The following is a 112,980-nucleotide window of genomic DNA, read 5'->3' as shown; positions in this document are numbered from 1 at the left end:
CATGTGTCCGAAAACATCGCCAACGCCGACACCCCCGGATACCGCCGAAAGACCGTTTCCTTCGAGACGGCCTTTGCAGGATCGGAGGGTACTGGTGCCGTAGAGGTGAGCCGCGTCAACCTCGACAGGCGCGAGCTTCAGAAAATCTATGATCCCAGTCATCCGCTCGCGGATGAAACCGGCCATTATCAAGGGTCGACCGTCGATTTGATGATCGAAATTGCCGACGCGCGCGAGGCGCAGCGCAGCTACGAGGCCAATCTCAAGATGTTCGATCAAGTCCGGCAAATGTCTGCCGGGCTGATGGACCTATTACGCCGTTAAAGGAGAGCCAGAATGGATATCACAGCACTGACTGCCGCCCAAAAGTACACCGCCACACGCACCGCGACAGAACCGGCACTTGGACAGGGAACCGGAGGAGCGGCATTTCAGAACATCGCCAAGGACTTTGCCGCAACGCTCAAAGAGGGCGAGGAAGTCGCCAAGTCAGCCATGATCGGCAAAGCCGATCCCCATAGTCTCGTGCAGGCACTGGCACAAACAGAACTGGCGGTCGAGGCTGTGATCACGGTGCGTGATCGAGTGGTGGAAGCATATCAGGAAATCCTACGGATGCCGGTGTGATCCCATGCTCAACGAGGTTCTGTTCTTTGACACATTGCGCGAGGCGCTTTGGATTTCAGTGATCATATCCTTTCCGATCCTGACCGTTGCACTTCTGGCGGGCCTCGTTGTCGGGCTCTTTCAGGCCCTCACCTCGATTCAGGAACTGACGCTGACCTTTGTCCCCAAACTCGGGGCCATCATCGTCGTGTTCTGGGTCACCATGGGGTTCATGACACAAACGCTGGTGAGGTTCTTTCAGGACCGGCTGATCCCGATCATTACAGGAGGCTGAGTTGGAAACTGCAGGCTATACGACCCTCACCCGGCAATCGGGCCTGTTGCGCGAATTGCAGGTGGTCGCCAACAACATCGCCAATGCTGCGACCACCGGCTACCGTCAGGAGGGGCTGATTTTTTCCGAGTTCGTCAAGCGTTCCGAGGGTGGCCCGTCTCTCTCGATGGCGCAGGGCAATGTGCGGATGACCTCGACAGTGCAAGGGCCGTTGAGGCCGACCGGCGGCACGCTTGATCTGGCCATTGAGGGCGAGGGATTCTTTCTGATTGAAACGCCTTCGGGCGAACGCCTCACACGCGCGGGAGCTTTCACGCTTTCTGCGCAGGGTGATCTTGTGACGCCGGACGGGTTCCGCGTTCTGGATGCGGGCGGCGCGCCAGTCTTTGTACCACCAGACGCCAAGAGCATTGGTCTCTCGCCGGATGGCACGCTCAGCGATAATGGCCGCCCCCTGGCCCAGATTGGCCTCGTGCGCCCGATCGACAGCTTGGACGTGATCCGCGAGGACGGTGTCTTGTTCCGCACCAACGGCGGCTTTGAGCCGGTCGAAGACGGTCGCGTGCTCCAAGGCTTTCTCGAAGGTGCCAATGTCGATCCAATCGGCCAGATCGCCCGCATGATCGAGGTCCAGCGCGCCTATGAGATGGGCCAGAGCTTTCTTGATTCTGAAAACGAGCGGGTGATGACCGCGCTCGACTCCCTTGTCCGTTAACCAAGGAACGCATCATGCATATCCTCAAGATCGCCGCAACCGGCATGGCCGCCCAGCAGATGCGGGTCGAGACCATCTCGAACAACCTCGCCAATATGTCCACCACCGGCTACAATGCACGACGGGCCGAATTCGCTGATCTGCATTATCAGCAACTGGCCCGCGCGGGCACCATAAATGCCACCGATGGCACGGTCCTGCCCACCGGTGTGCAGCTTGGGCTTGGCGTACGTCCTGCGGCGATTTCCGTACAACTTGCTCAGGGATCACTCTCGCAGACCAACGGCGATCTGGACGTGGCGATCGAAGGCAATGGCTATCTAGAGGTCACTTTGCCCTCTGGCCAGGCCGCATATACCCGTGACGGCGCGCTCAAACGCTCAGCTGACGGGATTATCGTCAACTCCGAGGGCTTTCCTGTCGCCCCTGAAATCACCATCCCAGAGGATGCCCGCAGTATCACCATCAACGCCGAAGGCGAAGTATTCGCGTTCTTTCAAGACAATGCCGAGGCGCAACAACTTGGCCAATTGGATCTAGCGGGTTTCAGCAATCCCAAGGGGCTTGAGGCGATCGGCAGCAACCTCTTTGTCGAAACTGAGGCCTCTGGTCCTGCAAATGTCACCACCGCGGGACAAGACGGGCTTGGCACCCTGCGCCAAGGCTACCTCGAGGATAGCTCGGTCGATCCGGTGCGCGAGATTACCGAACTGATCGAGGCGCAGCGTGGTTACGAGTTGAACGCCAAGGTGATCACCGCTGCAGACCAGATGCTCAGCGCGACAACGCAGGTACGATGATGCGGTTTCTCACGTCTTTTCTGATGCTTATAATCGCAAACCCAGCTCTCGCCGATATGGTCGTGGCCACCCGCACGATCCGCGCTCAGGAGGTTCTTGGCCCCGCCGATCTTTTACTGAAACCAGGCGAAGGCATCTCCGATGTCACGCTGCACGATCTGATTGGTCAGGAAGTCCGTGTCGCTCTGTATCCCGGGCGTCAAATCCGGGCGGTGGACGTGGGACCGCCCACCGTCATCGAACGCAACCAGATCGTGCCACTGGTTTACGCACACAGTGGCCTGAGAATCGAGACGGAAGGCCGCTCTCTCTCGCGCGCAGGGGTCGGTGATTATGTCCGCGTGATGAACCTTGCGTCGCGCGCCACTGTCTCGGGCCGTGTCACTCAGACCGGTCACATCCTGGTCTCACGATAGGAGCGGCGATGCTTGACCTTAGATATCCAATTCTAATCGGATTGCTTTCGTTCCTTGCCGCCTGCGACCGTATGGATCACATAGGCAAGCCTCCCAGTTTCACTCCAACAATGAATTCCACCGAGCAGCTTGCAATGCTTAATCCCGGCTTGCCTCTCACGGCACCGCACGACACGCCGTTCCAACGCGCGTCACTCTGGAGTGGGGGCAAGCAATCCCTTTTGGGCGACAGGCGCGCGGCACAGCGCGGCGACATCATGACAGTCGTGATAGAGATCGACGAAGCGGCGGAAATCTCGAACTCTACATCGCGCTCCCGCGGAAGCACTGAGGACCTTGCAATCCCCGGTCTTTTTGGCCTCCCACAACGGATCAATCGGAGCTTGCCTGAAGGGGCCAGCCTTGAGTCTGCGGTCGACATAAGCTCTTCCAGCCAATCAGGCGGGGATGGGTCGGTCAGCCGGAGCGAAGAGTTGACCCTTAGGGTAGCAGCCACGGTGATGCAGGTCCTGCCAAAACGGCGTATTGGAAATCCAAGGATCACAAGAGGTGCGGGTAAACTTCGAACTGCGCGAGTTGCTGGTCTCTGGCTTTGTCCGCCCCGAGGACATTTCACGGCAGAATGAGATCACCTATGACAAGATTGCCGCCGCGCGGATTTCTTACGGAGGGCGCGGTCAGATCACTGATGTGCAGCAACCCCGGATTGGCCAACAAGTTCTCGACGCCATTTTACCATTCTGACTCTTTCTCAAAGGAAACGAACGATGAGTGCAAAATTGCTACCGATCCTCCTGCTTGCCATCGGAGTCGCGGCGGGCGCCGGGGCGGGAATTTTTCTCAAGCCAGATCCGGAGTCTCCGGGTACAGACACGTCGCATGCCCCAGACGCCGCACACCCGGACCACTCGGAGCAAGCGTCGCCTCAAGAAGACCCAACTGAAATTGTAAAACTGAACAACCAGTTCGTCATTCCTGTTGTCGACAAGAATATGATCAGCGCATTGATGGTCATGTCCCTGAGCGTTGAAACTGGAGTGGGGCGAAGCGCGGAAGTCTATGATCGTGAACCGAAGCTGAGGGACGTATTCCTGCAGGCCCTGTTTGATCATGCAAACATGGGTGGATTTGACGGTGCGTTCACTCAGGCGAGGAATATGGACGTCCTGCGCTCTGCGCTTCTCGACGTCGCAACCGATGTTCTCGGCGATGCGGTCCTCGGCGTTTTGATTACGGAAATCGCACGGCAGGATGTCTAACCCTGCGTGATCCCTGGCACACGGTTTTGGTTAATCGCCAGCAGTCTCTTGCGCCCTTTTCAATCTGCCGAGTTCCTCAAGCAGATCGTGCTGTTGTTTCATAGATCGCTGGCCGTATGCTCGATCCTGATCTTGCAAGAGCTCAGTCGCCGCCAAATACTTGCCATAGGCTCGGCGTAACAAATTACTCACCTGTCCTTTGCGTCCGAGCACTCGGGCCAGATCTGCGTGGAGGTTCGCCTTGCTGCGTCCAATCCAACCTTGCCATGTCAGGTCAGCGCCAATCTCACGATAGCCCTGCAGCCGACTGTCGGGCACGTCTCGGGCCGCAAACCGAACCTCTTCGATCTGTCTCAACTCTGCACGCAACCGCCGCTCGTCGACCAAGAGAGCTTGCATTCTGGCAGCCTCGGAACGGTACATTGCTTCTGTCACGCAGACCAACTCAGAATAGCTATTAGACTTCATCCAAAGCTCCTTGCCTTGCGCCGCATGTCCTCGGCATATCGGATGGCGACAGCGACAGCGGCGTAATAGGTGGGATCAATTTCTTGGCCAATTTCAGTCGTGGCATGCAAAGCACGGGCTGTTGCGGGATCTTGCTGCACGGGGACGCCGCTCTCGTAGGCGAGATCGCGGATCGCGAGGGCTATGTGATCCACACCCTTGGCCACACAGATCGGCGCCGCGCCCGGCGCACGGCTCCATTTCAGGGCTATTGCGTAATGGGTTGGATTGACAATCACCACATCGGACCCCGGCACCTCCGCCATCATCTGCCGAGAGGCGATGTCCATCCCGCGACGACGGTGCTGCTGCTTCACGGCGGGATCGCCGTAATTCTGCTTGAATTCATCGCGCAATTCCATGTGCGACATTCGTTGGCGGCGCAGGTGCTCGAAAAACTGCCACGTAAAATCTGCAGCGCCGACCGCCAGTGTGATCAGGAGAACGACCAGTAGAAACTCGATGATCAGTTGGCCAATCATAACCCCGATCATGGCAGGCTCGGCATGCAGCGCACCCACCATTTCTGACATGCGATAAGACAGAAACAGTCCCAACAGAATGCAATATAGCGACAGCTTTGCAATGCTCTTGCCAAACTCAAAAAGGCCTGAAGCGCCAAATTTGTTCTTGGCATTCTCGATCGGATTGATACGCGAAAGTTTGGGCTCCAACTTGGATGGGGCAATGACGAATGCGCGCTGCGCGATCACAGTCAATAGGGTCACAGCTGCGGGAAGAAGAAACAGCGCGGAAACGGCCAAGGCAACTTTTGTCAGAACCGTCCCCAAAGCAGCAGACGCGTGGCCCCCTTGAAACAGGAGATCAGCAAAGGCGTGTGGTTGACCAAGCAACACGGCGAGATTGGCGCCGGTCGTCTGAGATACCGGTCCTCCCAGCGCCAAAAGCGCAAGCAAGAGACCTCCGTATGAGCCAGCGGTGTTCAAATCAGCAGAGCGTGCGATCTCCCCCTTCTTGCGGGCCTCGTCCATCTTATTCTGGGACGCCTCATGCGGCTTCTCGCTCTCGTCCTCTTCGCCAGCCACGGCTACCCTCCGAACGGATTGGCGATAAAGCCGGCAAACGCCTGCGCCCAAGCCATCAGCAGAGCCGGGGCGACCAACATCAGAACAAAGAGCGCAAGTGCTGTAATGGCAGGGGCCCCAACGAAAGCGACCATCATCTGCGGCATCGCCCGGTTAATCACGCCAAGCGTCAAGTTGTAGAGCACCGATACCAAGACAAATGGCGCAGCCAACATAAAACCTAGGGAAAAAGCATGCGCAATTTGCGAAACACCCCATTGCGTTATCGCTGAAACCTTGAAAACACCCTGAACTGGAAAAACTCGATAGCTTAGGATCATGAGCTCGGCCACCCGCACGTGCAGGTCCATGATCATCATCAAGGCAACCCCGCCTGTCGCAAGCAAATGTCCGATGGAAGGCATCGGCGTGAGACTCGCGTTACCCAGAATCTGCGACAAGGACGTCGACTGCGCAGCAATGGAGCCCGCCATCTGAAGCGCCATCAGAAAAAGGCGTAGGCCGATACCTATAATCAAACCCACCAGAGTCTCGGATAGAATTGTGAGCGCAGATGGTGCGTGAACATGATCTGGCAAATCAGGTGCAATGGCGGGCGCCGCAATCAGCGTAAAGGCGAAGACAAGGACCACTTTTATCCGCATTGGAACGGACTGCTCGCCAAAGCCCGGCAGAAGCCCGATGATTGGGGCCACGCGCAGAAACACAAGAGCATGAAGCCATAGCACCTCCTGAGCAATTCCAACGAATTGGGTCAGGTCAGTCATCTTCGTATCACCCCGATCAATGCGGGTTTAGCTCCAGTTCCGATCTCTTCAAAGGACAGCACTGGGACGTCAACATTCTTGGCCATCAGGATCGTGCGCAAGAATCTACGCCGCACTGTCGAGGTCACAATCGCGGGCGACACACCCTTGTCGCTGGCTTGCTGTAGCTGCTCAGCCGCTGCTGAGGTCAATGTGTTGAACATCTCAGGAGGCAAGGCCACATCCATTCGCCCCCGTTCGCCGTCGATCTGATATGTGGTAAACGTCTCTTCCCAATCTGGAGCAAGCTGGATTAGAGGCAAGCTTCCATCAGCGCGTTGCAGGCCCGCAACGATCTGAAACCCGAGCCGTTGTCGTACATGCTCGCATATCAATTCGGGTTGGGTAACAATCTGACGACCCTCAGCAATCGCCTCGAGAATGAGTGGCAGATTTCTGATCGATACCTGTTCTTTCAAGAGAAGCCGGAGCACCGTGTGCAACAGATCTGGTGCGACCCGGTCTGGGATCATGTCTTCGAGAAGCTTTCGATTTGCCTCTGCGCGACCTCTGTCGGTGAGGGATACCATCTCATCAAGAAGGCGTCTCATGGCCTTCATAGTCAGCAGGCGGCTCAAGTTGCGTCGGATCACCTCGAGAAGATGAGTCGCAAGCACTTCTGGAGGCGCAATAAGAGTGACCCCGGAAAGCGCCGCACGATCTTGATCCGAGGCAGGAATCCATCTTGCAGGCGCTCCGTAGACCGGTTCCATGATAGCCTCGCCGAGTGGAAGACCCGGATGCTGCTCGGGATCTAGCGCCAAAAGTTGATTGTCCCGCAGAAAGGCACGGGCCTGTTCGACACCTTGAATTCGGATGACATAGCTTCCGGATGGCATCCCTGGGTCATCGGTTAGACGGATATCGGACAGGATCACACCATAGGTTGTCGCAATGAACCGTCGCATATTGGCAATTCTTGCTTCGAGCCCCACGCCGGGATCAAGAACCATGTTAACCAGATTTGGAGCAAACTCGACGTGTATATCATCAAGCTCGAGAATATCGCCCATCGATTTTTCCGGTACGATGATTGGATCGCGTTCCTGGTGATGAGGGGCACTCAGGCGAGCGCCGCTCCGATAGCTAACCGTCGCCACCGTCCCCAAGCCGATACTTCCAAGAATGAAGGGAACAAAGGGAAGGCCGGGAACAAGCGCAAAGAGCGCCATGAGCACTGCAACGGTTGCAAGAGCGGCAGGATGCCGTGCAAGTTGTTCTGCAATTGCAATATCTGTGGCCCCCTTGTTGCCACCACGCGCCAAGAGCAATGCCGTGGCGATCGAGATGATGACCGCCGGGATTTGTGTGACGAGGCCATCGCCGATGGTCAGGATCGTGTAGGTCTCAAACGCCTGACCAATCGGCATGTCATGCATCACAATACCGATGATGAGACCGACAAAAAGATTCAAAAGCGTAATCATAAGACCAGCAACCGCGTCACCCTTGACAAATTTCGAGGCCCCATCAAGCGATCCGAAAAAGGTGGTTTCCTGCTGCTCCCGTTCACGCCGCTCCTTCGCCTCTTGGTGATTGATAGCACCAGCCGACATATCGCTGTCGATGGCGAGCTGCTTTCCGGGCATGGCATCAAGAGCAAAGCGCGCACCCACCTCTGCCATGCGTGCTGCGCCCTTTGTGATCACAAGAAAGTTAACAATCAGAAGAACAGCAAAGACGACAAGTCCAAGGAATACATTTCCGCCAATGATGAAATTGGCAAAGCCTTCGATCACTTCGCCTGCGGCAGAAGTCCCAGTATGGCCTTCGCCGATTATCAGTTTGGTTGACGAAACATTGAGCGCCAAGCGTAGCATCAACGAGGCCAACAGTATGGTTGGGAAAGCCGAAAAATCCAATGGACGATCAATAAAGAGCGTTACGGTAAAGATCAAAATCGCGAGAGCAAATGAGGCAGCAAGGCCAACATCCAGCATCCAAGCCGGTACAGGTAGGATCATCATCACAATGACCGCCATAAGGGCGATAGCCAAGAGAACCGTTGGCTGAAAGACCGCTTTAATGGAAAATGTTCCCATACCCTAGAAACTGATGAAAGCGATGCGGTCCAAGAACGTTCTCAGATCCTCGGTTTCAGGGATCGGAACCAGTGAGCCGTTCCGCGATCTTGACCCGGTCGTGTGTAGAAGGGGAAAGCTGTTCTCGGAAACCGCAGACTTTGGCTCTGGCGTCCAAGATATGACGTCTATGTCCGGCACAGGGTTTGACATGTCGTGAAGATTGGCAAGAATGCGGTCAAACCGTTTTCGGTACTCCCCAGCGACTTCAGAATGTCGTGAATGATAGGCTCCTGCCGCCAGAGACCAATCGCCCATTTCCAGATGCAGATCCCAAAGGAATTGTGCGGCGTAGCGCGCATTTTCGACTGGGTCTAACATATGTTGGATGGACCGAAAGGCCGCCCCGTGCCATTTGTAGTTGATCTGAAAGCAGCCCACATCGAAGCTACGTGCCCCACGAAGAATTTCTCCCTGAACATAGGCTTCGGCGGCATCATTGCTGTCGAACCAAATGCCTTTGCCGTTCATGTTTACCGTCCAAGGCCACGGCGTCAGGCTACCATCGTCATTGCGACCGGTCTCTGCACGCGTGATTGCGCGCATCACGGCCAGAGGCACACCAGTTTCCGAAGCTGCAAGCTGCGCAGCCTTGTCACAATCATGCAAGACCGATGCCCTTGCAGATGGCAGTCCGAGCATGCCGAAGCCGCAGAGAACAGCTATTACTCGTGCAGGTATCAAGGTCAGACCGCGTGTGGACATACTATAGTGCCGCATCCACTGAATTTGGCCACCGAATGCAATCCAACCTCTTCGGAGCGTCTTGCTCATTCAAAAGAAACCCCTGATTGGCTGGGCGTGATGCCGTTGTTGCATACTTATTAGCCAATCAGTCTTGAGATTCGGTAACCAAGCGCCTGCATTTCAAGGAACGTCAATAAGATCCGTTTGCTTTAAGAGATCATTCAATGCCCCACGGATATCGGCACTTTGCTCAATTAATTGTTGATCGCGAGCAAGAATGCTCAGGTCAATATTGGGTGCCATGTCTGTCATTGCATGTGCTAATTTTTCTGTGACAGTGTTGATTGTCACTGAGAACTGACCCGGCATTTTCATCGAGATCTGACCCACCCAGTCGTTATGATCTGCTGATTATGATGGCGTCAATGCTGTTGCCTCCTTTCGCTTTTTCTTTGCCGTTTCGGAGCTGGCCTTGAAGCGGTAGCTGTCATTGCCGGTCTCGAGGATGTGGCAGCGATGAGTGAGACGATCGAGTAGCGCTGTGGTCATTTTGGCATCGCCAAAGACGCTGGCCCATTCACTGAAGCTCAGGTTGGTGGTGATGATGACGCTGGTGCGTTCATAGAGTTTGCTCAGAAGATGGAAGAGCAGCGCGCCACCAGAGGCGCTGAACGGCAGATATCCCAGCTCGTCCAGGATCACCAAGTCGGTCTTGACCAGCGCCTCGGCGATCTTCCCGGCCTTGCCGTGAGCCTTTTCCTGCTCCAGCGCGTTGACCAGTTCGACGGTTGAGAAGAAGCGCACGCGTTTACGATGATGCTCGATGGCCTGAATGCCGAGAGCCGTTGCAACGTGTGATTTCCCTGTCCCCGGACCTCCGATCAGCACCACATTCTCAGCCGCGTCCATAAACTCACAACGATGAAGTTGACGGACCAAGGCTTCACGGATCTCGCTGGCGGCAAAGTCGAAGCCAGAGAGGTCTTTATAGGCCGGAAAGCGCGCCGCCTTCATGTGATAGGCGATAGAGCGCACCTCGCGTTCGGCCATTTCCGCTTTGAGCAGTTGCGACAGGATCGGCATGGCGGCTTCAAATGCGGGCGATCCTTGCTCATGCAAATCCTGCACAGCCTGCGCCATGCCTGGCATCTTCAGCTGCGCACATGATGACGATGGCAGCACCTGCGGGATCATGACGCATCGCGCACTCCTTTCTGGGCGCGCAACCCATCATAGCGCGCGACGTTGGCCTCGGGCTCCTGGCTCAGCGACAAGGCGGCTGGAGGGTTCACGTCTGGCTGGTCAGTCAGCTTGCCATCCAGCAGCCTGTGGAGCAGATTCAGCACATGGGTTTTGGTCGGCACGCCGGCCTCTAACGCCAATTCCACTGCGCAGAGCACCGCCTGTTCATCGTGATGCAAGACCAGTGACAAGATATCGACCATCTCTCGATCTCCGCCGGGCTGTCGTAGCATCTTCGCCTGCAGCAAGCGGAAGGGTTCGGGCATTTCGACGAAGGGCGCGCCATTGCGCAGCGCCCCGGGTTTGCGCTGAACGACCGCCAGATAATGGCGCCAGTCATAGATGACGCGCCTTGGCTGACGATGGGATCGTTCAATGATCCGCTCATGCGTGCAGATCACATGCCCCTCGGCGACAACGACCAGACGTTCGGGGTAGATGCGCAGGCTCACCGGCCGGTTCGCAAAGCTGGCGGGCACGGAATAGCGGTTGCGATCGAAAGTGATCAGGCAGGTGGGCGATACGCGCTTTCTCTCTTCGACAAAGCCATCAAACATCGTGGGCAGGGGCATCAGGGCAGACTTCTCGACCCCCCAAACATCAGCAATGCTGCCAGGCAGTGCGCCATGTGCCGTCTCCGCCCACAGCAGCTTGCAACGGTCTTCCAGCCATTCATTCAGTGCAGCAAGGTCTGGGAAGACAGGAGCGACTGCCAGAGGCGATGTCGGGCATCACGCACGCTCTTCTCAACGTGACCCTTCTCCCAACCAGCCGCCGGATTGCAGAACTCGGGATCGAAGACGTAGTGGCTGGTCATGGCCAGGAACCGCGCATTCACATCGCGCTGTTTGCCGACGCCAACCCGGTCGACGGCTGTCTTCATGTTATCATAGATGCCGCGCCCAGGGACGCCTTCGAAGACGCGGAATGCATGCCAGTGGGCATCAAACAGCATCTCATGTGTTTGCAGCAGATAGGCCCGCACCAGAAACGCGCGGCTATGTGACAGCTTGATGTGGGCAACCTGCAGCTTGATGCGCTCACCGCCGATATAGGCCCAGTCCTCGCTCCAATCGAACTGGAAAGCCTCACCCGGCGCGAACACCAGTGGCACGAAAGTCCCGCGATCCGTCGTGTGATGCGCACGCTGCCGTTCACCCTTCCAGTCCCGCACGAAGGCCGCAACACGCTCGTAAGAACCGTCATATCCAAGCTTCACAAGATCGGCGTGCATCAGCTTCGCCGTTCGGCGTTCCTTGCGTGATTTGCGCTGATCAGTCGTCAGCCATGCTGTCAGATGCTTGGCAAAAGGGTCCAACTTGCTGGGGCGATCTGGCACCTGAAACGCAGGTTCAACAATCCCCTCCCGCAAATACTTCTTGATCGTGTTGCGAGACACGCCAGTCCGCCGCGCGATCTCGCGAATGGGCATCTTCTCTCGCAGCGCCCATCGCCGAATAACTTTCAAAAATCCCATGTCTATCACTCCATGCGCCCCCAGCTGATTCAAGCCGGGGCAAGGTTGCACATGGGTCAATTCTCAATGACAATTTCTGCTGTTGCCGGGTCAGTTCTCAGTGACAATCAACACCGACACCGAAGAGCGCGCAAACACGTCTAACGATCAAAGCAGCGATGTGACGGTTGCCTCCAATTTGCCGGATGGGGATGTGGCGGCCAATGGTGCATCAGCCAGCGAAAATACCGAGACCCGTGAACGGATCAATTACGAGGTCTCAAGCACGGAACGCGAGATCACCCAGCAACCCGGCGCGATCAAACGCATGAGTGTCGCAATCTTGATAAACGGCCTCACAACTTTAGACGCATCCGGCACGCCCAGCTTTGCCCTACGTCCCGAAGAAGAGTTGACCGCACTTCGTGATCTGGTGGTGGCGGCCGTGGGTATTGATGAGGCGCGCGGTGATGTTGTAACGATCCGCACCCTGCAATTCGAGCCGATAGAACCAAGTGGCACTCTGGTTGAAGCTAGCCTCTTAGACCGCCTCGCGATTGACGTAATGACTTTGGTCCAATCTCTTGTCTTGGCAATCGTCGCTCTCATCCTCGGTCTCTTCGTTCTGCGTCCTATTCTCTCTCGACCGCCTCTCATGGCCTCATCCCAGATTGGGAGGTTGGCAGTTGCGTCCCAGCCAGAAATCATGCCGCTTTCAGGAGTGATCGATGACGGAGAGATCGACGAAAGCGGCCTTTCGGACGTATCCGAAAAAGCCCTTATTGATCGCAGCAGACAGCCACTCTCGCGTATCGATGGCCCGCCTGAGGATCCGGTCGTTCGCTTGCGGTCACTTATTGGTCAGCGTCAGGAAGAAACTGTCGAGATCCTGCGTAACTGGCTTGAAGGCGAAGAGGAGAAAGTGTGATGTCGATCGCGCATCTCTTGGATGATTTCGGATCAATCGCGAGAGGGAAACCTATCACCCTGACGGATGTCTTGCTTGAAGAAGAGCGCCTCGAAGCCTTTGAAAAGGGATATCGGGCGGGGTGGGACGATTGTGTTAAATCCCAGATCGAAGACGGCCGCAGGATAACGGCCGACCTTGTGCAAAACCTTCAGGATTTCAGCTTTACCTACGAAGAGGCACATGCCGAAATCTTGGCGATGCTGCATCCCCTTCTGCAACAGATAACAACCTCTGTGTTACCTGCACTGAGCCACGCCATGTTGGCGCCGCGGATCACAGAAATCCTGACCGACCTAATCGCGACTCATGGGCGGCAACAGGTCAAAATCGTGGCCGGTCCAGATGACCGGATGATCCTCCAAACTCTGAGCGCAGATCTGCCCGAACTCTCAATTGAGGTCACCGAGGACCCAACACTGGCCAGTGGCCAAGTTTATTTGCGTCTTGGTGATCGTGAGCATGCTTTGGACATGCAGAGCGTTCTGCAGGGGATTGAACAGGCCATATCCGGGTTCTTTATGGAAAATAGAAAGGCAGTAGCATGATGGACGTCGGGCCAGACGACAGCGGGGGCTTCACCTCTGATCTGCAAAATCCATTCTCTTCGGTTCCAATCGAGATCACGGTCTCTGTCGGCAAGGCCAGACCGTCAATTCGAGATCTCCTGAAACTTGGCAAGAATGCGGTTCTCGTGCTGGATCGTCGTGTCGACGATATGGTGGAGCTATACGTCGGAGAACGCCTTGTCGCACGCGGTCGACTCGAAGAATTGGACGGTGATCAGCAAGGTCAAATTGCCGTGCGGGTCACCGAAGTCGCCAATCTTCAGGACGGCCTCGGATGAGGTCACCGCTTCTGCTTCTCGGATTGGCTGCAATCCTTGCCATGTTGCATGCCCCCGCCGCACTGGCACAAGAGATTTCACTATCCATCGGCGATGACGCGTCACTTTCAGCGCGCACAATTCAAATCATCGCGCTCATCACCGTGCTCAGCCTCGCTCCGGGGATTGCCATTATGGTGACTTGTTTTCCATTCATCGTCACTGTTCTGTCGATCTTGCGGCAAGGGATCGGCCTTCAGCAATCACCCCCCAACATGTTGATTGTTAGTCTTGCTCTCTTTCTTACGTACTTTGTAATGGAGCCGGTATTTACAGAGGCTTGGACCAACGGAATTGAACCGCTCCTAGAAGAACGCTTGTCACCTGAACGCGCCACCGAGATGGTGATTGCTCCTTTCAGACAATTCATGTTGGGCCGTGTGGACCCTGAGACCTTTGCAAGCATGGCCGCGCTGAGACCGGAAGCAAGCGTTACTGTGGCTGGTTCTGATGCCCCACTTTCGGTGCTGATCCCCAGTTTCATGCTGTCGGAGATAGCCCGCGCATTTCAGATCGGCTTTCTTGTCTTTCTTCCATTTCTCGTGATTGACCTCGTCGTTGCGGCGATCCTGATGTCCATGGGCATGATGATGGTGCCTCCGGCCATTGTCTCATTGCCCTTCAAGCTGGCGTTTTTTGTCATCGCCGACGGCTGGACCCTCATCGCCGAGAGCCTGGTAAAGGGATACATGTAAACGACGCAAATAGCGTCAGAAAACCAGATAAAGTGTCGTGACATAAGGCGACACGGACCAGTAATCGTGCGGCGGCCAATGAGGCCCGAAGGGTTCACGCTTCACCTCTGATCGCCAATCAGAAGGAACGCTTTGCGAGCTGTTGGTTCAGCGCCATCTACGCGCGATGGATGATAATTGACGATGCTGCGCACGCACGAGCCATCAAAAGTTGTTGTGACCCTGGGCTCGTCCATTGCCTAAAGCGTCCTGAGGGAAAGTCATCAGCCCCAGTCTCTTACCTTCTCGCATTCAAAGAATTCGTGATTGAAATGCAGGGCATTGGATGACTTTGTTCAACGATCTTGCCTATAATCAAGGATAAAACACGGCAAGACAAAAAGTAGAGGGCTCCATTGAGTTTCTTGGGTATCACATGTCTACGCGATGACGGTCCCTATATTGTGGAATGGCTTGCGCATCATCTGGCAGTTGGGTTCGACCGTATGATGGTCCTAAGCCATGATTGCACGGATGGAAGTGACGAATTGCTGGCCGCGTTGGCACAAGATCGTCGGATTGAGCATGTACGCTTTGTACCAAAAGGTGGAAAATCTGTACAATGGCAAGCTCTACGTTATCTGCGCGACCTCGACATATACAAGATGGCGGATTGGGCGCTATTTTTTGATTGCGACGAGTTCTTGTGTAGTCCGGCCGACAGCCTGCCAAAAATACTGGACACGTTCGACAGAGACGCGGGATCGTTCGACGCATTGGCGCTGCCATGGCGTCTCTACGGATCAAGCGGTCATCGAAGACGCCTGTCAGGCATCACGCCGGAGCGCTTTATGCGAGCTGCACCGTTGGATTTGCATTTCCCGCTCGCCCATCTCTTCAAAACCCTTCATAGACCCGGTGCATTTCGCCAGCCTGGCGTTCACCGCCCTCGCGGACGTCCCCGGCATCCCGCCGTCTGGATCGGACCAGACGGCGCTCGCCTTGCTGACGGCTTTGCACGCAATGACACGGCGATCACCCTGTATGGAGCAGGAAGCGGTACTCCTAAAATATGGCTGAACCATTATTCATTGCGTTCCGTGGAAGAATTCATGCTCAAACGCGCCCGTGGTCTGCCCAATCATATGGACCGCGACGTCGGAGTGACCTATTGGGCAGAACGCAACTGGAACACTGTTGAGGCGTCAGAGATCCTGCCTATGTTGACATCTACTCACAGGGAAATCGACACGCTTATGGCCCTGCCGGGTGTCGCGCATGCGCACAAGGCCTGTTTGGCCGCACATGATGCGAGATATCACACGCTCACTCAAGACATAGAAGCGTTGAGACTGGAATTCCGGCTGAGCTTTCTCACCGGCAGCACGCCGCCCTCCGCTGCAGAAGGTCGGGATTTTCTCAACGCGCAGTTGCGTTTGGCTCGGACAGAGACCTGACCATGAGCGGGCGGGTGATCGAACGCCGCATGGCGAGCCAAGACCTGAGCGGACTTGTGCTTCTCGATGCGGTAGAGACCCGAATAGATAACGCAAGGCTGGTCACTCTCTTCTTGAGCCCAGAGGTGGAACCAAGTGCGATCATTGCCCCGCAAGGAGGCGAGTTGATCTCGCAAAAGAGCGTAGGCGGCGCGGCGGTTCTGGAGTTTTTGGTTCCCGAAGGCCGCTTGCAGTTCGGCACGCCGCAGGGCCTGATGGACGTCACGCCGGCTGAAGCAGAGGTCTCGCTTCTGGAAGGCGAAAATGTGATCGTCGCAGTGCGTAATGGCGAGGATGCAGCGACAGTGCTGACATGGCTTGCCTATCATGCCGATCAGCAAGGTATGACCGGCGCAGTGATCCTTGACCGTGCTCGTCCCACCAGCGACCCGGATTTTGCGCGGGCTCTTAGCAAAGGCATCGCCGCGCAAGGGCTCGCAAGTCTGGTCATATTGCTGAGCAGCGACCAGCCTTTGGGGCGCCTTGACAGCCCAGCCGAGGCCCATCCCTACTGTGTGCCGGAATCTCCGGGCAAAGACAGGATGGAGATCCCGCCCCCTTCTCCTTGGAATTCGCCTCTGGCTGCGCTCAGCTTCTACGAGATTGCGCGTGCCCGCTTTCTTGCCCAATCCCGCGCCGTGGCAAACATTGACGTTCATGATCTGCTGGTGACAAGCAGCGAAACGGTGTTTAACAGCGCCGTTGCCGCAAAGGATGGTCTCATCGCGCTGATCGGGCGGCATTGCTATCCGTGGCGGGTCCGGAACGGGCAGCCAACAGGCTTTGCGGATCATATTTGCGTTCAGTTTGATTCCGGGACCGGACGACAAAGGTGGTGCCTGGCCCCAGCAAAATTACCGCAGGACGCCGTCTGGCGCCTCTTGCGGGTCGGAAATGCGCGACCTGATCCCACGCGCACCCAAGGGTTCTATCGTCATATGGCCCTACGTCACCCGACCGAGTCGATTTCCAAGATCGTGCCAAAATCGTCACTTATCGAACATCCTCCGTTGCTTGAACAGGCACAGACGTATTTCGGTCACATGCCCGTTCGCATGCCTGAGATTGCTCCGGATGCAACACAGGGCGGACAGGGACGCGCGGCCATTGTCACCACGATGAAGAATGAAGGCCCCTTCATCCTCGAATGGCTGGCCTATCACCGCTCAATCGGATTTGACGATATTCTGGTATATACAAATGACTGCACGGATGGCACGGACAGCATGCTGCAGTTGCTGGAACGCAAGGGGTATGTTCAACATCGCGAGAACCCATTTCGCACAATGGATATGCCCCCTCAGCACGCTGCCCTGCAATCCGCCGAGCAGGAGCCGGTGATCAAAGCCGCCAAATGGATCACCTGTATTGATGTGGATGAATACATCAACATCAAAACCGGGGATGGAACGCTGACCGCGTTGTTTGATGCAGTCCCCGACGCCAATATGATCGCGATGACTTGGCGGCTCTTTGGCAATGGTGACGTGAAGGACTATGCTGATCGCCCCATTACCGAGCAATTCCTGCGTTGTGCGCCCGAGTTCGCACGCAAACCTCATCAGGCATGGGGTTTCAAGACCCTTTTCCAGAACATCGGCCTTTTCAAGAAGTTGGGGGTGCATCGGCCCAAGGGACTTAATCCGCAGCTTTGGGAGGATATCAATTGGGTAAACGGATCTGGACAAACGTTGCCACGCGAAATGTATCGCAACGGCTGGCGCTCCACGATTGAGACCTATGGCTATGATTTGGTGCAGCTCAATCACTATGCGGTGCGCTCTGCCGAGAGTTTCCTTGTCAAACGTGACAGAGGCCGGGTGAACCACGTAGATCGAGATCAGGGTCTGGCTTATTGGTTTCGCATGAACAACAATTTTGAAGAAGAGCGCTCGATCCAGTCACGCCTCGCCATGATGCGGGCGGACCTAAATAGGTTGATGCAAGATCCCGAAATTGCGGCGGCCCATCACCATTCCGTCGCCTGTCACCGCGCCAAGATCGACGAACTACGTGCCACCGAGAATTACAGCAGTTTCTTTGCGGAGCTGACGAGCCCGCGCATGGAAAAGCTCGCGCGGTTGCATGGTCACTTTGGGTCGAATGTCTTTTTGTCGGGGCCGGGCGTGATACCCGACGAAATTGTGGCTCAGGACCCCGAAGCGGAGTGGTTCTTTACCGTAGAATTGCAGGGCGACACGGCGCATTGATCGAAGAGCGCGCAGCCTGTCCGATATTGTGTCAGGTCCGCCTGATCGCGGTAACGAGCGTGTCCATTTCCGGATCCATCCGGATCGAAGCCGCCTTGCGTTGGTGCCATTCGACACCGCGCTGATGCAGGTCTGCCAACTGAGAATCACTTTTCAGTTCAGCCAACAACTCCGAAGTCCGGGCGCTGTAGCGAGAGATTGACGTATCCGTTTCGTCATTCAAGTTGAACTTGTCCCAATACTCTTGGCCCAAGATATGGTGCGAATGGTTTGCACGCCCGCGCGCGCGCTTGATTAAAAAGCTCTCCATCGAACGCAGAGCGTAGTGGTTGACCTGCGCATGGGTGAAGAGCGGCGGGTTTTCCGTGCGTACACCGTTCACAATGTAGTCAATTCCCCCCGGCAGGACGCGCCGCGTGGTGGCGACATACTCATCGTGGCACACGGGCCCATGCAAACCCATGCGCTGGAATTTGTGCTGGTTCGTGTAGAGCGATTTTACGAATTTGCCGGTGCTGGGGCGCTGTTCGGCATCCCACTCATACTCACCTTTGGTGAACTGCTCCGTTACGGGCCTGTCTTCGAACCGCTCGACTCCGTCCGGGCCAAACACGCGCCACGGCACAGAAATCACGTCGGTGTCCACGCCTAATCCCTCGACAAGAGCCCGGACAGACCCATCGCCAAGATGGACATTTAGGAATTCATCCACATCACAGACAAAAATCCATTTTGCCTTTAGCACAATCTCATAGCGGCGACTGGCCTGCCGCAAGGCGCTGCGATGGATGCCGGCCTTGCGCACCACGGTGTCATGTTGTGTGACCAATCCCATTTCCTGAAGGCGGCGCAGGATGTCTACCGTGGTATCGGTGCAGTCGTTGGTGCAGACCAAAATATGATCGAAGCCAAGAACTTTGTAATGCGCAACCCATTCCAGAATATAGGGGGCTTCGTTCTTCATCGTCGACACGACGGTATAGGTCTCAGCGCTCATATCCGCCTCATCTCATCAGCCGTTCCGGCATGTTGTTTTGCCCTGAACTTTAGCGTCAGCGCACCGCACAAGACAAGCAGCATGGCGTCGGCGTCACGATTGCTGCAATTTCGTATCGGCCCGACAATCTGCCGATACCCAAATGCTGCGCAAGTGTTTAGTCTGCCACGAAACCGCGCCATTTGGCCCGCAGCGCATAATGAGAGGAGAGCTATAGGTGGCACGGCAACGTGAGGTCGGCACGCTATGGATCGGTGGGCCGCTCAGCTGGATGGAACAGCTCTGCCTCAAGTCCTTTGTGGACAAAGGCCAGAGAATTACCCTGTTCGGATATGAAGGTATTCCAAACCTGCCAGATGGCGTGATTTTTCGCGATGGGCGCGAGATCATCGACACAGATGACTTTATCAAGTACGAGCAAAAGAACAGCTATGCGCTATTTGCCGACTTGTTTCGCCTGCACATGATCCACAAATGTCCCGGCATGATCTGGGTGGATACTGATGTGTATTGCCACGGCCCAATGACCTACGACAGCGACTATGTTTTTGGCTATGAATTGCCCGGTGAGCATCGCGTCAACAATGCGGTTCTGGGTCTGCCCGCCGACAGCGAGATGCTGGCGCGGATGTTGGAATTTACATCGGACCGGTATGCGATTGCCCCATTTTTGCCCCGCAAGCGGCAAGAGATGATGCGCAAACAGGCGGACAAGGGCAAGCCTGTGCATGTGTCACAACAGCCGTGGGGCGTTTGGGGGCCGATGATGGTCACTCACTACGTTCATGCTCTTGGGCTTGAGGCGCATGTGCAGCCACTCAACGCATTTTATCCGATCACCTTTCCTGAACGGTTCAAGTTCATGCGGCGCGCCGATCTGGCCGCTGGTCTGATCACAAAGGAGACCACCGCTCTCCATCTCTGGGCCTCGAACAAGCGGCAGTTGGGCACTTTGCACAACGGCCTTCCACCAAAAGGCTCCTACCTCGAAATGCTGGTGCAAGAGCATGGCATCAATCCGGCCCTTGCCCCGATCAAAGGGCGTGGCAACACTACCTTTGACGGAGCGTTGATCGACGAACTCGATCTGAAAACGGTATCGAGCGCCGCCGATCTGACGGGACATGCGCGCAGTTTCATGCTGGCGCTGCATCACAAATTCGATTGCGACTTACAGGTGATCAATTGTAACCGGCGGGGCAAATTCAAGGCTGACGACGACGGATGGCTTGAGGGGTATATCACGTTCCTTGTCGAAAACGATGTCAGCCGAGATCGCATTCAGATCATCCGGGATGACAAAGATCTGCGCCCGGTGGATGTGCTGTGTAATCTTTCGGGGTTTGGCGATCGCTTAAGCGTTCCTTTTCTGCAAAAGTTTCTAGAACGCTGCATGCATTCCGACAGCCGCGTTTTCATGGATGTGCGCAAAGGATCAGGTGCCTTTCCTTTTCTCAAGGCGTTTGGCACCAACATCACGATTTCAAAGCGCGAAGAAGAGGGCCATGAGATCACCCGCATTCGCGTGCAGGCCAAAGCCCCGGAGGTCAATTCCGGTGGGGATACATGGGATCACATCGCTCTCCAACTCGCAGGGACGGAAGGTTGGTATCGGGCCGGACCCAACGGGCATAGCTTTCTCTACATGCCCCGCGATCCTGACATCCTGGTCGTGACTTTTGACAATCTCGATATCGCCATGACCAAGCGTGAGGACCGACGTCCATGGGGATACAATTTCATCAAGGATCAGGGTTGGTCGATGTTGGGTGTTCTGGCCGGTGGTTGGACCTGGTATCGGGAGCCTTGGGTCTGCGAGCAATTCGACGCTCTCCAGCAAGAGGGATTCTTCAAAAAATTCAAACGTGTGGTGTTTTACGGAGCCTCGATGGGAGGCTATGCGGCCTGCGCCTTTGCACCTGCCGCGCCCGGCTGCGATGTGGTCGCCATCTCACCGCAGAGCACGGTGGATAAATCCATCGTACCATGGGAAACTCGTTACAAAACGGTCTGGGATCGCGATTTTACCGGCAAGTATGGCGATGCGGCCCAGGTCAGCGCAGCCGCGCATCGTGTGTCGATCCTATATGACCCCTATGAACCACTGGATGCTCAACATGCTGCGCGGTTCAGCAACGCGAATGTTGCGCATCTGCGCGCGCCCCTGCTGGGGCACCGCTTGGGTAGTTCTCTCAATCAGATGGGCATCCTGAGCCCGATCATTCTGGGTGCCCTGAATGGCACTCTGACGCCGCAAGAGTATTACCGGCTGCTCCGCGCCAGACGCAATCTGCCAAGGTATCAACGGGAACTTTTCAAACGCGCTGTCGAGAAGGGGCATACCAAACTCGCCAGATCACTCGCGTCCCATATTCTCGAACAGAATCCCAATCGAGCAGTACGGATTGGGCTTGAGGCTCTGACAACAGGCTGAGCGACGCGGCCAAGGTGGCGCGCACGGCATTCATCGCACCACGAACTCGGCGTGCAGGGCACCCGCGGCCTTGATGCTCTTGAGGATGTCAATCATGTCCCGGGGGGCCACTCCGAGCGCGTTCAATCCAGCTATCACGTCTGAGAGAGAGGTGCCTGGCTCCAATTCGGCCATCCCAATGCCCGGCTCCTTCTCGAACTCGGCCTGCGTGCGCGGGACCACAACAGTCTCGCCTTGGGCGAATGGGTTGGGCTGCACCACCAGGGGTGTTTCCTGAACTCGCAAAGTCAGGTTGCCTTGGGAAACGGCCACCCGCGAAATGCGCACGTCCTGCCCCATCACGATCGTGCCGGAGCGTTGATCGACAACCACCCGCGCCTTGCGCTCTGGCTCGACCAAGATATTCTCGATTTGGCCAAGCGCATGAGCAGGCGACGCCGCGCGCATCCTGGACAGGGTCAGGCGCACTGTTCCAGAGTCAAGCATGATGGCTGCATCGCGTCCAATCGTTCCGTTGATCGCGCTCTCAATCCGCGCGGCAGTGGTGAAGTCCGGCTCTCGCAACGCAAGGCGGATCGTTTCAATCGTTGTAAAGTCAAAGTCGATCTCACGCTCGACCCGCGCGCCGGACGGGATGACCCCTGCTGTCGGAACGCCTTGTACGACCCCCCCGGCCTCTCCTTCGGCAGAGAAACCGCCAGCAATGATTGTGCCTTGGGCTACCGCATAAATCTGACCATCGGCCGCATTGAGGGGCGTCATCACCAAGGTTCCACCCAAAAGGCTCTTGGCGTCACCGATTGCCGAAACTGTCACATCAATTTGGCCTCCTGCACGCGCAAACGGGGGCAGTTCCGCCGTGACAAATACCGCTGCGACATTTTTTGGCCGGAACTGTTCCCCTGACACGTTGATCCCGAGACGCTCAAGGATGTTGGACATGATTTCTTCGGTGAAGGGGGCGTTGCGCAATCCGTCCCCTGTTCCGTTGAGCCCGACGACCAAACCGTAGCCCACAAGGTCATTGCCGCGCACACCATCGAATTCGACCAAGTCCTTGATCCGGATTGGGCTGGCGTCGACGGAGCCGGCGAACGCGGCAACGCCAAGAACGATACACAAGATCAAGGATTGAACGTTCATGACAGGAAATTCAGAAGGTTGAGTCGAGCCGTTCGCGCCGTGAGGGTGTAGAGCGTTTCCAACTGGAACTGCACTTGTTCGAGCTCAACCGCCGCCTCGAACGGATCAGAAGAGACCAGTCCAGAACGTGCAATCTCGAATCCGCTTATTTCTGCAGAGATGCGCGAGGCGGATTGATCAATCCGAGCCTCCGCCAGACCAAGATTGGCTCGCAGGGTCGTCAATGCATCCTGATGCTCGATCAAGGCGACACCGGCACCCGCCGCTAGATCAAGACGGTCTGCCTCCGTGAGAGGCAAGCCGGCATCATTGCTGACAGCTATCAATGCCAGATGTTTCAACGCATCTCGCAACGCGGGATCATCGGCGCGAATATCCAGAGCGACGGATTCGCCAGACCCGAGTTGATATGGGGAGATCCCAGTCGTGCCGCCCTGATAGATCGCGGTCTGAAATCCGCCCGACATTCCGTCAAAGAAGGCATCGAGCCGCACTTGGACCTCTGATCGGGTGGCGGCACCAATAAGCGTGCTGCGCAGAGTTGAGAGCAGTGTTTCGCTAGAGCCCAAGGGTGCCCGCTCAGTCCGAGCCCCAGCAAACAGCGCCCGACCAGAGACATCGCTGTTCAGCGCTCCGATCACGGACCCGAGGGTCAGATTGGCACTGACAACGACATTGGACAATTGGAGCGTCGTCCCGGCCGTGCCGAGCGTGATAGCCTGCGTGGCCAGATCGGTTGTTGCGGTCTGCACCCTGTCAAGCGCGCTCTGCATGATGCTCGTATCTGTCGCCGCCTCGCGCGCGGCTGTGCGATGTGCGGATAAGAGCACCAACTCATGTTCAATATCGGCCAAGGGTAACAAATTGCCCGCGAGGTGGTGACCGAGATCTGCCACCCGACCGCTGCTGAGCTCCAGTGTCAAGCGGTCCACCTGTTGCCGCAAGTCCACGCCCTGACGGCGGAGCGCAAAGGATTGGGCAAGGTCACCGATGGTTTGAAAGGTCATGGTCAGATCCTCAAAAGGGTGTCGAGCATATCATCAATGGTCTGGATCATGCGGGCGTTGGCACCAAACGCCTGTTCCACCAAGAGCAAGCGTTGCAGCTCCGCGTCGCTATCGACACCATTGGCCAATTCCAACGTCCGAAACTCGGTGGCCTGTCCTGTGGCAAAGCTCTGGACCTGCTCCGCCGCCACCCGTGCTTGAGAGAGACCCGAAATCAATGTCGCCGCATGCCCAGCCGCAGAGCGCGCGCCGCTGCCCAATGCGCCCGAAGACAAGGGGCTTGTGTCAGTCAGCGCACGGGTCAATGTGACAAGCAAACTTCCGTCGCCCGGTGGCCCGGCACTTTGGGCCGCCACCCCGTCGCGGATCCTGAAGAGATCCCCCCCACGCAGAGGATCAACTGCCTGATTTACGCCAATGCGCCTCGCAATGCCTGATTCATTCTGAGCCTCAAACAGGTCGCCCGCATCGGTGAAGAGACCAGCGTCCCCAGCCCCGCGTGTGGGGTCCAAGCCGGATTGCTGAAACCGCTCAACCAGATCGCGCGCAATGGCATCGAGATCCGCAGTCGTGTCAACCGAGGTCCGATCGCGGATATCGAATAGCGCCCCAAGGCGCCCACCCTGCAAAGGCCCCCGGTCACTGCCGGTGGGAACCGCCGTACCGTCAATTGCGATTCCTGAGAGAAGACCGTTTTCAAGGGTCATATGCGCGGCAACCATGGGCGCGCGATCAAAGGAGAGTGTTACCGCCCGCCCGTCGAGCAACAGCCCTCCAGCGGTTGTTACCAGCGCCACAGCCCCATTGTCACGGGGCACCTGCCGAAGCGGAAGAATCTCAGCCAAGGAATCGATCACACTTTGCCGCTGATCCTCGAGTGTGGCCGTGTCAGTTCCGCGCGTCAGGTTGGTCGCAATTTGAATGTTGAGTGCAACCACCTGTTGGAGACCGGAGTTCAACGCAACTACAGTTTCAGCGATGTCGCGATCCGCGGCACTGCGCAAGCGCGCAATTTCGGTTGCGGCGTCATTGAGGTGAGCACCGAGCGCCTGAGCCTCGCGCAGAACCGCCTGCAAACGGTTCGAATCCTCGGGGCGTGTGCTGGCCGTCACGAGCGCGGCTTCGAGCGCGGCAAATCGACCTGTTAGGGATTGCGCCGACTCTGGCGTACCAATGACCTGCTCCACAGCTGATGCAAAGGCCACACCGACCTCGGAGGCGGCCTGCGCTGCATCCGCGATACGCCGATCAGATAGCAGACCGAGATCGATTTGTCGCGACACAGCCTCGACACGCACACCACGGCTGTCGCGGGTCGAGGTGAGTGCTATTTCTCTTGGCGCAAACCCTTCGGTGAGCGCGTTGGCGAGATTGCCAGACACAACATCTAGAGTGCGCGTATTGGCAGCCAGCCCACTGAGCGCGCTTGACAGAGCGGAACTAAGCGACATGATGCCTCCTTTGCTTGGCGGTCAAGGACGTGATCAACGGATGATGTTGGTGGTTTCTTGCAACATTTCATCAACGGTCTGAATGACCTTGGCATTCGATGAATAGGCGCGCTGCGTCTGGATCATATCCGTCAATTCACGCGCAACATCTGTGGCGGATTCTTGACGGGCAAAGGCCACGATATCACCAGTCGGCCCGTCGCCCGCGTCCCAAAGAAAGAACGATCCGCTGTCGGGCGAGGGCTGATAGGTCTGTTGATCCATCGACACCATACCGTTGGGGTTCGGCAGATCCACCAGCGGCACCTGATAGATGATCCGACTGACCCCTGTATCAAACGAGGCGCGGACAAAGCCATTCGCGTCCACTTCTGCCGAGGTCATGTTACCCACGGGGGAGCCGTCTTTGGCAATCGACAGCGGAGCAAAGCTGTCGGACAATTGGCTCAGGCCATCGGACGTGCCGGGACGCCCGATATTGATTTCGATTGGACCGCCTGCCACATCGACGATGATTGTCCCGGTCGTTGGGTCAAATGCACCCCCTGTGACGGTCTGGACGTCGAGCAGGGTGCCACCCGTCTCTCGTGCATCATCAAAGGTCAGAACATACTCTCCGATCAGCGCATTGCCCTGAGCCGAGTCCGTCAAGATTACGGTCCATTCATTCGACAGACCGACGGTTGCGACCGTCGGCACGAACTGGAGCGAGATATTCTCTGAGGTTCCGAGATTGTCGAAATACTCTATCGAAAGCTGCTGCGGATCGCCGATACTGTCAAATCTGGTGTCGGTTGCTGGCAGGTTGATGCCAAGTTTGATGGAGGTGGTCGGTTCACCAGTCAGTTGATTGACATTGATTTGAACCGGCTCCAACCCACCGCTCGTGTCGCGCGAGAACTCTGGGATCGTTCCATCCGGATTGGCGGGCCACCCCAGCAGCACAAGACCAGACTCGGTCACCAGCCGCCCCTGTGGGTCCGTCCTGAACGAGCCGGTCGTAGTCAAGAGCATCTGAGGATCGCCATTTGACACCGTGAGATCAGTCACCCGCGCAACCGGAAGGAAGCCACGGTCGCGCACTGCGAGATCGGTTGGATTCGACGAGCTGACAATTGAGCCGCCCTGATCAATCAGGCGCTGTGTGCTGGCACGGACGCCACCGGCGGAATAGCTCCCGCCGCGTCCGGATATGACCAAGGATTCGAAATCCGCCTCAACCCGGCGATATCCAAAAGTCGATGAGTTGGCGATATTGTCCGAAATCGTGGCGAGCCGCGTGGCATTCGCGTTCAAGCCGGCGACACTGGCATTCAAAGAGGAAGAAATTGTCATGGATACGCCCTTATGCTGCATCAACCAACCTTGGGACACAGGCATACGCGCGTAACTTTAACAGTCCGCTAATGGATAAAATTCTCGCTAGTTCAGGGTTGGATCGGATCGCAGCAAGATCATCTCCAGCCGATTATTTCGCAAATCCATGGGATCAAGGACAGCGGATGTACGGTCTGCATGCCCTGTTATACGACGCATCCGCTTAGCCGAAAGCCCCTCGGCTTCCAGCATCTGGCGAAACTGATTGGCACGGCTACTGGACAAATCCCAAACCGGATTTCTCGCAAGCGTAATGGGTTGCGCACGGGTATGGCCCGCCAAGGCAACATCATTCACCACCAGATTTGCGGCAGAGGCCAGAAGCGCCGTGAGGTCCTTTAGCAAGGGTGTCGCGACAACCCCATCCACTTCGAAAAGCTGTGCTTGGGGCAGATCAAAGATTTCAATCACCAATTCTTCATCCGTGAGACGTGTCACGATATGGCGCAGGGTTTCGTCTGCGACCAAACTCTCGCCACTACCCCCCCTCAGCATGTCCTCAATGGCGGCGAATGCTTCTGCCTCGACCTGTGCCCCGGCAGAAAGACTGCCTTTCTCAATTGCCACATTCTCACCATTGGCCTGGCGGTTGGACGTTGCCAAGCGCTGCGAAGCGCCCGTGCCATTCTGCACCAGCGTATCTTCGGAGAACACGCTGTCCCCACCAAAAGCGCCATCCCCGCCACCGGAGATTCGGTTGATCGGCACGCTCGGGCTGAAGTAGTCCGAAATACCCTTGCGTTGTTGTTCCGTTGTCGCGTTCAACAGCCACATCAGCAGGAAAAAAGCCATCATTGCCGTGACGAAGTCAGCATACGCCACCTTCCAGGCACCACCATGATGCCCGCCACCGCCCACGATCTTCTTCCGTTTGATGATAACTGGCGCGGCATTGCTATGCGCGCTCATTCTCACCACCTTTGTACTCACCCGTCCCAAGGGCTAGCACACCGATGCTTAGCAGGCTGTTAACATGTCAACTTGTCGGCATTTACCGGCGTCAGACCTGCCCCGGCAACCACAGGACAATCGCCGGAAAGGCAACCAAAAGGCCAATTGTAACAGCGTCAGCGACAAAGAATGGCGTCACGCCCTTAAAGACATCTTGCACACTGATATCGTCTCGGACGCCCGCCACGACAAAGCAATTGAGACCGATCGGAGGTGTGATCAGGCAGAACTCTGCCATCTTGACCACCAGAATGCCAAACCAGATTGCGCACATCTGTCCGTTCATCCCGAAGGCACTGTCGGCAGCACTCACCCCGACCCCGCCATTCAATGCCATGACTGCGGGATAGACCACCGGCAAGGTCAAGAGCAGCATGCCGATGGCATCCATGAACATACCCAAAACCGCATAGGCCAAAAGAATGCAAATCAGGATCAACATCGGTGACATGGTCAATGACGTGATCCAATCGGCAAATGCGCTCGGCAGGTCGGCAAAACCCAGAAACCGCACATAGATCAGAACGCCCCAGATGATCGAGAAAATCATCACGCTCAGCTTGGCCGTTTCAAGCAGGGCATCCTTCAACTCAGGCCAGCGCATACCGCGGTAAAGCGCAACCAGAAAGACCAGAAAGGCCCCGATTGCCCCGCCTTCGGTGGGTGTGCCCCACGCATCACCTCCGAAGGGATTGTAGACAAAGAACACAATGGTCACGACCACGAAGACAATGGGCAGCGCAGGGGGCAGAGAAACGAACCGTTCGCGCCACGTAAACCCGCTTACGGGCGGTCCAAATCCTTTGATCGTCATCGCCAATCCGATGATCAAAACCACATAAACAATGGCCGAGAACATGCCGGGCACAAACCCGGCCAAAAGGAGTTTGCCCACGTCCTGCTCGACGATGATGGCATAAATCACAAGCAGAGCAGATGGCGGAATGAGACTGGCCAAGGTGCCAGATGCCGCGACAACGCCCGCTGCAAAGCGCTTGTCATACCCGATCTTGAGCATCTCGGGGATCGCGATGCGAGCAAAGACCGCCGCGGTCGCCACGCTCGCGCCAGAGACGGCGGCAAAACCTGCAGTCGCGAAGACGGTCGAGACAGCAAGCCCGCCAGGCACCCACGCCACCCAACGCTTTGCGGCCTCGAACAGCGCCTGTGTCAGGCCAGCGTAGTAGGCTAGGTAGCCAATCAGGATAAAGGTTGGAATGAGGCTGAGCGCCTGAGAGCTGACCTTGGAGTGGGGCACCTGCCCTGCGGTTTTGACCGCGACGGTCACCGCCCATAGGAATTGATCGCCATCGTAGCCTTTTTTGGACCAAAAGATCCAAACCAGCCCGACAACACCGGCCAGCGCCGCAGCAAAAGCCACCCGCATGCCCAGCACCACGACGACCAGCATGATGCCGGTGACGGCGATTCCAATTTCGATGGGCTCCATCAGATGCGTCCCTTATGTGTCATGGCCGGTAAGTTGCGCGGCCTCTCTTGCGGCTTGGGTGGCCACATCTTCAATTAATGGCACCGCCACAGGCTGTTCGGTGCCGGAGACAAAGGCCCGACCATAACCCCAGAGTTGAAGCCCCAGCCGAATGGACAGCACCGCAAAGGCAATCGGCGCAAGGATTTTGGCAGGCCAGATCGGCAGACCGATATCAATCGTACTGTCGCGGCTCCACAGGGGAGCACCCCAGTCGAAACTGCGCTGGAAATGCGCCCAGGCGCCCCAAACCAGCAAAAGCATCACGATCAAAACGATCAGCGTCGTGACGAACTCAACCAGCCACAACGCCCGCCCTTTGAGAAGGCTGACCACAATGTCCATTCGGATGTGCCCGCCGTCGCGTTGCGTGTAGGCCACGCCCATGAAGGCGATGAGCGGCATGATCTGTTCAATCCAGTCCACATATCCCGGGACGGGCTGATTAAAGAAATTACGCCCGCTAACAGAAATGACCGCAAGCACCATGATGGAAAAAACCGCAAGTCCGCTCAGCAATGCGAGCAGGCGCTCTAGCTTGTAAAGACGCCGGTCAAGATAGCTAAGAAGGCTGTTGTCGGACAGCACCGATGCCGCACCCGCCATGGGTTTTCTCCCTGTTGTTTCAGGATGGAAACGGCCCGCCACGCATCCAGCGCAGCGAGCCGGCGTTATTGGCTCAGGAGCCGCCCTTGATTTCAGTCAGTTTGGCCGTGACGAAATCGTAAAGTTCCTGTGCGGGAAGGTCGCGCGCAGCATTCTCCTCGATCCAGCTTGTCGCCGCTGGACCGGCCGCTGTTTCCTTGAACGCATCGAGCGAAGCCTGATCAAAGCTGACCGAGGTAATGCCGCGCTCTTCCAGAGCCGGACCCCAGGCTTTCATGGTTTCGTTTTGATAATAATCAATATAATGGGTCAAGGCTTCGTCGATAGATCCAAGCAAAGCCTCACGCTCAGCGTCCGTCAGTGCGTCGAGCGCATCGGTATTGGCCACCACGGGGCAATTCACCGTGCCGGGGTTCAGGTTGGCCGTCCACCACTTGGCGCTTTCGATGGTGCCAAAGGACATGTGCGCATGCGGTGCGAAGCTCACGGCTTTGACCACACCGCTGTCCATGGCTTGACGCACTTCGGTGGCTGACATTGAGGTTGGAACCGCGCCGACAGCCTGCATGGCCTCGCCAATCCCGCCAAGGGCGCGGACGCTCATGCCCTTGAAATCCTCTGGGCTTGCAGGCACGTCGCCTGATCCCACAAAGTTGTATTGCGGCATTGGCGTGGGCATCAGAAGCGTTGCATTCCAACGCGCCAGATCGGCCTTGACCGCGGGATGGTCATAGAGAGCCTGCGACAGTGCGGTTTCCTGTTCGAGCGACTCGACGCCCAGGAATGGCAGTTCCAACACCGTCAGGGATGGGTTCTTATCGGCGTGATATCCTGCGCAGAACTGCGCCATCTCGAAGGCTCCGATCGAGATTCCATCGAGGTTCTCTTTCTCGTTCGACAGACCTCCATAGCTGATATTCATGGTAAATTCGCCGTTTGTCTTGGCGCTTACCAGTTCTGCCAGCTTTTCCACATGTTCAGTGAAGGCGCGGCGTTTGCCCCAGACGGACACGTTCCATTCGGTTGCCATTGCCTCTCCGGCGAAGGCAAGGCTGAGGGCGGCTACAGCGGTGTAGCTCAGGTATGTCTTCATGGATATTCCTCCCAATGTTTTCTTGTTTGATTGGAGTTCCCAAGGAAATACCGGCCAACTTTGCGTTGAAAAACCGCCATTCCTCTATGGAAACCCAGTCGTGTTCTGCGAGAACACACCAGTAGCGTCCTTTTGTCCAGCCCAAGCGTGTCGAAACGCAACCCTCGACAAGCCGGGAAAAGGGTCTGCTTTCGATTTATGCGCTGACCGGAAATCGCGACCAGAACAAGCGGGCGCGGCGTGGCGACCGTACGGATGTGCGGCGTCAGCGTACGTTCGCGCAGGGTTTGGGTCGCGACGTGGTCGAGCCGTTGAAACCACCATCCGACGCGGGGCTGAGCGCCAGCCTCCAAGGTCGTCCGCGACAGAATCGGCCGAAACCTCGATCAATTCCTATTTAAACACTCAACTATTTATCGAGCCGTGATCTGGTCACCCCCGCGACGGCGTGCTAAGCGCGAATTATCCGCGCGACGAAGGATGCCGCATGCCTGACCCTGTGCCCGCCCAAAGCCCCCTCTCTCGGACCGAGTTCATCGCGATGATGGCGATGATGGCTGCGGCGGTTGCGTTCTCCATTGATGCGATGCTGCCGGGTCTGCCGCATATCGCCGAGGCGTTGACGCCCGATGCCCCGAACCGGGCGCAGTTGATCATCACCGCCTTTCTGCTGGGTCTAGGACTGGGAACATTTGTTTCGGGTCCGCTGTCGGATTCCTTTGGGCGCAAGCGGGTGATCCTGATCGGCGCGGCGATCTATGCAACAGGGGCCGCACTCGCGATGTTCGCGCCGAGTCTCGAGACCTTGCTGGCCGCGCGCGCGATTCAAGGCATAGGAGCGGCGGCGTTTCGCATCGTGTCCATCGCCATTATACGCGATCTCTATGCCGGGCGCGAAATGGCCCGGCTGATGTCATTCGTGATGATGGTGTTTGCGCTGACGCCTGCGATGGCCCCGCTCATGGGGTCAGGCATCATCGTGCTGGCTGGGTGGCGCGGGGTATTTGCGGCCTTTGTAGTCTTTGCGCTGGTTCTGTCGCTCTGGATGGCGCTGCGCCTGCCTGAACCGCTGCCACCACATGCGCGCCGGGCGTTTCGGGCGGCCCCCCTCTGGGCGGCGCTGCGCGAGGTTCTGGCGCATCCGGTAACGCGAATGGCGATTGTTGTGCAAATGCTCTGCATGACCACGCTTTTCACCTCGCTCAGCATGGTGCAGCCGGTGTTCGACGAAACATTCCATCGCGCCGCAAGTTTCCCCTACTGGTTTTTCCTGATGGCACTGATCGCAGGCTGTGGCAGCTTTCTGAATTCCCGCCTTGTAATGCGCCTTGGGGTGGAGCGGATGGTGAGCGCGGCGTTGGCCTCGCAAATCGCGCTTTCCATCGTGGCAATTGCGCTCTGGCAAATCGGCCTGCCGCCCGGTGCGCAATTCGCAACCTTTCTGATCTGGCAAACCAGCGTTTTCTTTCAGGCCGGGTTGACGCTTGGCAATCTCAATGCCTTGGCGATGGCCCCGATGGGTGCGATTGCAGGCATGGCCGCGAGCGTGACCGGCGCTGTGGCGACGGTGGGCAGTGTCGCCATCGCTGTTCCCATCGGGCAGCAGTTCGCAGGCACCCCGATGCCGGCGCATCTGGGGGTGCTGGGCGCGGTGCTCATGGGCTTTGTCCTGATGCAGCGGCTACGGATGCGCACTGCGGAAATGGTGTGAGTCACTTTATTTTGTATACCGTCGCATACTATCTTTATCGCGCGCGAATTTTCCGCTAAGACAGCCTCAATCCAACGAGTCGCGCGCCTGCGCCGCAGGGCGACAGCGCGCATCCCCTGATCGGAAAGGATCCCAAATGGCCACGTCCAATACACCCGATATCATCTATACCAAGGTCGATGAGGCCCCCGAGCTTGCCAGTGCCTCGCTCTTGCCGATCGTCCAGCGCTTTGCGGCGGCTGCCGATGTCACGGTGGGCACCAAGGATATCTCGCTTGCGGGTCGTATCCTTGCCTCCTTTCCCGAGCACCTGACAGACGAGCAGCGTATCGCTGACGATCTGGCGGAATTGGGCGCGTTGGTAAAGACACCGACCGCCAATGTCATCAAGCTACCGAATATCTCGGCCTCGGTGCCGCAGCTTCTGGCGGCGATCCGCGAATTGCAGGGGCAAGGCTATGCGATCCCCGATTACGTCGAAGACCCTCAGACCGATGCCGAAAAATCCGCGCGCGCCCGGTATGATGCGCTCAAGGGCTCTGCCGTGAACCCGGTGCTGCGCGAGGGCAATTCCGACCGCCGCGCCGCCACTGCCGTCAAGAAATACGCCCAAGCCAATCCGCATCGCATGGGCGATTGGTCCGCCGACAGCAAGACGCGCGTGGCCGCGATGGCCGATGGCGATTTCTTCTCGAACGAGAAATCCGCGACCCTGCCGCAGGCGGCCAAGGCCAAGATCGTTCTGGAAACCGCCAATGGCGAGACCGTGCTCAAGGATGGGCTGAGCTATCCGGCCGGAACCGTGGTGGATGCCACCTATATGAGCGCTGCCGCATTGGACGCCTTTCTTGCCGAGGAAATCGAACGGACCAAGGCCGAAGGCGTGCTCTTTTCGATCCACCTCAAGGCCACGATGATGAAGGTTTCGGACCCGATCATCTTTGGTCATGCGGTCAAGGTCTTTCTTGCCCCGGTGTTCGAAGAGTTCGGCGATGAGATGACCGCATTGGGCGTAAACCCGAATTCCGGGCTGGGTGATCTCTTGGCCCGATTCAAGGACAACACCAAGATCATGGCGGCGATTGACGCCTGCATGGCCGCGCGCCCGCCGCTCTATATGGTGGACAGCGGCAAGGGGATCACCAACCTGCATGTGCCGTCAGACGTGATCATCGACGCCTCGATGCCTGCGCTCATTCGTGCCGGTGGCAAGGGCTGGGGCCCGGACAATCAGGAACATGACGCGGTTTGCGTCATTCCCGACAATGCCTATGCGCCGGTCTATGACGAGGCGGTCAAATTCTTCAAGGAGAACGGCAAGCTGAACCCCGCCACCGCTGGCACGGTGCAGAACATCGGCCTGATGGCGCAGAAAGCGGAGGAATACGGCAGCCACCCGACCACATTCGAGATCCCGCAGGCAGGCACCGTCAAGATGATCCTTGAGGATGGCACCGTGCTGCATCAGCAAAGCGTTGAAGCGGGCGATATCTGGCGCTCTGCCTCGGCGCGCAAGGCCCCGATCGAGGATTGGGTCAATCTGGCCATCGAGCGTCAGAAAGCGACGGGTTATCGGTCGATTTTCTGGCTGGATGCGGCGCGCGCGCATGATGCGGAGTTGATCGCGATGGTGAAACCGATCCTTGAGGCACGCGGTGTCTCTGACAAGTTCGAGATCATGGCTCCGCGCGAGGCAACCCGCGCCTCTTTGGAAACCATCACCAAGGGCGAGAACAGCATCGCCATCACCGGCAACGTGCTGCGCGACTACCTGACGGACCTGTTTCCGATCCTCGAACTGGCCACCAGCGCCAAGATGCTGTCGATCGTCAAGCTGATGCAGGACGGTGGCATGTTCGAAACCGGGGCCGGTGGTTCTGCACCCAAGCATGTGCAGCAATTGCAGTCGGAAAATCACCTGCGGTGGGACAGCCTGGGCGAGTTCTGCGCGCTTGGGGAGAGCCTCAAGTTTCTGGCCGAAACCAATGGCAATGATCGCGCCCGCGTCTTGGGCGAGGCGGTCGAGGCCGCGACCCAAGGCATTCTGGATCACGACCGCTCGCCCAGCCGCAAGGTCGGAGAGCCGGACAACCGCGACAGCCACTACTGGTTTGCCCGCTATTGGGCCGAGGCGCTGGTGGCGCAGGGTGAGGATGCCGCGCTGGCGGCAGAATTTGCCCCGGTGGCAGAGGCACTGGCCGAGAATGAGGCCAAGATCGTTGGAGAACTGGCCGCAGCCCAAGGCAAGCCTGCCGATATCGGCGGCTATTACCACGCCGATCCGGCCAAGCTGGCGGCGGTGATGCGCCCGAGTGCGACGCTGAACGCGATCATCGGCTGAAAGACACGGACTGCGCGGCCCCTCTGGTCGCGCGGCCTATTCTCCGACCGGGGCCACGCTGTTGCCTGCCAGCTCTTGGGAAAAGGGGCGCGGCAGTGGGTCCTTGCCCAGACGGGCGCGATAGGCGGGCAGGCTCTCGGCCACGCGCATCACATAGTTCTGCGTCTCGCGGAAGGGGATGTGCTCGATCCAGTCGACGATGGCGTGGGTCCCGCGTCCACGCGGATCGCCATACTCTGTGACCCATTGCGCGGCGCGGCCCGGACCAGCATTATAGCCAACCGACACCAACACGATATTGCCGCCAAAGCGCCCCCCCAGCCCCGCCAGATAGGCCGAGCCGAGCCGCGCGTTATAGACCCAGTCATTCAGCACATCAGAGGGCACATAAAGCAGGCCCAGATCGCGGGCCATGTCCCGCGCTGTGCCGGGCATGAGCTGCATCAGCCCCTGCGCGCCCGCGCCGCTGACAACAACATGGTTGAACTCACTCTCGCGCCGGGCGATGGCGAGGGCCAGTTCCATCGGCGTTGGCAGCTCCATCTGGGACATCGGATGCAAGGCGTAATAGGGGCGTTCCACGACCACCCCACGCTCTGCCGCTGTTTTGCCCAGCATCACCTGAAGATGCGGTTGGTCAAGGTCTTCGAGCATATGGCCCATCTGCATGAGGCCGGTGCGGTCCTGGGTTTCAGCCAGATGCAGGAAAAACCGCCGCGCGAGGCCCAGATCACGCATCCGTAGGGCAAGTGTGCCAATTTCGTGCAGGTCGGTTTGGGCAAACGGAGCACTGCGCCAGTCGGGCGTGGCCTCCTTCCCCGCGAGGCGCAGATCGAACGGCAATCCGCCCGCCTCAGCGGCCAATAGCCCATAAAAGCTGGTCTGATAGTCGGCCCCTTCGGCATAGGCCAGTTGCGCCGCCTCGGGATCGCCCAGCGCCTCTTGGGTGCGGCCAATCCAGTAGCCTGCGCGCCCCAGCGAAATCGGCGTGGCGACGGCGGCGCGGAAGCGTTGGAAATGGTCGAGCGCAAGGTCAGGTGCCTTGAGATACGTCAGCGCCAGATAGCCCGACAGCCATTCGAGATCGGCGTAATTCGACCCCTCGACCAGTTGATGCACAGACGCGAGGTCATAGGCCAGTTGGACATCGCCCGCGCGCATGCTCTGGCGGGCCAAGGCGCGCCGCCAACTGGCCCAGCGCTCGGGGTCGCCCAGCCCGGCCTTGATGCGGCTCTGGCGTAAGAGAACGGCGATGGCATCCTCGGGCGCGTTGCTCAGGTGACGGGTAAAGAGCTCATAGGCGATGCCGGGATTGCGGGCCTCGGCCTCGGTCAAACCCTTGCCACCGTCGCGTTTCACGGTCTCGCGCAGTTTGGCCAAATGGCGCGCCTGTTCAGAGGCCAGAGGCAGCATATCGGTCACGTCGCCCAAGCCGCGCCAGAGCGCCATCTCCAATCTGGCCTCATGATGCGGGGCCAGAAGCGGGCCGAACTCGCGCAGGAAATCCTCATGTTCGGCGCGGCTCAGGTCCAGCGTGCGCCAGGCCAGCACAAGGCTGATCTCGGCCTCTCCCTGTCGCCCGCGCGCCTGAAGCGCATGCGCGAGGTTAAGCGCGCCGGTGCCGGTCTGGGGCAGATACCCGTCATAGAAGGCCAGAACGTCATCAAAATCGGCACGGGTCATCGGTTCTTCGCTCTGCTGACGCAGATGATCGAGACCGGGCCAATGGGCGTTGCGGTCGAGAAAATCGAGGATCGCGCGCGGGTCGCCCAACCCGGCCCGCAGGCGGTGCCATTCGATCAGATCGGCAGCGGCGGCCCCGTCACGACGGGCCAATCGCGCGGCCACCTCCCATCGCCCTGCCTGCATGGCGTCGAGTGCATTGGCAAGCGGACGCGGGGCCAGCCGTGGCACATCGGTCGCATGTGCCGCCGAAACCGGCAGACTCAGCCCCAAAACCATGATCAGCGCGCGCAACATCTCTTGCATTTCCTGCTTTTGCGAAGGATAGACAACGCCAGCCTAAGCGGCCCGCGCGCCCGCGTCCATTCACGATGCAGGTTGCAATGTGCGGTCTCCCGCCGATGGCCCGAAATCCAAGCGGGTCCAACCCACCCAAGTCAGACAAGAGGAGCGTGTCATGTTCAGAGGATCTTTTCCTGCCCTGGTCACGCCGTTCAAGAACGGCGCAGTGGATGTGGAAACGCTCAAGAAACTGGTGGAGTGGCATATCGGTGAGGGCAGTCATGGCCTTGTGCCGGTGGGCACGACCGGCGAAAGCCCGACGCTCACCCATCAGGAACATGAGATGGTGGTCGAAGAGGTGGTGCGTGCCGCTGCGGGCCGGATTCCGGTGATTGCGGGCGCAGGCAGCAACAACACCCTCGAGGGAATCAGGTTGATGCAGCACGCCCACAAGGTCGGGGCGGATGCCGCATTGGTCGTCACACCCTATTACAACAAGCCAACGCAAGCCGGGTTGATCGCGCATTTCACCGCGCTGCACGATTGCTGCGACCTGCCGATCATCATCTACAATATTCCGGGTCGCTCGGTCGTGGATATGGCGCCTGATACGATGGGCAAGCTGGCGCAATTGCCGCGCATTGTGGGGGTCAAGGACGCGACAGGCGATCTGGCACGAGTTTCTGCACAGCGGATCACCTGCGGCAAGGATTTCATCCAGATTTCCGGCGAGGATGCGACCGCCCACGGGTTCAACGCCCAAGGCGGGGTTGGGGTGATTTCCGTCACCGCCAATGTCGCGCCCAAGCTGGTGGCGCAGGTGCAAGAGGCGACGCTGGCCGGTGATTATGCCAAGGCGCTGGAATTGCAGGACCGTCTGATGCCGCTGCATCGCGCGATCTTTGTCGAGCCGGGGCTGGTGGGCGTCAAATACGCGATGTCGCGGCTGGGGCTGTGCAGTGAAGAGGTCCGTTCGCCCCTGGTGGGGCTGAGTGATCCGGTCAAGGCGCTGGTCGAGGATGGCATGCGCCATGCGGGGCTGATCAACTAACGCCCATTCGGGCAAAGCGGGAGGCCAGATTGGCCCCCCGCCTTCTTGGCTTATTGCACTTCACCCGTTGGGCGCGGGGTCGTCAGCGTCTCGGTGGGCAGAACCGGGTAGGTCACCTCTGGCATCTTGCCGGTCAATGCGCCTAGGAAGGCCACGATCTGATCGGCCTCGGCGTCGTTGATTTCCTCGCCCAATTGCGACGTGCCCATGATCTGCACCGCAACCTTGAGATCCCAGACCTTGCCCGAGTGGAAATAGGGCGCGGTCTGGTCGATATTGCGCAGGGGTGCGGCACGGAATACATAGGAATCGTCTGCGGTTTCGGTCACCGCAAACCGGCCACGGTCATCAGGCGGCAGCACGTCAGCGCCGGGCTTCTCGATCAGACCAAAGGGAAAATAGCCGTTTCCGCCAAGGTTGATGCCGTTGTGGCAAGACGAACAGCCCTTGTCCATGAAGAGTGCAAGACCAGCCGTTTGGTCGTCATTCAGGGCCGCATCATCGCCATTCAGAAAGGCGTCAAAGGGTGACGGCGTGATCAACGTCGCCTCATAGGCCTCGATTGCCTTGGCGAAATTGTCAAAGCTGACAGGGCTTTGCTCACCGGGAAAAGAGGCGGTGAACCAGTCAATGTACTGCGGCATCGACGTAAGCGTTGCAACCACGTTGTCTGGCGTATTGGCCATTTCGACACCCGCCTGAACCGGGCCTTTGGCCTGTTCGGCAAGGTCAGCGGCGCGGCCATCCCAGAATTGCGCCTCATTGAACACGGCGTTCAGCACGGTCGGTGAATTGCGCGGACCTTTTTGCCAGGCATGCCCGATCGATGTCTCCATATTATCATCGCCGCCCGTGGCGAGGTTGTGACAAGAATTGCAGGAAAACACGCCCGAGGCCGACATACGCGGATCAAAGAACAACGCTTTGCCGAGGTCTATCTTCTCATCGGTAATCACGTTGTCATTCAGGGCCGGGATGGTTGACGGCAAAGGCGAGAAAAGCTCCTGAGCGCGCTCGCGTAGTTCCGAGGCAGCAACGCCCTGCGCGAAAGCTAGGGCAGAAATCGTGCCCAAGAGGAATTTAAGAGAAGGTGTCATGGACTAGCTCCTAAGCGGGAATGAAACGCGCGTTTGGAACCATTCTAAATCGGGCGATAACAGCGCGGATTGATCTACCGCAAACGGCCACGCATTTGTCAGGGGCGTTCGCCGAAACTATGCAATTAGAACCCAAATATTCGCAATCGGCACCTTTTCGCGTCATTTTTGCCTCAAATGCGTGTGCAATGCCGCTATGCCTTGATTCCGGGCACAATCTGGGGCTAAGCCGCGCGGCAATATGTTGCCTGACGCGACATCGTTGAAATCCGTAACTTGCCCGAGGCCCCCCGATGCAACAGCCAAACCTAGCCCCCGTTCCAGAGCTCTATGTTTCATACGAGAGCGCGCAGAAACTCAAGGTGGAGGCGGCCAATCTGACAAGCTGGGATCTGACGCCGCGTCAGATCTGCGATCTGGAATTGCTGATGAATGGCGGCTTCAACCCGCTCAAGGGATTCATGAGCGAAGCCGATTACGACGGTGTGGTCGAGACCATGCGGCTGGCCGATGGGGGGCTTTGGCCGATGCCGATCACGCTCGATGTGAACGAAAAGTTCGCCGAGGCGCTGGAAATCGGGCAGGACATCGCGCTGCGTGATCAGGAAGGCGTCATTCTGGCGACGATGACCGTCACCGACCGCTGGACGCCCAACAAGGCGCGCGAGGCCGAGAAAGTATTCGGCGCGGATGATCTGGCGCATCCGGCAGTGAACTATCTGCATCACACGGCGGGCAAGATTTATCTGGGCGGGCCTGTGACCGGCATTCAGCAGCCGGTGCATTACGATTTCCGGGGGCGCCGCGACACGCCCAACGAATTACGCGCGCTTTTCCGCAAGCTGGGTTGGCGGCGCGTTGTGGCGTTCCAGACCCGCAATCCGCTGCACCGCGCGCATCAGGAGCTGACATTCCGCGCCGCCAAGGAGGCGCAGGCCAACCTGCTGATTCATCCCGTCGTGGGCATGACCAAGCCGGGCGATGTGGATCACTTTACCCGCGTGCGCTGCTATGAGGCGGTGCTGGATAAATATCCGGGAGCGACCACCACGATGAGCCTGCTCAATCTGGCGATGCGTATGGCGGGCCCGCGCGAGGCGGTCTGGCACGGCCTGATCCGCAAGAACCACGGCTGTACGCATTTCATCGTCGGGCGCGATCACGCCGGTCCGGGCAAGAATTCTGCCGGGCAGGATTTCTATGGTCCCTATGACGCGCAGGAGCTGTTCAAGCAGTATCAGGATGAAATCGGTCTCGAGATGGTCGATTTCAAACATATGGTCTATGTGCAGGAGAAGGCGCAGTATTACCCGATTTCCGAAGTGCCGGAGGGGGCCACGGTCCTCGACATTTCAGGCACCGAACTGCGCCGGCGTTTGGCGGAAGGGTTGGAGATCCCGGAATGGTTCTCATTCCCCGAAGTGGTGCGCGAATTGCGCCGCACCCGTCCGCCGCGGTCCAAGCAGGGCTTTACCGTGTTTTTCACCGGCTTTTCCGGCTCGGGCAAATCCACAATTGCCAATGCTCTGATGGTCAAGCTGATGGAGATGGGGGGGCGTCCTGTGACCTTGCTCGATGGCGATATCGTGCGGAAGAACCTCAGCTCTGAACTGGGTTTCTCCAAGGAACACCGCGACCTCAACATTCGCCGTATCGGCTATGTCGCATCCGAGATCACCAAGAATGGCGGTATTGCGATCTGTGCGCCGATTGCGCCCTATGCCACCACACGTCGCGCGGTGCGAGAGGATGTCGAGCAGTTCGGCGCGTTCATCGAGGTGCATGTGTCCACGAGTCTTGAGGAATGCGAACGGCGCGACCGCAAGGGTCTCTATAAGCTGGCGCGTGAAGGCAAGATCAAGGAATTCACCGGGATTTCCGATCCCTATGACGTGCCCGAGAAGCCGGAGTTGCGCGTCGAGACCGAGAATGTCGATGTCGACAATTGCGCCCATCAGGTCATTCTCAAGCTGGAGAGCCTTGGCCTGATCGCCGGGTGATATGGCTGAGTTGAGATCGAAAGGGCCGTCCCGGTGTGGGCGGCCCTTTTTCTATCAGGTGCTGGCGAGCGCAGCCTCTGCCGCGCGGCGGTTGATGTCGGCATAGCGTGCGGCGACCGGGCGCATGGCCGTGAGGGCAGGATCGCAATCTTGGGGGATGTCAGAGGTGGAGCGTGCCGGACATGATCACACGCCCGTGCCCTGAGACACGAACGCCGGTGATGGCATCGGGCGGCCCTAGAACCTCGACCTGCGCTTGGCCGGGGCGGTTCATCCAATGCCCTTGTTCTGCGGTGAAACGTGGCTGGTCGATCAGACCATGATGCCAGAGATAGGCCGCCATCGCGCCGGTGGCAGAGCCGGTAAAGGCGTCCTCTGGCGGGCTGGGAGGGGTAATGAGAAGGCGTGAAAAGGTATCGCCCGCCGGGGTGGCCCCATTGAGCGTGACCCAGAACGGCTCCATCAGGTCCGTGTCGGCATGGCCGAGATGGGCGGCGAGCCGGGCAAGAGCGCTTGCATCCAGACGCAGGCGTCGCAGCGCTGCGTGATCGCGCAGCACGGTGACGCAGAACGGCAGCCCGGTGGAGACGAGTTGCGGGCTGCCAATGATGTCCGCAGTGTCGAGCCCGCCGACCGCGGCAATCAGGTCAGGTGGCAACTCTGGCCCGAACTCTGGTGCGATTTGGGTCATGGTGACGCGTGGGGCAGGACCGTCTTCGACCTCGACGCTGATCAGACCTGCGCCGGTTTCCAGCACCATTCGAGGCCCGATGACCACGCCACGCCGCACAAGCGACACCACCGTTGCAACGGTTGGATGACCGGCAAAGGGGATCTCGCGGCTTGCGAGGAAGTAGCGCACGCGGGCGTCCGCCACATCGGATGGTCCGACGAAGGTGCATTCGACCAAGGACGTTTCCCGGACATAGGCCATGCAGGTTTCTGCCGTGAGCGCGCCTGCATCATGCACCACGGCGCAGCCGTTGCCGCCAAAGGGTCGGTCGGTGAAGGCATCGACCCAGTCGAACGGATAGTCGGGCATGGCTGCGCCTTCTTTGGTGTCAGTGAACCGTCACCGGCTCCATGTTGTTCTGGCGGGCCAGTTGAAAGGCCAGATCACGGCCCTCGACAAGTGCAAGACGTTCGCCTTCTTCGTTATGAACGGCATAGAGCTTGGTTAGATCGCGAACCTGTTCGCGCATATCCTGCGGCAGGTCGTCGACATTGACGGGACGCACATAAACGATGGCGCGATCCGTGTTTTCTCCGAAATCATATCTCGTATCCATGACTGCTCACCCTTTGTTTATCTTGATGCGTTGCACAACCGGCTCTGGCTGTGCGCGTGTCAGATCGACATGCAACAGGCCGTTTTCCATGATCGCCTCGCCCACTTCGACCCCGTCTGCCAGCACGAAAGACCGCTGGAACTGCCGCGCTGCGATGCCGCGATGCAGATAGAGGCGATCCTCGGCCTCGTCGCTCTGACGGCCCCGGATCACCAGTTGACGATCCTCGACGGTGATCGCGAGATTTTCTTCGGCAAAACCGGCCACGGCCAGCGTGATACGGTATGAATTCTGTGAGGTCTGTTCGATATTGAAGGGCGGATAGCCCTCATTCCCGGATTTCGCGCTGCGTTCCAGCATCCGCTCCAGCTGTTCAAACCCCAGCATATAGGGGTGCGACCCCAGAGTAAGCTTTGTCATCGACACGTCCTTGAGCTTAAGCGACCGTCCATTGTGCAGGTCCCGTTATGGCGGCCTGCACGGGAAATATGGGGTTTGGTCCGCATGCGTGCAAGGGCTTTGCGAAAGCTGTGCGATTCAGTATCTTGTATCTCCACGACCCCAGAGGAATCGCGTGCCATGAATGCCTATAGCGACCTGTCAATGAAATCCGAAGATGTGTTGCGCGTAGAGCTGGAGGAATTCCGCCGCGAGCATCGCGATTTGGATGAGGCCATCCGCGCCTTGCAGGACAAGGGCACGGCGGATCAGTTGATGGTGCAGCGGCTCAAGAAAAAGAAGCTGTGGCTGCGGGACATGATCGCGCGGATCGAGGACCGGCTCTATCCGGACATCATTGCGTAGCGGTCTGTGATCAGTATAGTGCGCGCTTCCAGACGGGGAGCGTTTCATGGCAGGCGTTAAGATCGGCATCATCATGGGCAGTCAATCGGACTGGTCCACCATGCGCGAGGCGGCGCAGATTCTGGATGAATTGGATGTGCGTTACGAGACCAAGATCGTCTCGGCGCATCGCACGCCGGATCGACTCTGGGAGTATGGCAAAACGGCGGTCGAACGCGGCTTGCAGGTGATTATCGCCGGTGCGGGCGGGGCCGCGCATCTGCCGGGGATGATGGCGTCAAAGACCCGCGTGCCCGTGATCGGCGTGCCGGTGCAGACGCGGGCGCTGTCGGGCGTCGACAGTCTCTATTCCATCGTGCAGATGCCAAAGGGGTTTCCGGTGGCGACGATGGCGATCGGGGCAGCGGGTGCAGCCAATGCCGGGCTGATGGCGGCGGCGATCCTTGCCAATTCCGATGCGGAGCTCGCGCAGCGGCTTGATGCGTGGCGCACGGCCCTTTCGGCCTCGATTCCCGATGAGCCATGCGATGAGTGATATGCTGTTGACAGGTGCCACCATCGGAATTCTGGGCGGCGGGCAACTGGGGCGCATGCTCTCGGTCGCCGCTGCGCGACTGGGGTTCCGGACCGTGATCTTTGAGCCGGGTGGCGATTGCCCCGCAAGCCATGTGGCGCATCGCCATATTCAGGCCGAGTATTCGGACGAAGATGCGCTGCGGCGGTTTGCCGAGGCGGTCGATGTGATCACCTATGAGTTTGAGAATATCCCCACCACAGCCCTCGATGTGCTGGAGGGCATGCGCTCGGTGCACCCCGACCGCCGCGCGCTCAGGGTCAGTCAGGACCGGCTGTTGGAAAAGTCGTTTCTGAGCGATCTGGGGCTGATGACCGCCCCGTTTGCGGCCGTGGACGATGCCGTGGACATGGCCGAGGCGATGCACGAAATCGGCCTGCCCGCGATTCTCAAGACCCGGCGTTTCGGCTATGACGGCAAAGGGCAGGCGCGGATCATGTCCGCCGCAGATGCCGAGCAAGCCTTGGCCGATATGGGCGGACAAGCGGCGATTTATGAGGGGTTTATCGACTTTTCACACGAGGTCTCTGTAATTGCCGCGCGCAACAGCGCGGGCGACGTCGCCTGTTACGATCCCGGCGAGAATGTGCATGAGGCCGGTATCCTGCGCACCACCACGGTGCCCGCGCGCCTGACGGCGGCGCAGCGCACCGATGCGGTGCTCTTGGCGGCCAAGATTCTCAACAGCCTGAAATATGTGGGGGTGATGGGGGTCGAGCTTTTCGTGACGCCCAAGGGGCTGATCGTCAATGAAATCGCGCCGCGTGTGCATAATTCCGGCCATTGGACGCAACAGGGCTGCGCCATCGACCAGTTCGAGCAGCATATCCGCGCCGTGGCGGGCTGGCCCTTGGGCGATGGCACCCGCTATGCCGATGTGGTGATGGAAAACCTGATTGGGGCCGATATGGATCGCGCGCCCGAGTTGTCGCGTGCGCCCGGCGTCTCGCTGCACCTCTATGGCAAGGCCGAAGTCAAGGCGGGCCGCAAGATGGGCCATGTCAACCGGATCGTGCCCAAGGGCTGAGTATGCCGTTAATCCCCAGCCGCCAAGAGCGCCTGCAACCCGGATCGGTAATCGGGGTAAATGAGCTCTATCCCCAACTCCTCTTTGATCCGGCGGTTCGAGACGCGTTTTGACTCCGCATAGAACGATCGCGCCATCGGCGTCATCTCGGCCTCGTCAAACGCCACCGCTTCGGGCAAGGGCAGGCCCAGCAATTCGGCGGCATGGCCGATGACGTCCTGCGGCGGGGCGGGGTCATCATCGCAGAGGTTATAGACCGCGCCCGGATTGGGCCGGTTGATCGAGGCCTCGAGCACCTGCGCGATATCCTCCACATGGATGCGGCTAAAGACCTGACCGGGTTTGACGATCCGCCGCGCCGTGCCTTGGCGCACCTTTTCGAACGGGCCGCGACCGGGGCCATAGATGCCCGCAAGGCGAAAGATATGCAGCGGCAGACCGGGAATGGCCTGCCATGCCGCCTCGGCCGTGACCCGCATCTGGCCGCGTCTGGTCGAGGGGGTGAGCGGGGTTTCCTCATCCACCCAACCGCCGGCATGATCGCCGTAAACCCCGGTGGTCGAGAGATAGCCCACCCAGTCGAGCCGGGGCGCAGCCTGCGCAATCGCATCGTGGTAGCGTGCCAGCACCGGATCGCCTGCCGCGTCCGGTCCGGCGGAAATCAAGAGATGCGTCACCGAGGCCAGCACGGGCGAAAGATCGTCCTCGGGCCAAAGCGCGGGCGTGATGCCCTCATGGCGCAAAACTTCGGCCTTGTCGGCGCTGCGGGTGGTGCCGATGATGGCCCAACCCTGCGGCACAAGTCGGGCGGCGAGGGCGCGGGCGGAAAAGCCGTGGCCAAAGGAAAGAAGCGCTTGGGTCATAACCCTTTACATGGCGCGGGCCGTGGAGATTGGCAAGGCGGCGGTGTTTCGCCGGTGCCAGAAATGCGCTCTGGCGCGAAAAGGTGGATGCGGGCATCTTGCGCGCAGCGTTTTTTCAGGAGCCGCCATGTCTTTTATCAGTCGCCGTCTTGTTCTGGGTCTCATCGCTATCGCACCGCTGGCCGCCTGCGCCGCGTCCGACTCGGAGGTATCCACTCGGAACACCCCGTTCGATCCGCCGCTTTACCCGAATGAAACGCCCGAGTTGCGACGGTTGATCAACACTTATGCCGATCATTATCAGGTGCCGCGCAGTTTGGTGCATCGGCTGGCGATCCGCGAGAGCACGCATCGTCCCGGCGCGCGCAACGGGCCCTATTACGGGTTGTTGCAGATCCTGCCACAGACCGCGCGGGGCATGGGGCACAGGGGGCCTGCGTCCGAGTTGCTCGAGGCCGAGACCAATCTGAAATACGGGGTCAAGTATCTGCGCGGGGCCTATATTGTGGCGGATGGCAACCCCGATGCCGCGATCATGTGGTACGCGCGGGGGTATTATTACGAGGCCAAGCGCAAGGGATTGCTGGTGGAAACGGGGCTGCGGTCTGCGTGATCTTGTCCAGGGCTGGCGTTTGTCCCACGTCATGAGGCGCGCGGAAGAAGGCGCCTCATGATCGCGTAGGGTCAAAGCCCCGATCAGGCCAAGACCTGCCCCCCGCGCGGTTTCTGCACGGTGTCGAACCGACGGGGTCTGTCAGGTTGTTCTGAGATGGTTCAATGTGCGTAATCCGAGCCTTCGGCATCCAGAATGGCCTTTAATTCCGTCAGATGCCGATCGGCCTGTCCGGGATAATCATCGAGTTCCTGAGCTGTCTTTTCCGCGACCGCGTCCGAGAGCACCCGCAGGGGCCGCCCGGTTTGCAGGGCACGGATATAGGTTTCGGCGGCGCGCTCGAAATAATAGAGGCGATTGAACGTGTCGGCGACGCTGTCACCGATCACCATGACGCCGTGATTGCCCATGATCAGCACCTTGTTCCTTGGGTCAATCAGGAGCCGGGCACAGCGCACGCCCTCATCCTCGAACGCAAGCCCGCCATAGCCCTCATCCACCACATGCCGGTTGTAGAAAGTGGCGCAGTTCTGGTCGATGGGCGGCAGACGGCTGTCAGCGAGGCTGGCGAGAACAGTGGCATGGATGGAATGCACATGCATGGCGCAGCGGGCATGGGCGCAGTGCCGGTGCAGCCCGCCATGCAGGCCCCAAGCGGTGGGATCAGGCGCGTTCGGCCCCTCCAGCGTTTCGGGGTCATTAGCATCCACAACGATGAGGTCGCTCGCGCGGATACGGGCGAAATGCATCTGGTTGGGGTTCATCAGGAACCGGGTGCCGTCGTCATTGATCGAGAGGCTGAAGTGATTGGCCACCGCCTCGTGCATATTGAGGCGTGCGGTCCAGCGGAAGGCGGCGGCGAGATCCACGCGCTCTTGCCAGTGATCCATGTTCGGTTTCAGGTTGGTCACGTTCATAGGGTTGTCCTTTCAGTCGCGGTCAGGGGCCGGGAGGCGACCCACGCATAGCCATTGGGGCACAGGATGCAGCATTCGCGCAGCCCGTGGGGTTTGTTGGTGGGCGGTTGCAGGATCATGCCGCCTGCACCGTCGGCGCGGGCGGCAGCAGTGTCGGGATCGCTGTCGAAAAGGTGCAAGGACGCCCCGGCTCCGCGCGGCGGACGCTCGGGCACAAGGCCAAGGATCGGATTGGCGGCATAGGTATGATCAGCATGCAGTTGCATAACCTGATCGCCATAGATCATGATTGCGAAATCCGTGCTGAGCCGGTGGGCCGTCATGTCAAAGACCACTGTCAGAAACGCGGACTCGGCCAGCACGTCGCGCACCAGCAGGTTGAGACCGAGCCCGCGCAGGCTGGCCCCGAGTATCTCTGGGGTGACGGTTTCGTAGTCCATTTGCGCGCGCTCCTTGGGTGGCAGCTTGATCATGCCCCCAGCGCGTGTCAACCTGTGTGCGCAGAGCAGGAGACAGGCATGACCATGCAAACCCCGGATGAGATCGCCCCGGAGGCGTTCACAGACGCGCGCGCGGCTGTGGATCGGCTCTGTCAGCTCTATGCGGCGGGCACGGAGTTTCTCTGCGCGGCGTTTGCGCGGGCACTGGCCGGGAACCTGCCGATAGGCCGGGTGCGCGCCTATTATCCCGAAATCCGCCTGACCACCGGAACCTATGCCAAGGTCGACAGCCGGCTCAGTTTCGGGCATGTGTCCAACCCCGGCACATATGCCGCGACGATCACGCGCCCCGACCTGTTCCGCGCCTATCTGGAGCAACAGATCGGGTTGCTCGTGGTCAACCATAGCGTTGGAGTGACGATCGGCACTTCCGACACGCCGATGCCAGTGCATTTCGCGGTGGCGGAGGATGCGGGGCTGAGTGTGCCGCAGGAGGGGGCGGCCGAGTTCACCCTGCGCGATTACTTTGACGTGCCGGATCTCGCGACCACCAATGACGATATCGTCAATGGCACATGGGTGTCTGTGCCAAACGGGGCGGCACCGCTTGCGCCTTTTACAGCTCAACGGGTGGATTATTCGCTGGCACGGCTCACGCATTACACCGCGACCGATCCCCGCCATTTCCAGAATTACGTGCTGTTTACCAATTATCAGTTCTATGTCTCGGAATTCGAGACCTATGCCCGGCGCATGTTGGGGGACGCCGAGAGCGGCTATACCGCCTTTGTCAGCACCGGCAATGCCGAGATCACCGGGCCTGATGATCCGCTGCCGGCGCCCGAGCGATTGCCGCAGATGCCCGCCTATCATCTCAAGCGGGCGGATGGGTCGGGGATCACGCTGGTCAATATCGGGGTCGGGCCATCCAATGCCAAGACCGCGACGGATCATATCGCCGTGCTGCGCCCGCATGCCTGGGTGATGGTGGGCCATTGCGCAGGGCTGCGCAATTCGCAATCCTTGGGCGATTTCGTGCTGGCTCATGCCTATTTGCGCGAGGATCGCGTGCTCGATGCCGATCTGCCCGCCTGGGTGCCCATCCCGGCGCTCGCTGAAATCCAGATCGCGCTGCAAGACGCGGTGGCGGCAGAGACGCAATTGGAGGGGTTTGGTCTCAAGCGGGTGATGCGCACCGGAACCGTGGCCAGCGTGGACAATCGCAACTGGGAGTTGCGCGATCAGTCCGGGCCGGTGCAACGTCTGAGCCAATCGCGCGCCATCGCGCTCGACATGGAGAGCGCCACGATTGCCGCCAACGGGTTCCGGTTCCGGGTGCCCTATGGCACGCTGCTCTGCGTGTCCGACAAGCCGTTGCAGGGCGAGTTGAAACTGCCCGGCATGGCGTCGGAATTCTACAAATCACAGGTCTCGCGGCATCTGATGATCGGGATTCGCGCGATGGAATCACTGCGCCGGATGCCGCTCGAACGCATCCACAGCCGCAAATTGCGCAGCTTTGAGGAGACAGCCTTCCTTTGACCCCACGGAAATCCGCACAAAATCCGCCGAAAGCGCTTGCTTTTGCCCACTAGGCGTTGTGTTTAACCACATCATAGCGTTAAATCACGCGCATGAGGCCCAAGAGAAGGGCAGTTGCAAGGAGACCATAAAATGGCAAAACCCATGACCAAGACCCAACTCGTGGCCGCACTGGCCGATGAAATGGGCAGTGACAAGAAGACCGCAGGCGCGGCGCTGGATTCGGTGATTGCGATCATCACCCGCGAAGTTTCCGCCGGTGGTGCCGTGACCCTGCCGGGCATTGGCAAGATCTATTGCCGCGAGCGCCCCGAGCGCATGGTGCGCAATCCCGCCACCGGCGAGCAGATGAAGAAAGAGGCCGACAAGGTGGTGAAGATGACCATCGCCAAGGCACTCAAGGACAGCGTGAACGGCTGATCCCCGGACCTGCTGGAGCGATACCGCTTACCGAGAGCAGAGCAAGATCACACCAAGATCATAAGGGCCGCCCAAAGGGCGGCTTTTTACTTTGTACCGTGATGACGAGTGTCCCGCGCCGCGTGATCCGGTCAGGCGACCTTGAGGACGATCTTGCCGATATGGCCGCTCGATTCCATGCGGGCATGCGCGGCGGCGGCCTCGGTCAGCGGAAACTCGGAATCCATGACCGGGGCAATGCGGCCTGCCTCGAGCAGTGGCCAGACATGGGCGCGCAAGGCCTCGGCAATCCGCGCCTTGGCGAGATCGCTTTGCGGACGCAGGGTGCTGCCGGTGATCGTCAGGCGGCGCATCATCACCTGAGAGAAATTCAGCTCGATCTTGGGGCCTTGGAGGAATGCGATCTGCACGAGGCGGCCATCATCGGCAAGCGCCTTGACGTTGCGGGGCAGGTAATCGCCGCCGACCATGTCGAGGATGAGATCTGCGCCACCCTCGGCGGATAGCACCTCGGTGAAATCCTCGTCGTGGTAGTTGATCGCGCGTTCGGCACCCAATTCCTCGCAGACGCGGCATTTCTCGGCGCTGCCTGCCGTGGTAAAGACCCGTGCGCCGAAGGTGTGGGCGAGTTGAATGGCCGTGGTGCCGATGCCGGAAGATCCGCCATGCACCAGAAAGCGCTCGCCCGCCCTGAGCCCGCCGCGCTGAAAGACGTTGGACCAGACGGTAAAGAAGGTTTCTGGCAGGCAGGCGGCCTGTTTGAGGCTGAGGCCATGAGGCACGGGCAGGCAATGTGCGGCGGGCGTGGCCACATAGTCGGCATAGCCGCCGCCGGGCAAGAGAGCGCAGACCTGATCGCCAAGCGCCCAATCGCTGACGCCCGCACCGAGCGCCACGATTTCCCCCGCCCCCTCTAGCCCCGGAAGGTCAGAGGCGGTCGGCGGCGGCGCATAGAGACCGGCGCGTTGCAGGGCATCGGGGCGATTAACGCCAGCATAGGCCAGCCGGATCACCACCTCGCCCGCGCGGGGCGTAGGGATGGGACGCGTGGTGGGTTGCAATACCTCGGGGCCACCGGCCTGTGTGATTTCAACGGCCTGCATTGTCTTGGTCATCCTTGGTCCTTTGTCGTTATGTCGGTCGGTTCCAGCGCCCTGGCATGCCTGTTTGCTGCGCGCTCTGTGGCGCGCGGATGCGGCTCAGAAAGCTGAGCGGGCCGGCCATGAGACCCGACACCAGCCGGTTGTCGCGCGCCTGCGCCTTGAGCTTTTCGATCTGCATCACACCCTCGATGCGGCGATCCAGAAACTCCCATGTGCGACTGTGCCCATCGCTGTCATCCCCCAGCCAATAGAGCACAGTCGCGCCATAGACACCCGAGAGCGTCGCGCGTTTGGTATACCAATTCACATCGTCGGATGTATCGCCAAGCGCGGTCCAGATGTGATCGGCGGTTTGCCAGAGGGCGCGTGCGCCATCGGCGGCATAGGGTGGCAACGAAAAGAGGGTCATGCCCCGGCGCACAAGTTCACGATCTTCAACCGCCTCAAGCCGGGCGCGCACGGCAAAGGCCACGCGGTCGCGAAAACGCAGGGTGCCCAGATCGGTCTCGGCCAGTCGTTTGAGCATCGCGGCATCGCCCGCCGCGTGATAGGCCAGCACCAGATCCACCGCACCGCGTGGGCAGATGGCGGACACAAGCGCCGGAGAGATCCCGGCATCCTCGGCGGCGAGGCGCAGGGTGGTTTCGCTCCAGCCGTCAAAGGGCACATGCAGGGCTGCGGCCTCGAGCAGACGGGTCATAAGATCAGGTTCGGACATCAGCGATCCTCCTTGCGGCGCACCCTAGACAAATCCGGGGCGCTTTGCTATACGGCGCCTTCCTGCAATCTATTGCAACTTTAACTTAGGAAGGTGGTGACACCACATGCAGGTTAGTGTTCGCGACAACAATGTCGATCAGGCGCTCCGCGCTCTGAAGAAAAAACTGCAGCGCGAAGGCGTTTTTCGTGAAATGAAGCTCAAGCAACATTTCGAGAAACCGTCCGAGAAAAAAGCGCGCGAGAAGGCCGAAGCGATTCGCCGTGCCCGGAAACTGGCGCGCAAGAAAGCGCAGCGCGAAGGCATGCTCTAAGGTCTCTTGGAGCACTCTCCGCAGAATTTTGCGGCACGAGGCATCTATCCCGAAAGATCGGACACCGATTTTAGGATCAGATAGGCGTTACTTTGACGACCCCCGGGCGGATGCTTCGGGGGTTTGTCGTTTTGGGGGCTTGCCCCCGTCGCTCCAAAGGGCACCCCCTAGAGTATTTCAGCCAAGAAGAACCCGCGATCAGCTGAGTTGGCAGAGCGGCGCGTTTTGGCGAATCGAGGTGACAAAGCGGCCTTCGGAGGTGTCACGGATCGCATAGCCATAGCCGCGCAGGCGGTGTTTCCATTCACGCTCGGACACCGCGAGGTGACGCTCTCGCAGGACGAGATTGCGGATTTCTGTGGTGCTGTCGGTCTGGGTCAGGTTCATTGTTTCTATCCCTGTTGAAATTTGCCTCTAACGATAGGGATAGGTGGCGGATGTGGCGGTAATCGTGCCGGATTATGGCGAGGCCGGGGAATTGTCTGGGCAGGGTCAACGCGCCGCAGCATCCACGCCGGGCAGTTGCGCAGCATCGTCGCGGCGCGAGCAGGCAGCGGCGATCAGGGCGCGAAAAATACCCATTTGCCGATGCGCATAGAAGAGATGCTCGGGGTGCCATTGCACGCCCAAGGCAAAGGGCTCTGTCACGCGTTCGATGGCCTGAATCATGCCGCCGCTGTCGCGCGCGGCGATGCGCAAGCCCGCTCCCAAGCGGTCCACCGCCTGGGTGTGCAGGGCGTTCACCTTCATCGGTTGCGTGCCGGCAAGTTTGGCCAGACGGGTGCCGGATTCTATGTGCACGGTCTTGCGCGGGAGCACGGTGCGGATGTGATCGCTGGCCTTATAGGTTTCATAGGCGTCCTGATGCAGCGTGCCGCCGAGCGCAATGTTGAGCATCTGACTGCCGCGACAAATCCCCAGAACCGGCTTGGCATGCTCGAACGCCGCCAGCACCAGCCCGCGCTCCAGAGCGTCGCGGTCGGGGTCAAGCCGCGCGGATGTCACCAGCCGTCCGCCATAGAGATCCGGCGATATGTCATCGCCGCCGCCGATGATAAGCCCGTCCACGGCTGTGATGTCTGCCGCGCGCCCGGTCTGCCAACGCTGTGCCTGCCCGCCTGCCAGCCACACATTCAGGGCAATGAGCGGAAAGATGCGCCAGCCCGAGCGGCGCGAGACAGTGACCCCGATCACCGGGCGGCGAGTGGTCATGCGCGGTCCAGCCCCGCCGATTGGAGAATACGACCGGCGCGATTGGCCCAACTTTGACGGGAGAGCGTCAGCAGGCCGTGATCATCCAGCCATGCCTGTGACAAGCGGGTGAGTAGGGCGGCATTGCTGGCGACCCGTTCGACGATCAGCCAGCGCTGCCATTCCTCGGCAATGGACCAGTCGGCTTCGTCTATCCGGCAGTCGGGCAGGCGAAAATGAAACGTCGGGCGGGCAGAGGTTTTGTCAGAGATGGCGGCTCTGACCCGGTCCGCGTCGAAATGCGCGAAGATCGGCAGCATATCCAGGCCACGATTCCGGCTGGGTGTGAGTTCGAGATAGAGCCCTGTCACGTGGTCACGGCTGGCACCCGGTCCGGCCTTGATCAGCGCGCGGACGAAATCTATCGGGTAGGGATCGGTGAAGGGCAAGAGGCGGCGGGCCTCGTCGATCGGGTTGGTGGCGCGCAGCCAGTCCTCGATCAATGCATAGGCCAGCAGGGGGCGGATCGTGTCCGCGTCGGCCTCGCTGGCTATCTCGACGTTGAGATGCAGGCCAAAGCCAAAGAACCAGCCAGCGCCGCTGCCCAAGGCCCCCGCAGCCCGCAGGGCATTGCGCAGATCGTCCAGGCGGGCGAGGCGCTTGAGATCGAGCGGTTCGGTGACGATTTCCACCGGGACGACCTCGCGCCCCAGATCAAGGGCCATGTCGCGCAGTTTGCTTTTCTGGGCATTGCGCAGAAAGATATCGAGGTAAACGTCGATCTGGCCGATCTCGCTATTCTCGACGCGCCAGATATGGCTGTCCGTTTGGGACGCGCTGCCAGTCAGCGTTGCCGCGCAGAGGTGCGCCACTTGCGCTTCGGGCAGACCGCCAAGCTCGATCTCGACGCCGATGAGTCGGGGATCGCCCTTGGCGTTCAGCGGTTGCGGCAAAGGGGCAAAGGCGGTCATGGGCTTAATGCCCTGCCTCGGCCTCGATCTGAGCGCGGGATTTGCGGGCGCGTTCGGTGGCGGATTTCAACTGACCGCAGGCGGCCATGATATCCTCGCCACGCGGCGTGCGGATCGGGCTGGCGTAACCGGCCTTGTAGATGATGTCGGCAAAGCGCTGAATCCGGTCCCGGTCGCTGCGCTCATAGGGGCTTCCGGGCCATTCGTTGAAGGGGATGAGATTGATCTTGGCCGGAATGCCCTTGATCAGTTGCACGAGGCGGCGGGCGTCGGCATCGCTGTCATTCACATCCTTGAGCATCACATATTCAAAGGTGATCCGCTCGGAATTCGAGAGGCGCGGGTAGTCGCGCAGCGTATCCAGGAGCGTCGCGATGTTCCATTTCTTGTTGATCGGCACGAGCGCGTCGCGCACTGCGTCGGTGGTGGCGTGAAAGCTGACAGCCAGCAAACAGCCGATTTCCTGCGCGGTCTTGGCAATCTCGGGCACGACACCGGAGGTGGAGAGCGTGATGCGCCGACGCGAGAGGGAAATCCCCTCGCCATCCATGGCGATCTTCATCGCGTCGCGGACGTTGTCGAAATTATAAAGCGGCTCGCCCATGCCCATCAGGACGATATTGCTGATCAGGCGCGGGCGCTCACCCACCGGTTCACCGGGGCGCGGCCATTCATTGAGATCATCGCGCGCCAGCATCACCTGACCGATGATTTCTCCGGCGGTCAGGTTGCGGACCAGTTTCTGCGTGCCGGTGTGGCAAAAGGAGCAGGTCAGCGTGCAGCCCACCTGAGAGGAAATGCAGAGCGTGCCGCGATCGGTTTCGGGGATGTAGACCACCTCGACCTCATGGCCGCCGGCGATCCGCACCAGGTATTTGCGGGTGCCATCGGTGCTGACCTGTTTGCTGACCACCTCGGGAATGGTCACCACGAAGTTTTCGGCCAGTTGGGCGCGATAGGCCTTGGCCAGATTGGTCATGGCATGAAAATCGCGCACGCCCCATTGATAGATCCATTGCCAGATCTGATTGACCCGCATCTTGGCCTGCTTTTCAGGCGTGCCATGCGCGATCAGAGCCTCGCGCAGCGCGTCGCGCGTGAGACCGACAAGGTTCACCGGCCCGTCGGGCAGCTTGCGGGGGATGGTCAGCACATCCTGTGTAATCGGCGCTGTTTGGGTCATGGGCCTGTCGCGGTTCGGGCTGGGATATGATCCCATATAGGATTCGCAGGCGGATTCCAAAGGGTTTGGCGGAGGATACCGCCAAACCGCTGTTGCTAGGCAACAGGGTGGACCCTCAGACCTTGGCGTGCAGCCGTGCCATGACGCAGAGCAGTTCGAACATGATCGACGCACCCAGAAACGCTGTGCCGCCAGAGGCGTCAAACGGCGGCGACACCTCGACCAGATCGGCGCCGATAATGTTGACGCCTTCCAGCCCGCGCACGACCTGCAACGCCTGATAGCTGTTGGGGCCGCCCACTTCGGGCGTGCCGGTGCCGGGAGCAAAGGTGGGGTCAACAAAGTCAATGTCATAGCTGACATAGGTGTCACCGCTGCCTGCAATCTCGCGGGCTTCGGCCATCACATCCTCGGGGCCGCGGGCGTGGAATTCCTCGATCAGGATCAGGCGGATGCCCTCGGCCGCGGCGAAATCGCGATCCTCGGTGTCATACATGGTGCCACGCAGGCCGATCATCACGACACGTTTGGGATCAAGCAGCCCTTCCTCGACTGCGCGGCGGAAGGGGGTGCCGTGGGTATACATCGTGCCACCAAAGTACGAATGATAGAGGTCGGTGTGGCTGTCGAAATGGATCATGCCGACGGGCGCGCGGCGGGCCAGAGACCGCAGTACCGGCAGGGTCGTAAGGTGATCGCCGCCTGCTGTGAGCGGGATGATCCCCGCGCCTGTCACCCCGTCGTAGAAGTCGGTGATCCGGGCGAGGCTGTCCATGATATCGGCTGGGTTTGGCCCGACATCCCCCAGATCGGCACAATTCACCGCCTCGAACGGGCGCATGCCAGAGGTCGGATGCTGCGCGCGGATCATGGTCGAGGCGTCGCGCAATTGGCGGGGGCCATGACGCGGGCCGGGGCGGTTGGTGGTGCCGCTATCCCAGGGCACGCCGATCAGGCCGATTTGAACATCCTGGTAACGCTCATGCCCGTTGGGCACATAGGGCAGCCGCATGAAGGTGGGCACACCGGCAAAGCGCGGCAGCTCAAACCCGGAGATGGGGTGAAAGAAGGGATCGGAGGTCATGACAGTCCTTTCAGGCGTTTGCGAGAGGTGACGGGGCCGTCCCCCTGTGCGGTGATCCGGGCTATGGCCTCGACGATGGGTTCAAAGGCCACGGCCATGTGATGCGCGTTGGCGTGCAGCAGCGTATCGGGGTCAGACACCCATGCGACATGACCGCGCCAAAAGAGAAGGTCGCCGCGTTGGAGGGGGGCGGAGTCGGGGAGATGTTCTCCCAAGCCTTGCTCTTGCGGGCCGCTGTCACCGGGGCAGGCGATGCCGCAGGCGAGGCAGGCCGCCTGCACCAGTCCCGAACAATCAATGCCAAAGCTGGAGTTTCCGCCCCAGAGATAGGGCGTGCCAAGGAAGGTTTCTGCAACAGTGACAGGATCAGGGTCGAGCGTCCCAAGCGGCGTCAGATGGGCGCGTGGGACGTATCCCTGCGGCGTCTCGGCAAAGCGGCCCTGTTCCGAGAGCACCTGAAGCCGCGCGCCGTGGCTGAGGCTGAACCGCTCGCGGGTCTTGAAATCCGGCGCGGGGTAGAGATGTGTGGCGCGGGCGCTGACGCGGTGGGTAGGGCTGCCGTCGGTCAGTGCGGTATCGGGTAGAAACCCCCGATAGCCGTCGCGGGTGGCTGTAACCTCTGCCCAACCATCGGCAATCGACTGCACCGTGACGCCCTCTCCCATCAAAAGTTGCCGGTCGCGCGGGCCGTCAGGGCTGCGCAATAGGTCAACGAGAGGCAGGGCAATCAGGCGGATTTCGCTCACAATCCCAACACCTCTGGCAGCGCCTCCAAAAGCGCGCGCGCGCCCATGCCGACACCGCCCTTGGGGCGGGCGGGAGCGGCGGAGGGGGTCCAGCCGTAGATGTCGAAATGGCTGTAATTGAGCCCGCCTACGAAGCGGCGCAGAAAGAGCGCGGCGGTGATCGAGCCAGCAAAACCGCCAGAGGGCGCGTTGTCGAGATCGGCAATGCCCGGCTCGATCATCGCCTCATAGGGGGTGTGAAACGGCAAGCGCCAAACCGGGTCAGCAACGCGCGTGGCGGCGCCCTCCAGTGCCGAAGCAAAGCGGGGATCGTCGGTGTAATAGGGCGAAAGATCAGGGCCAAGGGCCACGCGGGCGGCCCCGGTGAGGGTGGCCATGGAGATCATCAGATCGGGTGCATCCTCGGCCCCATAGGATAGCGCATCGGCCAGCACCAGCCGCCCCTCGGCATCGGTGTTGTTGACCTCGACCGTCAGCCCATTGCGCGCGGTCAGGATGTCGCCGGGGCGAAACGCATTGCCCGCGACCGCGTTTTCCACCGCCGGGATCAGCACACGCAATTGCACGGGCAGGCCAAGCGCCATGATCATATGCGCAAGGCCCAGAACCGTGGCGGCCCCGCCCATGTCCTTTTTCATCAGGCCCATGGAGGAGCCGGGCTTGAGATTGAGCCCGCCGGTGTCGAAACAGACCCCCTTGCCCACAAGGGTCAGTTTCGGGCCGCTCTGGCCCCACCGCATGTCCATGAGGCGCGGAGGCACGGCAGAGGCGCGCCCGACGGTGTGGATCAGCGGAAAGTTCTGGGCAAGCAGATCCTCGCCCCGCACGCAGGTCATGCGCGCGCCCTGTTGATCGGCGATGGCGGCACAAGCGGCCTCGAGCGCATCGGGGCCAAGATCATTGGCGGGGGTGTTGATGAGGTCGCGGGTCAGCGCCTCGCCGGCCGCGATGATTTCCAGCCGTGCGGCATCGACGCCCTCGGGCGCGATGAGCCGCGCCTTGGCCGGGGTCTGGTCGCGGTAGCGCTCATAGGCGTAATGCGACAAGAGCCAGCCCAGCGCCTCGGTCTCGGCCTGATCCTCGGGCAGGCCTTGGACGCGGTAGGTGCCCGCAGGCAAGGCGGCGGCGATTCCGGCCAGATGAAACCGCCCCCGTGCGCGCGACGCATCCGAGCCGTAGCCGCCCAGCGCCATGGCAATCGCGCCTGCCCTGTCCGGCACAATGAGGGTGCGGCCAAGTGCGCCGGTGAACCCCATCGCGCGCACCCATGTGGTGACCTCGGGCGTTTGTCCGGACAGCCATGCGTCAAGGTTAGGCTCGGCCACCAGATGCAGTGGAATGGCAGGTGTGTCGGGGGCAGCGAATCTGAGGTTCATTTGGGCAGACCTTTTGGCGGCGTTATTGCGCGCCAGCCTAGCCACGATTGCGCCGCCTGCAACCCGTCAATTCATGCGGTTCAAAGCGGCGGGTCGGACATATCCCATATCTCGCAGAGCGAACGCTCGCCAATTCGCAAGAGGCGCGCAAAGGTGGCGGCAAGCGCAGTCGTGTCGCCGGCATCAATGCAGCGGGTCACATCCCTGGCCACCTGCACCAAAAGCTGCATGCCGATCTGGTCGGCGATGGCGATCAGGCTGCGCGCGCATTTGCGCAGATCGTCCCTGCGGCCCGCGCTGTAGAGCCGGCCGGCATGCGTGAGCCGTGCCGCCAGTTCCTCGAGCGCGCGACAGACCACATCTTCGGCATTCGTCTCGCCGAGTTGGACATAGAGCGTCTCGAGCCGTTGGGCATCAAGCCGCACCTGTTCCTCTTGTTTCAGCAATGTCACCTGTTCCACGGCTCACCCACAGTCCCTTGATCCATCAGCCCCCACGGCGCGCGCAGATTGGCCCTTGGCTGGTTCTCAAATGGTTTCCATGGTCGCAATTTATCGCTCGAATTCGAGGCGAATCCGGACTATCTACCAAACGATTGCCACAAGCCCGGGAGAGACCATGGAACACGCCCGCCCCCTGCCCGCCTATCTGGTACACCGTTTTCATGGCTGGAAGGCCACGAGCTATGCCGAGAACCAGTCGTGGTATCGGCATCTGGCACAGCAGGGGCAGCACCCCCGTGCCATGGTGATTTCCTGCTGTGACAGCCGCGTCCATGTCACCTCGATCTTTGGTGCGGATCAGGGAGAGTTCTTTATTCACCGAAATATCGCCAATCTGGTGCCGCCCTATGAGACCGATGGCGGTCAACATGGCACCTCGGCAGCGGTGGAATATGCCGTGACCGCGCTCAAGGTGGCGCATGTCATCGTGATCGGCCACTCCGCCTGTGGTGGCGTCAAGGGCTGTATGGAAATGTGCTCGGGCCATGCGCCGGAACTGGAAAAACAGACAAGCTTTGTCGGGCGGTGGCTGGATATCCTGCGGCCCGGCTACGAGCGGGTCAAGGATATGGCCGATGCAGAGCATCAGATGACGGCACTCGAAAAGCAGGCGGTGGTGATTTCGCTGGAGAACCTCATGACATTTCCGTTTGTCGCCAAGGCAGTCTCTGATGGCACGCTAACGCTGCACGGGCTCTGGCACGAGATCGGCTCGGGTGCGCTGGAGCAATTTAGCGGCAATCAGGATGCCTTTTTGCCGCTCTGAGCGCAGTGCCTCACCCTCGCCTGTGGGATCGGCCAACGAAAAGATATGAGTATTTGATCCAAGAAAAAGCCCGGCGCGCACGAACAAGGCGCGCCGGGTTCTGTTTTATGGTCAGGCTGCGGCCGCCTGACCGCCAAAGCGCCCATAGAAGCTCTGGGTATTGTCCGCCATCTCGCGCAGCAGTTTGGGTGTCGTGAAACGCGGGCCAAATTTCTCGGCCAACTGATCGCACCGCTCTGCGGCATAGGGCGTGCCGATGATGTCGAGCCAGGCAAACGGCCCGCCCGACCAAGGCGCAAAGCCCCAGGCCAGGATCGCGCCCACGTCGCCCTCGCGGATATCCTCGAGAACACCCTCTTCTAGGGCGCGCACCGCCTCGAGCACTTGCGCGAACATCAGACGCTGCTGAACCTCGTGCAAGTCGGGTTGTTCGGCGGCGCGGGGGTATTGCGTGGCAAGCCCCGGCCAATACCCCAGACGCTTGCCCTTGTCGTCATAGTCAAAGAACCCGGCCTTGGATTTGCGGCCCAGACGCCCCTCGCCTTCCATGTAAAAGATCACCTCATCGACCGCGGCATCCGGATAGGCGTCGCCCATCGCCGCCTTGGTGGCGCGGGCGATCTTGGCACCGAGGTCAATCGAGGTCTCATCGACCAGTTGCAGCGGTCCCACCGGGAAACCAAGCTGGCGCGCGGCATTGTCGATGAGCGCGGGCGCGATGCCCTCGGCCACCATGCGCAGACCCTCGTTGATATAGGGGATGATGCAGCGGTTGCAGTAGAAGAACCGCGCGTCATTGACCACAATCGGCGTCTTGCGGATTTGCCGGACATAGTCGAGCGCCTTGGCAACGGCGCGGGGGCCGGTTTTGTGACCCTTGATGATCTCGACCAGCATCATCTTTTCCACCGGCGAGAAGAAGTGGATGCCGATGAAATTCTCAGGATTGTCAGACGCCTTGGCCAGTTCAGAAATCGGCAGGGTCGAGGTGTTGGTGGCAAAGATGCAGTCCTTGTCCACCACCTTGAGCACCTCTCTGGTGACTTGGGCCTTGACCTTCGGGTCCTCGAACACCGCCTCTATGATGAGATCGCAGCCCTTGAGCGCCGCGTAATCCGTGGTGGCGGTGATGAGATCGAGCGTTGCCGCCTTCTTCTCAGCCGTGGCCTTGCCACGTTTGATGCCCTGATCCATGAAATCGGCGGTGTAGGACTTGCCCTTGTCCGCCGCCTCTTGTTTCTGGTCGATCAGCACCACCTGCATGCCCGCCATGGCGGAGACGAGCGCGATACCCGCCCCCATCATGCCGGCCCCCATGACGCCTACTTTCTTCACGCGCTGATCGGGCACGTCGGGACGGTTCGCGCCTTTTTCCAGCGCTTCCTTGTTGATGAAGAGCGAGCGGATCATCGCACTGGAGCTTGGGTTCATCAGCACGTTGACGAACCAGCGCGCCTCGATCTTGAGGGCGGTGTCGAAGGGCACGAGCGCGCCTTCATAGACCGCTGACAAGAGCGCCTTGGCCGCCGGAAAGGCACCTTGGGTTTTGCCATTGACCATGGCCGAAGCCCCGACAAAGGTCATGAAGCCCGCCGGGTGATAGGGCGCGCCGCCGGGCATTTTATAGCCCTTGTCATCCCAGGGTTTGACGATCACGGGGTTGCTCAGCACCCACTCGCGGGCCTTTTCGATCAGTTGATCGGCCGGCACCACCTCATCCACCACACCGGCGGCTTTGGCTTTTTTCGGATCATTGAGCTTGCCTTCGAGCAGGAGCGGCGAGGCGGCCATCGCGCCCAGCTTGCGCACAAGGCGTGTCGTGCCGCCTGCGCCTGGGAAAATCCCCACCATGATCTCGGGCAGGCCGATCTTGGCCGACGGATTGTCCGCGGCAAAGATGCGGTGACAGGCGAGCGGGATCTCAAGCCCGATGCCAAGCGCCGTGCCGGGGAGAGCCGCCGCAATCGGCTTGCCACCCTTGTTGGTCTTGGGGTCCATGCCGGCGCGCTCGATCTTGCGCAGGATGGCATGCATCCACATCACCCCATCAAAGAGCCCCTTGGCGGGATTTTCGCCCGCATCATCGCGCATCTTGGCGATGATGTTGAGGTCCATGCCGCCCGCAAACGAGCCGGGTTTGCCGGAGGTGAGGATCACACCCTTGACGGCCTCATCAGCCAGCGCGTCGTCAATCAGCGTCTCGAGGTCGAGAAAGCCTTGGGTGTTCATCACATTCATGGACTTGCCCTGCGTGTCCCAGGTGATGATCGCGACGCCGTCGGCGCCTTTTTCCATCGTGAAATCAGTCATCTTGGTCATCTCCTCTTACACGCGTTCGATGATGGTGGCGGCACCCATGCCGGAGGCGATGCAGAGCGTGGCAAGGCCGGTGCCCTTGCCCGTGCGCTCCAACTCATCCAGCAGTGTGCCGATGATGATGGCCCCCGTGGCCCCCAGCGGGTGGCCCATGGCGATGGACCCACCGTTCACGTTGACAAGACTCGGGTCGACATTGAACGCCTGCTGAAAGCGCAGGACCACCGATGCAAAGGCCTCGTTCACCTCAAAGAGGTCAATGTCAGAGATCGACATGCCGCTGTCGGCGAGGATTTTCTGCGTGGCGGGCACGGGACCGGTCAGCATGATCGTCGGATCGGTGCCGATCTTGCAGGTCTGGCGAATGCGGGCGCGCGGCTTGAGTCCCCATTTCTCGCCGAATGCCTTGGAGCCGATCAAGACGCCTGCTGCGCCATCGACGATACCAGAGGAATTGCCGGCGTGGTGGATATGGTTGATCCGCTCCAGATGTGGATATTTCATCCTGGCCACGACATCAAAGCCCGGCATCACCTCGCCCATCGCCTGAAACGCCGGGGTGAGCGCACCCAGTGTCTGCATGTCGGTGCCAGGGCGCATGTATTCGTCATGGTCGAGAATGGTCAGGCCGTTCTGATCCTGCACCTCGATGATGGAGTTCGCGAACCGCTTGTCATCCCAGGCCGCCTTGGCCCGGCGCTGCGATTCCACGGCGAGCGCGTCCGCCTCATCGCGGCTAAAGCCGTATTCGGTGGCGATGATATCCGCCGAAATGCCCTGCGGCACGAAATAGGTGTCCATCGCAATCGACGGGTCCACGGCAATCGCCGCCCCGTCGCTGCCCATGGCGACGCGGCCCATCATCTCGACCCCGCCCGCGATATAGGCCTCACCAGCGCCACCCTTGATCTGGTTGGCGGCGAGGTTCACCGCCTCCATGCCAGAGGCGCAAAAGCGGTTGATGGCGAGGCCGGGGATGCTCTCATCGAGATCAGAGGCGAGCACGGCAGTCCGCGCAAGGCAGCCGCCCTGCTCCATCACCTGCGTGACATTGCCCCAGATTACGTCCTCGACGGCGTGACCATCGAGTCCGTTGCGGGATTTCAGCGCGTTCAGCACCTGCGCCGAGAGGCGCGCGGCCGTCACCTCGTGCAGCGCGCCATCCTTGCGGCCCTTGCCACGCGGGGTGCGCAGGGTGTCGTAGATATAAGCATCAGACATATCGGTCTCCTTCGTTCAAGCGCGGTCAGCGGGGCTGCCGGGCATCAGGTCATAGGGGTGTTTCCAGCCGGGCGTGGCGCTGACATTGTTCAGCCACCGGTCGATATTGGGCCACTCGGCGCGGTCAAAGCCGAAGGGTTCGGGGTAATAGAGATACCCACAGCAGCTCATATCCGCATTGGTCATGGCCTCGCCCACGATCCAGTCGCGCCCCGCAAGATGCGTGTCGAGCGTCGTGTAGGCGGCCTTGAGCCGGGCTTGGGTGAAGGGGATCACAGCCTCAGGGCGCTTATCCTCGGGCAGAAAGTTGATCAGGAAACGGGTCATGCCGCCCGGACTGCTGAGCTTGTGGTTGTCCCAGAACATCCAGCGCATCACCTCGCGCGCCTCTTCCGGCGTGGTCCCACCGAATTTGCCAGTCTTCTCGGTGATATACATCTGCATGACACCCGATTGTGTCAGGGTCACGTCGCCATCGACCAGCACCGGCACCTCGCCCATGACATTGACCTCGCGGAACGCGGGCTGCCGCGTCTCGCCGCCGAAGAAATCGACAAAAACCGGCGTCCAGTCGAGACCGGAAAGCTCGAGGGCCAGCGCCGCCTTGTAGGCATTGCCGCTCTCGCCAAAGCAGTAGAGTTTGATCGTCATGTGTTGGGTTCCTGTTGCGATGTCGAATTTGAGTATTTTTGGCAAGATGAAGCCGATCCGGATTTACCCTGTATTAACTGAGATGTGGCTTGATCGGCGATGCGGTACAGGCTGGAGAGCCGATGACCGCGCAAGGTGAAGCCCTGTTCCGGTGACTGATGCCAAATGGCCTGCGCGCCGGGCAGGGTGCACCTGCGCTTTTCATCTTGCCGCAAATACTCCACGGGGGTCCGGGGGTGTGAGACCCCCGGTTCCGACCCTGCACTGCGGACCACCGCTCCGACCCTCACAGCGCCCTCGCGATCAGCTCTTTCATGATCTCGTTGGTGCCACCATAGATGCGCTGCACGCGGGCATCGGCCCACATCTCGGCGATGTCATATTCCTGCATGTAGCCATAGCCGCCATGCAGTTGCAGGCAATCATCCAGCACCTCGCCTTGGCTGTCGGTCAGCCAGTATTTCGCCATCGCAGCCTTTTCCACGCTGAGGTCGCCGCGCATGTGTTCCGTGATGCACGCATCGAGAAAGGCGCGGCAGACGGCGGTTTTGGTCTGGCATTCGGCCAGTTTGAAGCGGGTGTTCTGAAATTGCAGGATCGGGCCGCCAAAGGCCTCGCGTTCCTTGCAATAGGTGATGGTGCGTTCCACCGCGCCCTCCATCGCGCCCTGCGCGCCGCAGGCGATGATCAGGCGCTCTTGCGGCAGTTGCTGCATCATCTGGTAGAAGCCGCGCCCCTCTTCGCCGCCGAGAATGTTCTCGGGTGGGATTTCGATATTGTCGAAGAAAAGCTCCGAGGTATCGCCCGCGTGCATCCCGACCTTTTCGAGATTGCGCCCGCGTGTGAACCCCTGCGCGGCCTCTGTTTCCACAACCACCAAGGAGATGCCCTTGGCCCCTTCCTTGGGGTCGGTCTTGGCCGCAACGATGATCAGTTCGGCGTGCTGACCGTTGGTGATAAAGGTCTTTTGCCCCGAAAGACGATAGGCGTTGCCGTCGCGCACGGCGCGGGTCTTGATGCCCTGCACATCCGACCCGGCGGCGGGCTCGGTCATGGCGAGCGCGCCGACCATCTCGCCCGAGACCATCTTGGGCAGCCATTTCCGTTTTTGCGCCTCAGACCCATAGGCGAGGATATAATGTGCGACGATACCGGAATGAATGGGATTGCCCCAGCTTGCCAGATTGGCGCGGCCCTGTTCCATGCAGATCACCGCCTCATGACCGAAATCGCCGCCTGCGCCGCCATATTCCTCGGGGATGGAGGGGCAGAGCAGGCCCAGGGCACCCGCCTCAAGCCAGCAGTCGCGGTCCATGATGCCCGCCTTGCGCCAGCGGGCGAAATGCGGCCGCCATTCATCGGTGATGAACTTGGCGGTCATGTCCGAGAGCATCTGATGCTCGTCTGTCATCCACGTCATGGCCGGGCCTCCCTTCCCCGCGGTTTCAGCGTTTGCGCGCGTCCAACTCTGAATTGAAGAGCCTGAGGCGATGCGCAAAGGTTTCCTCGTTGATCACGCTGTCGAAATTCTCGAAGAGGAAGGACAGCGCCTCGCCCTCGTCCAGCCCCGAGTCCTGCGCAAACCGGCGCAGGCGGCGGTAGCCATCCTCGGTCATCGCCGCGTTGAAGCGGCGCGTGAGGCGAAAGCGTTTCGGCATCTGTCCCTCCTCCCTTGCGGTGTCTCCTCAGAACGCCTCGGCCTCGAGCGCCATGACCGTATCCGCGCCGCTCTCGATACGTGCCAGATGCAGGGCGGTCGCGGGTAGGCGGCGCTTCATGTAGAAGCGGCCCGTTGCCAGCTTGGTCTTGTAGAACGCCTCATCTGAAGTGCCCGCCTCCAGCGCCGCATGGGCCGATTTCGCCATCCGTGCCCACATCAACCCCAGGCAGACATGACCAAAGAGGTGCATGAAGTCATAGGAGCCGGACAGCGCCGCGTTGGGGTTCTTCATCCCGTTCTGCATGAAGAACATGGCCGAGGCTTGCAGGTCCTTGGAGGCCGCTTTGAGCGGATCGAGGAAATCGGACTTGAGCGCGTCGTTGCCCTCGTTTTCCTTGAGGAAGGTCTTGACCAGATCGAAGAAGGCCATGACATGCTTGCCGCCATCCTGTGCCAGCTTGCGGCCCACCAGATCGAGCGCCTGCACGCCGTTGGCGCCTTCGTAGATCATGGCGATGCGGGCGTCGCGGGTGAATTGCGACATGCCCCATTCCTCGATATAGCCATGCCCGCCGTAGACCTGCTGCGCCAGCACGGTCATGTCATAGCCTTCGTCGGTGAGAAAGCCCTTGATCACCGGCGTCATCAGCGAAATCAGCCCCTCGGCGGCGGCGTCATCGCCGCGATGCGAGCGGTCGATGAGTTCCGCACCCCAGAGCATGAAGGCGCGCGCGCCCTCGATAAAGCTCTTTTGATCCATCAGCGAGCGGCGGATGTCGGGATGCACGATCAACGGGTCAGCGGGGCCGTTGGGGTTTTCCGCGCCGGTCACGGCGCGGCCCTGAAGCCGGTCCTTGGCATAGGCGAGCGCGTTCTGATAGGCGACCTCGGCCTGTGCCAGCCCTTGCATGCCCACACCGATCCGGGCCTCGTTCATCATGGTGAACATGGCGCGCATGCCCTTGTGCTCTTCGCCCAAGAGCCAGCCGGTGGCCCCGTCATAGTTCATCACGCAGGTGGAATTGCCGTGAATGCCCATTTTCTCTTCGATCTTGCCGCAGGTCACGCCATTGCGGTCGCCAAGGCTGCCATCCTCCTTGACGATGAACTTGGGCACGATGAAGAGCGACACGCCTTTGATCCCCTCGGGGCCACCGGGGATTTTGGCCAGCACCAGATGGATGATGTTGTCGGCCATGTCATGCTCGCCGGACGAGATAAAGATCTTCTGTCCGGTGATCTTGTAGCTGCCGTCACCCTGCGGTTCGGCTTTGGAGCGCATGAGGCCCAGATCGGTGCCGCAATGCGGCTCGGTCAGGTTCATGGTGCCGGTCCACTCGCAATTGGCCATTTTCGGCAAATAGGTGGCCTTTTGATCGTCGGTGCCATGCACGAGGATCGCAGAGGCCGCGCCATGGGTCAGCCCCTGATACATGGTAAAGGCCTGATTGGCGGCCGAGAACATTTCGCCCACTGCCGTGCCGAGGATATAGGGCATGTATTGCCCGCCGAATTCTTCGGGCAGATCGAGGGCCGTCCAGCCGCCGGCTTTCATCTGCTCAAAGGCCTCTTTGAAGCCCTTGGGCGTGCGCACCACGCCGTTTTCCAAGACGCAACCCTCGGTATCGCCCACGGCGTTGAGCGGCATCAGCACCTCGGAGGCAATCTTGCCCGCCTCTTCCAGAACGGCCTTGGTAAAGTCAGGCTCGAGCTCGGCATAGCCGGGCGTTGTCTGTTCGGACACGTTCAGAACCTCGTGCAGCACGAATTGCATGTCACGGGTGGGGGCGGTGTAGCTTGGCATATGTCTCTCTCCCTAAAACAGGTGCCGGACCGGATTACTCGGCGGCTTTTTGGCTGGTCTTGATCGAGGCCAGCATACGCTCGCCCCATGTCATCTGTTCGCGCAGCTCAGAGATTGCAGCCTCCAGCTCGTCGCGCTGTTTCTCCATTTCGGCCAGACGCGTCCGCGCCACAGCATAGGCGCCAGCAATCTGGCTGTGTTGCTGATCCCCCTTGTCGTAGAGATCGAGCAACTGTCGCAGGTCTTCGAGGCTGAACCCGAAACGCTTGCCGCGTTGGATCAGTTTCAGCCGGGCCCGGTCGCGCCGGGTAAAGAGCCGCTTTTGCCCGACCCGTCGGGGCGAGAGCAGCTCCTTGGCCTCGTAGAAGCGCAGTGTGCGCGGCGTTACCTCGAACACGTCGCACATCTGGCGGATTGTCATCATATCGTCGGTCATTGGTTTACCCATATCAGAGCACATTTACCGACAATCTGCGGATCATGGGCCATGGTTACAACAGCCAGGCGGCTTTACGTAACCGCTACGTCGCGTCACTTTGAAGTTGACGTAAGATAAGGCAAGGTAAGCGCGTCCCGTGGGAAATTTTCTTTCCCTTGCGTCAGCCTTTCAGGACAGGCTGGACGCGGTGTCGTCACGCAACTTCTTCAATTCGGCCATCGCGTCGTCAATTTGACGACGCTGTTCGGCCAGTTCTGCAAGCTGCCGGTCGGCTAGGGCAATCCAGCTCTGCATCTGCGCAGTCGTGCCCTCTTTCTCGTAAATGAGAAGCCATTGCCGGATCTCTTCCAGCGCAAAACCGAATTTGCGACCGCGCAGGATCAGGGTCATGCGCGCGCATTCGCGCGGGCCGTACCAGCGTGCCCGCCCGTCACGTTCAGGCTGCAACAGTTCGATGTATTCGTAATAGCGCAGGGTGCGCGGCGTGACATCATATGTCGCGCACATTTCCTTGAAGGACAGTTTTTTATCCGACATGGGCAGGCCCCCTCGCTCTCTTGACGTTAGGACCAAGATGCGGCCCATGCAACCGGTGCTCTTGCAGCTTGTGCGGATTAGGGATCATAAAGGGCGCATCACGATCCGCGGGGAATAGCATGACCGACGCAAGGACCAAGATCGCACAGCAATTCATGCAGGCCCTACCGCATGCCCGCGCGCTTGGGATGCGGTTGGTGACGATGGGCGACGGTGAGGCCGAGATCGAGATGGATTACGATCCACGCTTTGTCGGCGACCCCGAGACCGGGGTTATTCACGGCGGCGCGGTTTCGGCGTTGATGGATACCTGTTGCGGGGCGGCGGCGATGAGCCATCCGGCCTCGCCCGGCGGCACGGCGACGATTGATCTGCGCATCGACTATATGCGTCCGGCGACGCCGGGGCAGCGGGTCCGCGCGCATGCGGAATGCTATCATATCACGCGCTCTGTGGCGTTTGTGCGGGCGCGTGCGATGGATGACGACGACGCGCGGCCTGTGGCGACGGCCACCGGCACCTTTACCGTGGAGGGCAAATGATGGCCCGCGCCCGTCCCGAACCTGTGCAGGTGGTCAAACAGCGGCGTGATGCGGCGCTCAAGGCGCTGGTCGAGGGGGTGCCCTATATCGGCTTTCTCGGGGTGCAGTTTGATCGGCGCGGCGATGAGTTGACGGCCTTGATGCCGTTTGCGGACAAGCTGATCGGCAATCCGATGCTGCCCGCGCTACATGGCGGGGCGACGGCAGCGTTTTTAGAGATCACGGCAATCATTGGTTTGAGCTGGGGTATGCTCTGGGAAGAGATCGAAAGCGGCGCGTTCGATCCTGAGACGGTGGTCGGAGGCAAGCTGCCGAGATTACCTAAAACCATTGATTTTACAGTGGATTATCTGCGCTCTGGCCTGCCGCGCGATGCCTATGCGCGGGCGCAGGTCAACCGCTCTGGCCGCCGCTATGCCTCTGTGCATGTCGAGGCGTGGCAGGACAATCGCAGCCGTCCCTTTGCCCAAGCCACGGGGCATTTCCTGATGCCGCGTCGCGATGGCTGAGGTCGCGCGGGCGGTCACGCATGCCCGTGTCCTGAAAATCGCCCTTCCCATTGTAATTTCCAACGCCACAGTGCCGATCCTTGGCGCGGTGGATACTGGCGTCGTGGGACAGTTGGGGACCGCCGCGCCGATTGGCGCGGTGGGCATTGGCGCGGTCATAATTACCGGAATTTATTGGCTTTTCGGCTTTCTGCGGATGGGCACCACGGGCCTGACCAGTCAGGCGCAGGGGGCAGGACAAGTGGGCGAGGTGGCCGCGCTATTGACGCGCGCGCTGATGATCGGATTCGCAGGCGGGCTGGCATTGATCATCCTGCAAGTGCCTGTTTTCTGGGCCGCTTTTCAGCTTTCACCGGCGAGCGAAGAGGTCGAGGGCCTTGCGCGGCAGTATATGGCGATCCGGGTCTGGAGCGCACCGGCGATGATTGCGCTGTTCGGCATGACCGGATGGCTCATCGCGCAAGAGCGCACGCGGGCGGTTTTGCTTTTGCAACTGGTGATGAACGGGATAAATATCCTTTTGGATCTGTGGTTTGTGCTGGGCCTCGACTGGGGTGTCGCCGGTGTTGCACGGGCGACGGTGATCGCCGAATGGGGCGGTCTGATGCTTGGGTTCTGGTTCTGCCGCGATGCGTTTGCGGTGCCAGCGTGGTGTGACTGGCCCCGGGTATTTGACCGGGAACGGCTGAAGAACATGGCCTCGGTCAATGGCGACATCCTGCTCAGGTCATTGATGTTGCAGATTATTTTCATCTCGTTCCTGTTCTGGGGCAGCGATTTTGGCGATGTCACGCTGGCGGCAAATCAGGTGCTTTTGCAGTTCCTGAGTATCACCTCGCATGCGTTGGACGGGTTCGCCTTTGCCGCCGAGGCGCTGGTGGGCCGGGCGTTTGGGGCGCGCTCTGTTGCGCATCTGCGGCGGGGGGCGCTCTTGACGAGTGTCTGGGGCTTGGTCGTCTGTGTGGCCCTCGCGGTCGTCTTTGCCAGCTTTGGCGGGGCGTTGATTGACCTGATGGCCAAGGCACCGGAGGTGCAGCAAGAGGCCCGTAACTATCTGATTTATATGGCGCTTGCGCCAATTCTTGGGCTGGCTTCCTATATGCTTGATGGGGTCTTTATCGGCGCCACGCGCACCCGCGACATGCGCAACATGATGGCGCTGAGCCTCTTGGTCTATATCGGTGCGGCACTGTTGCTCGCTCCCACAATGGGCAATCACGGGCTATGGCTGGCGCTCTTGATCAGTTTCGTGGCGCGGGGCATCACGCTGGGTCTGCGCTATCCGGCGCTGGAGCGGGCGGCGGCCTAGTGTACAGGATGTCCATTGTGGACGCGGGTTGTGTACAGGTTCGCAATCCCGCCGGGATGCTGTATCAAGGGCAGAGTTTTGAGGCCGGAACCATGCTGCATATCACCGATCAGATCGCCATCGAGGACTGGGAATTGACCGAGCAGTTCATGCGCGCCTCGGGGCCGGGTGGGCAGAACGTCAACAAGGTGTCGAGTGCTGTCGAATTGCGGTTCGAGGCCGAGCGGTCGCCCAACTTGCCCGCGCCGGTCAAGACGCGGCTAAGGCGTCTGGCCGGGCGGCGCTGGACCAAGGAGGGGGCGGTCGTGCTGCAATGCGATGAGACCCGCAGCCAAACCCGTAATCGGGAAATCGTGCGGGACCGTCTGGCCGATCTCATTCGCCAAGCCTCGGTCGCGCCCAAACGGCGCGTGGCGACCAAACCGACACTGGGATCGAAGAAACGCCGCCTTGCTGCCAAGAAGCAGCGCGGCGAGGTCAAGGCGCTGCGCGGTCAGGTGGAGGGCGAGGACTGAGCCTAAGGGCGACAGTGCTAGAACCGGCGCGACGTTGGGCTTGACCCGGCGGCGGGACTAAGGTGATCTGATCAAATCTGTGAGGAGAACAAGAATGGGTTTGCCCGCAATCACGGGAACGGGGGTGTTCACACCGTCCGAGGTGATCACCAACGAGGAACTGGTCGCCACCTTTAACGCCTATGCCGAGGCGTTCAACACGCGCCATGCGTCAGAGATTGCGGCGGGTGAGATCGAGGCCAAGGGCATGTCCTCGCCGGAATTCATTGTCAGCGCGTCGGGGATCGAGCAGCGGCATGTGATGGACAAGGCGGGCGTGCTGAACCCCGAGGTGATGCATCCGCTGTTGCGGCAGCGCCGGGATGACGAGCCGGGGATCATGGCGGAAATGGCGATGGAGGCCTGTGCGCAGGCCCTCGCACAAGCGGGGCGGGCGGCGTCCGAAGTGGATCTGATCATCTGCGCCGCCTCGAACCACGAGCGGCCCTATCCGGCGATTGCGATCGAGATTCAACAGCTTTTGGGCGCGGGTGGCTTTGCCTTTGACATGAATGTCGCCTGTTCCTCGGCTACATTCGGGATTCAGGCCGCCGCCGACATGATCCGGGGCGGATCGGCCAAGCGGGCGCTAGTGGTCAGCCCCGAGATTTGTTCGGGGCATCTGGAATGGCGCGACCGCGACTGTCATTTCATCTTTGGCGATGTCTGTACCGCCGTGCTGATCGAGGCGGCGGACGAGGCCAAGGGGCCGCATTTCGTGATCCGCTCGACCCGCTGTGCGACGCAGTTTTCCAACAATATCCGCAATAACAACGGGTTTCTGCGCCGCACGCGCCCCGACGGTCTGATGGATCGGCGGGATATGCAGTTCGTGCAGGAGGGGCGCAAGGTGTTCAAGGAGGTGTTGCCGATGGTCTCGGCGCATATTCTGGGGCATCTCGCAGAGGAAGGTGTCGCGCCGGATGATCTGCGGCGGCTGTGGCTGCATCAGGCGAACAAGGCGATGAATGATTTTATCGGGCGCAAAGTACTGGGACGGGTGCCTGAGCCGGAGGAACAGCCGAATATCCTACAGGATTACGCCAATACATCCTCTGCCGGGTCGATCATTGCCTTTTCCAAGTATTCCGAGGACCTGCAACCGGGAGAGCGGGGGCTGATCTGTTCCTTTGGGGCGGGCTATTCGGTGGGATCGGTTCTGATCGAGCGCCGCTGAGGCCTGCGCAAACCCTTGGATCAAATTGGAAATGACATCGTACCACAAAGTCAGTAAGGGAAAATCAAGCAAGGGTAGCCCCCGGGACAGGGGCTGAGTTGGGGAAAGCGTATGTCGACGACGGGAAGTTACCTGAAAAAGCACACCGAAGCGCTGGTCAAGGATGTGGGCATCGAAGCGGCCTGTCAGTTGACCGGCAAAAATCAAAGGCCACGCTGGGGCGCTATTACTCCGACCACGAGGAACATGCCGACCGGTTCATGCCCGTCGATTCCGTGGCGGCGCTTGAGGCTGCTGCCAGCTATCCGCATGTGACGAGCGCGCTGGCGGAGTTGGGCGGTGTCAGTCTGAGCCTGATCGCAGAGCGGCGCAACGCGCAGGAGCGGGCCAATGTGAACAGCGACGTGATCGCGCTGTCACAGCGGTTTGCTCTGCTGATGGCCGAGTATCAGCAGAGCATCGCGGATGGCAGGATCACGGTCAATGAGGCCAAGCGGCTCTTGCGCGAGACGACGCAGTTGCAGCAGGTGCTGATCGAGATGAAGCTGCATCTTGAGGTCGAAGTGTCCTGAGACAGGTGCGTCCCAGTCAGCCGAAGGCGATATAGGCCCCGGCGAGCGCTGTGGCGCCGCCCATCAGGCGCAACGGCAGAACGCTGGCGTTGCGCGTTTCGCGCGCCGCGGCAAAGGCGATGAGCAAGCCCGCCGCATGCAGGAGCGCCGTGGCGATGGCAAAGCCCGCGCCGAATTGCAGCGCCTGCGCCTGTCCCAGTTCGCCGCCATGGGCGTGGCCGTGAAAGAGCGCGAAAAGGGCCACGAGTGCCATGGCCAGCCCCGGCGCGGGGCGCAGGGCGAGCGCCACGACAAGGCCAAGCGCCATGATCGAGGTTAGAATCATCGGTTCGACCATCGGCAGGGGCAGGCCGACCAGAGCCGCGAGAAACCCTGTGATCATGGCAAGGACAAAGGCGCTTGGCACGGTCCAGAGGGCGCGGCCCCCGATTTGCGCCGCCCAGAGGCCAACGGCGATCATCGCCAGCACATGATCGAGGCCGAAGAGCGGATGCGTGACCCCGGCGAGGAAAGAGCCGTATTCGCCCTCGGGCAGATGCGCCGCGGCGGGGCTGGCGGCGAGGATCAGGAGGGCGGTGAAGCTACGTTTCATATGGGGTTCCTTTTTGGGTCAACCGGCGCCTCGGGGTGAGTCGCGCCTGAGCGGCAAGATGCAGCGCACAGGGAGGTGGCGCAACAAAAAACCCGGCACGCGGGTGCATGCCGGGTCAGGTGGGGAAATCCCTGTGGGATCAGCCAAAGACGCGGGTCAGGGCCGCATCGGTGGCCGAGATCAGGTGGTTGATGTCATCCTTGGTGGCAATCAGCGCGGGCGAATAGCACAGCGTGTTGTTGAACCCGGGGATCGAGCGGTTGGTGGCACCGATGATGACGCCCTGCGCCATGCAATCGGCGACGACGGCCTGAACCTGCTTTTCCGGGGCAGGCTCTTTGCTGGCGCGGTCGCTGACCAGTTCGGCCCCGAGAAACAGCCCCTTGCCGCGCACATCGCCGATGACCGCGTGCTTGTCCTTGAGCGCGCGCAATTGGTCGAGCATGTAGTCGCCCATGGCGACGGTGTTGCCCAAGAGATCCTCTTCCTCGATGATCGCCATGTTTCCAGCGCTGCCGCTGGACGGCGGTGCAGCCGCCAAAGGTCGAGATATCGCGGAAATAGTTCATCGGATCGGTGGTGTCGTCCTTGAACATGTCGAACACGCGTTCGTTGGTCACACAGCAGGCGATGGCGGCATAGCCGGAGGCGACACCCTTGGCCATGGTCACGAAATCGGGCTCGACCCCGTAATGCTGATAGCCGAACCATGTGCCGGTACGCCCGATGCCGCAGACAACCTCGTCGATATGCAGGAGGATGTCGTATTTGCGGCAAATCTCCTGCACGCGGGGCCAGTAGCCGGCGGGCGGAACGATGACGCCGCCACCGGCGGTCACAGGCTCCAGGCAGAGCGCGCCAATGGTGTCGGGGCCTTCGGCCAAGATCACCTCTTCGATCGCGTTGGCGGCGGCGATGCCGTAGTCCTCGCCCTCCAGATCCCATTGCGCGCGATATTCAAGGCAATGCGGCACCCGCACGAAACCGGGGGTGTAGGGGCCATATTGCGCGTTGCGCTCGTCCTGACCGCCCGCCGAGAGACAGGCGATGGTGGTGCCGTGGTAATCGCGGTCGCGGTAGAGGATCTTGTGCTTCTTGCCCCCATAGCGCTTGTGGGCGATCTGGCGGACCATCTTGAAGGCCTTTTCATTCGCCTCGGAGCCCGAGTTTGTATAGTAAACCCGGCTCATCCCCGGCATTTTCGAGATCAGCTTCTCGGAGAAGAGCGCGCCGGGGATCGAGCCTGCGGAACCAGCGAAATAGGGCAGTTTGATCAACTGGTCACGCACCGCGTTGGCGATGCGCTCGCGCCCGTAGCCGACGTTGACGGTCCAGACGCCGCCCGACACGCCGTCGAGATGCTCTTTGCCCTTTTGGTCCCAGACGCGCATGCCGCGCCCTTCGACGATAATGCGCGGATCGGCCTTGGGGTCAGTGCCGCCCCATGGCGCGTGCTGAATCAGGTGATGCCAGACATGCGCGCGGTCGGCCTCGACCACGTGGGAAATGTCGTTGCCGCGAAGTTTGCCGTCCATGGCGATGCTCCATCAGGTTGAGGCCCGGCGCGGGGCGCGGGCCGTCTATGTATATCACGGGTTGTCCTGATCCCATATCAGCCGAGAATCTGAGCGTTTCGTTAGGGCCAGAAGACACCATTAAATAGGTCCAGAACACCCCGCCGCCGCGTGAGTCAAGCTGTAACTCTCTGGCAGATTTGGGTTTTTCATCCAAGCGGGTCTGAGGGGCATCTGTTTCAGGCTATCCGAAAACCTCTTTTCGGAAATACTGAAATGATCTTAGGTCTGCTATAATTGCGTTGATCGGTGCCTGTGGATCGGGTTCACTCTGGGCTGTTGCCTGTTCCGGGGTGCGTGTGATCCACAAGGCCCGAACGCAGGAGAAACCCGCCGAAACGTGCGGTGTGAAACAGAAAAACAACTGTAACCAACGGGAGAAAACAAGATGACACTGAAAAGCAAACTGATGTCGGCGGTGGCTGGAGCGGCCTTTCTGGCGGGGGCCGGAGCAGCGCAGGCGCAGGAAATCACCGTCGCCTATTTCCTCGAATGGCCGATGCCGTTCCAATATGCCAAGGAAATGGGCACCTATGACAAGGAAATGGGTGTCAAGGTCAACTGGCGCGCCTTTGACACCGGCACCGCGATGAGTGCCGCGATGGCATCGGGTGACGTGCATCTTTCGGTGAGCCAAGGCGTGCCGCCCTTTGTGGTGGCCACCAGCGCCGGGCAGGATTTGCAGACCCTCGACGTGGCTGTGAGCTATGCCGACAATGACAACTGCGTCGTCGCCTCGGCGCTGGAAATCGACAAGACCAATGCGGGCGAGTTGGCCGGCAAGAAGGTCGCCGTGCCGCTGGGGACAGCCGCGCATTACGGGTTCCTCAAGCAGATGACCCATTTCGGCGTGGATATTTCCAGCATGGAGGTGGTCAACATGGCACCGCCCGAGGGGGCTGCCGCAATCGCGCAGGGCGCGGTTGACATGTTCTGTGGCTGGGGTGGGTCGCTGCGCCGGGCCAAGGAGCATGGCAACGTGCTGTTGACCGGAGCAGAAAAGGAAGAGCTGGGCATTCTGGTGTTTGACGTGACATCCGGCCCGGCGGCCTTTGTCGCGGAAAATCCCGATCTGGTGGCCAAGTTCCTGAAGGTGACAGCAGATGCCAACGCGATGTGGGCCGACCCGGCCAATCGCGATGAAATGCTGCCCATCATTGCCAAGGACAGCGGTATGGATGTCGACGCCACAGCGGCGACGATTGACACCTTTGTGTTCCCCTCTGCCGAAGAGCAGTTGACTGCCAAATGGCTGGGCGGCGGCGCGCAGGAGTTCATGAAGGGCGTGGCTGAGGTGTTCGTCGAGGCAGGCAGCATCGATTCGGCGCTGGCCACCTATGAAAGCAACGTCAACACCGGCCCGTTGGCTGCCGCTAACGGCATGTAATCCCGTCCACGGACTGAATGAGGCCCGCCCCGCAAGTATCGGGCGGGCCTCTGCCCAACAAACCCAAACAACAACAGGGGGTGGGGATGTCGACACTTTCCATCGATAACATCTCGATGCGGTTCGATTTGCCGAATGGTGGCCATGTGCAGGCGTTGCAGAATGTCTCGCTTGAGATCAAGACAGGCGAGCTGATGAGCGTGCTGGGGCCGTCGGGCTGTGGCAAGACAACGCTTCTCAACATCCTCGCCGGGTTTCTGGCACCGACCGAGGGGCAGATCACGTTGAACGGCCACCGCGTCACCGGCCCTGATGCCGAGCGCGGCATGGTGTTTCAGCAAGGTGCGCTGTTCGAGTGGATGAGCGTGCGTGACAATGTGAGCTTTGGTCCGCGTATGGCGGGCAAGCGCGAAAAGGAATGGCGCGGCACGGTGGATCATCTGCTCGATGTCGTGGGCCTGCGCGATTTCAAGGAAAAGGCCGTGTATGAGCTTTCGGGTGGGATGCAGCAGCGCGTCGCACTGGCGCGCTGTCTGGCGAATGATCCCGATGTGATTCTGATGGACGAGCCGCTGGGTGCGCTGGATGCGCTGACGCGCGAAAAGATGCAAGGCTTGGTTCTGAAGCTCTGGAAAGAGACCGGCAAGACCATCATCCTGATCACCCATTCGGTGGAAGAGGCGCTGCTCTTGGGCGAGCGGTTGTTGGTGATGGCACCGCGGCCGGGGCGCGTTCACAAGGAGTACCGCCTGCCCTTTGCTGATACCGGGGCAGGCAAGGATTTGCGTGAGGTCAAGAAAGACCCGGAGTTTGCCGCCAAGCGAGAGGAAATCCTGACGATGATCTGGGACATGGAAGAAGAGATCATGGGTCGGACCGAGGAGGCGGGCGTATGATCATTCTCCTTCTCTATGTGGCGATTTTCACCGGCGCGTTCTTTGCCGTGCGCTTTGGCGTGCGCAAGTTCCGGCAGATGAACGATTACACCTCGCTCAAGACGGTGACATTCGGGGATGAGAGCGCGGTGCGCCCGGATCGCTGGGCCTCTGTGATTTCGGTGGTGACGATATTCCTGCTCTGGGGGGCGTTTACCGGGAGCAAATGGGTGCCTCTGCATGCGCCGGGGCCGTTCGTGGGCGATACCGAGTTCACCTATACGCTGGAGGGGCCGGACGGCACGCGCGACGATGCGACGGTGACTGTGCGGGTCTTTAAGATCGGCGAGACAGTAGAAACGCCAGTGGTCGACCCCGGCGACGGCATTGCCAAGAACGATGTGTTGACGGTGGGCGCGTGGCGGTCGCAGCTCTTGTTGATGGACAAGAATGACGAGGTGACGCGCGATCAGGGCGCCAAGGTGGTCGCGATTGATGGTAAGCCCGTGAGCGATGGCCAGACCGTTGATGTGGCCGCTGGCACCGTCGCCGTGACCGCCAAGGGGTCGCTGAATTTTGCGCCTGCCAAGGGCATGCAGATGGAGCCGATCTGGTTGCCGCCGCCAGAAGCGGTGGTGTCGCGCCTGATCGAGGTGTCGAAACAAGGCTATCAGAATTTCACCCTCTGGGAGCATCTCTATTGGTCGCTGTTCCGGGTGATCGTGGGCTTTGCGCTGGGCGCGCTGGTGGGGATACCGCTGGGCTATGCCATGGGGCTGAGTGACTGGTTTCGCGGCTGGTTTGATCCGATCGTCGAGTTTATGCGACCGGTGCCGCCGCTGGCCCTGATCCCGCTGGTGATCATCTGGCAGGCATTGGCGAGAGCGGCAAGATCATCCTGCTGTCCTCGCGGCGCTCTGATCATGACCATTTCGGCGCGTGCAGGCGTATCCGGCGTGGCGATTTCCAAGGTGCATGCGGCCTATTCGCTGGGCGCGTCAAAATGGCAATTGATGCGGCATGTGATCGTGCCCAATTCCCTGCCGGAGATTTTCACCGGCGCGCGTGTCGCAATGGGGGTCTGTTGGGGCACGGTGGTGGCCGCCGAACTGGTGGCTGCGGAAAAGGGCGCGGGCATGATGATCATGGTCGCGAGCCGCTTTCAGCTCACGGATATCGTGCTGATGGGGATCATCCTGATCGGGATCATCGGCTATGGCATCGACATCCTGATGCGCAAGGCCGAGACTTGGCTGGTGCCGTGGAAGGGCCGGGTGTGAGGGCTGCGCGGCGGCGCTATGGCCATGATGCCGCGCAGAAAGCCTAAACTCAGCCCTCGTGTTCTGCCAGCCAGCGCTCGGCATCGAGGGCGGCCATGCAGCCCATGCCCGCTGATGTGACCGCCTGACGGTAGATGTGATCGGTCAGATCACCGGCGGCAAAGACGCCGGGGACAGAGGTGCGGGTGCTGCCCGGCGTGACCTTGACATAGCCGCCGTTGTGCAATTCGAGCCTGTCCTTGACCAACTCGCTTGCGGGCGCATGGCCGATGGCGATGAACACGCCCTTGCAGGGGATTTCCGTGATCGCGCCGGTGTCGACATGGCGGACGCGCACGCCCTCGACGCCCTTGGGATTGTCGGTGCCGATGACCTCATCCAGCGTGTGAAACCACAGGGTTTCGATCTTGGGGTTCTTCATCAGCCGGTCTTGCAGAATCTTTTCAGCGCGCAGTTCGTCGCGGCGATGAATGAGCGTGACCTTGGAGGCGAAATTGGTGAGGAACAGCGCCTCTTCCACTGCCGTATTGCCACCGCCAATGACGGCGATTTCCTGTCCGCGATAGAAAAACCCGTCGCAGGTGGCGCAGGCCGAGACGCCAAATCCCTTGAACGCCTCTTCCGATGGCAGACCCAGCCATTTGGCGCGCGCGCCGGTGGCAAGGATCACGGCATCGGCGGTATAGGTGGTGCCGCTGTCGCCCTTTGCCACGAAAGGCCGGACATCAAGATCGAGTGAGGAAATAATGTCACCGATGATTTCACAGCCCATGGCCTTGGCATGCGCCTCCATCCGGACCATCAGGTCAGGGCCTTGCACCTCGGTATCGCCGGGCCAGTTTTCGACCTCGGTCGTCGTGGTCAACTGACCGCCCGGCTCGATCCCCTGCACCAGAATGGGCGAGAGCATGGCGCGGCTGGCGTAAACGCCTGCGGTATAGCCAGCGGGGCCGGAGCCAATGATCAGGCATTTGGTGTGACGGGTGTCGGACATGGCGTTCTCTCTGATGTGATCTGCGGATTTGGCGCATGATATAGCCCTCTGCTGCGGGGCATGTAACCCCTTGCAGGGCGGATATGCACAGGCGTGATAGGGTGCATTCGAGAAATGATCTTGCGCAGCTGCGAAACATAATTGCGCATGCGGACCGCAATGCTATAACAATCGCGAAATCCAACAAGGAGTGAACCATGGCCACGTCCCGTCTTGATCCAATTGATCGCAAGATTCTGGCGGAGTTGCAGGCCGATGGCCGGATGACCAATGTGGAACTGGCCAAGCGGGTTGGTATCTCGGCGCCGCCCTGTCTGCGCCGGGTGCGCACGCTCGAGGAACAGGGGTTTATTCGTGGCTATCATGCCGATGTGGACCCGCGCGAATTGGGGTTCGAGGTGCAGGTGTTTGCCATGGTGGGCCTGCAAAGTCAGGCCGAGGCCGATCTGAGCGCCTTTGAGGCGCGATGCCGGGCCTGGCCACTGGTGCGCGAGTGTCACATGCTGAATGGGGAGGTAGATTTCATTCTGAAATGCGTGGCCCCTGACCTCAGCACCTTTCAACGCTTTTTGACCGAGGAATTGACGGCGGCGGATAACGTTGCCAGCGTCAAGACCTCGCTCGTCATTCGCGGTGCCAAAGATGAGCCCGGCGTGCCGTTTGAGATCCTTGAGGCGCGGCTGAGCCAGTCGGCCTGAGATCAGGCGACGTTCAGCGTATCGGGCGCATCCAGCGGCAGACGCAGATGCGCCAGCGGGCCGAACTGATGCGGTTCGTGGATATGCGGGAAGAACGAGAGAAAGAGGTTGAGCATGCTCGGCCCCACTTCGCGTTCGAAACCGGCACCGGGGTGAAAGCTCTCGACCTCCAGACCGTTCGCGGTGATGAGCGCATGCCGCCGGAGGCAGATGTGGTAGAGTGTCACCGCGCACGGCGGCGTCACACGAAACGCATGCATCCCATCGGCCATCGCATGCGCCGGGCTGAGGACATGATCAGAGCCGATGCTGGCGCGCAGATTGCGCGGTCGTGTCAGAATGCGCGCACCGGGACCGGCCAGAAAATCCGCCATCGGGCGCGCGATGCCAAAGGCATCCGCCATGATCCGGGTCAGTTTGACAGAGCGCTCTGCGATGTCTTGGGGCCGCAGCGTGATCTGACCAATCCAGATCACGGGCAGCGGCCCATGCGCCGCCGTGTCCACGAGATCGCCGGGCAACAGATCCTCGATTGCGACCGGGCCGCGTGTCGTGGTGATCAGCGTGCCGCGCGCAAAGGCAGAATGCGCCGCATCAAACAGCGGCAGCGCCGGGGCCATATGTTCGCGTTCCGCAATCCGGCCATCGGTCGTAAGCCACAGGTTTGTGTAGCGCCGCAGCGGCAGGCGCTCAGGCTCTGGTGTCGCCGACAGGCGGCGCACAGGTGTGGAATAGGCGGCGTTGGCCGTCAGGCGGGGAATCGTCATCGCTGTGTCACCTCGAACATCAAGGATGTCACAACCGCGTCGGCCCCCACCGACAACGACAGATGGACATTATCTGTTTATGTTATGGGCGGAATATGCGGTCGCTACGCTCTTTGCGTCAAGTTTTGGGGGGAATTGTTCGCGGGATGCGTCGAGTTGTGCCGATTGCGCGGGATTGTTCTCGCAGCGGTAGGGAACCTTGCCACAATCACGAAAGCCTATGGCGAATCATCTGCGTTCCTCAAGCACCAGCTTGACGGATCGGCAAGGCGAGCAGTATCGTATTTTTGGACTACATCCGTTGCTCGAAAATTATTGAGTCGCGGGGGGATCAAACGGTTTTCAAACAGTGGCGCGCGCCGATGGCGAGCCGGGTATTGGTGGCGATGACATTCAGACGCTTATGGCGCGGATTGAGGGGAGTTGGCCTTGGGCCCGCGCTTCTTATTCTGTTGGTAAGCGTCCGGGTTGCCACCGCAGCGGCCGTCGATTGCCAGCACGAATTGGCGTATGCCTCTCGCTCTCATCTCCATGTGCAAGAGCAGATCAAGCTCGAGGCTGCGGCGCTTGGCGGTGAGTTGTGTCTGATCGAAGACCATCCCGCTGCGCTGACCACGCCCGCCGCTGAGGCCGCGCATGACGGCCCGCATCTGAACACGCCCTGTCCGTTCTTCAAGTCGCAGGTTGCGCTGACGGATCTGGCGATCGCGCCCGTGGCGCGGGATCTGAGTTTTTCGCGTGTCGTCCGCGTTTATGGCGATATGCGCGCAGCGGTGGGTGATCTGCCCACCGGGTACAGTCCGCGCGCGCCGCCCCTGGTGGCCCTGGGATAGCTGGCATGCGTGCCACCGGGCCTACCCGTGCGCCTCGCCGTTGATCGGCAAGGGGCCACTCCAGCGGGATCTTCGGTGACAGGGATACTCTCCTCGCATGATCGTTTCGCCATGCTTACCGCCATTCGGGCCGTCTCCAGCGGGCCAGATGGCGGGACAGCCCGAAGGATCAGGCCCCGCGTGGCCCATGCCAGCCTCACTTGGCTACTGTGTGACCAAATTTTCAACTGATTGATATCGTGACGCCAGAGGGCCCGATTTTCGCCCCGTGTCCGACTGTCGAAACCAATAAAAGAGACCAAGAACATGACACAGGCTTTCCTGCGTGCCGGTGCATTTTGCGCCGTGCTTTCGTTATGCCTTTCGACCACGCCAGGATCGGCGCATGACAATGCCGTGCCCAAGGACGGGTTGCGCGTCAGCGTGACCGATCTACCGCCGCTGCGCGCCGATGGCCATGCGCCTATCGGCGTTATGGGCGAGCACCGCCACAAGACCGGCGAGGTGATGCTGTCCTACCGCTTTATGCATATGGACATGGAGGGTTATCGCAGCGGCACCAACGGGCTCAGCCCCAAACAGGTGGCCGTAACGCCCAACGCGTTCTTTGGCCTGCCGGGACAGCCGCCCAATATCCGCATCGTGCCCACCAGCATGACCATGGATATGCATATGTTCGGCGCGATGTATGCGCCGAATGACCGGATCACCCTGATGGCAATGCTGCCCTATGTAATCAAGAACATGGATCACATCACCTTTGCCGGGCCTGCGGGGACCGTGCGGCTGGGCACGTTCAACACCCAATCCGAGGGCTGGGGCGATCTCAAGATCTCTGCGCTCTACGGGCTTGGGACTTGGGGCGCTCACAAGCTGCACCTGAATTTCGGCGTGAGCCTGCCCACCGGGTCCACGACAGAGCGTGCAACGGCCCTTACGCCGACCGGGGCGCTCATGAACATGCGCATGCCTTACGGGATGCAACTTGGGTCTGGCACAGTCGATCTCTTGCCGGGGATCACCTATAGCGCGCGGTCGGGCAACACCGGCTGGGGCGCGCAGCTGACCGGGGTGGTGCGCACCGGCAAGAACAACGGCTATCACCTGGGCAATGAGGTGGCGCTGACCTCATGGGGCAGCTATCAGCCCAAGCCCTGGATCAGTCTGTCAGGCCGGATCGAGGCCAAGAGCGTCGGCGACATCAGCGGGCGCGATTCCCGCATGGTCGGTCCCTCGCCCACCCTCAACCCGGACAACTACGGCGGTGAGACGGTGACGCTCTTTGCCGGGGTCAACCTTGTGGCACAGAAGGGCGCGTTGCGCGGGCATCGTGTTGCGCTCGAGATCGGCGCGCCGGTCTATCAGAATTTGAACGGCCTCCAGCTTGAGACCGATTGGACCACGACACTGGGCTGGCAATACGCGTTTTGACCAAGCTGGCGCGTGGCTCAGGCCGCGCGCCGCAGGCTGTCGAACAATCCTGACATATCCGTGCGACCGAGTTGCGCCAGTGTCAGGCTGATTTCCTCGGTCATCACGTCCCAGAGCCGGTTCAGACCGCGCTCGCCCCCCGCCGCCATCGCATAGAGCAGAGGCCGCCCGAGAAAGGCGAAATTCGCGCCCATGGCATGCGCCTTGACGATATCCTCGCCTGACCGCAGGCCGGAATCAAAAAAGAGCGGATAATCGGGGCCAAGGGCTGCACGTATCTCGGCCAGCATCAGGATGGGCGGCGGCGCGCCATCGAGCTGTCGCCCGCCATGGCTAGAAACCTGAATGGCATCTACGCCCGCGTCGCGCAGACGCACGGCGTCCTCGACATCCAGCACGCCCTTGATCACCAGCGTGCCGGGCCAAGCCGTGCGCAGCCGGTCGAGATAAGACCAATCCGCCGCCGCGCGGCTGGCGGTGCGGTCAAAGCCGCCCTGCCGGAAATTCGCCATTTCAGGTTTGCCATGCAACAGCGTGCCCAGCGACCAGCGCGGATGCAGCGCGAAATCGACGAATTGCCGGGGACCGATTTTGAACGGCATCTTGAAGCCGTGCCGCAATTCGCGCGGGCGGCGGCCCACCTCGGGCACATCAAGCGTGACAACAAGGGTCTGATAGCCTGCTGCGCGGGCGCGATCCACCAGCGCCATGGTGCCGCTGCCATCGCCGCTGAAGTAGAGCTGAAACCATGCGTGGCCCTCGGCCACCTCAATCATCTGTTCGAGCGGAGTCGAGGCGACGGTCGAGACGCCCAAAGGCACGCGATCCCGCGCCGCCAACCGCGCCAGCATAAGATCCGCGCCCGGCGTGCTGAGATTGCACATGCCCATCGGCGTGATGCCAAAGGGCACACGCGCAGGATGCCCGAACACATCGAGCGACAGGTCGCGTTTGGTCACGTTGCACAGGACGCGGGGTTTTAGCCGCAGATCGCGCAGGGCGGCGCGGTTCAGCGCCTCGCCATGCCCCTCACCCGCCGCGCCGTCGATATAGTCAAACACCATCCACGGCAGACGCCGCCGCGCCAGACGGCGGGCATCCTCGGCGGAATGGATGGCATCGGCCCCCATGCGCGTGCCCTAGCGCAGCACATGCACGGCGCAGGGCGCGTGCCGGACCACCCGCGCCGCTGTGGACCCCAAGAGGAAATCACTGAGCCCCGGTTTGTGCGAGCCGACGATGATGCAATCCGCGCCGTTCTTTTCCGCGTAATCGGTGATCGCGCGCCCGGAGTGGCCGCTCAGCATGACCGGCGTCACATCGGGTGCATCGGCCACCCGCTCGGCCAAGAGTGCCTGTGCGCGTTTATAGGCGCCTTCGATCACCTCTTCATCGAGATAGGCGCGCACAGAGCCTTGGACCGGCTCATAGGCATGCAGCGCGATGATCTCGCCGCCTTTGGCGCGCAGGGCGCGGGCGATTTCCAAGGCGCTCTCGCTGATCCCGTGTTCCAGCGACAGGCCGACAATGATTTTGCGATACATCTCACAAGCTCCTTTTTAGGGCACAAGAACGATCTTGGGGCTGGTCACGCGACCGGCGCGAATATCGGCAAAGGCGCGCGCACCGTCACTCAGCGCCCGTTCCTCAATCCAGTCGAGCGCGCCAAGGCGCCCGTCGAACATCGCCTGCGCGCAGTCGCGGAAATCCTGCGCTGTATAGGTATACGTGCCGATAAAGGTGATTTCTTGCAGCGTCATACGCCGGATATCGAGGCCACCGGTGGGTTGGCCAAGGCCGATATGCACGATCACGCCACCGGGGCGGGCATGGGCAGAGGCCTGCGCGCGCGTGGCCTCAAACCCCACGCCATCGACCACGAGGTCGAATTGCTCAGCGGGATCGAGCGCGTCAGGGGCCATCACCACCTGATCGCAACGCAGTTCGAGGAAGGCGCGGCGCGCGGCGTGCGGTTCGACCATCGTCACATCCACAATACCTTGTGCTGCAAGGCTGAGCGCCGCGCCCAGACCAATCGCGCCACCGCCCAGCACAAGCGCCCGGTGCGGGCCATCGCCCAGCGCCGCCCGGCCCAGCCGCACCGCGTGCCAACCGCAGGCGATGGGTTCGGCCAAGGACGCCTGATGCGTGGTCACATGATCGGGCAGAGGCACGAGATTGCCCTCTGGCATGGACAGAAGCCCGGCAAAGGCGCCTTCGCGCGGGGGCATTGAAATGATCTGACGGGTGCTGCACAGGTTGTCGCGCCCCGACCGGCAAGCGGGACAGGTGCCGCATGTGACCAGCGGATTGACCGTCACGCGCTGGCCCTGCATCGCGCCACTGAGCACCACGCCCGCCGCCTCATGCCCCAGAACCAGTGGGGCGGGGCGGCGTTCATCATGGCCCAGATAGGCGTGCATGTCCGAGCCACAGATGCCAACGCTCTGGACGCGGATCAGCGCCTCGCCGTCGCGCGGGATGGGGTCCGCCATGTCACGGTAGTCGAGCCCCTCGGGTCCGGTATACACAAGCGCCTTCATCTCGCGGTAAATCCTCCGTCCAGCATCATGATTTGCCCGGTGACGTAATTCGACGCCTCGGAGCAGAAAAATAGCAGCGGGCCGTCCATATCCTCGGGTTCGCCATTGCGCCCGATGCAGGTCTGCGCCGCGTTGCGCGCCGCGCGTTCGGGATCGTCGAACACCGGGGCTGTCAGTTCCGTGCGCACGAAGCCGGGGGCCAGCGCATTGACGTTGATGCCGTGGCGCGACCATGCCTCGGCCATGGCGCGGGTCATTTGCGCCACGCCGCCCTTGCTCGCGCCGTAAGCAATGCCACCGGGAAAGGCGCGAAAGGATTGCAACGAGGCGAAATTGACGATCCGTCCCCAGCCCTTGTTCCGCATCGCGGGCACAAGATGCTGGCTCAGGAAAAACGGCGCTGTGAGATTAAGTGAGAGGGTTACATCCCAGCCTTCGGACGTCACCTCATCCGCCGCCTGCCGGGTGTTGATCCCTGCGGCATGCACCACGATGTCAGGCGCGCCAAAGGGTTCTGCCGCGCGCCGGGCGAGATCCGCAAGGCTATCGCGATCCGCCAGATCATGCGCGATCACCGCGCCGCTTTCGCCGACCTCCGCTTGCCAGCCCGCCAGCGCATCGGCGCGGCGGGCCACGCCCACCACGCGCGCGCCGCGCATCGCCAGAACCGTCGCCGCGCGCCGCCCAAGACCGGCACTTGCCCCCGTCACCAACGCGACGCGCCCCGCGACATCAAAGAGCCCGCGTTCAGCCATTGGCGGTCAGATCAAAGGTTTCGTCGGGGAAATATTTGCGCAGGCGAATGTCGGCGGTGCGGGCGTGCCCCTCCATCCCTTCCAGCCGCGAAATGCGCGCCGTGGCCTCGGCCACGGGCTTGGCCCCTTCACGGGTGGCGCGCTGCCATGTGACGATCTTCATGTATTTGTGCACGCTCAGCCCGCCGGTGTAATTGGCCGCCCCTGAGGTGGGCAGCACATGGTTGGTGCCCGATGCCTTGTCGCCAAAGGCGACCGTGGTTTCCTCACCGAGAAAGAGCGAGCCGTAACAGGTGAGCCGGTCCAGCCACCAGTTGAGATCCTCGGCCTGAACCGTCAGATGCTCGGGCGCGTAATCGTCGGAGGTGGCCGCCATTTCCTCGCGGTCTGCGCAAAGGATCACCTCGGCATAATCACGCCATGCGGCGGCGGCGTTGTCGCGGTTGACCTCTGGCAGATCGGCAATCAGGTCAGGGACAAGGCGCATCACCTCCTCGGCCAGCGGGCGATTGTCCGTCACCAGCCAGACGGGCGAGTTATAGCCATGCTCCGCCTGTCCCACGAGGTCGGTCGCCACCACCATCGGATCAGCGGTCGCATCCGCCAGAACGAGGCTGTCGGTCGGGCCTGCGATCATGTCGATGCCGACGCGACCAAAGAGGATGCGCTTGGCCTCGGCCACGAACTGATTGCCGGGACCGACAAGGATGTTCGCCGGTGGCAGACCAAAGAGGCCGAATGTCATGGCCGCAACACCCTGCACGCCGCCCATCGCCATGATCACATCCGCGCCACAGACATGCGCCGCATAGATGATTGCCGGGGCCACGCCCACGCCGGGGCGGGGTGGCGAACAGGCGACGATATGCTTGCAACCCGCCACCTTGGCGGTGGTCACGGTCATGATGGCGCTGGCGATATGGCTATAGCGCCCGCCCGGCACATAGCAGCCTGCCGCCCGCACCGGGATGCTCTTTTGCCCCGCAATCAGCCCCGGCACTACCTCAACCTCGATATCGCGCAAGGTTTCGCGCTGAGCCTGCGCAAAGCGGCGCACATTGGCATGGGAAAATTCGATATCGCGCTTGAGTTTTTCCGGCACCAGCGCCGAGGCGGCGGCAATATCTTCTGGGGTCAGGATGATCTTGCCCTCATAGCGGTCGAACTTGGCGGCATACTCCAGCGCCACCTTGTCACCGCCCGCCTCGATATCGGCCAAAATCCCCTGCACGGTTTCATGCACATCACCGGCATTGGAGGTCGATGTGAGGGTTGCTTTTTTCAGGTATTCACGGGTCATGGCAGGGTCCTATTTGTAGACATCGGGAAGCATCGTGGTCGAAATCGCCGGGATATAGGCAATCAGCAGCACCACGATCAGCATGAAGAAGACGAAGGGCACCGCCCGCCATGCGATCCGCAGAATGGATTCGCCGGTGATGCCGGACACAACAAAGAGGTTGAGACCAAGCGGTGGCGTGATGAATCCCACGCCCAGGGCCGTGATCATCATGATGCAGAACTGGATTTCATTCATGCCGATATTGTCGGCGAGTGGTTTCAGAATGGGGGCGAGGATGACGATATTCGGCGTTGTTTCCATCACGCAGCCCGCCGCGATCAGGATCAGGATCATCAAGAGAATGAGCGTTGCAGGATCATCCGTAAGGCCCGTCACAGCGGTCACGAACCCCTGCGGCACGCCCATGATCGCCAGCGCCTGTGCCAACGGCAGGGAAAAGGCGATGATCGGCAGGATCACCCCGTTGACCTTGGCCGAACTGATCAGCATGGCGGGAAAATCCGCCAGTTTGAGCGTGCCTAGGATAAAGCCGAGGATCACCGTGACGATGACCGCCGTGGCCCCCGCCTCGGTCGGCGTAAGCCGCCCTGAGAAGATGCCGTAGAAGATGATCCCCGGCACGATGAAGGCATACCAGCCCGAGGCCAGCGCACGGCCCAGATTGACGAAATATTCGGCGAACCCGACATTGCCGCCGCCCTCATAGCCATAGATGCGATTGACCACGATATTGGTGATCAGGATCGACAAGAGGATCAGCATCCCCGGAATGAGCGCCGCCATAAAGAGCGTCGAGGCGGAAATGCCCAAGACCAGACCGATGATGATATAGGCAATCGACGGCGGGATGAGGATGCCGGTGCAGGCCCCTGCCGCCACCAGCGCACAGGCATAGGGGCGCGGGTAGCCCGATTCCACCAGCCGGTCGATGGTCATCCGCCCCACCGCCGCAGCGCCCGCCGCATCCGAGCCTGAGATCGCCGAGAACATGCCGCAGACAAGCACCGTGGCAGAGCCGAACCCGCCCTTGGCAAACTGCGTCAGCGCCTCCGCCACATTGAGAAACTTGCGGCTGAGGCCGGTGCGCACCAGCACATCGCCGGTCAGGATAAAGAGCGGCACCGCCGTCAGCGCAAAGGCGTCGATCCCGTCAAAGAGGCTCTCCCCCACAAGGCTGAGCGGCAGCGCGCCCGACCAGATCAGCATGACAATCGCCGCCGAGCCGATGGCCGCCCAGATCGGGACGGCCAGCGCCACCAACACCACAAAGAGGATCACCGGCCCGTAAAAATCCCAGCCCAGATCGACGGTTTGCGAAAATGTATTCCACATGACGCGCGCCCCTCAATCGAACAGTTGATTGCCTTCGTGCACGGGTGTCCCGTCACGAAGGGCGCGCAGATCGCGCAGGAAGGATTGCACAAGGCGCAAGAGCATAAGGCCGAACCCCACCGGCACCGCCAAGAGGAACCATACCATCGACACCCGCAAACCGGCACTGACCGAGCCGAACTTGGCCGAAACCAGCACCGTCTCCCACGACCAGTAAAGCGCGACAACTGCCACCGCTGCCATCACCAGATCGCCCAAAATATACAGCGCCGCCTTCATGCGCGGCCCGACGTAATGCATGATCACGTCGATGCGGATATGCGCGCGTTCGCGCACCGCCGCCGCTGCCCCGATCCATGCCAGATAGATAAAGGCATAGCGCACGATCTCTTCGCCCCAGACCGAGGAATAGGCGAACACCTCGCGCCGGATTACCTCGATCGCCATGGTGACGACCAGCATCATGTAAAAGATCAGAAGCGCCCATCGCTCCAGATTGCGGTCCAGTGTGCTGAGCATGTCAAACCTCTCCGGTTCAGGGCGCGCGCTGCGGTCCTGTCCCTCTCGTTAGCGTCCTTGCAAATTCCGGGCGCGGCAGTCATGCGCGCGCCCGGTGTGTTCAGCATCAGGCGTCGTGGACGTAGTATTTGCCCGACGTGCCCGCCGCCTCGACCAGCTTGTCAAAGGTCTCCATCGACCCGGCCAGTTCGGTCTTGAAACTGTCCCATTCAGAGCGCTGATAGCCCACGGTTTCCTGCCATTCCGCCAGTTGATCGGCGCTCAGAGAATGGAATTCCACGCCGGACTTGGCCATTTCGGCCATGGCATAGGTGCGCGACGACGGCACCTTGGCAAGGTTTTGATGGAAACTCATTTCGGAGGCCCATTCAATCGCCTCCTGCACATCGCTGGACAGGGTATTGTACCATTCGAGGTTGCAGGCATAGGTCTGGCTGTCCGGCACCGCCTGGGTAAAGGTGACGTGGCTCAGGATATCCTTGAAGCCAAAGGCATAGAGCGCGCCCACCGCCGGGTCGAGCGCATCGGCCACGCCCTGTTTGATCGCCGACGGTGTTTCCCCCCACGCCACCGGCGTCGGATTGGCACCGCCCATCTTGTAGAACTGTTGCAGCATCTGCGAACCGGGCACCCGAAACTTGACCCCTTGCAGGTCGGCAGGCGTCATGATCGGCCCACCGCCGCCCTTGCGCACCGCCATCACACGCGGGTCGATGCAGAAATAGAACATCGGCTTGAAGCCGCGCGCCTCGACCAGCGCATTCACCTCTTTCTTCCAGATGTCAGAGGTCACGAGATTGACGAAACGCTGATTGGCACCGCAGAAATAGGGCATGTTGATCAGGTCCACCGCCGGGGCGAAGGGGGCAAAGTTCGAGAGCGAGAATTGCCCCGCATTGATCGTGCCGCCCTGCACCTTTTGCGCCAGTGCCGATCCCACACCCAATTGCCCACCGGGGGCCAGCTTGACATAGATCTTGCCGTTCGAGGCGTTTTGCAGGTTCTCTTTCACATCAAGCTGCATCATCGGATAGCTGCGTGTGGTGCCCACCACATATTCCGTGGCCAGCGTCATCACATGCTCTGCCGCCGCCTCGCGCTCGCGCTCTTCATTGGCGGTCTGCGCAGAGGCCTCGGACGACCAGAGCGTGCCCGCCGCTGCCGCGACAACAGCAGCGGTAAAGCTGCCGGTGGTGGCCAGTTTCAGAAAATTGCGCCGCTCTTCGGACGCAAGCTCTTTTGCTTCTTCAGTCATTCTTGTCTCCTCCCTGAGATCTGATTTATTTTCCGCGTTTGCGCGCCGCCTCGCTCCTCAACGTGGCGACGACAAAGGTCACGACCGCTGCCAGCAGCAAAAGCATTTCACCCACACCTGTCAGAAATGCCGCGTTCCCAAAGGCTCCCATCGCGACATTCAGGCCAAAGGCTCCGAACAGGATCAGTGCTGCGAACAGAAACATGATGCCCTCCTCTTCGTCGGGTCTTTCGACGATTCGAGACAAATGTAAGCGCTTACATATTTTCACGCAAGCTGTTATATTTCCCGAATGTCGTTACAGGCATGTAGATCGAAACACTCTTGCTCCGGGTCCCAGGATGAACCGACGTGTCCCTGACAACGCCTTGAACCTGCCTACGCTGGCCGATGTCGCCCGCGCGGCGGGGGTGTCTACCGCCACTGTTTCGCGTTGCCTCAACTCTCCGTCGCAGGTGCAAGAGAGCACCCGCGAGCGGGTTCTGGCGGCGGTGATGGCCTTGGGCTATTCGCCAAATTTCGGCGCGCGGGCCTTGGCGGCGCGGCGCACCGGCACCATTGGTGCGATCATTCCGACGATGGAAAACGCGATCTTTGCCCGCGCCATTCAGGCCTTTCAGGAGGAATTGCATCTCAGTGGTGTGACCCTCCTGGTGGCCTCGTCATCCTACAGCCCGCAAAACGAGGCCGATCAGATACGCACGCTTGTGGCACGCGGGGCTGATGCGCTCTTGTTGATCGGGCATGACCGCGATCCCGGAATTTACGCCTTTCTCGAACAGCGCGGCGTGCCGGTGTTGGTGTCCTGGGCGTTTGATCCGGCGCAGGCGCGCCCAGCGATCGGGTTCGACAATCGCCGGGCAATGGCGGCATTGGCCAAAGAGGTGCTGCGCCTCGGGCATCAGCGCGTCGGCATGATTTCGGCCTTGGCCGAGGGCAATGACCGTGCCCGCGACCGGATTTCGGGGGTACGCGACGCGCTCCGCGACCACGGGCTTGATCCCACGGCGCTGCACCTCATCGAGATCCCCTACAGCATCGCCAACGGGGCTGAGGCAATGGCAAAGTTGATGGCCCTGCCCGCGCGCCCTACCGCCGTGATCTGCGGCAATGACGTGCTGGCGGTGGGGGCGTTGCAGATGGCGCGCAAACTGGGGCTGCGGGTGCCGGCCGACGTGTCGATCACCGGCTTTGACGATATCGAACTGGCAACCGTGGTCGATCCGGCCCTCACCACCGTGCATGTCCCGCACCGCGAAATGGGGCGCGAGGCGGCGCGCCTCTTGGTGGCGATGGTGGGCGGAGCGGGGTCGCCGCCGCCGGTCTGTCTTGAGACAGAGTTCTGCCCACGCGGCACTCTGGCGGCCCCATCAGCGTGAAAAGGCCCGCCGCCGGAACACCGGGGCGGGCCTCTGAGGTGTGTCTACGCCGCCTTAGTCAGACAAAGAACTGCGCGCCATTGGCCGAAATGGTCGAGCCGTTGATGAAGCTGGCATTGTCAGAGACGAGGAAGCTCACGCAGCGTGCGATTTCCTCGGGCTCGCCCAAACGACCCGCCGGGATCATGCCGATGATCTTTTCGCGCACCGCTTCGGGCACGGCCATGACCATTTCCGTGGCGATATAGCCGGGGCAGATGGCGTTGGCGGTGATGCCTTTCGCTGCGCCCTCTTGGGCCAGTGACTTGATGATGCCCAGATCACCGGCCTTGGTCGCGGCATAGTTGACCTGACCGAACTGGCCCTTTTGCCCGTTGATCGAGGAGATCACCACGATCCGGCCAAAGCCGCGCTCGCGCATGCCCGGCCATACGGGATGCACGGTGTTGAAGACGCCGGTGAGGTTGGTGTCGATGACCTCTTTCCACTGCTGCGGCGTCATCTTGTGGAACGGCGCATCGCGGGTGATGCCGGCATTGGCGACCACGATGTCAATCGGGCCCAACTCCGCTTCGACGCGGGCGATGCCCTCTTTGGAGCTGTCATAGTCCGCCACGTTCCATTTGTAGGTCTTGATGCCGGTTTGCTCGGTGAATTTGGCGGCAGCCTCATCATTGCCGGCATAGGTGGCGGCGACGGTATAGCCATCAGCCTTGAGCGCCTTGGAAATGGCGGCGCCGATTCCACGAGAGCCCCCGGTGACGAGTGCGGTTCTTGCCATGATATCCTCCAATATGGCTGGTGTGTTGAAACTTGGTTATCGGTTTGCGCCGCAATGCGCAATATTGTTGCGCGATAAAATTTCTGCGATGCGGCCAAGGGGATCGGATCAAGAAAAAGGGCACCGCCTGAGGTGCCCTTGATCCTGTATCACGCCGCGTCGGAGCAGCTCACGGACGCTCCACGCATAGGGCAACGCCCATGCCACCACCGATGCAGAGTGTGGCGAGCCCGCGCTTGGCGCCACGGCGCTTCATCTCGAAGAGCAAGGTGTTGAGCACGCGGCAGCCCGAGGCCCCAATCGGGTGGCCAATGGCAATCGCACCACCGTTGACGTTGACGATGGCCGGATCCCAGCCCATTTCCTTGTTGACCGCGCAGGCCTGCGCGGCAAAGGCCTCATTCGCCTCGACCAGATCGAGATCGGCGACGGTCCAACCGGCCTTGTCCAACGCCTTGCGGCTGGCATGGATCGGGCCGACACCCATGATCGACGGATCGAGGCCAGCAGTGGCATAAGAGGCGATGCGCGCCAGCGGCTCGATGCCACGACGCTCGGCCTCATCGGCGCTCATCAAAAGGGTGGCGGCGGCACCGTCGTTGAGACCAGAGGCGTTGGCCGCCGTGACCGAGCCATCCTTGGTAAAGGCGGGGCGCAGTTTCTGCATCACTTCCATGGTCGCGCCGTGGCGGATGTATTCATCCTTGTCGACGATGATGTCACCCTTGCGGTTCTTGACGGTGAAGGCGATCACCTCGTCGTCGAACTTGCCGGCCTTTTGCGCCGCTTCGGCCTTGTTCTGGCTGGCGACGGCGAATTCATCCTGCATGTCGCGGGTGATCTGCCATTGATCGGCCACGTTTTCGGCGGTCTGGCCCATGTGATAGCCGTTGAACGCATCCCAGAGCCCGTCACGGATCATCGTGTCGATATAGGTCATATCGCCCATCTTGTGACCGGCGCGCAGATAAGCGGCATGCGGGCTGAGCGTCATGTTTTCCTGACCCCCGGCACAGATGATCGCGGCATCGCCCAATTGGATGTGCTGTGCGCCCAGTGCCACGGCCCGCAGGCCCGAGCCACAGACCTGATTGATGCTCCATGCCGCGGATTCGAGCGGCAGACCGGCGTTGACATGTGCTTGACGCGCCGGGTTCTGACCCTGTGCGGCGGTCAGCACCTGACCGAGGATCGTTTCCGACACTTCGCCCTTTTCAATGCCTGCACGGGCGACAACCGCCTCGAGCACAGCCGCGCCCAGATCATGCGCCGGCGTGTTGGCGAATGCTCCGCCAAATGAACCGACAGCGGTGCGTGCTGCGGATGCGATTACTACGTTGGTCATCTGTGTCCTCCACCAGGATTTGCCCGTGCGCGAGTGTGGCGTAGGGATGTCACATTCATGTGGCTATTCCTGCGCCGCCTCCGCCGTTACGTGGCGTCATATCGTAGGTGCCGCGCTGCGGCAACGGACGGAGTGTCACATTCAAGCGATGGCGCGGTCAAGGGTGGTATCGAGCCAAGGTGGACGCACTGTGGGCGCGCCAAAGTAATAGCCCTGAAGACAGTCAATCCCGAGCGCCGCGAGATAGGCCGCATCCTCGGGTTTCTCGACGCTTTCGGCCACTGTCACCATGTCGAACTGTTGGCCGATGCTCGCCAGTGCGGCGGTGAGAACCTGATTGTCGGGGTCGGTGGCGATGCCACGGACAAACTGCCCATCAATCTTGAGGATGTCGAAATAGAACTCCTTGAGGAAGCGGAACGAGGTATAGCCTGCGCCGAAGTCATCCAAGGCAAAGCTGATTCCCCGTGCTTGCAGATCCTTCATGAAGCCAGTCACCAATTCCGGCACCAGCATGGCCGAGCTTTCGGTGATTTCCAGAATCAACCGCTCGCCAATGGTGGGATCATCGCCCAACCCCTTTTTCAATGTGCGCATCCAGCGCGCATAGCCGATGGAGCGCGCCGACATGTTGATCGCCAGCCGCAGGTCGGGATAGTTGATCAGCGTGCGCAGCCCCTTTTCCAGCGCCAGACAGTCGATGATGCGCCCGGTTTCCGTCACCTCGATCTGGGTGATGAAATCCTTGGCGGGAATGACACGGCCTGTGGCATCGAGAACCCGAATCAACGCCTCGTAGAACGCGGGCTTGTCCTGTTGTCGGGCGGGCACCACCGCCTGATAGGCCAAGAGCACCTGTTTATGGCGCACCGCCTGATTGACCATATCGACGACGGAGCGGTCCCGCGCCGAGACGGCATAGGAGAGCGGGGTGTCAAAGCCCGCCGGAATATCGGCCCATTTGTGTTTTTGTCCCATCTGCCCCTCCGGAACGCCTGTTCTCAAACTGGGCCGGATGGCTTAAGGATCACTTAAAGCGCGCATTTGAACGATCCGGTGTCTCTGTGCCGGGCAAGAGGGGAAAACCATGGACCGTTGTGGCTGGGTCAGTGCCGATCCGCTCTATGAAAGCTACCATGACACCGAATGGGGCGTGCCTGAGTATGACAGTCGCGCGCTCTGGGAAAAGCTCATTCTCGATGGGTTTCAGGCGGGGCTGAGCTGGATCACCATCCTGCGCAAACGCGAAAGTTTTCGCGCGGCATTCCAAGGGTTTGACCCGCATGTGATCGCCGGTTGGGGCGAGACCGAGGTGGTGCGCCTGTTGGCCGATCCGGGCATTATCCGCCACCGGGGCAAGATCGAGGCGACCATCGGCAATGCCAGGGCGTGGCAGGCGATCGAGGTCGAGCAGGGCTTTGCCGCCTACCTCTGGGATTACGTCGGCGGGCACCCCATCCAGAACCAGTGGCGATCCCTCTCGGACGTGCCGGCGCAGACCGATATTTCCGTAAAACTTTCCAAGGATTTGAAGAAACGCGGTTTCAAATTCTGCGGCCCCACCATCACCTATGCCTTTATGCAAGCGGTGGGCATGGTCAACGATCACGTCGTAACCTGCGCCTGTCACGAGCCGGTCGCCCGGATGGCGCGCTCCAAGGCTTAGGTCTTGCAGCGTTTGGCTCGGCGCAATTTCGCACCCAGAACGTCTATCAATCTGTTCTGAAGTTGCTCTAGTCCACCGACCGGATCAGCTTGCGCTCCAGCACGCGGAGCACGGTGCGCAGATCCTGGCCCCGCTTGAGCACCTGACCATCCATGCCGATGACCGCATATTGCCCCTGTTTGCCCTGCAGTTTTGGCCGCTTTTCGATCCGGTAGAGCGGATGCTCGGCGGTGCGTCGAAAGACCGAGAACACCGCCACCTCGCGCAGGCAGGAAATGCCGTAATCGCGCCATTCCCCCGCCGCGACCATGCGCCCATAGAGCGACAGGATCACGCCCAGTTCATTGCGTTGGAACGCCACCTGCGACGGTGCGGGATGCGCGCCCGCGAGCGGGCCAAGGCTTTGCAAACTCATAGTCTCAGAGTTGCGCCAATCCCGCCCCAAATCAAGCGCTTTCCTGACAGCGCCTCAGCCGAAGCGCCCCTGACAGAACCATCCGCCCGAGATTTGCCCACCATGGGCGCGAAACAGCCAGAGCCGTTCGCCGCGCGTCGTCACCACCTGCCAGTAATCGCGGACACCGCTGCGCCAATCCGGATCGTCGAGCCACCATTCCGGCGCGATGCGCTCGGGACCTATGACGCCTGCCACCTCATGCAGCCGTCCCCGCCAACGAAAGGGCAGCGTGGACCAACCCTCTTCGGGTCGGGTGACCGGCTCTGGCCGCCAGAGCAACAGGGGGCGTGGTCTCTCTGGAGCAGGCCAGGGCGTGCGCGCGGGCACAGACCATGCCGCCGCAAGGGTCAGCGCGGATTTCTCGGGAATATGGCTCTCGGCGGGATGACGGCGGGTGATTGACTCCAGCCCGATCCGTGACCCCAGCCGGGTGATCAGATCCGCCAGCGCCGCCTCTTGTTCCGCTGCACCCCGCCCGCAGCCGATGCCGCTCTCTCCCTGCCGGGTCTCCATCCGGGCCGTGACGATCGCCTCGAGCCGTAGCATGTCGATGCCAAACCCGGCGTCGATCCCGTCAAGCTGCATCTCCAGCAGTGGCAGCATCGCCTCGGGCCGATCGACACATCGCGCCAACCGCACCTCGACCGATTGCAGGCTACCGTCGGCGCGAAACGCCTCGATGCGCAGATGCCGCGCGCCAAGGGCCTTGGCCTGCAAAAGCACGCACAACCGCTCGGTCAGCCGGGAAAATGCGGCCTCAAGATCGCTGCGCAATCCAATGGGTTCCGGCAGGCTCAGCCGGGTGGCAAAGCGCGGGGCGGGGGCAGAGGGCGACATCGGTTCCGGCACATGGCCAAAGGCCTGATCCAGCCGCACCATCAGCTCTGGCCCAAAACGGCGGGCAAGGGTCGAACGCGGCTGATCCGCCAAGTCGCCGATCCGCCGCAGCCCGAGCCGCGCCAGATCCTCTGTCATCTTAGGCGGCAACCGTAGGGCCGCCACCGGCAAGGGGGCCAGCCTCTCGGGCAGATACCCCGGCGGGGCAATCTCATCCGCCTGCGCCGTGACCGCCACCGCAGGTGCCGCGCCGCCCCGTTCCCAATGCCGCCGCTTGGCAGCGCGCGACCGGGTGGCGCGGGCCTCTTGGTCGATCGCATCGCCGGAGCGCATCGGGGCCACCCCTTGCCCGGCAAAGCGTGCCAGCGCCCAAGCGCCACCGACCGTATCCGCCAACCCGCAGCGCACACTCAGCCCGAGATCCGCCGCGGCCTCGCGCAGCGTGGCGATCAGCCCCTCTTCGCCGCCAAAGAGATGCGTGCAGCCGGTGACATCAAGCAACAGCCCCGCCGTGCCATCAATCCCCACCAGCGGTGAAAACCGTTCGACCCAGCGAGCCAACGCGTCTAAGAATCCCGCCTCTGCGGCGCGGTTCTGAGGGCGGGTGATCAGATCGGGACACAGCGCCTGCGCTGTGCGCAGTGGCTGCCCAGGCCTCAGCCCCAGCGCCTCGGCCCGGAGTGAGACAGAGGTCAGCACCTGATCCTGCGCCTCGGCACTGACCACCGCAAAGAGCCGCGCGTCCCGATCGGTCGCCCGCCGCAGCAGGCGTTCAGCCCCGAGCCGGGGAAACCAGATCGACAGGATGCGACGTGTGGACATGGTGACTTTGTTCTCTATTTGTTCTATAGCAAATAGAGCGGGCAATGGGCGGAGTCGAGTCATCAGCCGCGCGGATCGCTGGGCCGGGGACTAGCGAAGCAACGACACTGTCTGGTACTTTATGCCCACAAAGTTCGTGTGATCCCACAGCATAGCGCTCCCTCTCCAAATCGCTAGGCCGCGGGACGGCCCAGCGATCCGCGCGGCGGCGCGTGCCGCGCCTTGATTCCGCGCGGAGGATAGCCGAAACCGCCGCAACGCGCAGTTCAAAGACGTCACATCGAATTTCGACTTGGTGCCCCCCGCCTCACCCGCACCAGATCCGGGTGATCACGCCGCCTGAGTCATGCTCGATATTCAGCCGGTCGGGGCGGTGATCCATCGTCATCATCGCCCCCGGCGGCAGGATGCGCACTGCTGCGGCGCTGTTTGAGAAATCCTGCGCCGCAACCGGCGTGCCGATCAGCGCCTGCATCTGCGCCGCACCGCAGGCGTTCTCTTCAGGGGGCGTGTCCTCCGGGCCGATACAGCCCGCCAGTGCCCCGACCATCAGGGCTGTGCCGAGGAAATGCTTCATGTTTTCGCCTCTCTTGCCGGAAATTGCCGCAGAAATTGCCGCAGTCCAGAGCCTGCGTGACGCTCTGGATATTGAAACACCGCGCCGCATGACGCAAGACTGCGCAAATTTCAGAGGAAAGGACAAATCATGAGAACGCGTGCGGCGGTGGCTGTTGAGGCTGGCAAGCCGATGGAGATCATGGAGGTGAACCTCGAAGGTCCGAAGGCGGGTGAGGTTCTGGTGGAGATCAAGGCGACGGGGCTGTGCCACACCGATGATTTCACCCTGTCCGGTGCCGATCCCGAGGGGGCGTTTCCGGCCATTCTGGGGCATGAGGGCGCGGGTGTGGTGCTGGAGGTCGGCCCCGGTGTGACCAGCCTTGTGCCGGGCGATCATGTGATCCCGCTCTATACGCCCGAGTGCCGCGAGTGCGACTATTGCCTCAACCCGAAAACCAACCTCTGCCAGAAAATCCGCTCGACCCAGGGTCAGGGGCTGATGCCCGATGGCACCAGCCGGTTCTCGATGCTGGATGGCACGCCGATCCTGCATTACATGGGCTGCTCGACCTTTGCCAATCACACGGTCCTGCCCGAGATTGCGCTGGCCAAGGTGCGCAAGGATGCGCCGTTCGACAAGATTTGCTACATCGGTTGCGGTGTCACCACCGGCGTCGGCGCGGTGATCAACACCGCCAAGGTGGAGATTGGCAGCCGGGCGATTGTGTTCGGTCTGGGCGGTATCGGTCTCAACGTGTTGCAGGGGCTGCGGCTGGCGGGGGCGGATCAGATCGTCGGCGTTGACCTCAATCCGGGCCGGATCGAGATGGCAACGCGGTTTGGCATGACCGATTTCGTCAACCCCAAGGAGGTCAAGGGCGATCTGGTGGCGCATCTGGTCGAGCTGACCGGCGGTGGCGCGGATTACACCTTTGACGCCACTGGCAATGTCGGCGTGATGCGCACGGCGCTGGAGGCGGCACACAAGGGCTGGGGCGAGAGCATCATCATCGGTGTGGCCCCGGCGGGCGCCGAGATCAGCACGCGGCCGTTCCAATTGGTGACGGGGCGGTCGTGGCGCGGGACCGCCTTTGGCGGCGCGCGCGGGCGCACGGATGTGCCCAAGATTGTCGATTGGTACATGCAGGGCAAGATCGAGATCGACCCGATGATCACCCACACCATGCCGCTCGATGATATCAACAAAGGGTTTGAATTGATGCACGCGGGCGAGAGTATCCGCAGCGTCGTCATCTACTGACCTCACGCCATAACCCCGCGCAACGCCGCACAGACCCCTGTGCGGCGTTTTGCATTGCGGGTCATGAGCCAGCGATTACATTCCCTCTCAAACCCGATGAAGGATCAAAAGATGAGCGACAGCACCTACACCCCGCCCGACGTCTGGACATGGGAGGCCCCCTCTGGTGGGCAATTCGCCTCGATCAACCGGCCCATTTCAGGCGCGACCCATGACAAGGATCTGCCCGTGGGCAAGCATCCCTTTCAGCTTTATTCGCTGGCCACGCCCAACGGGGTCAAGGTCACGGTGATGTTCGAGGAACTGCTCGCAGCCGGCCATGATGCCGAATATGACGCCTGGCGCATCGACATCGGCGAGGGGGATCAGTTCGGCTCTGGCTTTGTCGCGGTGAACCCCAATTCCAAGATCCCGGCGCTGATGGACCACAGCGGCGACACCCCCATGCGCGTGTTCGAGAGCGCCTCGATTCTGATGCATCTGGCCGAGAAATTCGGGGCCTTCCTGCCCGCCTCCGGCCCCGCGCGCACCGAAACGCTCAACTGGCTCTTTTGGCAGATGGGCAGCGCGCCCTATCTGGGCGGTGGCTTTGGCCATTTCTACGCCTATGCGCCCGAAAAATGGCAATATCCCATCGACCGTTTCGCGATGGAGGTGAAGCGACAGCTTGACGTGCTCGACCGGCAATTGGCGGAGCGGCCCTATATCGCGGGTGACGACTATACGATTGCCGATATGGCGATCTGGCCCTGGTATGGGCAGCTCTGCCTTGGACGCATTTACGATGCGGCAAAGTTTCTGGATGTGGAAAGCTACACCAACGTCATGGATTGGAGCAAACGGATCGACGCCCGCCCGGCGGTGCAACGGGGGCGCATGGTCAACCGCAGCTTTGGCGCGCCGGAGATGCAATTGCACGAGCGGCATGACGCCTCGGATTTCGAAACCCGGACGCAGGACAAGATCGGCGGATGAAGAGATTGGGGGCGGGGATGGTTTGGCCTGAAGGGGACGCTAGCTCCAAGTACCAAAGCGCGGAATCGAGGTGCCATAGGCACCGCCGCGCGGCGCCCGACCGCCCCCCGGGCGGGCGCCTTTGCAACGTATCAACATACGTATAACGCGGGAGTGTTTTGCAGGTATAAAGTGCCGTCCTTCATCGTTTCAGCGCCCTCCCGCGGTCGGGCACCGCGCGGCTCATCGCTTGAGGATGGACGGCAGCTCTAGGCCAGTTCAAACCCAGCAACAGACCTTTCAGGAGGTCTCCGGCTTGGCCGCGTCACGCCTCACCTTATAGGCCTCGGGGATTGGCATGCGGTTGAACGCGTCTAGGCCAGCGATCTTGTAAGCCTCAGCCAAGGTTGGATAATTGAACGTGTTCTGCACGAAATAATCCACCGTGCCTTTGAGGTTCAAAACCGCCTGAGCGATGTGGATCAGCTCCGTCGCCCCCTCGCCCACGATCTGCACACCCAAGACCCGGCGTGTCTTGAGCGAAAAGAGCATCTTCAGCATGCCATGTTCCAGCCCCATGATATGGCCACGCGAGGTCTCGCGAAAGCGTGCGACGCCCACCTCATAGGGGATGCCGCGCTCCTGCATTTCCTCTTCGGACATGCCACAGGTGGAAATCTCGGGCACGGAATAGATGCCATAGGGAAACCAAGGCGATTCAGGCAATGTCGGCGTCTCGAGCGCATGACAGGCCGCGACACGCCCCTGTTGTACCGAGGTCGAGGCGAGGCTGGGATGCCCGATCACATCGCCTGCGGCATAGATATGCGGCACGGCGGTCTGATAGGTCTTGCGGTTAACCTCGATCCGGTTGCGATGGTCGGTCTTGAGCCCTGCCGCCGCCAGATTGAGCGCAGAGGTGGCCCCCATCCGCCCGGCGGCAAAGAGCAGCATTTCAGCACGCACATGGCGGCCATTGGCAAGGCTCACCTCGACATGATCGCTGGCGTCCTCGATCCGCTCGATCGCCGAGCCAAGCCGCAGATCAACGCCATTCTCGCGGATCTGATGGGTAAAGTCCTGAATCAGGGCCCGGTCAATGAAATCAAGGAATGTCTCGCGCGGCTCGATCAGGGTCACGCGCACGTCGAGGGCGGAAAACATCGTGGCATATTCCACCCCGATCACACCTGCGCCCACCACAATGAGACTACGCGGAATGCGGGCCAGTTCGAGAAACTCGTCACTGTCCACGACGGAGCGCCCGTTGAAGGGGACATTCTCGGGGCGATAGGTCTTGGTCCCGGTCGAGATCAGAAAGCGGTCGGCGGTCAGGCGTGTGACTTCGCCCGCCTCGGTCGCGACCTCGATGGTCTTGTCATCCACAAACCGGGCCATGCCGTGCAGCGTATCGACATGGTTGCGATTGAACTGATGTTCGAGCACGTCAACTTCGTGGTCGAGCGTCATGTGCAGCCGCGCCTTGAGATCCTCTGCGGCGATGTTGTCCTTGACCCGGTAAGAGCGACCATAAAAGCTGCGCTCGCGCCAGCCCGAGAGGTTGAGCACGGTCTCGCGCAGCGTCTTGGACGGGATCGTGCCGGTGTGGACGGACACGCCGCCCAGCCGGTCCTTGCGGTCGATCACCAGCACGCGGCGTTTCAGTTTGCCCGCCTGAATGGCAGCGGCCCGACCTGCGGGACCGCTGCCAACGATGATCAGATCATAATGGCTCATGTCTTAATCCGCATAGAGCGCCTCGGCATGGAAGGTCACGTGATCCTCCATAAAGGTCGAGATGAAGAAATAGCTATGGTCATAGCCCTTTTGCATCCGGAACGTGCCCTCTTGGCGACGCGCGGTCATGGCATGGGCCAGCGTTTCGGGGCGCAGGAGATCAAGGAATTGATCCTTGGTGCCCGTATCCACCAGAACCGGCCCGTCAAAGCCGCGCTCTGCCATCAAAAGGCTGGCGTCATGCGCCGCCCAAGCGGATTCGTCCGCACCGAGATAGGCCGTGAATTGCTTGCGGCCCCAGTCACTGTTTACCGGGTTGCAGATCGGGGACAAGGCCGACACGGACCGGAACCGCCCCGGCAGGGACATGGCCAGCGTCAATGCGCCATGCCCACCCATGGAATGCCCCGTAATGGCCTGCCGGTCCATGTCGACGGCAAAATTCTCGCCGATCAGCGCGGGCAGTTCCGTGGCGACATAGTCCCACATGCGGAAATGCGGCGCCCAAGGGGATTGTGTGGCGTTTACGTAGAACCCGGCCCCCTGCCCCAGATCAAAGGCCTCGTCATTGGCCACGCCGTCGCCACGGGGCGACGTGTCGGGAAACACCAGCGCGATGCCCTGTTCCGCCGCCCAGCCCTGCGCGCCAGCCTTGACCATCGCATTTTCATGCGTGCAGGTCAGGCCCGAGAGATACCACAGCACCGGGACCGGGCCATCCTGTGCCTCGGCGGGCAGGAAGAGGCCAAAGGTCATATCCCCGCCGCAGACATCGGAGGCATGGGTATAGACGCCCTGGGTGCCGCCAAAACAGGTGTTTTCAGAAACCGTTTCCATAGTGTTCTCCTCTCACGTCAAGATGACTGTTCAGTAAAGCTGGTTCACCCAGCCGATCACAAGCGACACTGTCACGATTGCCGCCCCGGTGGAAATCAGGATCGAGGACGAGACCCGTTTGGGCGCGACCCCGTAATGTTGGGCCAGCATAAACACATTGCCCGCGACGGGCAGGCTGGAGGCGGCGATCATCACGGCCCCTGCGTAGGGCTCGACTGTAAAGAGCACGAGCACGGCAAAGGCCACGAAAATCGGGTGCAGCACCAGTTTGCAGAACGAGAGCCAGCCCGCGATATACGGCCGCTCTGCGGATTTCGAGGCCAGCGACGCGCCAATCGCAAAGAGCGCGCCGGGGGTGGCAGCCCCGCCGAGAATGCGCACGAAATCGTTGATCGTGTCCGGGATTGGCAACCGCAGGCCGGACCATGTCAGGCCCAGAACGATCGACACGATCATAGGGTTTTTCAAGAGACCCATGCCCACCGTGCGCAGAATTCCCAGACTGAGCCGCCCATCGCGTGATCCGGTGATCAGGATCACCACCAGCGAGCCGAACACGATGAGATCCACCGCCAGCACGATCATCACCCAGCCAATCGCCGCCTCGCCCATCAGCATGGCCAGCATCGGCACGCCCAGAAATCCCACATTGCCGATCACTGCGCATTGCGCCTCGATGGCGACTTCCTCGAGTTTCACGCGGCGCAGGATCGCCACCAGCGTGGCGATGCCATAGACAAACGCGGTGGCCCAGAGATAGGCCAGCACAAAATTCCAATCCAGCACCTCGGATAGGGTCAGGTTTGCCGAAAAGCGAAAGAGCATGGCAGAGAGAGCAAAGTAGAACACGAATTTCGTGAGCCATGCGGTCGCCGCCTCGGGGAAAAACCCGGTCCGCCCGGCACCATATCCAAGCCCGATGATCATGAAGAAAGGTAGGGTCTGGAGAAAGATGCTCAGCATGCCGGTTTGGTAGACAGGCCGAAGGGCAGGGTCAATCGCAACTGTGAAAACCCGCATGAATTAGATAGCTGAGCGGGGCTGATTGGGCGCTTTGCCAATCTGGCCCTGCGGTATCGACCGGCGCGGATATGATTTCTTTTTTCTATCCACCGCTTTTGCTATCATCATGCATAGGACATATCTGATTGTTCATTCGAAAATCTGGCCAAGGTAATGATATCATAACAATAATTGACGTTTTCCAACCCTGACCAGAAACCAGTCGGCCCTGAATGAAACCGGGCCATTTATCTGTTTTGGGGAAAATCAATGTTTGGCAATTCAAGATTATTCGCTCTCTCGGCCGGTCTGGCCCTTGGTGCATGTGCGCTTGACCCGGTTGTGCACAAAGGAACCATTTCGGTCGATGGCAAGAGCTATCCATTCGAAGACGTCTATCAACCGGCATCTTATGGGCCCGGCGGGACATCGCAATATTACGTCACTGTGAGTGGGGTCCGTATAAGCTGCTCGCCAGCTCAGCCTCTCTGCGAGGCTGAAGTCAGGCAATTTCTCCAGGATCTTAGGACGCAAAACTCTGTCCAAATCACGACCGAAGATCAGAACCCGCCGAGTTATCCCGGTGGATTTGAGAATGGCGACTAGGGTTTAGCCACTGCCGATCAACACGCCGGCGGCAAAGACCAGTGCCCCGCCCAAGACCACCTGAAACGCCGCGCGAAAGAACGGGGTTTCCATGTATTTGTTCTGAATCCAGGCAATAGTCCAAAGTTCGACAAAGACCACGACAAAGGCGATGATCGTCGCAGTCCAGAAATCCGGGATAAGATAGGGCAGCGCATGGCCCAGGCCGCCCACCGTCGTCATGATGCCGGAGGCAAATCCGCGCTTGATCGGGCTGCCGCGCCCTGAAAGCTCTCCGTCGTCGCTGGCGGCCTCGGTAAAGCCCATCGAGATGCCTGCGCCCACGCTGGCCGCAAGACCGACCAGAAAGGTTGTCCATGTATCTTGCGTGGCAAAAGCGGTGGCAAAGATCGGGGCGAGGGTCGAAACAGAACCATCCATCAGCCCCGCAAGCCCCGGCTGTATCCATGTCAGAAGGAACTGCCGCTTGGCGGTGCGATCCTCAGCGTCGCGGGCATCTGCATTGAGGTGTTCTGTCTCCAATTCTTCGGCGCGGGTTTGGTGGCCTGCCTCTGCCGCCGCCAGATCACCCAGAAGTTTGCGGGTGGTGGCGTCAGTCGTGCGCTGTGCTGCCTTGAGATAGAACGCCCCGGCGTCGCGCTCCATCGCCTCGGCCTCGTCGCGAATGCGCTCGATCCCAAGGTTCTCGATCAGCCATACGGGGCGACGGGCATAGAACCCCGCCACATGTTCGCGACGGATCAGCGGGATCACCTCGCCAAAGCGGGTGCGATGCAGGTCGATCAACCGTGCGCGGTGGCCGTCCTCTTCGACGGCCATGCCATCGAAAATGGCAGCCGTGTCTGGGAAATCAGCACGGAGCATTTCCGCATAGGAGCGGTAGATGCGCGCGTCATCCTCTTCGGACGAAATAGCCAGAGCAAGGATCTCTTGCTCGGACAGGTCACGGAAACGACGGCGCGATGTCATGCCGGGAATCATGGAACACCTCTTTTAGAATAATTCTAAACTAGTCTAGCCGCGCGGCAGAGCAAGCGCAAAGCGGCGTAATGCCTCTCAAATAAGTAAACCGATCGGTTCATTTTTTACTTGATTTCTAAACTGAACTGTTTAGTTATGGATCTGAACAGATTAGTTCAGTTATGGAGTTTGACATGAAACACGCACTGACTGCACTCGCTCTCTCTATCAGCCTCATTGACAGCCCGACGTTGGCCTTGAGCTTTGACATGAGCAGCCTGACGCCCTCATTGAGCTTTCCCGAACCGACCCCTGCGCCGGTGACGCAAGGCACCAGTGGCATCAATCAGTAGATCGATGCCGCAAGGCCCAAGCGGCCCATCCTCTGACCGCTCGCGCAGATGTGCTTGCGGTTGGAGGGCGGAGCCGACTACACTGGCTCGACCTATGGGGAGGGTTTGGATGTCGGCTCCCGCCGTTGAAATCAAGAAGGGTCGCAAGTTCGATCAAGTGCTCGAAGGAGCGCGCCGGATCTTCATGCGGGATGGTTTCGAAGGGGCCAGCGTCGATGAAATCGCGCGTGAGGCACAGGTCTCCAAGGCGACGCTTTACAGCTATTTCCCCGACAAGCGGCTGCTGTTTTCTGAAGTGGCGCGGCTCGAGTGCAACCGGCAGGCCGAAGAGGCGCTTGCGGTGATCGGCAAGGGGGCGACCATTGAACATGTGCTGCGTGAGGCGGGCACACGGATATTACGCTTTTTCCTGTCGGATTTTGGCCAGCAGGTGTTTCGCATCTGTGTCGCGGAATCGCATCGCTTTCCGGAGTTGGGGCGACGGTTCTTTGCCTCGGGTCCGGATCTGGTGCGTGAGCGCCTGAGCAAAGTCCTGCGGCCCTATGTCGAGGCCGGGATATTGAAGATCGACGACATGGATCTTGCCGCCAATCAGTTTGGGGAGCTGTGCAAGGGCGATCTCTTTATTCGGAGCCTCTGCGGTATGTGCGATGGGGCGACAGACGCGGATGTGGAGCGCGTCGTCAACGGCGCGGTCGAGATGTTTCTGGCGCGCTATCGCGCCTGACGCTCCGCGCTGATCCCTCGTATTTCTGCGGCGATTTTCTCGGCGATCATCAAGGTTGGTGCATTGGTATTGCCGCCGATAAGGCGCGGCATGATCGAGGCATCGACCACGCGCAAGCCCTCAACCCCGTGCACGCGGCCCGAGCGATCAACCACCGCCATATCCCCACGCCCCATCGCGCAGGTGCCGACCGGATGATAGATCGTGTCGGCGCGGGCGCGAATATCCCCTTCGAGCGCCGCATCGGACCAGTCATGCGGATGCAGCCGCTCTTTGCGCCATGGATCAAACGCAGGCGCGCGCAGGATCGCATCCATCTGCCGCGCGCCGCGCATCATCAGCGCCAGATCACGGTCATCGCTGAGGAAGGCCGGATCAATCACCGGGGCGTCAGACGCGCGCGCAGAGCGCAGCGTGACGCGCCCCCGGCTATGGGGCCGCAGCACGCAGATGTGACAGGAGTAACCCGGTCTGAAATGCAGGGTGCGCATATGGTCCTCGACAATGCCAATGACAAAATGCAGTTGCAGGTCCGGGCGTGTCACGCTGGCAGAGGAGCGCAGGAACGCACCTGCCTCGGCATAGGGCGTGGCGAATTGGCCTGTGCCCGTCTTGCGCCAGTGCAGCGCCGCCTTGCCCAGCTGCCATAGACCTTTGGGACCAAGGCTGACGACATCATCGCGCTTTGACGTCTCGGCCAGAATGTAATCCAGATGATCTTGCAGGTTCTCACCCACGCCGGGCAGGTCCTGCACCGGCGCGATACCATGCGTCTGTAACGCCTCTGCCGGGCCGATGCCCGAAAGCATGAGAAGCTGCGGCGAGCCAAAGGCCCCACCGCTGAGGATCACCTCGCGTCTTGCGTGCAGCTCTTGTACACGGCCCCGATGACGATAGCGCAGGCCGGTCGTGCGTTTGCCGTCAAAGAGCACGCGCTCGGCCATGGTGCCGGTCATCACCGTCAGATTGGGACGTGTCATCGCGAGAAAGAGATAGGCGGCAGCGGCAGAACAGCGTTCACCGCGCTGTGGCCCGTCAAAGAATTGCGTGACCTGATAATGGCCCGCCCCCTCTTGTTGAGGGCCGTTGAAATCCGCGTTGCGGGGGATTTGCACGCTCTCGCAGGCGGTGACGAATGCCTCGGATATGCCGCGCGGTGCGCTTTGATCGGTGACCTGCAAGGGGCCTGACTGGCCATGCAAGGCACCGCCATGCTGTGCGTTGCGCTCTGTGGCGATGAACCACGGCAACACGCTCTTCCAATCCCATCCGTCGCAGCCCAGATCCGCCCATTCATCGTAATCACCGGGATGCCCGCGCGCATAGAGCATGGCATTTATCGCACTCGAGCCGCCAAGGGCGCGACCACGCGGCTGAAACCCGCGCCGCCCGTTCAAGCCAGCCTGCGGCACGGTCTTGAGCGCCCAGTTGTTGATTTTCGGACGCCCCGAAACCATCGCCGCCACCAGCCCCGGCGCGCGGATGAAATTATCGCGCCCGCCACCGCCAGCCTCGACTAGACAGACGGTGATGCCGGGGTCTTCGCTCAGGCGGGCCGCCAAGACTGCGCCTGCCGAGCCCCCACCGACGATGATATAGTCATAGATCATAGCCTGCTGCCCTCTGCTGCGTCACGCTATGCCAAGGTTAGGACCCAACCAAAGCACGACGCTGCGTCAGACGCGTGTCACCTCAGCCCGGGCTCATGCCGCGCAGACGCTCGGAGCGCCGACGCAGATATTCCAGCGTCGTCAGCAAGGCGATCGAGATCACCACGAGGATCGTGGCCACCGCCAGAATGGTTGGGCTGATCTGCTCGCGCAGGCCGGTGAACATCCGCCAAGGCAGGGTTTGCTGATTGGCAGAGCCGACGAAAAGCACGACAACCACCTCATCAAACGAGGTGATGAAGGCGAAGAGGCCGCCCGAAATCACACCGGGAAGGATAAGCGGCATCTGCACCCGAAAGAACGTGGTGACCGGATCAGCGCCCATATTGGCCGCAGCGCGTGTGAGCGAGCGGTCAAAGCCCACCAAGGTCGCCGTCACCGTGATGATGACAAAGGGAATGCCAAGCGCGGCATGGGCCAGCACAACGCCGAAATAGGTGCCTTGCAGGCCGATCCGGCTATAGAAGAAATACATCCCCGCCGCCGAGATGATCAGCGGCACGATCATCGGAGAGATCAGGATCGCCATGATCGCGCGACGGAAGGGTACATGTTCGGAACTCAGGCCAATCGCCGCCAAGGTGCCAAAGCTGACCGAAAGCAGCGTCGCGACTGGCGCAATCGCCAGAGAATTACGCAGCGCCTGCTGCCAGCCACTTGAGGTGAAGAAATCCTGATAATGCTTGAGACTGTAGCCTGCCGGATCAAACCGCAGCATTTCTGGCGTGAACGTAAAGAAATTCTGCGCATTGAAGCTGAGCGGCATGACCACCAGAATGGGCGTGATCAGAAACACAAAGATCGCGCCGCAGATCACTCGGAATGTGTAGTGCCAGAGCACCTGACCGCTGGTTAGGTAGGGGGCCAGATTCGCGCGATACCGCCCCTCGCCGATCCAGAAGATGAACCACGAGAAGAAGAGGCCAGAGAGCACTCCCAGCACGATGCCAGGAAGGGCCGCCAACAAAAAGCCGGTGATCACAAACAGTGCAAAAATACCCCAACGGGTGACTTTCTCCTGTCCCAACCCAAAGACCACCAGAGCGAGATAGGCCAAAAGGATCAGGGCCACCGCCCCGATGGCGATGCCCATCGCGCCGGACCCATGGGCGGTGCCTACGAAAAGTCCGGCAAAGCCACCTGCTGCACCGATCACCGGAAGGGCAAAGGAGAGCGGCTTGGTCTCGACCGGTGTGAGTGTAAATCCGTTCATGTCATTTACCCCAGCTTCACGTTGTCGATGCCGACGATCTTGTCATAGGCCCAGTAGAGGATCAGGACGACCGCCAGCAGGATCGTGCCCAACGCCGCCGCCAGTCCCCAGTTGAGAGAGGACGAGATGTGATAGGCGATCCGGTTCGAGATGAAAGTCCCCGTCGTCCCGCCGACAATCTCGGGTGTGATGTAATACCCGATGGCAAGGATGAACACGAGGATCGAGCCCGCGCCGATACCGGGCACCGACTGTGGGAAATAGACCCGCCAGAAGGCAGTCCAATTGGTCGCGCCGAGGGATTTGGCCGCCCGCAGATAGGTCTGCGGGATGGTCTGCATCACCGAATACATCGGCAGGATCATGAAAGGCAGCAGGATATGGGTCATCGCCACGATGGTGCCGAATTGATTGTTGATCATCACCAGACGGCTTTCATCCGCGACAAGCCCAAGCCAAACCAGAACGTCGTTGATGACACCCTGTTGTTGCAACATCACCTTCCACGCGCTGGTCCGCACCAAAAGCGAGGTCCAGAACGGCAAAAGGACCAAGATCATCAACAGGTTTGACGTTCGCGATGGCAGATTGGCCAAAAGCCAAGCAATCGGATACCCCAGCGCCACGCAGCTAAAGGTGATCATCAGCGACATGAACATAGTGCGCTTGAAGAGGATGCCATAGATCCGCTCATCCTCGCTGCGCAGGGCGATGCCGTTGGGCGTCTTTTCCATATCCACGGCATTGAGGAAATAGCCGGTGGTGTAGGGCGGCGAATAGGTCTGGATCGTCTCCCAGAAGTTGGGTCTTGCCCAATCCTTGTTGGAGTCGATCATCGCGGCCTTCATATCGATCGGCGGCAATTCGGCGGCGGCGGCAGCGCGCAGCATATCGGCGGAGGGACCGGAATAGGAGGCAAGTGCTGTTGCCGTGGCCGGGTCTTCGAGATCGACCGCAAGGGCGGCATAAACGGCCTCCCATGGCTCTTCTTCGGCGACAACATCGCCATCTACGAAATACGTAAAGCCTGCGAAGGCCGCATAGGCGCGTGCCGTGTTGGGCAGGATTTCGGAAATCTCCGCGCCGGGAACAAACCCTATATCCCCGTTGAACGCCGAGGACTCGAGTTGTTCGAGCCGCCCGATCTGATTCGACAGAAGGCGGGTGTTGGCCTCTGCGCCAGCGCCACCTGACATCATCTCAGCCCAGACCTGCGCCTCTTCAAAGGCGGGATCAATCTCTTCCAACGCGTCCTGGAACACCTCGCCGATGTCGGCAACGTCGCGACCCGATGTGCGGAACAGCGACGAAATACCGCTTTCCTCATAGTTCAGGCGGCTGCCCAGCTTGGTGTGTTCCTTGGCCTCGGCTGCAAGAAAGAGATCAAAGAACAACGCGCGGAACACCTGTTCATCGGGGGTGTCGGCGGCATCCCAATCGCGCAGCTCCTCGACCGTCATGGGGAGGGTATTGCCGACGATCTGATTCTCGACCGAGCGGAACAGCATATCCACAATCGGCGCGATGAAGGTCAGAAGCACAAAGATCAATAGGGGAGCGATCAGGGCAAGCGCCCGCATCTTCTGCGCCCGGAGCGCGCGGCGTAAGCTGCGTTTTAGCGGCGTGCCATCCGCGGCAAGCATCGGGCCGGTCTGGGTGGTATCGCTCATGTCATCCCCGTCGAACAAATCTGGTTATACAGGCCGGGTCTTGCGCCCGGTCAGAGGAGAGGTGGGGCCGCAACCGGCCCCACCTTTTTGTGTCAGCAGTGTTTACTGAGCCAGCCACGACTGGAACTTGGCGTCCAGATCGTCGCGGTTGTCCGCCCACCATTCGTAGTCATAGATGTGGACGTTGCCTGCATTGGCCGGATCGGTCGGCATATGCGGTGCCATGTCGATACCGAGATCGGCATGCTTGCCCACCAACGGTGCCGAAGACGCACGCGCCGGACCGTAGGAGATGTAAGCAGCCTGATCGGCCAGACGCTGTGTGTCGGTGGCGAACTTGAGGAAGTCCATCACGCGCGCCAGACGATCTGCGGGCAGACCAGCGGGAACGATCCAGCCATCGAGGTCAAAGGACTGCATGTCCCACATCATCGCGATCGGCTGGTTCTGTTCGGCAATCGCCGAGAACAGACGACCGTTGTAAGTGGAACCGATGAAGACTTCGCCATCGGCCAGAAGCTGCGGTGTTTCGGCACCGGCAGACCACCAGACAACCTGATCCTTGATCGTGCCCAGCTTGGCCAGCGCGCGGTCAACACCTTCGTCGGTGCCCAGAACGTCATAGATCTCGTCCTTGGCAACGCCGTCGCAATAGAGCGCCCATTCCATGTTGTCGATCGGACGCTTCTGCAGCGAACGCTTGCCGGGATATTTTGCCAGATCGAACACGTCGCAGACGGTGCTCGGAGGCTCTACGCCCTCGGGAACCATGTCGGTGCGATAGCCAAAGGTCGTCGAGTAGACGATCTGCGGCACGAAACAATCGCTGACAATCAGATCACCGAAATCGTCGCTGGCAGAGGTGCCATCGGGCGCGGCGGCCAGAACCTCGTCGTGATCAAGCTCGAGGGCCAGACCCTCGTCACAGAGGCGCATTGCGTCAGAGGCCACGACATCAACCAGATCCCAGGTCACGTTGCCAGCTTCGTTCATGGCACGCAGTTTGGCCACAGCCTCGGCCGAGCTTTCGTCCCAAGTGGCGGTTACGCCGGAATTCGCAGCAAGGTAGGGCTGTACATAGGCCTTGTCCTGGCTGTCCTGATAGGCGCCGCCCCAGCTGACGATGGTCATGCTATTGGCCATGTCCTGCGCGGTCACTGCGGTGCCCGCAGCGACGGTCAGAGCCGTGGTCGCGAGCAGGGTTTTCGTGAGTTTCATAAACATACTCCCAGTTTGTTCCCGTTTTTGGATGGTTGGGCCCTGCGCTACGGGTAGAACGTCGAGGGCCTTGCTGCACTCGCACCGATATCGCGACCGGCGCGAATATACTTATACTTGGGGCGCGTCGAGCGCGCGGCAATCCTCGGGAAGCCAACCGATCTCGATCTGCTCGCCCGGTTGCAGACGGCGT

111 protein-coding genes and 4 pseudogenes (1 of these 115 cut by a window edge) are annotated in these 112,980 nt (G+C 60.5%); 45 read left to right on the top strand and 70 right to left on the bottom strand.

Annotation, left to right across the window (positions count from 1 at the left end; translation table 11 throughout):
* The 8 genes and pseudogenes from flgC to ROS217_RS07835 form a co-directional block, all read left to right on the top strand.
* Positions 1-324, top strand: the 3' portion of a protein-coding gene (gene flgC, locus ROS217_RS07870; protein WP_009817177.1) for a flagellar basal body rod protein FlgC. It extends 69 nt beyond the left edge of the window; 324 of the gene's 393 nt are visible here — the last part of the coding sequence; its start codon lies beyond the left edge, outside the window; its stop codon occupies positions 322-324.
* 12 nt (positions 325-336) lie between these two features.
* Entirely contained in the window at positions 337-627 is a 291-nt protein-coding gene (gene fliE / locus ROS217_RS07865) for a flagellar hook-basal body complex protein FliE (protein WP_009817176.1), read from the top strand.
* A 4-nt stretch (positions 628-631) separates the two neighbouring features.
* A complete protein-coding gene (locus ROS217_RS07860) occupies positions 632-901 on the top strand; it encodes a flagellar biosynthetic protein FliQ (protein WP_009817175.1) in 270 nt (89 codons plus the stop codon).
* Between the two features lies 1 nt (position 902).
* Positions 903-1,616 carry a flagellar hook-basal body complex protein gene (locus tag ROS217_RS07855; RefSeq protein WP_009817174.1) on the top strand — a complete coding sequence of 238 codons (714 nt, stop codon included), beginning with the start codon at positions 903-905 and terminating at the stop codon, positions 1,614-1,616.
* 14 nt (positions 1,617-1,630) lie between these two features.
* Positions 1,631-2,416, top strand: a complete 786-nt coding sequence (gene flgG, locus ROS217_RS07850; RefSeq protein WP_009817173.1) for a flagellar basal-body rod protein FlgG — start codon at positions 1,631-1,633, stop codon at positions 2,414-2,416.
* Complete coding sequence (gene flgA / locus ROS217_RS07845) at positions 2,413-2,832, top strand: flagellar basal body P-ring formation chaperone FlgA (RefSeq protein ID WP_009817172.1); 420 nt, start codon at positions 2,413-2,415, stop codon at positions 2,830-2,832. The genes flgG and flgA overlap by 4 nt, the downstream gene beginning before the upstream one ends.
* Before the next feature lie 8 nt (positions 2,833-2,840).
* Positions 2,841-3,576 (top strand): annotated as a pseudogene (gene flgH / locus ROS217_RS07840) (flagellar basal body L-ring protein FlgH).
* Between the two features lie 23 nt (positions 3,577-3,599).
* Complete coding sequence (locus ROS217_RS07835) at positions 3,600-4,091, top strand: hypothetical protein (RefSeq protein ID WP_009817170.1); 492 nt, start codon at positions 3,600-3,602, stop codon at positions 4,089-4,091.
* A 30-nt stretch (positions 4,092-4,121) separates the two neighbouring features.
* On the opposite strand, the gene ROS217_RS07830 is transcribed toward ROS217_RS07835, so the two are convergent.
* From ROS217_RS07830 to istA, 8 genes and pseudogenes are all read right to left on the bottom strand, one after another.
* On the bottom strand, positions 4,122-4,559 hold the full coding sequence (locus ROS217_RS07830) for a hypothetical protein (protein ID WP_157046567.1): 438 nt from the start codon (positions 4,557-4,559) through the stop codon (positions 4,122-4,124).
* Positions 4,556-5,644, bottom strand: coding sequence for an EscU/YscU/HrcU family type III secretion system export apparatus switch protein (locus ROS217_RS07825; RefSeq protein ID WP_009817168.1), 1,089 nt, complete (start codon positions 5,642-5,644; stop codon positions 4,556-4,558). Before ROS217_RS07825 ends, ROS217_RS07830 begins: the two co-directional genes overlap by 4 nt.
* Positions 5,645-5,646: 2 nt before the next feature.
* Positions 5,647-6,411 (bottom strand): flagellar biosynthetic protein FliR, encoded by a 765-nt coding sequence (locus ROS217_RS07820; RefSeq protein WP_009817167.1) that lies wholly within the window; start codon positions 6,409-6,411, stop codon positions 5,647-5,649.
* Positions 6,408-8,492: a flagellar biosynthesis protein FlhA gene (gene flhA, locus ROS217_RS07815; RefSeq protein WP_040650443.1), complete on the bottom strand. Its 2,085-nt coding sequence runs from the start codon at positions 8,490-8,492 to the stop codon at positions 6,408-6,410. The genes ROS217_RS07820 and flhA overlap by 4 nt, the downstream gene beginning before the upstream one ends.
* 3 nt (positions 8,493-8,495) lie before the next feature.
* Positions 8,496-9,305, bottom strand: a complete 810-nt coding sequence (locus tag ROS217_RS07810; RefSeq protein ID WP_368072244.1) for a transglycosylase SLT domain-containing protein — start codon at positions 9,303-9,305, stop codon at positions 8,496-8,498.
* Between the two features lie 93 nt (positions 9,306-9,398).
* Positions 9,399-9,593, bottom strand: a complete 195-nt coding sequence (locus tag ROS217_RS07805) for a hypothetical protein (RefSeq protein ID WP_157046566.1) — start codon at positions 9,591-9,593, stop codon at positions 9,399-9,401.
* A gap of 36 nt (positions 9,594-9,629) precedes the next feature.
* Entirely contained in the window at positions 9,630-10,412 is a 783-nt protein-coding gene (istB, locus tag ROS217_RS07800; RefSeq protein WP_009817163.1) for an IS21-like element helper ATPase IstB, read from the bottom strand.
* Positions 10,409-11,937, bottom strand: a pseudogene (gene istA, locus ROS217_RS07795) (IS21 family transposase). The gene istB and the pseudogene istA overlap by 4 nt, the downstream one beginning before the upstream one ends.
* Before the next feature lie 100 nt (positions 11,938-12,037).
* Between istA and ROS217_RS07790 the strand changes: the two are divergent.
* The 6 genes from ROS217_RS07790 to ROS217_RS07765 all read left to right on the top strand — a co-directional run bounded on the left by ROS217_RS07790 (position 12,038) and on the right by ROS217_RS07765 (position 18,149).
* On the top strand, positions 12,038-12,844 hold the full coding sequence (locus ROS217_RS07790; RefSeq protein ID WP_009817160.1) for a flagellar M-ring protein FliF C-terminal domain-containing protein: 807 nt from the start codon (positions 12,038-12,040) through the stop codon (positions 12,842-12,844).
* On the top strand, positions 12,844-13,431 hold the full coding sequence (locus ROS217_RS07785) for a FliH/SctL family protein (protein WP_009817159.1): 588 nt from the start codon (positions 12,844-12,846) through the stop codon (positions 13,429-13,431). The genes ROS217_RS07790 and ROS217_RS07785 overlap by 1 nt, the downstream gene beginning before the upstream one ends.
* Positions 13,428-13,730 carry a FliM/FliN family flagellar motor switch protein gene (locus tag ROS217_RS07780; RefSeq protein WP_009817158.1) on the top strand — a complete coding sequence of 101 codons (303 nt, stop codon included), beginning with the start codon at positions 13,428-13,430 and terminating at the stop codon, positions 13,728-13,730. Before ROS217_RS07785 ends, ROS217_RS07780 begins: the two co-directional genes overlap by 4 nt.
* Positions 13,727-14,464 carry a flagellar type III secretion system pore protein FliP gene (gene fliP, locus ROS217_RS07775; protein WP_009817157.1) on the top strand — a complete coding sequence of 246 codons (738 nt, stop codon included), beginning with the start codon at positions 13,727-13,729 and terminating at the stop codon, positions 14,462-14,464. Before ROS217_RS07780 ends, fliP begins: the two co-directional genes overlap by 4 nt.
* 395 nt (positions 14,465-14,859) lie before the next feature.
* Positions 14,860-15,900 carry a glycosyltransferase family 2 protein gene (locus ROS217_RS23450; protein WP_040650440.1) on the top strand — a complete coding sequence of 347 codons (1,041 nt, stop codon included), beginning with the start codon at positions 14,860-14,862 and terminating at the stop codon, positions 15,898-15,900.
* Between the two features lie 2 nt (positions 15,901-15,902).
* Positions 15,903-18,149: a glycosyltransferase family 2 protein gene (locus ROS217_RS07765; RefSeq protein WP_009817154.1), complete on the top strand. Its 2,247-nt coding sequence runs from the start codon at positions 15,903-15,905 to the stop codon at positions 18,147-18,149.
* 31 nt (positions 18,150-18,180) lie between these two features.
* Here ROS217_RS07765 and ROS217_RS07760 read toward each other — a convergent pair whose 3' ends face one another.
* Positions 18,181-19,146: a glycosyltransferase family 2 protein gene (locus ROS217_RS07760; RefSeq protein ID WP_009817153.1), complete on the bottom strand. Its 966-nt coding sequence runs from the start codon at positions 19,144-19,146 to the stop codon at positions 18,181-18,183.
* 217 nt (positions 19,147-19,363) lie between these two features.
* Between ROS217_RS07760 and ROS217_RS07755 the strand changes: the two genes are divergently transcribed.
* Positions 19,364-21,580 (top strand): hypothetical protein, encoded by a 2,217-nt coding sequence (locus ROS217_RS07755; protein ID WP_009817152.1) that lies wholly within the window; start codon positions 19,364-19,366, stop codon positions 21,578-21,580.
* Between the two features lie 30 nt (positions 21,581-21,610).
* On the opposite strand, the gene ROS217_RS07750 is transcribed toward ROS217_RS07755, so the two are convergent.
* From ROS217_RS07750 to dctP, 8 genes are all read right to left on the bottom strand, one after another.
* Positions 21,611-22,723 carry a flagellar basal body P-ring protein FlgI gene (locus ROS217_RS07750; RefSeq protein ID WP_009817151.1) on the bottom strand — a complete coding sequence of 371 codons (1,113 nt, stop codon included), beginning with the start codon at positions 22,721-22,723 and terminating at the stop codon, positions 21,611-21,613.
* The gene (locus tag ROS217_RS07745) at positions 22,720-23,730 is read right to left on the bottom strand and encodes a flagellin (RefSeq protein WP_009817150.1); all 1,011 of its coding nucleotides are present in this window, start codon (positions 23,728-23,730) and stop codon (positions 22,720-22,722) included. Before ROS217_RS07745 ends, ROS217_RS07750 begins: the two co-directional genes overlap by 4 nt.
* A gap of 2 nt (positions 23,731-23,732) precedes the next feature.
* On the bottom strand, positions 23,733-25,181 hold the full coding sequence (gene flgK / locus ROS217_RS07740; RefSeq protein ID WP_040650439.1) for a flagellar hook-associated protein FlgK: 1,449 nt from the start codon (positions 25,179-25,181) through the stop codon (positions 23,733-23,735).
* A gap of 33 nt (positions 25,182-25,214) precedes the next feature.
* Positions 25,215-26,516 (bottom strand): flagellar hook protein FlgE, encoded by a 1,302-nt coding sequence (locus ROS217_RS07735; protein ID WP_198134874.1) that lies wholly within the window; start codon positions 26,514-26,516, stop codon positions 25,215-25,217.
* Positions 26,517-26,603: 87 nt separating this feature from the next.
* Complete coding sequence (locus ROS217_RS07730) at positions 26,604-27,467, bottom strand: flagellar motor protein MotB (RefSeq protein ID WP_009817147.1); 864 nt, start codon at positions 27,465-27,467, stop codon at positions 26,604-26,606.
* 91 nt (positions 27,468-27,558) lie between these two features.
* A complete protein-coding gene (locus tag ROS217_RS07725; RefSeq protein ID WP_009817146.1) occupies positions 27,559-28,959 on the bottom strand; it encodes a TRAP transporter large permease in 1,401 nt (466 codons plus the stop codon).
* 12 nt (positions 28,960-28,971) lie between these two features.
* Complete coding sequence (locus ROS217_RS07720) at positions 28,972-29,604, bottom strand: TRAP transporter small permease subunit (protein WP_009817145.1); 633 nt, start codon at positions 29,602-29,604, stop codon at positions 28,972-28,974.
* Positions 29,605-29,677: 73 nt separating this feature from the next.
* The gene (gene dctP / locus ROS217_RS07715) at positions 29,678-30,697 is read right to left on the bottom strand and encodes a TRAP transporter substrate-binding protein DctP (protein ID WP_009817144.1); all 1,020 of its coding nucleotides are present in this window, start codon (positions 30,695-30,697) and stop codon (positions 29,678-29,680) included.
* A 487-nt stretch (positions 30,698-31,184) separates the two neighbouring features.
* On the opposite strand from dctP, the gene ROS217_RS07710 reads away from it, so the two are divergent.
* Positions 31,185-32,408, top strand: coding sequence for a multidrug effflux MFS transporter (locus tag ROS217_RS07710; protein WP_009817143.1), 1,224 nt, complete (start codon positions 31,185-31,187; stop codon positions 32,406-32,408).
* Positions 32,409-32,544: 136 nt separating this feature from the next.
* Positions 32,545-34,749, top strand: a complete 2,205-nt coding sequence (locus tag ROS217_RS07705; RefSeq protein WP_009817142.1) for an NADP-dependent isocitrate dehydrogenase — start codon at positions 32,545-32,547, stop codon at positions 34,747-34,749.
* Positions 34,750-34,785: 36 nt separating this feature from the next.
* On the opposite strand, the gene ROS217_RS07700 is transcribed toward ROS217_RS07705, so the two are convergent.
* A complete protein-coding gene (locus tag ROS217_RS07700) occupies positions 34,786-36,738 on the bottom strand; it encodes a lytic transglycosylase domain-containing protein (RefSeq protein ID WP_009817141.1) in 1,953 nt (650 codons plus the stop codon).
* A gap of 151 nt (positions 36,739-36,889) precedes the next feature.
* Here ROS217_RS07700 and dapA point away from each other — a divergent pair, with 151 nt between their 5' ends.
* Positions 36,890-37,765 (top strand): 4-hydroxy-tetrahydrodipicolinate synthase, encoded by an 876-nt coding sequence (dapA, locus tag ROS217_RS07695; protein ID WP_040650438.1) that lies wholly within the window; start codon positions 36,890-36,892, stop codon positions 37,763-37,765.
* A gap of 50 nt (positions 37,766-37,815) precedes the next feature.
* Here the strand turns inward: dapA and ROS217_RS07690 are convergent, their stop codons facing one another.
* A complete protein-coding gene (locus ROS217_RS07690; RefSeq protein WP_040650437.1) occupies positions 37,816-38,862 on the bottom strand; it encodes a cytochrome-c peroxidase in 1,047 nt (348 codons plus the stop codon).
* Positions 38,863-39,155: 293 nt separating this feature from the next.
* On the opposite strand from ROS217_RS07690, the gene ROS217_RS07685 reads away from it, so the two are divergent.
* Positions 39,156-40,862: a bifunctional sulfate adenylyltransferase/adenylylsulfate kinase gene (locus ROS217_RS07685; protein WP_009817138.1), complete on the top strand. Its 1,707-nt coding sequence runs from the start codon at positions 39,156-39,158 to the stop codon at positions 40,860-40,862.
* Between the two features lie 160 nt (positions 40,863-41,022).
* Here the strand turns inward: ROS217_RS07685 and ROS217_RS07680 are convergent, their stop codons facing one another.
* Genes ROS217_RS07680 through ROS217_RS07670 form a run of 3 tightly spaced genes read right to left on the bottom strand, consistent with a single transcriptional unit; the run spans position 41,023 to position 42,571 of the window.
* Positions 41,023-41,904: a PhzF family phenazine biosynthesis protein gene (locus ROS217_RS07680; RefSeq protein WP_009817136.1), complete on the bottom strand. Its 882-nt coding sequence runs from the start codon at positions 41,902-41,904 to the stop codon at positions 41,023-41,025.
* A gap of 19 nt (positions 41,905-41,923) precedes the next feature.
* Positions 41,924-42,151 (bottom strand): DUF1150 family protein, encoded by a 228-nt coding sequence (locus ROS217_RS07675; RefSeq protein ID WP_009817135.1) that lies wholly within the window; start codon positions 42,149-42,151, stop codon positions 41,924-41,926.
* Between the two features lie 6 nt (positions 42,152-42,157).
* A complete protein-coding gene (locus ROS217_RS07670) occupies positions 42,158-42,571 on the bottom strand; it encodes an Hsp20 family protein (protein ID WP_040650436.1) in 414 nt (137 codons plus the stop codon).
* Between the two features lie 159 nt (positions 42,572-42,730).
* Here ROS217_RS07670 and ROS217_RS07665 point away from each other — a divergent pair, with 159 nt between their 5' ends.
* Genes ROS217_RS07665 through ROS217_RS07655 form a run of 3 tightly spaced genes read left to right on the top strand, consistent with a single transcriptional unit; the run spans position 42,731 to position 44,556 of the window.
* Positions 42,731-42,955 (top strand): YdcH family protein, encoded by a 225-nt coding sequence (locus ROS217_RS07665; RefSeq protein WP_009817133.1) that lies wholly within the window; start codon positions 42,731-42,733, stop codon positions 42,953-42,955.
* A gap of 46 nt (positions 42,956-43,001) precedes the next feature.
* The gene (purE, locus tag ROS217_RS07660; RefSeq protein ID WP_009817132.1) at positions 43,002-43,490 is read left to right on the top strand and encodes a 5-(carboxyamino)imidazole ribonucleotide mutase; all 489 of its coding nucleotides are present in this window, start codon (positions 43,002-43,004) and stop codon (positions 43,488-43,490) included.
* On the top strand, positions 43,483-44,556 hold the full coding sequence (locus ROS217_RS07655; protein ID WP_009817131.1) for a 5-(carboxyamino)imidazole ribonucleotide synthase: 1,074 nt from the start codon (positions 43,483-43,485) through the stop codon (positions 44,554-44,556). The genes purE and ROS217_RS07655 overlap by 8 nt, the downstream gene beginning before the upstream one ends.
* 8 nt (positions 44,557-44,564) lie before the next feature.
* Here ROS217_RS07655 and ROS217_RS07650 read toward each other — a convergent pair whose 3' ends face one another.
* The gene (locus tag ROS217_RS07650; RefSeq protein WP_009817130.1) at positions 44,565-45,419 is read right to left on the bottom strand and encodes an SDR family oxidoreductase; all 855 of its coding nucleotides are present in this window, start codon (positions 45,417-45,419) and stop codon (positions 44,565-44,567) included.
* 127 nt (positions 45,420-45,546) lie between these two features.
* On the opposite strand from ROS217_RS07650, the gene ROS217_RS07645 reads away from it, so the two are divergent.
* Positions 45,547-46,032 (top strand): lytic transglycosylase domain-containing protein, encoded by a 486-nt coding sequence (locus tag ROS217_RS07645; RefSeq protein ID WP_045686600.1) that lies wholly within the window; start codon positions 45,547-45,549, stop codon positions 46,030-46,032.
* A 161-nt stretch (positions 46,033-46,193) separates the two neighbouring features.
* Here the strand turns inward: ROS217_RS07645 and ROS217_RS07640 are convergent, their stop codons facing one another.
* Entirely contained in the window at positions 46,194-46,949 is a 756-nt protein-coding gene (locus ROS217_RS07640) for a class II aldolase and adducin N-terminal domain-containing protein (protein WP_009817128.1), read from the bottom strand.
* Entirely contained in the window at positions 46,946-47,389 is a 444-nt protein-coding gene (locus ROS217_RS07635; RefSeq protein WP_040651217.1) for a glyoxalase, read from the bottom strand. Before ROS217_RS07635 ends, ROS217_RS07640 begins: the two co-directional genes overlap by 4 nt.
* A 78-nt stretch (positions 47,390-47,467) precedes the next feature.
* On the opposite strand from ROS217_RS07635, the gene ROS217_RS07630 reads away from it, so the two are divergent.
* Complete coding sequence (locus ROS217_RS07630; RefSeq protein ID WP_009817126.1) at positions 47,468-48,931, top strand: AMP nucleosidase; 1,464 nt, start codon at positions 47,468-47,470, stop codon at positions 48,929-48,931.
* 132 nt (positions 48,932-49,063) lie between these two features.
* On the top strand, positions 49,064-49,351 hold the full coding sequence (locus tag ROS217_RS07625; RefSeq protein WP_009817125.1) for an HU family DNA-binding protein: 288 nt from the start codon (positions 49,064-49,066) through the stop codon (positions 49,349-49,351).
* Positions 49,352-49,482: 131 nt separating this feature from the next.
* Here the strand turns inward: ROS217_RS07625 and ROS217_RS07620 are convergent, their stop codons facing one another.
* Together ROS217_RS07620 and ROS217_RS07615 are read right to left on the bottom strand one after the other, a co-directional pair.
* Positions 49,483-50,466 carry an NAD(P)H-quinone oxidoreductase gene (locus tag ROS217_RS07620; RefSeq protein WP_009817124.1) on the bottom strand — a complete coding sequence of 328 codons (984 nt, stop codon included), beginning with the start codon at positions 50,464-50,466 and terminating at the stop codon, positions 49,483-49,485.
* A 16-nt stretch (positions 50,467-50,482) separates the two neighbouring features.
* The gene (locus ROS217_RS07615; protein ID WP_009817123.1) at positions 50,483-51,172 is read right to left on the bottom strand and encodes a COQ9 family protein; all 690 of its coding nucleotides are present in this window, start codon (positions 51,170-51,172) and stop codon (positions 50,483-50,485) included.
* A 106-nt stretch (positions 51,173-51,278) separates the two neighbouring features.
* Between ROS217_RS07615 and rpsU the strand changes: the two genes are divergently transcribed.
* On the top strand, positions 51,279-51,485 hold the full coding sequence (rpsU, locus tag ROS217_RS07610) for a 30S ribosomal protein S21 (protein WP_008207378.1): 207 nt from the start codon (positions 51,279-51,281) through the stop codon (positions 51,483-51,485).
* A 198-nt stretch (positions 51,486-51,683) separates the two neighbouring features.
* Here the strand turns inward: rpsU and ROS217_RS07605 are convergent, their stop codons facing one another.
* The 8 genes from ROS217_RS07605 to ROS217_RS07570 form a co-directional block, all read right to left on the bottom strand.
* Entirely contained in the window at positions 51,684-51,872 is a 189-nt protein-coding gene (locus ROS217_RS07605) for a hypothetical protein (RefSeq protein WP_009817122.1), read from the bottom strand.
* Between the two features lie 105 nt (positions 51,873-51,977).
* Complete coding sequence (locus tag ROS217_RS07600) at positions 51,978-52,697, bottom strand: gamma-glutamyl-gamma-aminobutyrate hydrolase family protein (protein WP_009817121.1); 720 nt, start codon at positions 52,695-52,697, stop codon at positions 51,978-51,980.
* A complete protein-coding gene (locus ROS217_RS07595; protein ID WP_009817120.1) occupies positions 52,694-53,647 on the bottom strand; it encodes an amidoligase family protein in 954 nt (317 codons plus the stop codon). The genes ROS217_RS07600 and ROS217_RS07595 overlap by 4 nt, the downstream gene beginning before the upstream one ends.
* A 4-nt stretch (positions 53,648-53,651) precedes the next feature.
* A complete protein-coding gene (gene rlmN / locus ROS217_RS07590; protein ID WP_009817119.1) occupies positions 53,652-54,830 on the bottom strand; it encodes a 23S rRNA (adenine(2503)-C(2))-methyltransferase RlmN in 1,179 nt (392 codons plus the stop codon).
* A gap of 115 nt (positions 54,831-54,945) precedes the next feature.
* Positions 54,946-55,914: an agmatinase gene (gene speB, locus ROS217_RS07585; RefSeq protein ID WP_009817118.1), complete on the bottom strand. Its 969-nt coding sequence runs from the start codon at positions 55,912-55,914 to the stop codon at positions 54,946-54,948.
* Complete coding sequence (locus ROS217_RS07580; protein WP_009817117.1) at positions 55,911-56,660, bottom strand: C40 family peptidase; 750 nt, start codon at positions 56,658-56,660, stop codon at positions 55,911-55,913. Before ROS217_RS07580 ends, speB begins: the two co-directional genes overlap by 4 nt.
* Complete coding sequence (locus ROS217_RS07575; protein WP_009817116.1) at positions 56,657-58,036, bottom strand: leucyl aminopeptidase family protein; 1,380 nt, start codon at positions 58,034-58,036, stop codon at positions 56,657-56,659. The genes ROS217_RS07580 and ROS217_RS07575 overlap by 4 nt, the downstream gene beginning before the upstream one ends.
* An 80-nt stretch (positions 58,037-58,116) precedes the next feature.
* Positions 58,117-58,497: a hypothetical protein gene (locus ROS217_RS07570; protein ID WP_009817115.1), complete on the bottom strand. Its 381-nt coding sequence runs from the start codon at positions 58,495-58,497 to the stop codon at positions 58,117-58,119.
* Positions 58,498-58,654: 157 nt separating this feature from the next.
* Between ROS217_RS07570 and ROS217_RS07565 the strand changes: the two genes are divergently transcribed.
* Positions 58,655-59,305, top strand: a complete 651-nt coding sequence (locus ROS217_RS07565; RefSeq protein ID WP_009817114.1) for a carbonic anhydrase — start codon at positions 58,655-58,657, stop codon at positions 59,303-59,305.
* Positions 59,306-59,416: 111 nt separating this feature from the next.
* Here the strand turns inward: ROS217_RS07565 and ROS217_RS07560 are convergent, their stop codons facing one another.
* The 8 genes from ROS217_RS07560 to ROS217_RS07525 form a co-directional block, all read right to left on the bottom strand.
* The gene (locus ROS217_RS07560) at positions 59,417-61,615 is read right to left on the bottom strand and encodes a 3-hydroxyacyl-CoA dehydrogenase NAD-binding domain-containing protein (protein WP_040651215.1); all 2,199 of its coding nucleotides are present in this window, start codon (positions 61,613-61,615) and stop codon (positions 59,417-59,419) included.
* Between the two features lie 15 nt (positions 61,616-61,630).
* Positions 61,631-62,842, bottom strand: coding sequence for an acetyl-CoA C-acetyltransferase (locus ROS217_RS07555; RefSeq protein WP_009817112.1), 1,212 nt, complete (start codon positions 62,840-62,842; stop codon positions 61,631-61,633).
* 15 nt (positions 62,843-62,857) lie between these two features.
* Positions 62,858-63,493, bottom strand: coding sequence for a glutathione S-transferase family protein (locus ROS217_RS07550; RefSeq protein WP_009817111.1), 636 nt, complete (start codon positions 63,491-63,493; stop codon positions 62,858-62,860).
* A 286-nt stretch (positions 63,494-63,779) separates the two neighbouring features.
* Positions 63,780-64,913 (bottom strand): acyl-CoA dehydrogenase family protein, encoded by a 1,134-nt coding sequence (locus ROS217_RS07545; RefSeq protein ID WP_009817110.1) that lies wholly within the window; start codon positions 64,911-64,913, stop codon positions 63,780-63,782.
* A gap of 25 nt (positions 64,914-64,938) precedes the next feature.
* Entirely contained in the window at positions 64,939-65,151 is a 213-nt protein-coding gene (locus ROS217_RS07540; RefSeq protein ID WP_009817109.1) for a hypothetical protein, read from the bottom strand.
* A 27-nt stretch (positions 65,152-65,178) separates the two neighbouring features.
* Positions 65,179-66,957 carry an acyl-CoA dehydrogenase C-terminal domain-containing protein gene (locus tag ROS217_RS07535; protein ID WP_040650435.1) on the bottom strand — a complete coding sequence of 593 codons (1,779 nt, stop codon included), beginning with the start codon at positions 66,955-66,957 and terminating at the stop codon, positions 65,179-65,181.
* Positions 66,958-66,991: 34 nt separating this feature from the next.
* Positions 66,992-67,393: a MerR family transcriptional regulator gene (locus ROS217_RS07530; RefSeq protein WP_009817107.1), complete on the bottom strand. Its 402-nt coding sequence runs from the start codon at positions 67,391-67,393 to the stop codon at positions 66,992-66,994.
* Positions 67,394-67,564: 171 nt separating this feature from the next.
* On the bottom strand, positions 67,565-67,933 hold the full coding sequence (locus ROS217_RS07525; RefSeq protein ID WP_009817106.1) for a MerR family transcriptional regulator: 369 nt from the start codon (positions 67,931-67,933) through the stop codon (positions 67,565-67,567).
* 119 nt (positions 67,934-68,052) lie between these two features.
* On the opposite strand from ROS217_RS07525, the gene ROS217_RS07520 reads away from it, so the two are divergent.
* The 6 genes and pseudogenes from ROS217_RS07520 to ROS217_RS07495 all read left to right on the top strand — a co-directional run bounded on the left by ROS217_RS07520 (position 68,053) and on the right by ROS217_RS07495 (position 72,596).
* On the top strand, positions 68,053-68,475 hold the full coding sequence (locus ROS217_RS07520; RefSeq protein ID WP_009817105.1) for a PaaI family thioesterase: 423 nt from the start codon (positions 68,053-68,055) through the stop codon (positions 68,473-68,475).
* Positions 68,475-68,984 (top strand): PaaI family thioesterase, encoded by a 510-nt coding sequence (locus ROS217_RS07515; RefSeq protein WP_009817104.1) that lies wholly within the window; start codon positions 68,475-68,477, stop codon positions 68,982-68,984. The genes ROS217_RS07520 and ROS217_RS07515 overlap by 1 nt, the downstream gene beginning before the upstream one ends.
* The gene (locus ROS217_RS07510; protein ID WP_009817103.1) at positions 68,977-70,293 is read left to right on the top strand and encodes an MATE family efflux transporter; all 1,317 of its coding nucleotides are present in this window, start codon (positions 68,977-68,979) and stop codon (positions 70,291-70,293) included. Before ROS217_RS07515 ends, ROS217_RS07510 begins: the two co-directional genes overlap by 8 nt.
* Positions 70,294-70,385: 92 nt before the next feature.
* Positions 70,386-70,808 (top strand): alternative ribosome rescue aminoacyl-tRNA hydrolase ArfB, encoded by a 423-nt coding sequence (gene arfB, locus ROS217_RS07505; RefSeq protein WP_040651213.1) that lies wholly within the window; start codon positions 70,386-70,388, stop codon positions 70,806-70,808.
* Between the two features lie 94 nt (positions 70,809-70,902).
* Positions 70,903-72,024: a beta-ketoacyl-ACP synthase III gene (locus tag ROS217_RS07500; protein ID WP_009817101.1), complete on the top strand. Its 1,122-nt coding sequence runs from the start codon at positions 70,903-70,905 to the stop codon at positions 72,022-72,024.
* A gap of 111 nt (positions 72,025-72,135) precedes the next feature.
* Positions 72,136-72,596 (top strand): annotated as a pseudogene (locus ROS217_RS07495) (phage regulatory CII family protein).
* A gap of 16 nt (positions 72,597-72,612) precedes the next feature.
* On the opposite strand, the gene ROS217_RS07490 reads toward ROS217_RS07495, so the two are convergent.
* Together ROS217_RS07490 and ROS217_RS07485 are read right to left on the bottom strand one after the other, a co-directional pair.
* Entirely contained in the window at positions 72,613-73,188 is a 576-nt protein-coding gene (locus tag ROS217_RS07490; protein ID WP_009817099.1) for a HupE/UreJ family protein, read from the bottom strand.
* 139 nt (positions 73,189-73,327) lie between these two features.
* Positions 73,328-74,723 (bottom strand): annotated as a pseudogene (locus ROS217_RS07485) (aminotransferase family protein).
* 427 nt (positions 74,724-75,150) lie between these two features.
* Here ROS217_RS07485 and ROS217_RS07480 point away from each other — a divergent pair.
* The 3 genes from ROS217_RS07480 (at position 75,151) to ROS217_RS07470 (ending at position 78,304) form a co-directional block, all read left to right on the top strand.
* Positions 75,151-76,149 carry a taurine ABC transporter substrate-binding protein gene (locus ROS217_RS07480; protein WP_009817096.1) on the top strand — a complete coding sequence of 333 codons (999 nt, stop codon included), beginning with the start codon at positions 75,151-75,153 and terminating at the stop codon, positions 76,147-76,149.
* Positions 76,150-76,235: 86 nt separating this feature from the next.
* Positions 76,236-77,045, top strand: coding sequence for a taurine ABC transporter ATP-binding protein (locus ROS217_RS07475; RefSeq protein WP_009817095.1), 810 nt, complete (start codon positions 76,236-76,238; stop codon positions 77,043-77,045).
* Positions 77,042-78,304, top strand: a complete 1,263-nt coding sequence (locus tag ROS217_RS07470; RefSeq protein ID WP_009817094.1) for an ABC transporter permease subunit — start codon at positions 77,042-77,044, stop codon at positions 78,302-78,304. The genes ROS217_RS07475 and ROS217_RS07470 overlap by 4 nt, the downstream gene beginning before the upstream one ends.
* A 49-nt stretch (positions 78,305-78,353) precedes the next feature.
* Here ROS217_RS07470 and trxB read toward each other — a convergent pair whose 3' ends face one another.
* On the bottom strand, positions 78,354-79,298 hold the full coding sequence (gene trxB / locus ROS217_RS07465) for a thioredoxin-disulfide reductase (protein WP_009817093.1): 945 nt from the start codon (positions 79,296-79,298) through the stop codon (positions 78,354-78,356).
* A gap of 197 nt (positions 79,299-79,495) precedes the next feature.
* Here trxB and ROS217_RS07460 point away from each other — a divergent pair, with 197 nt between their 5' ends.
* Positions 79,496-79,996: an Lrp/AsnC family transcriptional regulator gene (locus tag ROS217_RS07460; RefSeq protein ID WP_009817092.1), complete on the top strand. Its 501-nt coding sequence runs from the start codon at positions 79,496-79,498 to the stop codon at positions 79,994-79,996.
* A 2-nt stretch (positions 79,997-79,998) separates the two neighbouring features.
* Here the strand turns inward: ROS217_RS07460 and ROS217_RS07455 are convergent, their stop codons facing one another.
* Positions 79,999-80,763 carry a Hint domain-containing protein gene (locus ROS217_RS07455; protein WP_009817091.1) on the bottom strand — a complete coding sequence of 255 codons (765 nt, stop codon included), beginning with the start codon at positions 80,761-80,763 and terminating at the stop codon, positions 79,999-80,001.
* A gap of 533 nt (positions 80,764-81,296) precedes the next feature.
* Between ROS217_RS07455 and ROS217_RS07450 the strand changes: the two genes are divergently transcribed.
* Together ROS217_RS07450 and ROS217_RS07445 are read left to right on the top strand one after the other, a co-directional pair.
* Complete coding sequence (locus tag ROS217_RS07450; RefSeq protein WP_254656388.1) at positions 81,297-81,596, top strand: hypothetical protein; 300 nt, start codon at positions 81,297-81,299, stop codon at positions 81,594-81,596.
* A gap of 306 nt (positions 81,597-81,902) precedes the next feature.
* Entirely contained in the window at positions 81,903-83,027 is a 1,125-nt protein-coding gene (locus tag ROS217_RS07445; RefSeq protein WP_009817089.1) for an alpha-amylase, read from the top strand.
* Positions 83,028-83,044: 17 nt separating this feature from the next.
* Here the strand turns inward: ROS217_RS07445 and ROS217_RS07440 are convergent, their stop codons facing one another.
* The 9 genes from ROS217_RS07440 to ROS217_RS07400 form a co-directional block, all read right to left on the bottom strand.
* On the bottom strand, positions 83,045-84,157 hold the full coding sequence (locus ROS217_RS07440; protein WP_009817088.1) for an alpha-hydroxy acid oxidase: 1,113 nt from the start codon (positions 84,155-84,157) through the stop codon (positions 83,045-83,047).
* Between the two features lie 9 nt (positions 84,158-84,166).
* Positions 84,167-84,571, bottom strand: a complete 405-nt coding sequence (locus ROS217_RS07435) for a universal stress protein (RefSeq protein WP_009817087.1) — start codon at positions 84,569-84,571, stop codon at positions 84,167-84,169.
* Between the two features lie 15 nt (positions 84,572-84,586).
* Positions 84,587-85,570, bottom strand: coding sequence for a zinc-dependent alcohol dehydrogenase (locus tag ROS217_RS07430; protein WP_009817086.1), 984 nt, complete (start codon positions 85,568-85,570; stop codon positions 84,587-84,589).
* Positions 85,567-86,325, bottom strand: coding sequence for an SDR family NAD(P)-dependent oxidoreductase (locus tag ROS217_RS07425; RefSeq protein ID WP_009817085.1), 759 nt, complete (start codon positions 86,323-86,325; stop codon positions 85,567-85,569). The genes ROS217_RS07430 and ROS217_RS07425 overlap by 4 nt, the downstream gene beginning before the upstream one ends.
* The gene (gene hisD / locus ROS217_RS07420) at positions 86,318-87,625 is read right to left on the bottom strand and encodes a histidinol dehydrogenase (protein WP_009817084.1); all 1,308 of its coding nucleotides are present in this window, start codon (positions 87,623-87,625) and stop codon (positions 86,318-86,320) included. The genes ROS217_RS07425 and hisD overlap by 8 nt, the downstream gene beginning before the upstream one ends.
* A gap of 9 nt (positions 87,626-87,634) precedes the next feature.
* Positions 87,635-88,960 carry a TRAP transporter large permease gene (locus tag ROS217_RS07415; RefSeq protein ID WP_009817083.1) on the bottom strand — a complete coding sequence of 442 codons (1,326 nt, stop codon included), beginning with the start codon at positions 88,958-88,960 and terminating at the stop codon, positions 87,635-87,637.
* A 12-nt stretch (positions 88,961-88,972) separates the two neighbouring features.
* Positions 88,973-89,479, bottom strand: coding sequence for a TRAP transporter small permease (locus tag ROS217_RS07410; RefSeq protein WP_009817082.1), 507 nt, complete (start codon positions 89,477-89,479; stop codon positions 88,973-88,975).
* Between the two features lie 106 nt (positions 89,480-89,585).
* Entirely contained in the window at positions 89,586-90,734 is a 1,149-nt protein-coding gene (locus ROS217_RS07405; RefSeq protein WP_009817081.1) for a TRAP transporter substrate-binding protein, read from the bottom strand.
* 25 nt (positions 90,735-90,759) lie between these two features.
* Positions 90,760-90,939, bottom strand: a complete 180-nt coding sequence (locus tag ROS217_RS07400) for a hypothetical protein (protein ID WP_009817080.1) — start codon at positions 90,937-90,939, stop codon at positions 90,760-90,762.
* 136 nt (positions 90,940-91,075) lie between these two features.
* On the opposite strand from ROS217_RS07400, the gene ROS217_RS07395 reads away from it, so the two are divergent.
* Entirely contained in the window at positions 91,076-92,113 is a 1,038-nt protein-coding gene (locus ROS217_RS07395) for a LacI family DNA-binding transcriptional regulator (protein WP_009817079.1), read from the top strand.
* A 58-nt stretch (positions 92,114-92,171) separates the two neighbouring features.
* Here the strand turns inward: ROS217_RS07395 and phbB are convergent, their stop codons facing one another.
* The 3 genes from phbB to ROS217_RS07380 all read right to left on the bottom strand — a co-directional run bounded on the left by phbB (position 92,172) and on the right by ROS217_RS07380 (position 95,217).
* Complete coding sequence (phbB, locus tag ROS217_RS07390) at positions 92,172-92,894, bottom strand: acetoacetyl-CoA reductase (RefSeq protein WP_040651211.1); 723 nt, start codon at positions 92,892-92,894, stop codon at positions 92,172-92,174.
* Positions 92,895-93,063: 169 nt separating this feature from the next.
* Entirely contained in the window at positions 93,064-94,239 is a 1,176-nt protein-coding gene (locus ROS217_RS07385; protein WP_009817077.1) for an acetyl-CoA C-acetyltransferase, read from the bottom strand.
* Positions 94,240-94,380: 141 nt separating this feature from the next.
* Positions 94,381-95,217: an EAL domain-containing protein gene (locus ROS217_RS07380; protein WP_009817076.1), complete on the bottom strand. Its 837-nt coding sequence runs from the start codon at positions 95,215-95,217 to the stop codon at positions 94,381-94,383.
* Positions 95,218-95,326: 109 nt separating this feature from the next.
* On the opposite strand from ROS217_RS07380, the gene ROS217_RS07375 reads away from it, so the two are divergent.
* Complete coding sequence (locus ROS217_RS07375) at positions 95,327-95,905, top strand: DNA-3-methyladenine glycosylase I (protein ID WP_009817075.1); 579 nt, start codon at positions 95,327-95,329, stop codon at positions 95,903-95,905.
* Positions 95,906-95,972: 67 nt separating this feature from the next.
* Here ROS217_RS07375 and ROS217_RS07370 read toward each other — a convergent pair whose 3' ends face one another.
* The 3 genes from ROS217_RS07370 to ROS217_RS07360 form a co-directional block, all read right to left on the bottom strand.
* Positions 95,973-96,320, bottom strand: a complete 348-nt coding sequence (locus ROS217_RS07370; protein ID WP_009817074.1) for a DUF2794 domain-containing protein — start codon at positions 96,318-96,320, stop codon at positions 95,973-95,975.
* A gap of 54 nt (positions 96,321-96,374) precedes the next feature.
* Positions 96,375-98,021: a Y-family DNA polymerase gene (locus ROS217_RS07365; RefSeq protein ID WP_009817073.1), complete on the bottom strand. Its 1,647-nt coding sequence runs from the start codon at positions 98,019-98,021 to the stop codon at positions 96,375-96,377.
* 307 nt (positions 98,022-98,328) lie between these two features.
* Positions 98,329-98,598 carry an I78 family peptidase inhibitor gene (locus ROS217_RS07360; protein WP_009817072.1) on the bottom strand — a complete coding sequence of 90 codons (270 nt, stop codon included), beginning with the start codon at positions 98,596-98,598 and terminating at the stop codon, positions 98,329-98,331.
* Between the two features lie 129 nt (positions 98,599-98,727).
* Between ROS217_RS07360 and ROS217_RS07355 the strand changes: the two genes are divergently transcribed.
* Both ROS217_RS07355 and yghU read left to right on the top strand, forming a co-directional pair.
* Entirely contained in the window at positions 98,728-99,840 is a 1,113-nt protein-coding gene (locus ROS217_RS07355; protein ID WP_009817071.1) for an S-(hydroxymethyl)glutathione dehydrogenase/class III alcohol dehydrogenase, read from the top strand.
* A gap of 111 nt (positions 99,841-99,951) precedes the next feature.
* Entirely contained in the window at positions 99,952-100,815 is an 864-nt protein-coding gene (gene yghU / locus ROS217_RS07350; protein ID WP_009817070.1) for a glutathione-dependent disulfide-bond oxidoreductase, read from the top strand.
* A 279-nt stretch (positions 100,816-101,094) separates the two neighbouring features.
* Here the strand turns inward: yghU and sthA are convergent, their stop codons facing one another.
* From sthA to mbfA, 4 genes are all read right to left on the bottom strand, one after another.
* Positions 101,095-102,531 carry a Si-specific NAD(P)(+) transhydrogenase gene (gene sthA, locus ROS217_RS07345; RefSeq protein ID WP_009817069.1) on the bottom strand — a complete coding sequence of 479 codons (1,437 nt, stop codon included), beginning with the start codon at positions 102,529-102,531 and terminating at the stop codon, positions 101,095-101,097.
* Between the two features lie 3 nt (positions 102,532-102,534).
* Positions 102,535-103,368, bottom strand: coding sequence for an S-formylglutathione hydrolase (gene fghA, locus ROS217_RS07340; RefSeq protein ID WP_009817068.1), 834 nt, complete (start codon positions 103,366-103,368; stop codon positions 102,535-102,537).
* Positions 103,369-103,398: 30 nt separating this feature from the next.
* Positions 103,399-104,331 (bottom strand): AEC family transporter, encoded by a 933-nt coding sequence (locus ROS217_RS07335; protein WP_009817067.1) that lies wholly within the window; start codon positions 104,329-104,331, stop codon positions 103,399-103,401.
* Between the two features lie 648 nt (positions 104,332-104,979).
* The gene (gene mbfA / locus ROS217_RS07330; RefSeq protein ID WP_009817065.1) at positions 104,980-105,957 is read right to left on the bottom strand and encodes an iron exporter MbfA; all 978 of its coding nucleotides are present in this window, start codon (positions 105,955-105,957) and stop codon (positions 104,980-104,982) included.
* 173 nt (positions 105,958-106,130) lie between these two features.
* Between mbfA and ROS217_RS24335 the strand changes: the two genes are divergently transcribed.
* Positions 106,131-106,289: a hypothetical protein gene (locus tag ROS217_RS24335; RefSeq protein WP_198134929.1), complete on the top strand. Its 159-nt coding sequence runs from the start codon at positions 106,131-106,133 to the stop codon at positions 106,287-106,289.
* A gap of 109 nt (positions 106,290-106,398) precedes the next feature.
* A complete protein-coding gene (locus ROS217_RS07325) occupies positions 106,399-107,016 on the top strand; it encodes a TetR/AcrR family transcriptional regulator (protein WP_009817063.1) in 618 nt (205 codons plus the stop codon).
* Here ROS217_RS07325 and ROS217_RS07320 read toward each other — a convergent pair.
* The 4 genes from ROS217_RS07320 to ROS217_RS07305 all read right to left on the bottom strand — a co-directional run bounded on the left by ROS217_RS07320 (position 107,004) and on the right by ROS217_RS07305 (position 112,787).
* The gene (locus tag ROS217_RS07320) at positions 107,004-108,626 is read right to left on the bottom strand and encodes a GMC family oxidoreductase (protein ID WP_009817062.1); all 1,623 of its coding nucleotides are present in this window, start codon (positions 108,624-108,626) and stop codon (positions 107,004-107,006) included. The genes ROS217_RS07325 and ROS217_RS07320 overlap by 13 nt on opposite strands.
* 82 nt (positions 108,627-108,708) lie before the next feature.
* Positions 108,709-109,899, bottom strand: a complete 1,191-nt coding sequence (locus ROS217_RS07315; RefSeq protein WP_009817061.1) for an ABC transporter permease — start codon at positions 109,897-109,899, stop codon at positions 108,709-108,711.
* A gap of 5 nt (positions 109,900-109,904) precedes the next feature.
* Positions 109,905-111,569 carry an ABC transporter permease gene (locus ROS217_RS07310; protein ID WP_009817060.1) on the bottom strand — a complete coding sequence of 555 codons (1,665 nt, stop codon included), beginning with the start codon at positions 111,567-111,569 and terminating at the stop codon, positions 109,905-109,907.
* Between the two features lie 102 nt (positions 111,570-111,671).
* A complete protein-coding gene (locus ROS217_RS07305; RefSeq protein WP_040651210.1) occupies positions 111,672-112,787 on the bottom strand; it encodes an extracellular solute-binding protein in 1,116 nt (371 codons plus the stop codon).
* Positions 112,788-112,980: the final 193 nt, after the last annotated feature.

The sequence above is a fragment of the Roseovarius sp. 217 genome (assembly GCF_000152845.1).
Classification (GTDB): domain Bacteria; phylum Pseudomonadota; class Alphaproteobacteria; order Rhodobacterales; family Rhodobacteraceae; genus Roseovarius.
Note: the sequence above shows the minus strand (reverse complement) of the source record. Positions and strands in the feature narration are given on the sequence as shown.

Coding starts and splice junctions, on each gene's coding strand:
- fliE (WP_009817176.1), top strand. CDS start 337: ATGGATATCACAGCACTGACTGCCGCCCAAAAGTACACCGCCACACGC.
- ROS217_RS07860 (WP_009817175.1), top strand. CDS start 632: ATGCTCAACGAGGTTCTGTTCTTTGACACATTGCGCGAGGCGCTTTGG.
- flgG (WP_009817173.1), top strand. CDS start 1,631: ATGCATATCCTCAAGATCGCCGCAACCGGCATGGCCGCCCAGCAGATG.
- flgA (WP_009817172.1), top strand. CDS start 2,413: ATGATGCGGTTTCTCACGTCTTTTCTGATGCTTATAATCGCAAACCCA.
- ROS217_RS07835 (WP_009817170.1), top strand. CDS start 3,600: ATGAGTGCAAAATTGCTACCGATCCTCCTGCTTGCCATCGGAGTCGCG.
- ROS217_RS07830 (WP_157046567.1), bottom strand. CDS start 4,559: ATGAAGTCTAATAGCTATTCTGAGTTGGTCTGCGTGACAGAAGCAATG.
- ROS217_RS07820 (WP_009817167.1), bottom strand. CDS start 6,411: ATGACTGACCTGACCCAATTCGTTGGAATTGCTCAGGAGGTGCTATGG.
- flhA (WP_040650443.1), bottom strand. CDS start 8,492: ATGGGAACATTTTCCATTAAAGCGGTCTTTCAGCCAACGGTTCTCTTG.
- ROS217_RS07810 (WP_368072244.1), bottom strand. CDS start 9,305: ATGAGCAAGACGCTCCGAAGAGGTTGGATTGCATTCGGTGGCCAAATT.
- ROS217_RS07805 (WP_157046566.1), bottom strand. CDS start 9,593: ATGAAAATGCCGGGTCAGTTCTCAGTGACAATCAACACTGTCACAGAA.
- istB (WP_009817163.1), bottom strand. CDS start 10,412: ATGATCCCGCAGGTGCTGCCATCGTCATCATGTGCGCAGCTGAAGATG.
- ROS217_RS07785 (WP_009817159.1), top strand. CDS start 12,844: ATGTCGATCGCGCATCTCTTGGATGATTTCGGATCAATCGCGAGAGGG.
- ROS217_RS07780 (WP_009817158.1), top strand. CDS start 13,428: ATGATGGACGTCGGGCCAGACGACAGCGGGGGCTTCACCTCTGATCTG.
- fliP (WP_009817157.1), top strand. CDS start 13,727: ATGAGGTCACCGCTTCTGCTTCTCGGATTGGCTGCAATCCTTGCCATG.
- ROS217_RS07765 (WP_009817154.1), top strand. CDS start 15,903: ATGAGCGGGCGGGTGATCGAACGCCGCATGGCGAGCCAAGACCTGAGC.
- ROS217_RS07760 (WP_009817153.1), bottom strand. CDS start 19,146: ATGAGCGCTGAGACCTATACCGTCGTGTCGACGATGAAGAACGAAGCC.
- ROS217_RS07750 (WP_009817151.1), bottom strand. CDS start 22,723: ATGAACGTTCAATCCTTGATCTTGTGTATCGTTCTTGGCGTTGCCGCG.
- ROS217_RS07745 (WP_009817150.1), bottom strand. CDS start 23,730: ATGACCTTTCAAACCATCGGTGACCTTGCCCAATCCTTTGCGCTCCGC.
- flgK (WP_040650439.1), bottom strand. CDS start 25,181: ATGTCGCTTAGTTCCGCTCTGTCAAGCGCGCTCAGTGGGCTGGCTGCC.
- ROS217_RS07735 (WP_198134874.1), bottom strand. CDS start 26,516: ATGACAATTTCTTCCTCTTTGAATGCCAGTGTCGCCGGCTTGAACGCG.
- ROS217_RS07730 (WP_009817147.1), bottom strand. CDS start 27,467: ATGAGCGCGCATAGCAATGCCGCGCCAGTTATCATCAAACGGAAGAAG.
- ROS217_RS07725 (WP_009817146.1), bottom strand. CDS start 28,959: ATGGAGCCCATCGAAATTGGAATCGCCGTCACCGGCATCATGCTGGTC.
- ROS217_RS07720 (WP_009817145.1), bottom strand. CDS start 29,604: ATGGCGGGTGCGGCATCGGTGCTGTCCGACAACAGCCTTCTTAGCTAT.
- dctP (WP_009817144.1), bottom strand. CDS start 30,697: ATGAAGACATACCTGAGCTACACCGCTGTAGCCGCCCTCAGCCTTGCC.
- ROS217_RS07710 (WP_009817143.1), top strand. CDS start 31,185: ATGCCTGACCCTGTGCCCGCCCAAAGCCCCCTCTCTCGGACCGAGTTC.
- ROS217_RS07705 (WP_009817142.1), top strand. CDS start 32,545: ATGGCCACGTCCAATACACCCGATATCATCTATACCAAGGTCGATGAG.
- ROS217_RS07700 (WP_009817141.1), bottom strand. CDS start 36,738: ATGCAAGAGATGTTGCGCGCGCTGATCATGGTTTTGGGGCTGAGTCTG.
- dapA (WP_040650438.1), top strand. CDS start 36,890: ATGTTCAGAGGATCTTTTCCTGCCCTGGTCACGCCGTTCAAGAACGGC.
- ROS217_RS07690 (WP_040650437.1), bottom strand. CDS start 38,862: ATGACACCTTCTCTTAAATTCCTCTTGGGCACGATTTCTGCCCTAGCT.
- ROS217_RS07685 (WP_009817138.1), top strand. CDS start 39,156: ATGCAACAGCCAAACCTAGCCCCCGTTCCAGAGCTCTATGTTTCATAC.
- ROS217_RS07680 (WP_009817136.1), bottom strand. CDS start 41,904: ATGCCCGACTATCCGTTCGACTGGGTCGATGCCTTCACCGACCGACCC.
- ROS217_RS07675 (WP_009817135.1), bottom strand. CDS start 42,151: ATGGATACGAGATATGATTTCGGAGAAAACACGGATCGCGCCATCGTT.
- ROS217_RS07670 (WP_040650436.1), bottom strand. CDS start 42,571: ATGACAAAGCTTACTCTGGGGTCGCACCCCTATATGCTGGGGTTTGAA.
- ROS217_RS07665 (WP_009817133.1), top strand. CDS start 42,731: ATGAATGCCTATAGCGACCTGTCAATGAAATCCGAAGATGTGTTGCGC.
- purE (WP_009817132.1), top strand. CDS start 43,002: ATGGCAGGCGTTAAGATCGGCATCATCATGGGCAGTCAATCGGACTGG.
- ROS217_RS07655 (WP_009817131.1), top strand. CDS start 43,483: ATGAGTGATATGCTGTTGACAGGTGCCACCATCGGAATTCTGGGCGGC.
- ROS217_RS07650 (WP_009817130.1), bottom strand. CDS start 45,419: ATGACCCAAGCGCTTCTTTCCTTTGGCCACGGCTTTTCCGCCCGCGCC.
- ROS217_RS07645 (WP_045686600.1), top strand. CDS start 45,547: ATGTCTTTTATCAGTCGCCGTCTTGTTCTGGGTCTCATCGCTATCGCA.
- ROS217_RS07640 (WP_009817128.1), bottom strand. CDS start 46,949: ATGAACGTGACCAACCTGAAACCGAACATGGATCACTGGCAAGAGCGC.
- ROS217_RS07635 (WP_040651217.1), bottom strand. CDS start 47,389: ATGGACTACGAAACCGTCACCCCAGAGATACTCGGGGCCAGCCTGCGC.
- ROS217_RS07630 (WP_009817126.1), top strand. CDS start 47,468: ATGACCATGCAAACCCCGGATGAGATCGCCCCGGAGGCGTTCACAGAC.
- ROS217_RS07625 (WP_009817125.1), top strand. CDS start 49,064: ATGGCAAAACCCATGACCAAGACCCAACTCGTGGCCGCACTGGCCGAT.
- ROS217_RS07620 (WP_009817124.1), bottom strand. CDS start 50,466: ATGACCAAGACAATGCAGGCCGTTGAAATCACACAGGCCGGTGGCCCC.
- ROS217_RS07615 (WP_009817123.1), bottom strand. CDS start 51,172: ATGTCCGAACCTGATCTTATGACCCGTCTGCTCGAGGCCGCAGCCCTG.
- rpsU (WP_008207378.1), top strand. CDS start 51,279: ATGCAGGTTAGTGTTCGCGACAACAATGTCGATCAGGCGCTCCGCGCT.
- ROS217_RS07605 (WP_009817122.1), bottom strand. CDS start 51,872: ATGAACCTGACCCAGACCGACAGCACCACAGAAATCCGCAATCTCGTC.
- ROS217_RS07600 (WP_009817121.1), bottom strand. CDS start 52,697: ATGACCACTCGCCGCCCGGTGATCGGGGTCACTGTCTCGCGCCGCTCG.
- ROS217_RS07595 (WP_009817120.1), bottom strand. CDS start 53,647: ATGACCGCCTTTGCCCCTTTGCCGCAACCGCTGAACGCCAAGGGCGAT.
- rlmN (WP_009817119.1), bottom strand. CDS start 54,830: ATGACCCAAACAGCGCCGATTACACAGGATGTGCTGACCATCCCCCGC.
- speB (WP_009817118.1), bottom strand. CDS start 55,914: ATGACCTCCGATCCCTTCTTTCACCCCATCTCCGGGTTTGAGCTGCCG.
- ROS217_RS07575 (WP_009817116.1), bottom strand. CDS start 58,036: ATGAACCTCAGATTCGCTGCCCCCGACACACCTGCCATTCCACTGCAT.
- ROS217_RS07565 (WP_009817114.1), top strand. CDS start 58,655: ATGGAACACGCCCGCCCCCTGCCCGCCTATCTGGTACACCGTTTTCAT.
- ROS217_RS07560 (WP_040651215.1), bottom strand. CDS start 61,615: ATGACTGATTTCACGATGGAAAAAGGCGCCGACGGCGTCGCGATCATC.
- ROS217_RS07555 (WP_009817112.1), bottom strand. CDS start 62,842: ATGTCTGATGCTTATATCTACGACACCCTGCGCACCCCGCGTGGCAAG.
- ROS217_RS07550 (WP_009817111.1), bottom strand. CDS start 63,493: ATGACGATCAAACTCTACTGCTTTGGCGAGAGCGGCAATGCCTACAAG.
- ROS217_RS07545 (WP_009817110.1), bottom strand. CDS start 64,913: ATGACGTGGATGACAGACGAGCATCAGATGCTCTCGGACATGACCGCC.
- ROS217_RS07540 (WP_009817109.1), bottom strand. CDS start 65,151: ATGCCGAAACGCTTTCGCCTCACGCGCCGCTTCAACGCGGCGATGACC.
- ROS217_RS07535 (WP_040650435.1), bottom strand. CDS start 66,957: ATGCCAAGCTACACCGCCCCCACCCGTGACATGCAATTCGTGCTGCAC.
- ROS217_RS07530 (WP_009817107.1), bottom strand. CDS start 67,393: ATGACCGACGATATGATGACAATCCGCCAGATGTGCGACGTGTTCGAG.
- ROS217_RS07525 (WP_009817106.1), bottom strand. CDS start 67,933: ATGTCGGATAAAAAACTGTCCTTCAAGGAAATGTGCGCGACATATGAT.
- ROS217_RS07520 (WP_009817105.1), top strand. CDS start 68,053: ATGACCGACGCAAGGACCAAGATCGCACAGCAATTCATGCAGGCCCTA.
- ROS217_RS07515 (WP_009817104.1), top strand. CDS start 68,475: ATGGCCCGCGCCCGTCCCGAACCTGTGCAGGTGGTCAAACAGCGGCGT.
- ROS217_RS07510 (WP_009817103.1), top strand. CDS start 68,977: ATGGCTGAGGTCGCGCGGGCGGTCACGCATGCCCGTGTCCTGAAAATC.
- arfB (WP_040651213.1), top strand. CDS start 70,386: ATGCTGCATATCACCGATCAGATCGCCATCGAGGACTGGGAATTGACC.
- ROS217_RS07500 (WP_009817101.1), top strand. CDS start 70,903: ATGGGTTTGCCCGCAATCACGGGAACGGGGGTGTTCACACCGTCCGAG.
- ROS217_RS07490 (WP_009817099.1), bottom strand. CDS start 73,188: ATGAAACGTAGCTTCACCGCCCTCCTGATCCTCGCCGCCAGCCCCGCC.
- ROS217_RS07480 (WP_009817096.1), top strand. CDS start 75,151: ATGACACTGAAAAGCAAACTGATGTCGGCGGTGGCTGGAGCGGCCTTT.
- ROS217_RS07475 (WP_009817095.1), top strand. CDS start 76,236: ATGTCGACACTTTCCATCGATAACATCTCGATGCGGTTCGATTTGCCG.
- ROS217_RS07470 (WP_009817094.1), top strand. CDS start 77,042: ATGATCATTCTCCTTCTCTATGTGGCGATTTTCACCGGCGCGTTCTTT.
- trxB (WP_009817093.1), bottom strand. CDS start 79,298: ATGTCCGACACCCGTCACACCAAATGCCTGATCATTGGCTCCGGCCCC.
- ROS217_RS07460 (WP_009817092.1), top strand. CDS start 79,496: ATGGCCACGTCCCGTCTTGATCCAATTGATCGCAAGATTCTGGCGGAG.
- ROS217_RS07455 (WP_009817091.1), bottom strand. CDS start 80,763: ATGACGATTCCCCGCCTGACGGCCAACGCCGCCTATTCCACACCTGTG.
- ROS217_RS07445 (WP_009817089.1), top strand. CDS start 81,903: ATGACACAGGCTTTCCTGCGTGCCGGTGCATTTTGCGCCGTGCTTTCG.
- ROS217_RS07440 (WP_009817088.1), bottom strand. CDS start 84,157: ATGGGGGCCGATGCCATCCATTCCGCCGAGGATGCCCGCCGTCTGGCG.
- ROS217_RS07435 (WP_009817087.1), bottom strand. CDS start 84,571: ATGTATCGCAAAATCATTGTCGGCCTGTCGCTGGAACACGGGATCAGC.
- ROS217_RS07430 (WP_009817086.1), bottom strand. CDS start 85,570: ATGAAGGCGCTTGTGTATACCGGACCCGAGGGGCTCGACTACCGTGAC.
- ROS217_RS07425 (WP_009817085.1), bottom strand. CDS start 86,325: ATGGCTGAACGCGGGCTCTTTGATGTCGCGGGGCGCGTCGCGTTGGTG.
- hisD (WP_009817084.1), bottom strand. CDS start 87,625: ATGACCCGTGAATACCTGAAAAAAGCAACCCTCACATCGACCTCCAAT.
- ROS217_RS07415 (WP_009817083.1), bottom strand. CDS start 88,960: ATGTGGAATACATTTTCGCAAACCGTCGATCTGGGCTGGGATTTTTAC.
- ROS217_RS07410 (WP_009817082.1), bottom strand. CDS start 89,479: ATGCTCAGCACACTGGACCGCAATCTGGAGCGATGGGCGCTTCTGATC.
- ROS217_RS07405 (WP_009817081.1), bottom strand. CDS start 90,734: ATGACTGAAGAAGCAAAAGAGCTTGCGTCCGAAGAGCGGCGCAATTTT.
- ROS217_RS07400 (WP_009817080.1), bottom strand. CDS start 90,939: ATGTTTCTGTTCGCAGCACTGATCCTGTTCGGAGCCTTTGGCCTGAAT.
- ROS217_RS07395 (WP_009817079.1), top strand. CDS start 91,076: ATGAACCGACGTGTCCCTGACAACGCCTTGAACCTGCCTACGCTGGCC.
- phbB (WP_040651211.1), bottom strand. CDS start 92,894: ATGGCAAGAACCGCACTCGTCACCGGGGGCTCTCGTGGAATCGGCGCC.
- ROS217_RS07385 (WP_009817077.1), bottom strand. CDS start 94,239: ATGACCAACGTAGTAATCGCATCCGCAGCACGCACCGCTGTCGGTTCA.
- ROS217_RS07380 (WP_009817076.1), bottom strand. CDS start 95,217: ATGGGACAAAAACACAAATGGGCCGATATTCCGGCGGGCTTTGACACC.
- ROS217_RS07375 (WP_009817075.1), top strand. CDS start 95,327: ATGGACCGTTGTGGCTGGGTCAGTGCCGATCCGCTCTATGAAAGCTAC.
- ROS217_RS07370 (WP_009817074.1), bottom strand. CDS start 96,320: ATGAGTTTGCAAAGCCTTGGCCCGCTCGCGGGCGCGCATCCCGCACCG.
- ROS217_RS07365 (WP_009817073.1), bottom strand. CDS start 98,021: ATGTCCACACGTCGCATCCTGTCGATCTGGTTTCCCCGGCTCGGGGCT.
- ROS217_RS07360 (WP_009817072.1), bottom strand. CDS start 98,598: ATGAAGCATTTCCTCGGCACAGCCCTGATGGTCGGGGCACTGGCGGGC.
- ROS217_RS07355 (WP_009817071.1), top strand. CDS start 98,728: ATGAGAACGCGTGCGGCGGTGGCTGTTGAGGCTGGCAAGCCGATGGAG.
- yghU (WP_009817070.1), top strand. CDS start 99,952: ATGAGCGACAGCACCTACACCCCGCCCGACGTCTGGACATGGGAGGCC.
- sthA (WP_009817069.1), bottom strand. CDS start 102,531: ATGAGCCATTATGATCTGATCATCGTTGGCAGCGGTCCCGCAGGTCGG.
- fghA (WP_009817068.1), bottom strand. CDS start 103,368: ATGGAAACGGTTTCTGAAAACACCTGTTTTGGCGGCACCCAGGGCGTC.
- ROS217_RS07335 (WP_009817067.1), bottom strand. CDS start 104,331: ATGCTGAGCATCTTTCTCCAGACCCTACCTTTCTTCATGATCATCGGG.
- mbfA (WP_009817065.1), bottom strand. CDS start 105,957: ATGATTCCCGGCATGACATCGCGCCGTCGTTTCCGTGACCTGTCCGAG.
- ROS217_RS24335 (WP_198134929.1), top strand. CDS start 106,131: ATGAAACACGCACTGACTGCACTCGCTCTCTCTATCAGCCTCATTGAC.
- ROS217_RS07325 (WP_009817063.1), top strand. CDS start 106,399: ATGTCGGCTCCCGCCGTTGAAATCAAGAAGGGTCGCAAGTTCGATCAA.
- ROS217_RS07320 (WP_009817062.1), bottom strand. CDS start 108,626: ATGATCTATGACTATATCATCGTCGGTGGGGGCTCGGCAGGCGCAGTC.
- ROS217_RS07315 (WP_009817061.1), bottom strand. CDS start 109,899: ATGAACGGATTTACACTCACACCGGTCGAGACCAAGCCGCTCTCCTTT.
- ROS217_RS07310 (WP_009817060.1), bottom strand. CDS start 111,569: ATGAGCGATACCACCCAGACCGGCCCGATGCTTGCCGCGGATGGCACG.
- ROS217_RS07305 (WP_040651210.1), bottom strand. CDS start 112,787: ATGAAACTCACGAAAACCCTGCTCGCGACCACGGCTCTGACCGTCGCT.